The sequence below is a fragment of the Vibrio sp. ABH4_348 genome (genome assembly GCF_056159765.1).
Genome location: NZ_JBSWVW010000002.1, coordinates 1,150,354 through 1,255,520, shown reverse-complemented (window position 1 = coordinate 1,255,520; position 105,167 = coordinate 1,150,354). Strand labels below are relative to the sequence as shown.

91 protein-coding genes and 1 pseudogene (1 of these 92 running past the window's edge) are annotated in these 105,167 nt (G+C 42.7%); 49 read left to right on the top strand and 43 right to left on the bottom strand.

Annotation, left to right across the window (positions count from 1 at the left end):
* Positions 1-159: 159 nt before the first annotated feature.
* The 3 genes from ACXAFJ_RS19535 to ACXAFJ_RS19525 form a co-directional block, all read right to left on the bottom strand.
* Positions 160-1,860 carry an ABC transporter ATP-binding protein gene (locus ACXAFJ_RS19535; protein ID WP_475325749.1) on the bottom strand — a complete coding sequence of 567 codons (1,701 nt, stop codon included), beginning with the start codon at positions 1,858-1,860 and terminating at the stop codon, positions 160-162.
* Positions 1,857-3,626: an ATP-binding cassette domain-containing protein gene (locus ACXAFJ_RS19530; RefSeq protein ID WP_475325748.1), complete on the bottom strand. Its 1,770-nt coding sequence runs from the start codon at positions 3,624-3,626 to the stop codon at positions 1,857-1,859. Before ACXAFJ_RS19530 ends, ACXAFJ_RS19535 begins: the two co-directional genes overlap by 4 nt.
* 118 nt (positions 3,627-3,744) lie before the next feature.
* Complete coding sequence (locus tag ACXAFJ_RS19525; RefSeq protein WP_475325747.1) at positions 3,745-4,641, bottom strand: helix-turn-helix domain-containing protein; 897 nt, start codon at positions 4,639-4,641, stop codon at positions 3,745-3,747.
* 167 nt (positions 4,642-4,808) lie between these two features.
* Between ACXAFJ_RS19525 and ACXAFJ_RS19520 the strand changes: the two genes are divergently transcribed.
* The 3 genes from ACXAFJ_RS19520 to ACXAFJ_RS19510 all read left to right on the top strand — a co-directional run bounded on the left by ACXAFJ_RS19520 (position 4,809) and on the right by ACXAFJ_RS19510 (position 8,882).
* The gene (locus ACXAFJ_RS19520) at positions 4,809-6,002 is read left to right on the top strand and encodes an ABC transporter substrate-binding protein (protein ID WP_475325745.1); all 1,194 of its coding nucleotides are present in this window, start codon (positions 4,809-4,811) and stop codon (positions 6,000-6,002) included.
* Between the two features lie 9 nt (positions 6,003-6,011).
* A complete protein-coding gene (locus tag ACXAFJ_RS19515) occupies positions 6,012-8,435 on the top strand; it encodes a hybrid sensor histidine kinase/response regulator (protein ID WP_475325744.1) in 2,424 nt (807 codons plus the stop codon).
* Between the two features lie 72 nt (positions 8,436-8,507).
* Positions 8,508-8,882, top strand: coding sequence for an endonuclease domain-containing protein (locus ACXAFJ_RS19510; protein WP_475325743.1), 375 nt, complete (start codon positions 8,508-8,510; stop codon positions 8,880-8,882).
* Between the two features lie 347 nt (positions 8,883-9,229).
* On the opposite strand, the gene ACXAFJ_RS19505 is transcribed toward ACXAFJ_RS19510, so the two are convergent.
* Together ACXAFJ_RS19505 and ACXAFJ_RS19500 are read right to left on the bottom strand one after the other, a co-directional pair.
* Entirely contained in the window at positions 9,230-10,933 is a 1,704-nt protein-coding gene (locus ACXAFJ_RS19505) for an FAD-dependent oxidoreductase (RefSeq protein WP_475325741.1), read from the bottom strand.
* A 247-nt stretch (positions 10,934-11,180) separates the two neighbouring features.
* A complete protein-coding gene (locus ACXAFJ_RS19500) occupies positions 11,181-11,366 on the bottom strand; it encodes a YgaP family membrane protein (protein WP_475325740.1) in 186 nt (61 codons plus the stop codon).
* A gap of 150 nt (positions 11,367-11,516) precedes the next feature.
* On the opposite strand from ACXAFJ_RS19500, the pseudogene ACXAFJ_RS19495 reads away from it, so the two are divergent.
* The 16 genes and pseudogenes from ACXAFJ_RS19495 to ACXAFJ_RS19420 all read left to right on the top strand — a co-directional run bounded on the left by ACXAFJ_RS19495 (position 11,517) and on the right by ACXAFJ_RS19420 (position 33,967).
* A pseudogene (locus ACXAFJ_RS19495) lies at positions 11,517-11,858 on the top strand (metalloregulator ArsR/SmtB family transcription factor).
* Positions 11,855-12,274: a YeeE/YedE family protein gene (locus ACXAFJ_RS19490; protein ID WP_475325739.1), complete on the top strand. Its 420-nt coding sequence runs from the start codon at positions 11,855-11,857 to the stop codon at positions 12,272-12,274. The pseudogene ACXAFJ_RS19495 and the gene ACXAFJ_RS19490 overlap by 4 nt, the downstream one beginning before the upstream one ends.
* Positions 12,275-12,278: 4 nt before the next feature.
* Positions 12,279-12,737, top strand: a complete 459-nt coding sequence (locus tag ACXAFJ_RS19485; protein ID WP_475325737.1) for a DUF6691 family protein — start codon at positions 12,279-12,281, stop codon at positions 12,735-12,737.
* 60 nt (positions 12,738-12,797) lie between these two features.
* Positions 12,798-13,979: an efflux RND transporter periplasmic adaptor subunit gene (locus ACXAFJ_RS19480; RefSeq protein ID WP_475325736.1), complete on the top strand. Its 1,182-nt coding sequence runs from the start codon at positions 12,798-12,800 to the stop codon at positions 13,977-13,979.
* A 59-nt stretch (positions 13,980-14,038) separates the two neighbouring features.
* Positions 14,039-17,269: an efflux RND transporter permease subunit gene (locus tag ACXAFJ_RS19475; protein WP_475325735.1), complete on the top strand. Its 3,231-nt coding sequence runs from the start codon at positions 14,039-14,041 to the stop codon at positions 17,267-17,269.
* A gap of 268 nt (positions 17,270-17,537) precedes the next feature.
* On the top strand, positions 17,538-18,662 hold the full coding sequence (gene wecB, locus ACXAFJ_RS19470) for a non-hydrolyzing UDP-N-acetylglucosamine 2-epimerase (protein WP_475325733.1): 1,125 nt from the start codon (positions 17,538-17,540) through the stop codon (positions 18,660-18,662).
* Positions 18,663-18,695: 33 nt separating this feature from the next.
* Positions 18,696-19,946 carry a UDP-N-acetyl-D-mannosamine dehydrogenase gene (gene wecC / locus ACXAFJ_RS19465; RefSeq protein WP_475325732.1) on the top strand — a complete coding sequence of 417 codons (1,251 nt, stop codon included), beginning with the start codon at positions 18,696-18,698 and terminating at the stop codon, positions 19,944-19,946.
* 14 nt (positions 19,947-19,960) lie between these two features.
* On the top strand, positions 19,961-21,223 hold the full coding sequence (locus tag ACXAFJ_RS19460; RefSeq protein ID WP_475325730.1) for a lipopolysaccharide biosynthesis protein: 1,263 nt from the start codon (positions 19,961-19,963) through the stop codon (positions 21,221-21,223).
* Entirely contained in the window at positions 21,220-22,533 is a 1,314-nt protein-coding gene (locus ACXAFJ_RS19455) for a hypothetical protein (protein ID WP_475325729.1), read from the top strand. Before ACXAFJ_RS19460 ends, ACXAFJ_RS19455 begins: the two co-directional genes overlap by 4 nt.
* Positions 22,530-23,591 (top strand): glycosyltransferase, encoded by a 1,062-nt coding sequence (locus ACXAFJ_RS19450; protein ID WP_475325727.1) that lies wholly within the window; start codon positions 22,530-22,532, stop codon positions 23,589-23,591. The genes ACXAFJ_RS19455 and ACXAFJ_RS19450 overlap by 4 nt, the downstream gene beginning before the upstream one ends.
* Before the next feature lie 10 nt (positions 23,592-23,601).
* Positions 23,602-24,090: a serine O-acetyltransferase gene (locus tag ACXAFJ_RS19445; RefSeq protein WP_475325726.1), complete on the top strand. Its 489-nt coding sequence runs from the start codon at positions 23,602-23,604 to the stop codon at positions 24,088-24,090.
* 16 nt (positions 24,091-24,106) lie between these two features.
* Positions 24,107-25,456, top strand: a complete 1,350-nt coding sequence (locus tag ACXAFJ_RS19440; protein WP_475325725.1) for a phenylacetate--CoA ligase family protein — start codon at positions 24,107-24,109, stop codon at positions 25,454-25,456.
* On the top strand, positions 25,446-26,522 hold the full coding sequence (locus tag ACXAFJ_RS19435) for a glycosyltransferase family 4 protein (protein WP_475325723.1): 1,077 nt from the start codon (positions 25,446-25,448) through the stop codon (positions 26,520-26,522). The genes ACXAFJ_RS19440 and ACXAFJ_RS19435 overlap by 11 nt, the downstream gene beginning before the upstream one ends.
* On the top strand, positions 26,519-27,712 hold the full coding sequence (locus ACXAFJ_RS19430; protein ID WP_475325722.1) for an aspartate-semialdehyde dehydrogenase: 1,194 nt from the start codon (positions 26,519-26,521) through the stop codon (positions 27,710-27,712). Before ACXAFJ_RS19435 ends, ACXAFJ_RS19430 begins: the two co-directional genes overlap by 4 nt.
* Positions 27,699-28,454, top strand: coding sequence for a WecB/TagA/CpsF family glycosyltransferase (locus ACXAFJ_RS19425; protein WP_475325721.1), 756 nt, complete (start codon positions 27,699-27,701; stop codon positions 28,452-28,454). The genes ACXAFJ_RS19430 and ACXAFJ_RS19425 overlap by 14 nt, the downstream gene beginning before the upstream one ends.
* A gap of 17 nt (positions 28,455-28,471) precedes the next feature.
* A complete protein-coding gene (locus ACXAFJ_RS19420) occupies positions 28,472-33,967 on the top strand; it encodes a calcium-binding protein (protein WP_475325719.1) in 5,496 nt (1,831 codons plus the stop codon).
* Positions 33,968-34,103: 136 nt separating this feature from the next.
* Here ACXAFJ_RS19420 and ACXAFJ_RS19415 read toward each other — a convergent pair whose 3' ends face one another.
* The 8 genes from ACXAFJ_RS19415 to vpsL form a co-directional block, all read right to left on the bottom strand.
* Positions 34,104-35,405, bottom strand: a complete 1,302-nt coding sequence (locus ACXAFJ_RS19415) for an O-antigen ligase family protein (protein ID WP_475325718.1) — start codon at positions 35,403-35,405, stop codon at positions 34,104-34,106.
* Positions 35,406-35,461: 56 nt separating this feature from the next.
* Entirely contained in the window at positions 35,462-36,379 is a 918-nt protein-coding gene (locus ACXAFJ_RS19410; RefSeq protein ID WP_475325717.1) for a hypothetical protein, read from the bottom strand.
* 202 nt (positions 36,380-36,581) lie between these two features.
* Positions 36,582-37,013 carry a VanZ family protein gene (locus ACXAFJ_RS19405; protein WP_475325716.1) on the bottom strand — a complete coding sequence of 144 codons (432 nt, stop codon included), beginning with the start codon at positions 37,011-37,013 and terminating at the stop codon, positions 36,582-36,584.
* Between the two features lie 99 nt (positions 37,014-37,112).
* Positions 37,113-37,829: a VpsP family polysaccharide biosynthesis protein gene (locus ACXAFJ_RS19400; RefSeq protein WP_475325714.1), complete on the bottom strand. Its 717-nt coding sequence runs from the start codon at positions 37,827-37,829 to the stop codon at positions 37,113-37,115.
* A gap of 65 nt (positions 37,830-37,894) precedes the next feature.
* Positions 37,895-40,078: a GumC family protein gene (locus ACXAFJ_RS19395; protein WP_475325805.1), complete on the bottom strand. Its 2,184-nt coding sequence runs from the start codon at positions 40,076-40,078 to the stop codon at positions 37,895-37,897.
* A 90-nt stretch (positions 40,079-40,168) separates the two neighbouring features.
* Positions 40,169-40,687: a polysaccharide biosynthesis/export family protein gene (locus ACXAFJ_RS19390; protein ID WP_475325712.1), complete on the bottom strand. Its 519-nt coding sequence runs from the start codon at positions 40,685-40,687 to the stop codon at positions 40,169-40,171.
* A gap of 5 nt (positions 40,688-40,692) precedes the next feature.
* Positions 40,693-41,919: an outer membrane beta-barrel protein gene (locus tag ACXAFJ_RS19385; RefSeq protein WP_475325711.1), complete on the bottom strand. Its 1,227-nt coding sequence runs from the start codon at positions 41,917-41,919 to the stop codon at positions 40,693-40,695.
* 16 nt (positions 41,920-41,935) lie between these two features.
* Positions 41,936-43,342 (bottom strand): exopolysaccharide biosynthesis glycosyltransferase VpsL, encoded by a 1,407-nt coding sequence (gene vpsL, locus ACXAFJ_RS19380; RefSeq protein ID WP_475325710.1) that lies wholly within the window; start codon positions 43,340-43,342, stop codon positions 41,936-41,938.
* Positions 43,343-43,875: 533 nt separating this feature from the next.
* On the opposite strand from vpsL, the gene nrdD reads away from it, so the two are divergent.
* Positions 43,876-46,002, top strand: coding sequence for an anaerobic ribonucleoside-triphosphate reductase (nrdD, locus tag ACXAFJ_RS19375; RefSeq protein WP_475325709.1), 2,127 nt, complete (start codon positions 43,876-43,878; stop codon positions 46,000-46,002).
* 9 nt (positions 46,003-46,011) lie between these two features.
* Positions 46,012-46,506: an anaerobic ribonucleoside-triphosphate reductase-activating protein gene (nrdG, locus tag ACXAFJ_RS19370; RefSeq protein ID WP_475325707.1), complete on the top strand. Its 495-nt coding sequence runs from the start codon at positions 46,012-46,014 to the stop codon at positions 46,504-46,506.
* Positions 46,507-46,607: 101 nt separating this feature from the next.
* Here nrdG and ACXAFJ_RS19365 read toward each other — a convergent pair whose 3' ends face one another.
* On the bottom strand, positions 46,608-47,993 hold the full coding sequence (locus ACXAFJ_RS19365) for an MATE family efflux transporter (RefSeq protein ID WP_475325705.1): 1,386 nt from the start codon (positions 47,991-47,993) through the stop codon (positions 46,608-46,610).
* A 167-nt stretch (positions 47,994-48,160) separates the two neighbouring features.
* On the opposite strand from ACXAFJ_RS19365, the gene ACXAFJ_RS19360 reads away from it, so the two are divergent.
* The 3 genes from ACXAFJ_RS19360 (at position 48,161) to ACXAFJ_RS19350 (ending at position 51,080) form a co-directional block, all read left to right on the top strand.
* Positions 48,161-49,018 (top strand): AraC family transcriptional regulator, encoded by an 858-nt coding sequence (locus ACXAFJ_RS19360; RefSeq protein ID WP_475325703.1) that lies wholly within the window; start codon positions 48,161-48,163, stop codon positions 49,016-49,018.
* Between the two features lie 124 nt (positions 49,019-49,142).
* Positions 49,143-50,324: an amino acid aminotransferase gene (locus ACXAFJ_RS19355; RefSeq protein WP_475325702.1), complete on the top strand. Its 1,182-nt coding sequence runs from the start codon at positions 49,143-49,145 to the stop codon at positions 50,322-50,324.
* Positions 50,325-50,468: 144 nt separating this feature from the next.
* Positions 50,469-51,080 carry a putative ATP-dependent zinc protease gene (locus tag ACXAFJ_RS19350; protein WP_475325701.1) on the top strand — a complete coding sequence of 204 codons (612 nt, stop codon included), beginning with the start codon at positions 50,469-50,471 and terminating at the stop codon, positions 51,078-51,080.
* A 67-nt stretch (positions 51,081-51,147) separates the two neighbouring features.
* On the opposite strand, the gene ACXAFJ_RS19345 is transcribed toward ACXAFJ_RS19350, so the two are convergent.
* A complete protein-coding gene (locus tag ACXAFJ_RS19345) occupies positions 51,148-51,624 on the bottom strand; it encodes a CreA family protein (protein ID WP_475325699.1) in 477 nt (158 codons plus the stop codon).
* A gap of 159 nt (positions 51,625-51,783) precedes the next feature.
* Between ACXAFJ_RS19345 and ACXAFJ_RS19340 the strand changes: the two genes are divergently transcribed.
* From ACXAFJ_RS19340 to ACXAFJ_RS19325, 4 genes are all read left to right on the top strand, one after another.
* Entirely contained in the window at positions 51,784-52,254 is a 471-nt protein-coding gene (locus tag ACXAFJ_RS19340) for a flavodoxin (protein ID WP_475325698.1), read from the top strand.
* A 116-nt stretch (positions 52,255-52,370) separates the two neighbouring features.
* Complete coding sequence (locus ACXAFJ_RS19335; RefSeq protein ID WP_475325697.1) at positions 52,371-53,042, top strand: HAD-IA family hydrolase; 672 nt, start codon at positions 52,371-52,373, stop codon at positions 53,040-53,042.
* A 363-nt stretch (positions 53,043-53,405) separates the two neighbouring features.
* On the top strand, positions 53,406-53,750 hold the full coding sequence (gene cutA, locus ACXAFJ_RS19330) for a divalent-cation tolerance protein CutA (protein ID WP_475325695.1): 345 nt from the start codon (positions 53,406-53,408) through the stop codon (positions 53,748-53,750).
* Positions 53,751-53,836: 86 nt separating this feature from the next.
* Positions 53,837-54,460, top strand: coding sequence for a DNA-J related domain-containing protein (locus ACXAFJ_RS19325; protein WP_475325694.1), 624 nt, complete (start codon positions 53,837-53,839; stop codon positions 54,458-54,460).
* 76 nt (positions 54,461-54,536) lie between these two features.
* On the opposite strand, the gene ACXAFJ_RS19320 is transcribed toward ACXAFJ_RS19325, so the two are convergent.
* The 3 genes from ACXAFJ_RS19320 to ACXAFJ_RS19310 form a co-directional block, all read right to left on the bottom strand.
* A complete protein-coding gene (locus tag ACXAFJ_RS19320) occupies positions 54,537-56,186 on the bottom strand; it encodes a P-loop domain-containing protein (RefSeq protein WP_475325693.1) in 1,650 nt (549 codons plus the stop codon).
* A 151-nt stretch (positions 56,187-56,337) separates the two neighbouring features.
* Complete coding sequence (gene fabV / locus ACXAFJ_RS19315) at positions 56,338-57,546, bottom strand: enoyl-ACP reductase FabV (protein WP_475325691.1); 1,209 nt, start codon at positions 57,544-57,546, stop codon at positions 56,338-56,340.
* Positions 57,547-57,620: 74 nt separating this feature from the next.
* Entirely contained in the window at positions 57,621-58,220 is a 600-nt protein-coding gene (locus ACXAFJ_RS19310; RefSeq protein ID WP_475325690.1) for an arylesterase, read from the bottom strand.
* Between ACXAFJ_RS19310 and ACXAFJ_RS19305 the strand changes: the two genes are divergently transcribed.
* From ACXAFJ_RS19305 to galE, 4 genes are all read left to right on the top strand, one after another.
* The gene (locus ACXAFJ_RS19305) at positions 58,219-58,899 is read left to right on the top strand and encodes an ABC transporter ATP-binding protein (protein ID WP_475325689.1); all 681 of its coding nucleotides are present in this window, start codon (positions 58,219-58,221) and stop codon (positions 58,897-58,899) included. The two genes, ACXAFJ_RS19310 and ACXAFJ_RS19305, sit on opposite strands and share 2 nt — an antisense overlap.
* A complete protein-coding gene (locus ACXAFJ_RS19300; RefSeq protein WP_475325687.1) occupies positions 58,896-61,322 on the top strand; it encodes an ABC transporter permease in 2,427 nt (808 codons plus the stop codon). Before ACXAFJ_RS19305 ends, ACXAFJ_RS19300 begins: the two co-directional genes overlap by 4 nt.
* Before the next feature lie 297 nt (positions 61,323-61,619).
* Positions 61,620-63,038 carry an FAD-dependent oxidoreductase gene (locus ACXAFJ_RS19295; protein ID WP_475325685.1) on the top strand — a complete coding sequence of 473 codons (1,419 nt, stop codon included), beginning with the start codon at positions 61,620-61,622 and terminating at the stop codon, positions 63,036-63,038.
* A 124-nt stretch (positions 63,039-63,162) separates the two neighbouring features.
* Positions 63,163-64,179, top strand: coding sequence for a UDP-glucose 4-epimerase GalE (gene galE / locus ACXAFJ_RS19290; RefSeq protein ID WP_475325684.1), 1,017 nt, complete (start codon positions 63,163-63,165; stop codon positions 64,177-64,179).
* A gap of 12 nt (positions 64,180-64,191) precedes the next feature.
* Here galE and ACXAFJ_RS19285 read toward each other — a convergent pair whose 3' ends face one another.
* The 3 genes from ACXAFJ_RS19285 to ACXAFJ_RS19275 form a co-directional block, all read right to left on the bottom strand.
* The gene (locus ACXAFJ_RS19285; RefSeq protein WP_475325682.1) at positions 64,192-64,983 is read right to left on the bottom strand and encodes an EAL domain-containing protein; all 792 of its coding nucleotides are present in this window, start codon (positions 64,981-64,983) and stop codon (positions 64,192-64,194) included.
* Between the two features lie 179 nt (positions 64,984-65,162).
* Positions 65,163-65,951, bottom strand: a complete 789-nt coding sequence (locus tag ACXAFJ_RS19280; RefSeq protein WP_475325681.1) for a lipase family protein — start codon at positions 65,949-65,951, stop codon at positions 65,163-65,165.
* Between the two features lie 66 nt (positions 65,952-66,017).
* Positions 66,018-66,653, bottom strand: coding sequence for a hypothetical protein (locus ACXAFJ_RS19275; protein WP_475325679.1), 636 nt, complete (start codon positions 66,651-66,653; stop codon positions 66,018-66,020).
* A 255-nt stretch (positions 66,654-66,908) separates the two neighbouring features.
* Here ACXAFJ_RS19275 and ACXAFJ_RS19270 point away from each other — a divergent pair, with 255 nt between their 5' ends.
* The 3 genes from ACXAFJ_RS19270 to ACXAFJ_RS19260 all read left to right on the top strand — a co-directional run bounded on the left by ACXAFJ_RS19270 (position 66,909) and on the right by ACXAFJ_RS19260 (position 68,376).
* A complete protein-coding gene (locus tag ACXAFJ_RS19270) occupies positions 66,909-67,148 on the top strand; it encodes a DUF2164 domain-containing protein (RefSeq protein ID WP_475325677.1) in 240 nt (79 codons plus the stop codon).
* Between the two features lie 122 nt (positions 67,149-67,270).
* Complete coding sequence (locus tag ACXAFJ_RS19265; protein ID WP_475325676.1) at positions 67,271-67,810, top strand: cytochrome b; 540 nt, start codon at positions 67,271-67,273, stop codon at positions 67,808-67,810.
* 41 nt (positions 67,811-67,851) lie between these two features.
* Positions 67,852-68,376, top strand: coding sequence for a YceI family protein (locus tag ACXAFJ_RS19260; RefSeq protein WP_475325804.1), 525 nt, complete (start codon positions 67,852-67,854; stop codon positions 68,374-68,376).
* Between the two features lie 88 nt (positions 68,377-68,464).
* On the opposite strand, the gene focA is transcribed toward ACXAFJ_RS19260, so the two are convergent.
* Entirely contained in the window at positions 68,465-69,964 is a 1,500-nt protein-coding gene (gene focA / locus ACXAFJ_RS19255) for a formate transporter FocA (RefSeq protein WP_475325674.1), read from the bottom strand.
* Positions 69,965-70,148: 184 nt separating this feature from the next.
* On the opposite strand from focA, the gene ACXAFJ_RS19250 reads away from it, so the two are divergent.
* Positions 70,149-71,051: a LysR substrate-binding domain-containing protein gene (locus ACXAFJ_RS19250; protein ID WP_475325673.1), complete on the top strand. Its 903-nt coding sequence runs from the start codon at positions 70,149-70,151 to the stop codon at positions 71,049-71,051.
* An 8-nt stretch (positions 71,052-71,059) separates the two neighbouring features.
* Here the strand turns inward: ACXAFJ_RS19250 and ACXAFJ_RS19245 are convergent, their stop codons facing one another.
* A complete protein-coding gene (locus ACXAFJ_RS19245) occupies positions 71,060-72,691 on the bottom strand; it encodes a DUF2813 domain-containing protein (protein ID WP_475325672.1) in 1,632 nt (543 codons plus the stop codon).
* A gap of 235 nt (positions 72,692-72,926) precedes the next feature.
* On the opposite strand from ACXAFJ_RS19245, the gene ACXAFJ_RS19240 reads away from it, so the two are divergent.
* Together ACXAFJ_RS19240 and ACXAFJ_RS19235 are read left to right on the top strand one after the other, a co-directional pair.
* Positions 72,927-74,657, top strand: a complete 1,731-nt coding sequence (locus tag ACXAFJ_RS19240) for a bifunctional metallophosphatase/5'-nucleotidase (protein ID WP_475325671.1) — start codon at positions 72,927-72,929, stop codon at positions 74,655-74,657.
* Between the two features lie 537 nt (positions 74,658-75,194).
* Entirely contained in the window at positions 75,195-75,383 is a 189-nt protein-coding gene (locus ACXAFJ_RS19235) for a hypothetical protein (RefSeq protein ID WP_475325669.1), read from the top strand.
* Positions 75,384-75,462: 79 nt separating this feature from the next.
* Here ACXAFJ_RS19235 and ACXAFJ_RS19230 read toward each other — a convergent pair whose 3' ends face one another.
* Positions 75,463-76,269, bottom strand: coding sequence for a M48 family metallopeptidase (locus ACXAFJ_RS19230; RefSeq protein ID WP_475325668.1), 807 nt, complete (start codon positions 76,267-76,269; stop codon positions 75,463-75,465).
* An 84-nt stretch (positions 76,270-76,353) separates the two neighbouring features.
* Between ACXAFJ_RS19230 and ACXAFJ_RS19225 the strand changes: the two genes are divergently transcribed.
* The 4 genes from ACXAFJ_RS19225 to ACXAFJ_RS19210 all read left to right on the top strand — a co-directional run bounded on the left by ACXAFJ_RS19225 (position 76,354) and on the right by ACXAFJ_RS19210 (position 80,450).
* Positions 76,354-76,770: a hotdog fold thioesterase gene (locus tag ACXAFJ_RS19225; protein WP_475325666.1), complete on the top strand. Its 417-nt coding sequence runs from the start codon at positions 76,354-76,356 to the stop codon at positions 76,768-76,770.
* A 10-nt stretch (positions 76,771-76,780) separates the two neighbouring features.
* Complete coding sequence (locus tag ACXAFJ_RS19220) at positions 76,781-77,020, top strand: DUF3389 family protein (protein WP_475325665.1); 240 nt, start codon at positions 76,781-76,783, stop codon at positions 77,018-77,020.
* Between the two features lie 376 nt (positions 77,021-77,396).
* Entirely contained in the window at positions 77,397-79,091 is a 1,695-nt protein-coding gene (locus ACXAFJ_RS19215; protein WP_475325663.1) for an SgrR family transcriptional regulator, read from the top strand.
* Between the two features lie 468 nt (positions 79,092-79,559).
* Positions 79,560-80,450 carry a LysR family transcriptional regulator gene (locus ACXAFJ_RS19210; protein WP_475325662.1) on the top strand — a complete coding sequence of 297 codons (891 nt, stop codon included), beginning with the start codon at positions 79,560-79,562 and terminating at the stop codon, positions 80,448-80,450.
* A gap of 6 nt (positions 80,451-80,456) precedes the next feature.
* Here the strand turns inward: ACXAFJ_RS19210 and ACXAFJ_RS19205 are convergent, their stop codons facing one another.
* Positions 80,457-83,138, bottom strand: coding sequence for a bifunctional acetate--CoA ligase family protein/GNAT family N-acetyltransferase (locus ACXAFJ_RS19205; RefSeq protein WP_475325661.1), 2,682 nt, complete (start codon positions 83,136-83,138; stop codon positions 80,457-80,459).
* Positions 83,139-83,361: 223 nt separating this feature from the next.
* On the opposite strand from ACXAFJ_RS19205, the gene ACXAFJ_RS19200 reads away from it, so the two are divergent.
* Positions 83,362-83,925: an SPOR domain-containing protein gene (locus ACXAFJ_RS19200; RefSeq protein WP_475325659.1), complete on the top strand. Its 564-nt coding sequence runs from the start codon at positions 83,362-83,364 to the stop codon at positions 83,923-83,925.
* Between the two features lie 178 nt (positions 83,926-84,103).
* Entirely contained in the window at positions 84,104-85,102 is a 999-nt protein-coding gene (locus tag ACXAFJ_RS19195) for a D-alanine--D-alanine ligase (RefSeq protein WP_475325658.1), read from the top strand.
* Between the two features lie 20 nt (positions 85,103-85,122).
* Here the strand turns inward: ACXAFJ_RS19195 and ACXAFJ_RS19190 are convergent, their stop codons facing one another.
* Positions 85,123-86,085 carry a tyrosine-type recombinase/integrase gene (locus ACXAFJ_RS19190; RefSeq protein WP_475325656.1) on the bottom strand — a complete coding sequence of 321 codons (963 nt, stop codon included), beginning with the start codon at positions 86,083-86,085 and terminating at the stop codon, positions 85,123-85,125.
* 98 nt (positions 86,086-86,183) lie between these two features.
* Here ACXAFJ_RS19190 and ACXAFJ_RS19185 point away from each other — a divergent pair, with 98 nt between their 5' ends.
* The 3 genes from ACXAFJ_RS19185 to ACXAFJ_RS19175 all read left to right on the top strand — a co-directional run bounded on the left by ACXAFJ_RS19185 (position 86,184) and on the right by ACXAFJ_RS19175 (position 88,556).
* Positions 86,184-86,555, top strand: a complete 372-nt coding sequence (locus ACXAFJ_RS19185) for a DUF3319 domain-containing protein (RefSeq protein WP_475325655.1) — start codon at positions 86,184-86,186, stop codon at positions 86,553-86,555.
* Between the two features lie 3 nt (positions 86,556-86,558).
* Positions 86,559-86,870 carry a stress response translation initiation inhibitor YciH gene (yciH, locus tag ACXAFJ_RS19180; RefSeq protein WP_475325654.1) on the top strand — a complete coding sequence of 104 codons (312 nt, stop codon included), beginning with the start codon at positions 86,559-86,561 and terminating at the stop codon, positions 86,868-86,870.
* Positions 86,871-87,203: 333 nt separating this feature from the next.
* Positions 87,204-88,556: an ISNCY family transposase gene (locus ACXAFJ_RS19175; protein ID WP_475324071.1), complete on the top strand. Its 1,353-nt coding sequence runs from the start codon at positions 87,204-87,206 to the stop codon at positions 88,554-88,556.
* A gap of 188 nt (positions 88,557-88,744) precedes the next feature.
* On the opposite strand, the gene ACXAFJ_RS19170 is transcribed toward ACXAFJ_RS19175, so the two are convergent.
* The 6 genes from ACXAFJ_RS19170 to ACXAFJ_RS19145 form a co-directional block, all read right to left on the bottom strand.
* Positions 88,745-88,951: a hypothetical protein gene (locus ACXAFJ_RS19170; RefSeq protein WP_475322159.1), complete on the bottom strand. Its 207-nt coding sequence runs from the start codon at positions 88,949-88,951 to the stop codon at positions 88,745-88,747.
* A 143-nt stretch (positions 88,952-89,094) separates the two neighbouring features.
* Positions 89,095-89,718, bottom strand: coding sequence for a hypothetical protein (locus tag ACXAFJ_RS19165; RefSeq protein ID WP_475325652.1), 624 nt, complete (start codon positions 89,716-89,718; stop codon positions 89,095-89,097).
* A 68-nt stretch (positions 89,719-89,786) separates the two neighbouring features.
* Positions 89,787-90,422, bottom strand: coding sequence for an HAD family hydrolase (locus ACXAFJ_RS19160; protein ID WP_475325651.1), 636 nt, complete (start codon positions 90,420-90,422; stop codon positions 89,787-89,789).
* A 37-nt stretch (positions 90,423-90,459) separates the two neighbouring features.
* Complete coding sequence (locus tag ACXAFJ_RS19155) at positions 90,460-91,194, bottom strand: DUF2799 domain-containing protein (RefSeq protein ID WP_475325649.1); 735 nt, start codon at positions 91,192-91,194, stop codon at positions 90,460-90,462.
* A gap of 82 nt (positions 91,195-91,276) precedes the next feature.
* Positions 91,277-91,861: a YdeI/OmpD-associated family protein gene (locus ACXAFJ_RS19150; RefSeq protein WP_475325648.1), complete on the bottom strand. Its 585-nt coding sequence runs from the start codon at positions 91,859-91,861 to the stop codon at positions 91,277-91,279.
* 58 nt (positions 91,862-91,919) lie between these two features.
* Positions 91,920-92,852, bottom strand: coding sequence for an alpha/beta fold hydrolase (locus ACXAFJ_RS19145; protein ID WP_475325647.1), 933 nt, complete (start codon positions 92,850-92,852; stop codon positions 91,920-91,922).
* A 105-nt stretch (positions 92,853-92,957) separates the two neighbouring features.
* Between ACXAFJ_RS19145 and ACXAFJ_RS19140 the strand changes: the two genes are divergently transcribed.
* Complete coding sequence (locus tag ACXAFJ_RS19140; protein ID WP_475325645.1) at positions 92,958-93,677, top strand: helix-turn-helix transcriptional regulator; 720 nt, start codon at positions 92,958-92,960, stop codon at positions 93,675-93,677.
* Between the two features lie 17 nt (positions 93,678-93,694).
* On the opposite strand, the gene ACXAFJ_RS19135 is transcribed toward ACXAFJ_RS19140, so the two are convergent.
* The 10 genes from ACXAFJ_RS19135 to ACXAFJ_RS19090 all read right to left on the bottom strand — a co-directional run bounded on the left by ACXAFJ_RS19135 (position 93,695) and on the right by ACXAFJ_RS19090 (position 103,190).
* A complete protein-coding gene (locus ACXAFJ_RS19135; RefSeq protein WP_475325643.1) occupies positions 93,695-94,156 on the bottom strand; it encodes a structural protein in 462 nt (153 codons plus the stop codon).
* Positions 94,157-94,645: 489 nt separating this feature from the next.
* Complete coding sequence (locus ACXAFJ_RS19130) at positions 94,646-94,807, bottom strand: YoaH family protein (protein ID WP_475325642.1); 162 nt, start codon at positions 94,805-94,807, stop codon at positions 94,646-94,648.
* A gap of 54 nt (positions 94,808-94,861) precedes the next feature.
* Complete coding sequence (gene traF / locus ACXAFJ_RS19125) at positions 94,862-96,064, bottom strand: conjugal transfer protein TraF (RefSeq protein WP_475325640.1); 1,203 nt, start codon at positions 96,062-96,064, stop codon at positions 94,862-94,864.
* A 46-nt stretch (positions 96,065-96,110) separates the two neighbouring features.
* Positions 96,111-96,965, bottom strand: coding sequence for a DUF2861 family protein (locus tag ACXAFJ_RS19120; RefSeq protein ID WP_475325639.1), 855 nt, complete (start codon positions 96,963-96,965; stop codon positions 96,111-96,113).
* Positions 96,965-97,624, bottom strand: coding sequence for a response regulator transcription factor VxrB (vxrB, locus tag ACXAFJ_RS19115; RefSeq protein ID WP_475325637.1), 660 nt, complete (start codon positions 97,622-97,624; stop codon positions 96,965-96,967). The genes ACXAFJ_RS19120 and vxrB overlap by 1 nt, the downstream gene beginning before the upstream one ends.
* On the bottom strand, positions 97,599-99,059 hold the full coding sequence (locus tag ACXAFJ_RS19110; RefSeq protein WP_475325802.1) for an ATP-binding protein: 1,461 nt from the start codon (positions 99,057-99,059) through the stop codon (positions 97,599-97,601). The genes vxrB and ACXAFJ_RS19110 overlap by 26 nt, the downstream gene beginning before the upstream one ends.
* Positions 99,060-99,183: 124 nt before the next feature.
* Entirely contained in the window at positions 99,184-100,560 is a 1,377-nt protein-coding gene (pntB, locus tag ACXAFJ_RS19105) for a Re/Si-specific NAD(P)(+) transhydrogenase subunit beta (protein ID WP_475325636.1), read from the bottom strand.
* Between the two features lie 16 nt (positions 100,561-100,576).
* Complete coding sequence (locus ACXAFJ_RS19100; protein WP_475325634.1) at positions 100,577-102,112, bottom strand: Re/Si-specific NAD(P)(+) transhydrogenase subunit alpha; 1,536 nt, start codon at positions 102,110-102,112, stop codon at positions 100,577-100,579.
* Positions 102,113-102,517: 405 nt separating this feature from the next.
* Positions 102,518-102,796 (bottom strand): HlyU domain-containing protein, encoded by a 279-nt coding sequence (locus tag ACXAFJ_RS19095; protein ID WP_475325633.1) that lies wholly within the window; start codon positions 102,794-102,796, stop codon positions 102,518-102,520.
* Positions 102,797-102,824: 28 nt separating this feature from the next.
* Positions 102,825-103,190: a late competence development ComFB family protein gene (locus ACXAFJ_RS19090; RefSeq protein WP_475325631.1), complete on the bottom strand. Its 366-nt coding sequence runs from the start codon at positions 103,188-103,190 to the stop codon at positions 102,825-102,827.
* Positions 103,191-103,556: 366 nt separating this feature from the next.
* Here ACXAFJ_RS19090 and ACXAFJ_RS19085 point away from each other — a divergent pair, with 366 nt between their 5' ends.
* Positions 103,557-104,792, top strand: a complete 1,236-nt coding sequence (locus tag ACXAFJ_RS19085; protein ID WP_475325629.1) for a GGDEF domain-containing protein — start codon at positions 103,557-103,559, stop codon at positions 104,790-104,792.
* A 30-nt stretch (positions 104,793-104,822) separates the two neighbouring features.
* Here the strand turns inward: ACXAFJ_RS19085 and ACXAFJ_RS19080 are convergent, their stop codons facing one another.
* A protein-coding gene (locus tag ACXAFJ_RS19080; protein WP_475325628.1) for a GGDEF domain-containing response regulator crosses the window boundary here: on the bottom strand, positions 104,823-105,167 show its final stretch. The gene runs 615 nt beyond the window's last position; 345 of the gene's 960 nt are visible here — the last part of the coding sequence; its start codon lies off the right edge, out of view; the stop codon is at positions 104,823-104,825.

Genomic DNA, 105,167 nt, shown 5'->3' with positions numbered 1-105,167 from the left:
TTATTGATTCTTGATGTAGAGCGACTAGATCTGCAAATCAATGCCTTGTCTGAAGCCTAGTTAATTCTCGCTGAACCTCGCATCTTGAGGTCACTTGGGTATAAGAATTAAAAACTAAGACGGGAAAACCCGTCTTAGTTTTTGTTCTAGCCAAATTACTTAACTTATCGCCTGGCTTGACTCCAATTTATATAGAGTTCTGTATTCTGATGAGTTTTCGAGTAAATGTGCGTGACTGCCTTGCGACACCAGACTTCCATCTTTCATGAGGACTATGTTGTCGGCATCGATAATCGAATGCAGTCTGTGCGCAACGGAAACCACGGTTTTGTTCTGGGAAAATTGCGCCAGTTCCTTAAGAATTTCACCTTGTATATGGTGATCGAGGGATGCTGTTATTTCATCGAGCAACAAGATCGGCGCATCGTGTAAAAAGGCGCGGGCGATACTCAGTCGTTGGCGTTCTCCACCTGAAAGTGTCTGTCCGTTCTCACCTAGGATACTTTCCAAACCGTTGTCTAAACGCTCAACGACATCATTGAGCTGGGCTCGGTTGATCGCATCCCACAATTCTTGGTCACTGGCGTCAGGCTTTGCCAGTCTCAAGTTTTCAGCAATAGTGCCGGCAAGGATTTCAACATTTTGCGTAATGTAAGATAACGACTGATACCAGTTTACGGTCCCGGTTTGATTTAGGTTCGAACCGCCGATCTTGATTTCTCCATTAGTTGGGTTGTAGAAACTTGCGATCAGGTTTAGGAGAGATGATTTTCCAGAGCCACTTTTACCTACAATAGCTGTTTTGCTTCCGGCGGCCATTTGAATGGTGACGTTGTTTAAAATGCTTGTACCGTCTTGCTGGAAGCTAACGTTCGCAATGTCGATGTCAAATTTACTTGGTTTAACGCCTTCGGTAGGCTGAATTGGAACCGACGACAGCGCATATATTCGTCCTGAAGCCATCACTAGGTACCTTAAGACTGCAGCAAAAATGGCAATATTACTTAATGGTCTTAAGCATCCGATAGTAAACAAAATCGAGAGCGCTAAAGTGGTAGCGTTAGCATCAGCGTTGTTGAGTGAAAGAACAACTGCGACTATGGCAACAGCCGGTATAGCGAGCTCTAGGATCCATGTCGCTAGCATGATACTGGTGCCAGCTGCCCATTCGATCCCTAGTCCTTGAGCTCGTAGCTCTTCAATTTTTGAGACTGTCGGTTTTGAAAGCTGGTGCGCTGCGCCAAATGAACGCAGCATAGGTAAGCAGCGAACATACTCTAAAACGGAGTTAGACACTTCACCTCGTTGTGTTTCTAGATTTTTACCCAAGCGAGTGAAGGTTTTTTCCGCGATGACTAGCACAACGATTGCCAGCAAAAGAACAGTTAACAATGTCATTCCTGCAGCGGGTACTAAAAAGAGCAAAGCTGCCAACAACCCAATAGGAACTACCCAAGCCGAGATAAATTCACTCGCAATATGGCTGAACACATCTTCAAACTGTTTGATGTCAGAGGTAACGACTTTAAGCCTTGAGCCAAGTGCGCTGCCAAGGAGTAACCCCAATGGTTGTTTGCGAACATCAGATAACAGCTGACTGCGCAGTTTTTGTGAGATTTCGTAGGCGCCTGAAAAGCTCTGTCGGGTCGTTTGACCAAAGATCCACTGTAGTAGAAAAACACATGCAGAGACTACCAGTGCAATCGTGAGATCAAAGTTTTCAGGGGTGATTAGATAGTAGCCGACCAACCCCCATAAAGTGAGGTTCAGTGCTTCTGAGCCCAATTTTCCGAGCAAGCCAATCCAATAGTCTTTGGTATTTGCACGGCTGTATTTTATCAGTAAAGAAATGCTGGTCATGCGACTGCTCCTTGCGCTTCAAGAGAAATGACTTCGCCGTTATCTACAAACCAACGTTGGCTGCACCCAAGGACCTGGTTGGGGCGGTGAGTGATGATCAATTGAATTTGCTGAGGGTAGAATTTTTTCAGTCCTTCCAACACGCACTGTTCATTTTCATTATCTAAATGAGCAGTTGCTTCGTCCATAATGAGAATTGCCGGTCGGCTCAGCGCCGCTCGAACAATAGCAAGCCTTTGCATTTCACCACCGCTAAATGCGCGTTGACATTCACCCATAGGGGTATGAATACCATCAGTTAGTTCATCAATAAGAGCACTTAGTCCAACGATGTTTAGTAGCTCTTTCAAGTCATTATCAAGCTCAAAGTGATTATCCGAGTCTTGTACCCCCACAAGGATGTTTTCGCGAATCGTGCCAGTAAAAAACTCCGTATGCTGATCGACTATGTGAATAAGCTTGACGCGAGTTTTTTCGTCTAAGTCAGTTAGTAAAGTGTCGTTAAGATACCATGCCCCGTCTTCAGGAGTAATGTGGCCGACCAAAGACGTCATCAAAGATGATTTACCGCCCCCAGATGGGCCACTAATGGCAATACGTTCACCTTCATTTACGGTTAAGTTAATGTCTGAAAGAATGGTTCGCTCACCTCTTTTGATCATTATGTTTCGACAAGTCAGCTGTTCTAGAGATTGGTAAAAAGACTGAAATGAACGTGTGGATTGGTTATCGCCCAAAACTTCGATCAGGCGAGGAATGACACTGGCGGTTTGTTGAACCTGCCCAAAAATTTGAGTGAGATTGAGCCAAGGTTTGAGTAGAAAAGCAGATGCCGCTAACGCAATGATCATCTCACCAATAGGTAGTTGATTTTGAGAATACAAATACAAAGACATGGGCACGACAAGCAAAAATGAGGCTTGGGCAATAGTGACAAAGGTTATCCAGCCACCAATGAGTTGCTTAGAAATATCATTAACCATGGTGCTGTGACGCTTCATAGATTGATGTAAGGTGTTGTAATGTTCCGCATCAATAGCAAATAGCTTCATCAAGCCTATACTGCGCATGAACTCCAGTTGAGCGCCATGCATTTTCGCGACGATCGAGTTGTATTTTTCCATGCGTGTGCCGAAGCCTCGCATTAATAGATATTGCATAAACGCCGCGATGGGCAAAGGCAGCAATGCAAGTAACCCGATTCTCCAATCAATTGAAAATAAAAGAACGCTTAGAAAGATTGGCATCAAAAGGCCATTGATTATGTCAGTGCCGTGATGAGCAATTAAAGGCTCTAGCTTGTGTGTATCTTCTGTCACTCTTTTTTCGAGGTCTGCTCGATGAAAACCTCTCAATTTTTCAATCGAAATCAATCCTAATGCTTTAACTATTTGGATTCGTACGCTCTGAATAATGTGATACGCCGCGACATGGGCTTGCCAGACAGCGGCGGTATAAGCCAGGTATCGCAAGGTAATAAATAGCGCGACCAAACCGATTTCAACCATGGGTGATTGATTTAAGACCAGTTGATCAATAATTGACACAAGCAGCAACCACGGAAGTACTTCAAGAACTGTTGCAGATAGCGCAAGTGCAACAGAGAGCCAAACTCTTGGCTTTTCGGTAGACAAAACTGCTAGCAAAAAGGATTTAACCGTCATTTCGTTGTGCAGTTGGGATGGTTGATTAGATTCTTGCTCGAAATAGGGTGGATTCTGATTTTCAGTCTCGCTAGGCGTCGGAGACGTTTTGTTAACCGCCAAAATAGTTTCCCAATAAATGAGTTAAAACACTATTCTCAGTGGTTCGCTAAAAATAAACTCTCATATCAGGGAACAATTTTGGTTTATTCAGGAATCAGCCCAGACCAATTGGCTCAACTTAGCAATAAGGCCTATCGGTCTGAAAATCACAGGGGCGTTTTTTGTGGTTTTCGCGAAATTCACGAGGAGGGACTTGGTTAAATTCCTTAAAGACTTTTCCAAAATGGCTCGAGCTTGTAAAGCCCAGAGCTATCGCTATTTGCGTGATACTTTTATTAGAATACATGAGCTCTGCTTTGGCCTGTTCCACTCGAAAACGTCTAATCCAAGCCGCAACACCCACGCCAAGCTCTTCTTTAAATGCTCGTTTTAGATAGCAATCGTTAGTCCCAAGTGCAAATGCGAGCGATTTGATAGACCAATTGAAATCGGGTTTCGCTTCAATGAGCTTACAAGCTTTGGTAGACAGTTTTGTCTCAGACTTTTCAAGCATCATAAGTGCTAGCAGCTCACGCATTTTCCCCTGTAACCATAGTTGGCGGGGTATACCGACAAAATTGCACTTCCAAACTTGTTGGGACACATGCATTAGCTCACCGGTCAATTCGGCTGTCCATCCACAAACGTATTGTTTGAAAGGCTTAAGAAATGGATCAACATCATCCGAAACTAGTGTATCTGTGTATGCGTGATTGATAGGGAATTGCATACGAATCGCTTGAATACGCCCATGGCGCGGGAGCTCTATAACTTCCTCTTTTTTGGGCTCTAACATTAATGTCGCGATGTATTTGTTTTCAAATACTTTTGCTGGAAATTCAGGGTAACTTAGGTTGTAAGCGTCATTATGAGCCATAATTCCGATGTAGCAGCCAGGGTCACAAAAATCACGCATTCTGGTTTTCTCAATTGCGGTGACATTAATGATGTCGGCATAGCTATCTTTGTCCAAATAAACACGTTCAGCAAAGCCGCTAACATTATCATCGTAGAAGAGCGTAGGGAGTAAGTTCATGTTATCGCAGTGATAGTTTATTGGTGTCAACGAGAATTATTATCAACAAAAATCAGCGTAAAGCAACTTTACGAATATCTGCAGCCTAGCGAAATCGCTGAACAATCCTACACTAGATATAAATATCTTAATCAATTGAGTTGTTTCGACAAAACCTAGGGGGTGCTGTGAATAGAGTTACTTTTTGGCTATTGTTGATTTTGACTACCAGTGTTCACGCAGAACCTTTCAAGATTTACATTGATGCGGATAGAACAGGGCACTACGAATCAGCGCGCGCAATCGAAATGGGGGTGAACGTCGCCCTAGCTTCCGCCGGCTACCAACTTGGAAACGCGAAAATTGAAGTTGTACCGCTCGACCACAAAGGCAATGTGGTACGCAGCTTTCGCAACATGAAGCAGTTTTTGGCCGACCCCAACGCGCTGGTTTATTTTGGTGGTTTACACTCGCCTCCCTTAATCAAACATCGCGATTATCTAAACGAGAATAAAATTCCAACCTTGGTACCATGGGCGGCTGGTGGTCCTATCACGCGTGCAAACAGTGAGAGCAATTTTGTTTTTCGACTATCAGTCGATGACACAAAGGTAGGTTTCAAATTAGTTGAGTTTGCCATCGAACAAGGATGTGTTTCTCCGCATTTATTGCTGGAAAACACGGGCTGGGGTAAATCGAACTTTGCCAATATGACCGATGCCGTTCAACGCTTCCTCAACAAAAAAGCAAAGTTTACGTGGTTTGGTTGGGGTACTGATGCAGTAGATGCTCGCCTACTATTCGAAGAAGTGAAGTCAGCGGGTTCCGACTGCGTATTGTTTGTGGGCAACTCCAGAGAAGGTGCAACCTTTGTTAAAGCATTTGCGAGTGACTCAAGCGCACCTCCAGTTTACAGCCATTGGGGTATTACAGGCGGTAACTTTGTTGACAAGGTGACGTGGCAGGAACGAGAAGCTGCGCAACTCTATTTTATCCAGTCTTGTTTTAACTTCCTTGTCGATCCGCTGACAGAGTATCAACTCGATGTGTTTGAACGTGCTCAAACACTCTATCCTGAAGAATTTTCAACTAGAGCTATCAAGGCTCCGCCTGGTTTTGTTCACGCTTATGATTTAACCAAAATTCTGATTAAAGCAACTGACAACACGGTTTGGGATGATGATATTAAAAAGGCTAGGTTACAGGTAAGAGAGAAACTGGAGAATCTAGAAGGCCCATTAGACGGTTTGGTTAAACGCTACGAACAGCCTTTTAGTGAATACAAGGTAACTATACCCGATGCCCATGAGGCGCTTAATTCTGATGACTTGTGTATGGCTCAATATGATCGCAATGGTGCGGTTAATATAATCGCTAGGTAATATTGGTTGATGAATTTGTTTTCTGACGCAACAAAACGAAATGGTATGCAGCTGTTTACCATGTTTATCGTGATTGGTGCGTTGGTATTTATGGTGACCAGTTACTTTTTTGTTCGCAGCCATGCTAAGAACAGTGCCGAAATCATCATTGAAGAAAACCGCAACGCTAAGTTTGCTGCCACAGAACAATTTGTTCGAGAATTTGTAAATTCCCACAACCTTGTGATTAAAAAAATAGTCGAACATCCGAGTATGATTTCTGCTGTGCTGGAGGGCATTGATAATCCTCGTGTCTTTCAAGACCAAATGTCCCGGTTAAAACGCTTTGAAGAAGATGCTCGAATCAATGTATATGACATTCTCGGGGAAATTGTGTATCGAGAACTGTCCCTTCCAGAGAATGTTGCAAACTATATTCGGATAGGAGTAGAAACAGAGGCGCTGCTTGAAGAAGAATCCTATTCCTTTTTTGAGTTCGAGAATACTAATTACCTCGCGATATCTTCCCCTGTCTCATATGCTGAAAGTCCCGAAGGTTTGGCGCTTTATATTATAGATTTGGGTGAAGCCGAATTTTTGCAAAGACTTGAAGCAGGAGGAAACCATTGGTTCGGTCTGGCACAGGAACGGTTTGACTGGTCACTGCAAGCACCCTCAAACTGGGCCGTCGATTCAGAAATATTGCCAGAGTTTGCTGTTCAACTCTTGCACGCTTCTGAGCCTGGTATGCTGGAACAAATTGAGCGTGATTTTGCGTGGAAATTGTTTGTTGGTTTGGTCGTCGCAACCAGCCTTACCATTGCTTGTTTATACGTTCTTGGACATAAGCTTCTCGTGACACCCTATCAACAGCTTTATCAATCAGAGCGGATGTTGGAATCTCAAACGGCAAAGCTGAAACAAAGAGAAGCCGAAGCTGCGAGGCTAGCCACTGTCGCCAAGCATATCCGAGACGCGGTAGTAATAATGGATCTCGACGGCAAAATTACTTGGACCAACGTGGCATTTAATCATCTGACCGGTTACAGCTCTGTTGAAGCCATTGGTAGGACTATGCCTGAGTTGGTCCAAGGTGAAGAATCCGATCCCGTAACGACAAGACAGATTTTATCTGCCATAGACAACAATCAATCAGCAAGGTTTGAACTAGTAAATTATCGAAAAGACGGCAAGCGCTATTGGGTTGAGGTGAATCTAACACCCTTATTCGATCAAGACGGCAAACTGTCTGGTCATATGACGGTAGAGCGCGACATTACCGAGCGAGTGGAGTTACGTGAATCAGTCGCGAAGAAAGCAGTCGAGGCAGAAACTGCCAATGTCGCCAAGTCTCAGTTTTTGGCGTCGATGAGCCATGAACTTCGCACGCCAATGAATGGCATCCTCGGTGTAACGGAATTGCTTCGCACTTCTTCTCTGTCTGAAGAGCAAAGTGAACTCACCGACACCCTATTAAGTTCGGGTAAACATATGTTGGCCGTTCTTAATGACATTTTGGACTTCTCAAAAATAGAGGCGGGGAAGCTAGAAATCAGTCCTGCAAACTTCAGATTAGGTTCGCTTGCGCATCGTTTGGCTAAAGTTTACAGCACGATTTGTAAAGAAAAGGGGCTGGGATTTAACATCTTCCGCGAGGATGTGAAGAATGTCGTTTGCTACGCTGATGAAACGCGCTTGATGCAGATTTTGCAAAACTTGCTCAATAATGCCTGGAAATTTACCTCAGAAGGCGAAATATCGGTATCCATGAAACTATTTGAAGGCGAGCATGAACAGTTGCTAGAGATAGAAGTCACCGACACTGGCATTGGTATTGAACCAGAAAAGCAGCAGTTAATATTTGAACCTTTCTCGCAGGCAGAGCGTGACACAACACGGAGGTTTGGTGGCACTGGATTAGGGCTTTCAATCACCTTTGAGTTGGTAAAAGCAATGAAGGGACAAATCCGAGTGGAAAGCGAGCTCGGAAAAGGGTCTACATTTTTCATATCACTGCCGGTCACCATAGTCGACGAACCCGTTGAAACTGACTCCCAAAAAGGAGAGCTGTTTGATGGAAGCGGACTTCATGTTTTGATTGTTGAAGACAATCAAGTGAATATTTTTGTACTTTCAAAGTTTTTGGAGCGAAGAGGATTTAGCTGCGATGTCGCCAATAATGGTCAAATAGCAGTAGAAAAAGTACAGCAAGACCGTTACGACTTGGTACTCATGGACAACCACATGCCAATCATGGATGGTTCAACGGCTATTACTCAAATCAAGGCACTGAAACTCGAACACGAACCAGTGATTATTGGCTGCACCGCAGACGCCTTCCAAGAGACGAGACGAGAAATGATCGCCATTGGTTGTGCTGATGTAGTAACCAAGCCGATAGAAGAATCAAACATCGACCAAGTACTAAGGACTAACCTTACAGAGGTTTCATAAGCTACGTCGTTTTTCAGACTTTGTAGCCATCTTCTTTTGACAAACTTCCAATTTTTCTGGTTGGAAGGCTTAATGATTACTAATCCTCGGTTAAGTAAAACAAACCGCAAAACGCTAAGAAACAATCTGACTCCAGCTGAGCGTAAGCTTTGGTACTTTTTAAGAAATAAACAACTTGGTATTAAGTTCAGAAGACAATTTGGCGTAGGCAAATACATTGTCGATTTTTACGCCCCAAGTATAAAACTGGTGATTGAAGTGGACGGCGATACTCACTACACGGAAGAAACGGTGGAAGCTGACAAACGACGAACGCAATATCTTAATGATCAAGGCCTTACAGTTTTGAGATTTACTAACGAAGCCGTGTTTAACAACATTGAGTTCGTAATTGGGAAAATTCAAACATCAGTTGATACTTTGACTACCCCCTCCAACTCCCCCTAGAAGGGGGAGAGCAACAAGAATCAATGTTTAATCCCAACTTCGCCACAAGGGAGCAACAAGGTTTTATGATTAGCTCCTCCCCTTTTAAGGGGAGGCCGGGAGGGGTAAATCCACGGAAATTGACATCAATACTAAACCGCTAAGCTTTCGTAAACTGCTAAGTCCTATACCCGCCTGATCAAATTGCGCGCCTTGGACCTTGGGCAAATTCAAACATCAGTCGATACTTTGACTACCCCCTCCGACTCCACAAAAGGTGGAGCAGCAAGGGTTCATGATTAGCTCCTCCCCTTTTAAGGGGAGGCTGGGAGGGGTAAATCCAAGGAATCTACTTCTATAAAAATTCGCTAAGCTTTCGCAAACTGGTAAGTTCTATAGCCCCCAATCAAATTACGAGCTTTGTACCCGTTATTGACCAATTGACGGTAAGCGACATTGCCGCGCAAGCCAACTTGACAGTAAATGACAATTTCTTTGTTTTTTGGTAGCTCATGCATTCGTTGTCTTAATTGATCAACGGGAATATTGATGGCACCCGGCAAATAGCCAACGTTCTTCAATTCATTCGGATTTCTGACATCTAGCAGGATTTGCTCGTCAGTTAGATTATCAATCTCGTCGAAATGAATAGGAGTCGCGTCACCTTTCATTATGTTGGTGGCAACAAACGCGGCTTGATTTATCACATCCTTGGCACTGCCATACGGTGGGGCGTAAGTCAGTTCAAGATGCTGCAATTGTTCAACTGTCATTCCAGCGCGTTGCGCAACGGCCATCACATCGATTCGCTTATCAATACCATCTTTACCAGCTGCTTGAGCACCTAAGATTTTTCCGCTTTCAGGATCAAATAACATCTTGAATGAGACAGTTTCGGCACCTGGGTAATAACTTGCATGGCTAGCGGTATGCACGTAGACCTTTTCATAAGGGATATTGTCGCGTTTCAATTGCTTTTCATTTTTACCAGTTGAGGCGACCGCCAAATCAAATATCTTACAAATGGCCGTTCCCTGAGTGCCTTGATAGGTTTCTGAGCGGCCAAGCATGTTGTCTGCGGCCATTCTTCCTTGACGATTAGCAGGCCCTGCTAGTGGAACGAAGGACGGTTCACCAGTAACAAAATCCAGATCTTCTACCGCGTCGCCCACTGCATAGATACTTGAGTCACTGGTTTGCATGGATTCTTTGGTCCAAATCCCACCATATTCGCCAATCCGAAGGTCGGCCTGTTTTGCCAGTTTGTTTTCAGGGCGCACGCCGATGGCCATAATTAGAATATCTGTGTTTAGCGTTTCCCCATTATTGAGTGATAGGCTTAGCTGCCCTTTAATGTGCTGGTGCTCTTCGCTTTCACCAGTTTCCATACTCGCAACATGATCATTTGCGATGTATTCGACCGACTCAAGTGCCACCCCAAGTTTTAAGTCAATCCCTTTCTCTCTGATTTCTGAATGGGCAAAGCCAGCCATTTCGCGATCGACTGGCGTCATTACTTGGTCTGCCATTTCTAGCAATGTGGTTTTGATGCCGAGTTGATGAAAGGCTTCCATCATTTCTAAGCCAATAAAACCACCACCGACTACGGTCGCATGCTCAGGCTTATTCATCTGAATCGTTTGAATAATGCGGTCCATGTCTGGGATGTTACGCAAAGAGTGCGTAAGAGGGTTTTGAATACCGGGAATTGGCGGAACTACCGGGGCCGCGCCAGGACTGAGTAACAAAAAGTCGTAAGATTCTTGATACTCGGTGTTATCTAACAAATTTTTGATTGTTACCGTTTTACTGTCACGGTCGATCGACGTGACTTCATTCATTACTCGAACATCGACATTAAATCTCGCGAGGAAGCTTTCCGGTGTTTGCAGAAGAAGTTTGCTTCTGTCTTTGATATCACCACCAATGTGATACGGAAGGCCACAGTTGGCAAACGACACAAAGTTTCCACGTTCAAACATAATGATTTCAGCGTCTTCACTCAAACGGCGCGCTCGCGCCGCAGCCGATGCACCACCGGCCACACCGCCGACAATCAGGATTTTAGTCATTTAGTACTCCGAATACTTTAATTTTGAATTGGTTTGAAAGGGGGAAGGCGACCAGTTAGATTTTTCAGACCACCCCCTCCAACTCCCCCTAAAAGGGGGAGAGCACAACCAGTTGTGATTTGTCTCTTGCTCCTCTCCTTACAGGGAAGCAGATCAACCAGCGGTACTCAGTCTTTTTACTCCTCCCCTTTAAGGGGAGGCTGGGATGGGTAATTCCAACTGAACGAAAATTACCCCAAACTGAGCGTTACTTAAAACCCACTTTCTTTAAAACACTGGTAGCTGGGCAAAACCCCGTGAATGCACTTTGTAGCAAGTTTACGCCGACAAATACCGTTAACCAAAGAAAGTTAGGGTGAACGAAATTCGTTAGTGCTAACGAAATTAACACCATAGAGCCTGCCAGAATTCTCACGCCTTGTTCGACCTTCATCATATCCTCCAAACAAACACTGTGTTGCGTTGACTTTTATACATTAGCAATAACTAAAACAAAAATAAATAAAAAATTAAAAGCTAAATTAGTGTTGACTAAAATAAAGGTTGGCGTTAGATTTTAAAACACGAACTAGGGAGATCAGATATGGCGCTTCAATTAATTGGCAAGGTCGGTATCGATATTCATGAAATGCATGGTCAAGCAGAACAGGTAGCGGCTTTACTCAAAGTGATGGCCCACCCAGAGCGCTTGATGGTGTTATGTCAATTGATTGAGGGGTAAGTCGCGGTCTCTGACCTACAAAATGAATCTAGCCTTAGCCAATCAGCACTCTCTCAACACCTCTCTGTTCTTAAAAAAAGCGGAGTGGTGGAGGCGAGAAAGTGTTCGCTGCAGGTTTTTTATCGTTTATCGGACTCGCGTGTTTTGCATTTGATCACCCTAATTCAATCATTGTTTTGTAAATCGAATAACCAAGGTAGTTGAAGTTGAACATTCCTTTAGAAGCATTGGTCGGTGGCATGTTACTGGGTGTTTCCGCCAGTATGTTACTGGTTTTTAATGGCAAAATTGCCGGTATTAGTGGGGTTTTGGCGGGGCTGCTTAAGCCAGAAAAAAGTGACAGCGCATGGCGGTGGCTATTTGTAATCGGCATGGTGTCTGGTGGGGGTATTGGCGTGTACTTACTGGGTTTTGATGCGCCGACTCTAGCAGAAACGAATGTTTGGTTGGTGGCGGGTGCGGGACTTCTGGTTGGACTGGGTACTCGACTCGCTAATGGTTGCACTAGTGGTCATGGAATATGTGGAATTGGTCGGTTTTCAGTTCGGTCCTTGATTGCAACTGGCGTTTTTATGTTAGTAGCCATTCTCACCGTCTTTTTCAAACTTCACTGGGTCTAATTTTATGAACAAGTTGTTATTTCGTTTGGTTGCACTTATGGCGGGTGTGCTGTTTGGTTTGGGTATGGTGGTATCGGATATGGTTAACCCAGCTAAAGTGACCGCCTTTTTAGATATTACCGGACAATGGGATCCAAGTTTAATGTTTGTGATGGGAGGCGCACTCATGGTGTTTTTGCCTTTCTATCATTTAGTTATCAAAAGACAAGCTCAGCCCGTGCTAAGAGCCGAATTTAGTTTCAGCAAAAACAACGTTGTTGATAGCCGCTTGATCTCAGGATCCGTTATGTTTGGTTTGGGTTGGGGCTTAATAGGCATTTGTCCCGGACCCATTGTCGCAAGCTTATCATTTGCTGACCGAGGACTCTGGGTATTTTTCGCTGCCATGATGGTTGGATTGGCAATGGGTAACTTAATCATTCGATTTACCAACCAAAAGGTCTGGCAACAGCAAACTAATTAGCGGGATCACAGACGGCTAACTCGATATAGCCGTCCGTCTTTCTTTAAAAAGGAGTGAGGTATGCGTTTTAATAAATCTGAGTTCACCCGATTAGGTGGTGGTGTTATTGAACTGATTCAAAATGTGCATGTCACTTCTTTCGCCTTTTCCAGCCATAGCCAAAGCAAAAGCTCCAGACGAAAACGTCGTTCTAACAATGGACTGCTATCGGCAGTAGCACTGGCTTCATCGTTGCTATTTAACACCACAGCAATAGCGTCAGAATTGTATGTGGTGGAATCTGTTAATTTTCCTAAGCAAATCACCTTTGATGGTGTGGTTAAAGCGGTTAATCAAGGAACGGTAGCCGCGCAAACGTCAGGTACTGTGATAGGCGTTAGCGTGGATGTGAATGACAGAGTTAGTGCAGGCGACGTACTACTCCAGATTAGCTCTGTTCAGCAATCGGCTTCACTATCAGAAGCGCAAGCGGCTCTAACTAGTGCACAAGCCGCCAACAGAGAAGCACAAGCACAGGTTAGACGCTTTAGAGAATTGTTTCCCAAGGGCGCAGTATCACAAGACCAAATGGACGCGGCTGAGGCACGAGCGAAATCAACCCTTGCTGGAGTTCGGTCAGCTAACGCGGCGGTCGAAAAGGCCAAAGAGGCTCTAGGATATACCAGCATTACTGCTCCTTATGCGGGAATAGTAACCGCGCGCCATGTCGAACTTGGCGAAACAGTATCCCCCGGTATGCCTTTGCTAAGTGGCTTTGCTGACGATTTGATGCGAGTCGAAGTAGCTATTCCCCAATCATTAAAGCAACAAGTGAAGAACCTCGAACAGTTTTCGATTTTTACCAGCGATAACGAAGCAGAAGTGCTCAAACCAGAAGCCATGAATTTGTTTGAGTTTGCATCTAATCAATCTCACAGTTATCAGCTAAGACTTGAGTTACCAGCTTCTGCAGCGCCCCTTGCTAGTGATCAGTTGGTAAGCGAACAGTCGATAAGTAATCAATTGATAAATGGTCAGTGGGTTAAGGTCCGATTTGATTATGGTACAGCATCAACACTGTTAATACCTAAAACAGCAGTGTTTAAAGCGGGCAATGTTAAAGCAGTTTATCGACAAGTATCAGATAACAAGCGCTTTACCCCGGTCAAACTGGGCGCGTCTCGCGGCGATTGGGTTGAAGTAGTCTCTGGGTTGAAGCCAGGAGATGTAATCCATACAACGCCATTTTCTTCCAACCAATAGCACTTCATAACTGTTACTTGCTAAACAGTTGCTTACGAGATTAATAGGAGGAAATGACGATGAGTTCTCCAAACGATACCCTCAAGCCTGAACGATTAGGCGTTTCTGGCTCTATTGCGGCTATGTTCCAAAATTCGGCAATGACACCGCTCCTTGCACTGGTTGGGCTATTGATGGGCATTTTTGCCGTCATCGTGACTCCAAAAGAGGAAGAGCCACAAATCGATGTAACTTTTGCTGACGTGTTTATCCCTTTTCCAGGTGCGACGCCATCAGAGGTTGAAGCATTGGTCACCTATCCAGCAGAACAAGTTATTTCTGAGATACAGGGCATTGATAAAACCTATTCATTTTCGCAAGCCGATGGAGTGCTAATTGTCGCCATTTTTGAGGTTGGCGTATCGCGAAACGACGCAGTTGTACGTTTATACAACAAGGTATATTCCAATAAAGATTGGTTGCCACAAAATAGCGGCGTTGGCGACCCAATAATCAAGCCTAAGGGGATAGAAGATGTCCCCATAGTGACGTTGACCCTGCATGACAAACGACCTCTCGGTGAAGACGATTCAAATTACAACTCGCACCAACTCTTGTCTGACGTGGCACACGGCTTGGAAACTGAGCTTAAACGTATTTCGGGTACCAGAGATGTCTATACCGTGGGCGATCAGCAAACGGTTGTTGATATCCGCCTAGATATCGCTGCAATGAATACATTTGGTATTAGCGTGCAGCAGCTCAACCAAGTGTTTCAGGCAGCTAACGTACAGTCGCCTCAGCTAACCTTTACCCAAGACAACCAAACTCTGCCGATGAGGGTCGGGCAGTGGTTAAGCGATGTGTCTGAAATCAGAAATTTGGTAATAGGTGTAAGTGATGGCAATCCTATTTACCTTGATGATGTGGCAGAGGTGGAGCTAAACCTTAGCGAAGTGTCACAAAGTGTATGGTTCGGAGATAAACAAACACTTAAGCCGGCAGTGACTATCGCGATTGCCAAAAAGGCGGGTGAAAACGCGGTTAATGTAGCGAAAGAGATAGAACAAAGAGTCAACGAGCTCCATAACGTATTGATACCGGATACGGTACAAGTGGAAGTGACCCGAGACTATGGCAAAACCGCGGAAAACAAAAGTAACACCTTGATAGGTAAGTTGGCGTTCGCCACTACCGCCGTGGTTTTGTTAGTGTTACTGACAATGGGTTGGCGAGAAGCTTTTGTCGTTGGCACGGCGATTGTAGTTACGCTGACCATGACTTTGTTTGCATCTTGGGCTTGGGGCTTTACGTTAAATCGCGTGTCTCTTTTTGCATTGATCTTTTCAATCGGTATTTTGGTGGATGACGCGATTGTCGTGGTCGAAAATATTCACCGACACATGGCGCTGGATCAGGCTGCGGGCAAACAATCCTCCATGTTAGAAATTATTCCAAAAGCGGTGGATGAAGTTGGTGGCCCCACGATTTTGGCGACCTTTACGGTCATTGCAGCCTTACTTCCGATGGCATTTGTATCCGGCTTGATGGGGCCGTATATGAGTCCAATTCCAATCAATGCGTCAATGGGGATGATGATCTCATTAGCAGTCGCCTTTGTTCTCTCGCCGTGGTTGTCTGCCAAAGTTCTTAAACAACACTACGTGGCTACATCTGGCGCTAATTCTCAGCCAACGTCAGATGATTCTAGTTGGTTCCACAAAATCCTTTCTCCCTTTGTGTTGTCAAAACATCAAACTCGAAATCAAATCCTACTTGGCATTGCCGTTATCGCGATGATCGTTGGATCGATTCTTTTGCCTGTAGGCAAAGCCGTCATCCTAAAAATGCTGCCGTTTGACAACAAATCGGAATTTCAGGTGATTTTAGATATGCCGGAAGGTGCGACCTTAGAAACAACTCAACGTTTGTTATTTGAAATAGCGGACGAAATTAAAACAACGCCAGAAGTGAGAGACTATCAAATTTACGCAGGCTCTGCGGCGCCAATAAACTTTAACGGCTTAGTACGTCACTATTTTATGCGCAGCCAAGCCCATCAAGGCGATATCCAGGTCAATCTTGTAGATAAATCTGAAAGAGAGCGAGATAGCCACACCATTGCCAGCAGCATTCGACAATCACTTAACCAAATTGCCAAACCTTATGGCGGAAAAGTAAAAGTGGTGGAGGTGCCGCCCGGCCCTCCGGTATGGTCACCGATTCTTGCCGAAGTTTATGGGCCAACAGAGGAGATCCGTGCTGACGCTGCGAGAAAAGTACGAGATTTGTTCAAACAAACAACTGACATCGTGGATGTTGATATCTATTTACCAGAGAGCCACCAACAATGGCGAATCAAGATAGACAGAAATAAAGCAGCGCAACTGGGGGTACCGTATTCGTCAACTGTGGATACGATTTCAACTCTAGTGGGAGGCAAACCCATTTCTTACTTGCGAAATGACGTTGCCAAATACCCTGTGCCAATAAGAATAGAAGCGCAGGAAGCTGCTAAATCTAATTTAGATAATTTGTTATCGCTTGAAGTCGCCAGCGAGTTTGGAACTGTCCATCGCTTAAGTGAGTTTGCTTCGGTACACATAACCAAAGCTGATGACTATATCCTTCATAAAAACTCAGTACCTATGATTATGGTAGTAGGTGACATGTCTGGTGAAACCGATAGCCCCCTATACGGCATGGCAGAAATCGGTTTTGCAATCGAGGAGCAGTTAGGATTTGAACAGTACTACATCAACCAACCGGATGGGCTAACTGATGTCGCGGTCTTGTGGGATGGGGAGTGGACTATTACTTACGAAACATTCCGCGATATGGGCATTGCGTACGGAGTAGGAATGATCTTGATCTACTTACTCGTGGTTGCTCAATTTAAATCTTATCTCGTGCCGTTGATTATCATGGCGCCAATCCCACTAACCATCATCGGAGTCATGCCAGGCCACGCGATCCTTGGTGCACAATTCACGGCTACTTCTATGATAGGGATGATAGCTTTGGCGGGAATCATCGTTCGTAACTCTATTTTGCTGGTGGATTTCATCAATCAACAAGTCGAAGAAGGTATGGAGTTCTCCCAAGCGGTAATCCAATCTGCTGCAGTTCGCGCCAAACCTATCATGCTAACCGCAGTCGCCGCCATGATAGGCGCTGTGTTTATTTTGGATGATCCTATCTTCAACGGGCTTGCTATCAGCCTAATCTTCGGGATATTGGTTTCGACGATGCTGACGCTGGTGGTGATACCTGTGGTGTACTTTACTGTCTATAAATCAAAGTACGGGTAGTGTTCGAATATTTTCTTTAAATTGTTCGAGACTGGTACCGCGTCGACAAAGTCCGAGTCTCATTAGTGAGAAACATGTCTTTCGATGACTATCACTATTGGCTGTATGTGATATGTGTCGCATTATCTAGTTGTGCTAACTTGCTGTTAAACCAGTTGCAATTAAAATTGTTTCGCTTATTTTGGGGCGCACAAGAAGTGCGTCCCTTTTTCTATTTTGAAGCGTTAACAAAAATATTAAAGCGCAGTTGGTTGGTTAGGGATTTGAGATGGCTAAGAAAGTTCTCACGGTTTTTGGTACTAGACCAGAAGCCATTAAAATGGCGCCACTAGTAAAAGTGCTTGCGAGTGACGACAGGTTTGATGCCAAGTGTTGCGTAACCGCGCAACATCGCGAAATGCTCGATCAAGTACTAGAACTGTTTGAAATTACGCCAGACTTTGATTTGAATTTAATGAAAGCTGGTCAAACATTAAATGACGTAACAGCTCGAATCCTACTTGAACTTAAACCGGTACTACAAGAATTCAAACCTGATGTGGTTTTGGTACATGGTGATACGGCAACTACGTTTGCTGCGTCTCTCGCGTCTTACTACGAGCAAATAGCAGTAGGGCATGTTGAAGCGGGACTCCGTACAGGTAATATCTATTCTCCTTGGCCAGAAGAAGCAAATAGAAAGCTCACCGGTGCCCTAACTACCTATCATTTTGCGCCTACAGAATCTTCCAAACAAAACCTTCTTAAAGAAAGTTATAAAGTTGAGAATATCAACATCACTGGTAATACAGTAATTGATGCGTTGTTAGAAGTGGTTGAAAAAGTACGTAACGACATCGATTTAAACAGTACCCTAAAAGCCGTATTCCCATTTGTTGACGAAGATAAAAAGCTACTTTTGGTAACTGGGCACAGAAGAGAAAACTTCGGTGGTGGCTTTGAAAACATCTGTAAAGCTCTTTCACAATTGGCAAATCAACATCCAGATTTACAAATTGTTTACCCAGTACATCTAAATCCGAATGTTCAAGAGCCAGTAAACCGCTTGTTGAAAAATTACAGCAACATCTACCTCATTGAACCTCAACAATATCTGCCATTCGTCTATCTAATGGATAAAGCACATTTAATTTTGACCGATTCTGGTGGTATTCAAGAGGAAGCCCCTTCACTTGGTAAACCTGTACTTGTAATGCGAGATACTACAGAACGGCCCGAAGCAGTAGCGGCAGGCACAGTCGTACTTGTTGGCACGGATAGTGAAAAAATAGTCAACTCTGTTAATGAGTTACTATTCGACAACGACAAATACCTAGCGATGAGCCAAGCACATAACCCATATGGTGATGGCAAAGCATGCCAACGCATTCTTGACGTATTGGCTGCGTCTTAGCAAATTCTGTTCTAAATAAATTTGGGAAAAATCATGAGTTTTGAAAAAGTATCTGTAATTGGACTTGGTTATATTGGTTTGCCAACAGCCGCAGTTGTAGCTTCACGCGGCATTCAAGTCATTGGTGTTGATGTAAATAAAGAAGCCGTAGATACCATTAATCAGGGCAAAATTCACATAGTTGAACCTGACTTAGACATTGTTGTGAAAGGGGTAGTCGCGACAGGTAACCTTAAGGCGGCACTAGAGCCAGAAGCTGCAGACGCGTTTATGGTAGCTGTACCCACTCCCTTTATTCACAGTGATAGTGGCGAACATAAACCTAATCTTTCCTACATCGAAGCGGCGGCAAAAGCCATAGCACCGGTGTTAGAAAAAGGTAATTTAGTTGTTTTGGAGTCTACTTCTCCAGTCGGTGCGACAGAAAAAATGGCAGGATGGCTTTCTGAAGCAAGACCTGATTTAACCTTTCCTCAACAAGTTGGCGATAGCGCAGATATTAAAGTCGCACATTGTCCAGAGCGTGTATTGCCTGGCTATGTATTGCAGGAGTTAGTTTCCAACGACCGCGTAATTGGCGGTATGTCTGCTGCCTGTAGTCAAAGAGCCAAAGAATTGTATGAAACATTTGTTCGTGGAGAGTGTATCGTAACGAACGCACGTACCGCTGAAATGGCTAAGTTAACTGAGAACTCTTTCCGTGATGTAAACATAGCATTTGCAAACGAACTAAGTGTTATTTGCGACAAGATGAAAATCAATGTTTGGGAATTGGTAAAACTCGCTAATCGTCACCCTCGTGTAAACATATTAAATCCTGGTCCTGGAGTGGGTGGTCATTGCATCGCCGTTGACCCGTGGTTTATTGTGGATAGTGCTCCAGATGAAGCGCAGATTATCAAACAAGCTCGCTTAACAAATGATGCAAAACCATATTATGTAATTGACCAAATTACTAAAGCGGCTGATGAGTTTAAACGACCTGTAATTGCATGTTTAGGCCTTGCTTTTAAAGCAGATATCGATGATTTACGTGAGAGCCCTGCACTGCAAATTGTTGAAGAACTAGCAAAACGAGATGTAGGAAAAGTAGTTGCTGTAGAGCCTAACATCGAATCACTGCCTAATAAGCTAACTGATACTGTTGTTGAACTCGCATCATTAGAAAATGCTTTAGAGCAAGCAAATATTGTTGTTGTTTTAGTTGACCATAAACAATTTAAAAATGCAGATAAAACAGAATTTGCCAAGAAAGTTGTAATTGATAGCCGCGGCATCATTTAGAGAATTGAGTAAATATGTTTTTTGGTAGGCTAAAAATTGATAATTTTGGTGATTACTTAACTACTGGAGCTGGAGTTGCATTTGCGCAGCTTCTATCATTTTTTAGTCTTCCATTTATAGCAAAGCTTTCAGGGCCTGAGGCATTTGGACAATATAGCTTTGCTATATCCATTTATACAATTTTGGTTGTAATCGCATCCCTTCGCTTAGAGTATTCTATTTATTCAATAAGCAAATTAACTCTGAGGCTTTTAAAAACTTTTCTTCTTAAGATAGTTTTTTTTACATCCATTTTATTAGCATTTATAGCAGCACTAATAATAGAGAATGATGATTTTGCTATTCAAATAATTACGGGACTTTACGTGATTATTTCTATAGTTTTATTTGAGTTTTATATTCAAAATAATATTTTAGAGGGAGACTTTAAAAGAAATGCTGTGATGCGAATAATGCGCGCTATTATCTTGCCGAGTGTTTTTTTTGCTTCATACCTTTTAGGTTATTACGGTCATATCGCAATAATTTTATCTTACGCTTGTGCTCATGTTTTCCCAACATTACTATTAAACAGCAAAACTAAGCAAAGTGGATTTCTAAATAACGTCGGATTTTTAAGAGCATGCATACTTCTTTACAGAAGAACAAAATCGATCATATTGTATATGATTCCAGCGCATCTATTAAATAGATATAGTACTGCTATCTTTGTCATTGTCGTTGGTTTTCTATCAGTGTCAAAAAGAGAATTGGCTTATTATGCATTAGCGGCAAAATTTATGATTGCACCTGCATCCATTATTATCAGTGCTACTGCTGATGTTATAAAAAGGGAAGTGAAAGTTGCTCCTGAGAAAGCATTGAAGAACTTTTTTAAAATAAGCTTTCTTTCAGGAATTTTTGCAATGGGAGCTTCATTTACAGTCGTATTTTTTGGAGAATTCTTATTTGTTAATATTATGGGAGAGGACTGGCGAGACGCTGCCCAGTACGCGATAGCGTTAATCCCTTACTTTTTAATATTAATAACTTTGGGCCCAATAACTCATGTGTATGTAGTACTTGGAAAACAGAAGTATGACTTTTATTGGCAAGTATTCAATATGTTCTTTGTAAGTTTATCTCTTTTTATTGGCTTACAAGATTCTTTATTGAGCGGTGTTTGGTATTTTTCTATTGCTTATGCAATTTCAATCGCAATTTCATCTTTTGTATGTATATCTCTTGTTAAAAAAGCTGATATTAAGCCGAGTTTAATAAAGGGAGAAAAAACGTGAATTATTTTACAGCCCGCTTAAAAAGTGAATTGGGCATTGTTCTACCAATTATATTACTAGTAAATATTATCTTTACTGGTTTAATTGCTAGCTATTTAGGAATTAAGCAAATGTATTGGGGAGCTTCACTATTATTATTACTGCTATTTTTTAGCAAGAAGAAAACTAATAAGTTAGTATTTAATTCTCAAGTGTTACTTCTCTTATTTATATTATATATAGCTTTTAATTGGTTGTTTATTTCTCAAAATGTTGAACTTAAAACAATTGCAGTTAAAGATTATTTAATTCCAACTGTTGTAGCATTTTTTGCTACACAAATATATTTATCAGCATCTAACTATTATTATCTTTATTTGTGTTTAAGGGTGTTAGTTTTTGTACAGTTACCATTTGTCTTTGTCCAGTTTTTCATTACAGCAAGGAATAGCATACATCGTGAGTTTGATTGGGATATGATTTCTGGAACTTTTGGATTTAACGCAGAAGGTGGAGGAGGCAATAGTTCGGGGTTGCTTTTATTTCTTTGTTACTTTTCTTGTTTAGCTTTTAAAAAGATGAAATTGATTGGATCTACAAAATTGGATTATTTAGCTATTACTACTAGTGCAATTTGTGTATTTATGATGGAGACCAAAATTTTCATTGCATTACTACCTTTGATCTTGTTCTGCACTTCATCAAGAAAAGAGCTTATTAATCCCAAAACAATAATCAAATATAGCATGATTCTTATTGTAGTTTTTACAGGGCTTTTGTTTAACTATAATAGTAATTTTTCAACAGGAGATCGCGAAGGACGAACTTTAAGCGAGTATATTGTTGATATTAATGCAAGCTATTTTGAAAACGATGTAATTAATTATGAAACGGGTGAAGTTAGTAGGCAATTAGGTAACAGGATATGGCAAGCTCACAATATTGAGCGTGGTGGAGTAACATTTAACACTTTATTTGGCTACGGCTTAACATCATCAAAAGTATCACCTGAAAGAGATATACCGACTATCAATATTCCAACAAATGTTAATTTCGCAAGTACACAAGCTACAATTTACTTGTGGGATATTGGCGTTATAGGTGTTGTAATTTTGTTTGCGTTTTTAATGTTTAAAGGTTTTGAAATCTTTAATGGAAAAACAGACTCACCTTATGAAGCAATGTTTAGAAGTGGAGCTTTGTTCTTAATTCCTAGTTTTTTGTTATTTAGTATTTACAGCGCTACTTCACATGTAAACCCAATCACATATACCATCTTCTTGCTTTTATTAATGACTAACTTTAGAGATTTTAGAAGAGGTCTTTCGTGAAAAAGAATTTAATGATTGTGTGTTCATCTCAATTCGGTTACCTAATCGATACTTATTACTACGCAAAGCACTTGAAAAGTGAATTTAATATTAAATATATTTGTATCGACTCTAATTTGCCGCCAATAGAAGAATCAGGAGTTGAAGTAATACCCATAAAGTTGGAAAAAAAGGGCATACTTAAGTGGATAGAATTTCTTAATAAAGTAAGACCTTATTTGAGCAAGAATGATATTGTGTTTGTTAAGTATTTTCGATTTTGTTCCTTACTACGAAGTTCCATTGGTAAAAATAAATTTATTTTAGATATTAGAACTGGCTCAATAGATCCAAGCTTCCTTAGTCGTTTTATTTATAATACAACTTTGAAGCTTGAATCTTATTTTGCTTCGCATGTTAATATTATCTCGGATTCTTTGGCCTCATTGCTAGGCATAAAGAAATATAGTGTAGTTCCCTTAGGTTCTCCGACTTTTAATAGCAAGGTTAAACATTTTAATGGATTAAGATTACTTTATGTTGGAACGCTATCAAATAGAAAAATCGACGACACTATTACCGGACTTTCTGAATATGTTAATAGGTCGAAAAATCATGGAGTATTAAGTTATGACATTATTGGTGACGGACCCAATTGTGAAGTTGATAAACTTAAAGCTCTCGTAAAAGAACTAGGTTTAGGAGATGTTATTCATGTTCATGGAAGAATACAACACGATCAACTTGAGCCATTCTTCGAAAAATGTAATTTAGGGGTGTCATATATTCCTAAAACGGATTATTTTCACGTTCAACCTGTGACAAAAACACTTGAATATATAGCTAACGGTATGCCAGTTATTGGTACATCAACAATGGAACAATCTAAAGTGCTAAATAGCGATAATGGAATTTTATGTGAAGATACCCCCGATTCTTTCTGCCAAGCGCTTTTTGAATTTCAAAAAAATAAGCATACGTTTAACTCAGACAAAGTTCGTATTAGTACAACGACGGATACATGGTTGTCAGTAACAGAAAAATTAAAGAAAACCCTTTCTTCAATAGGAAATAGTTAAAGAGATTCAGATGCCTAATGCAATTTTGTTTTATAGAATCGGAAGATGGTTTTATATCCGAAAAGTACCCATAGTACCAAAATTATTTCAATTATTAATCTTCTTGCTATATAACTCGAAAATCCCACCATCAGCAGATATAGGTAAAGGGAGTTTTTGTGTTGTAAAGGGCGTTGGTGTAGTGATTATAGATAAGGCTAAGATTGGAAAACGTTGCAGAATCGGTATAGGGAGCAAGATTGTTGGTAAAGGACCATTTAAAAAAGTTCCCAGTATTGGTGATGATGTTTTCATTGGCCCAGGTGCGGTGCTAGCAGGACCTGTTATCATCGGTAATAGAGCAGTTATCGGCGCTAATTCAGTTGTAACAAAAAGTGTACCAACAGGTGCCATTGTTGCTGGTATTCCTGCAAAAATTATTGGCCATGTAGATTCACTTAAGTATGACATTCTTAATAATGAAAGTTATGACGATAGCATAGCTCCTTATCTAAAATAAATAATTGGTTAGATCAGTGTTTACTACCAAAATATACACAAAGTCACCTATATGGGTACAGAATCTTCTGCTTAGCTTTAGAGCTTTAATTAGAAAAAATTTGAGAGAAAACAAGAAATCAAAGAACCTCATGCAAGTATTACTTGAGAATGAAGTTAGCAGGGAAAAATTAGATCGTTTTGCGAAAGAACGCCTTTCAGATGTACTGAAGCACTCTACTGCAAACGTACCAAAATATAAGAACCAATCAAAAAAAATTGATACCTTTCCGTATATATCAAAAGAAGATATTAGGAACGCTCCGAATGATTTTGTAGATACGAACTACAAGGGTCCGATTATTTATGGTTCTACTAGTGGCACTACAGGCTCGCCTTTAACTATCCCTCAAAATATGGAATCTGTTATTCGAGAGCAAGCTTTTATTAGTAGAAGCTTACATTGGGCTGGTTTTAAGAAAGGTGATAAAAGAGCTTGGATCCGAGGGGACCTGATTGTTCCACTTTCGCAGAAAAAAGCACCTTTTTGGCGTTATTCATATTTTGAAGATATGATTTTATTGTCATCTTTTCATATGACAGCTGAGAGTTTACCTAAATATATTGAAGCTATGGTCGATTATGGCGTGGATGTTATACAAGCATATCCGTCTTCGATAGTGACCATTGCAAAATATTTAAAAGAAAATGGTCTGTTTTACCCTGGTAAGATTAAATCAATCTTAACTTCTTCTGAATCGCTTTCGCAAGATGATAAAGCACTATTGGAGGAACGTTTTAAATGCAAAGTATTTGACTGGTACGGACTCTTTGAACGTGTTGCAGCGATAGCCAGCTGTGAAGCAGGAAAGTATCATATTCTCACTGATTACTCTTATGTGGAATTTTTACCTGCAGGTGAAACCAATGATGGTCGTAGACGTGCTGAAATAGTAGGGACCAATTTCAACAATTCAACTTACCCTTTAATTCGATACAAAACTGGCGATCATGTAGTTTTATCAAATAACGTCAAGTGCGACTGCGGTCGAACCTATCCTGTTATAGATTCAATTGAAGGCCGGGATGTACAACATGTATTTAACCAGTCAGGTGAAAAAATCTATGCCTTAGATCAATGTGTTAAAGGTGCAAAAGGGATTATTGGTAGTCAATTTGTACAGTTCCAGGCGGGTGAAATTACGTTAAATGTAATTGCTGATAAAGCTTTTAATAAAGAACAGCAAGCTATAGTGACTGAAAATATTAAAGCTCGTTTAGGACAGGAAATTGATGTCAAATTTGAGTTTGTATCTGAATTGAAAAAGACAAAAAGTGGTAAAGCAATTCAAGCTATTTGTCATGTTGAGGAAGGGAATGGAACGTAAATTTATAAATATTACTCTTGGTACAGATATTGGTGAGAAGGGTGGCGTCGCTACAGTTTTAAATGGTTACAAAAACAGTGGATTTTTTGAAAACAATAATGTTCGTTTAATAGCTTCACACAAACGAGTTGGAAGGTTTTCTCTCTTATTATTTTATTTTAGTTGTTTAATAAAGTTGTTATGGCTACACATTGTATCTAATGTCGGCGTTGTACATATTCATATGGCTTCAAGGGGGAGTTACAAACGAAAATCTCTTATAGTCAGATTATGCAAAAAATTAGGCTCTAAGGTGCTTTTGCACCTGCATGGTGCGGAGTTTAGAGACTTTTATCATAATGAATGTAATGATTCAAAAAAACAGCATATTGCACAAACCTTTAAATTAGCCGATTGCCTGATTGTACTTTCTACTCAGTGGAAAGAGTGGGTTGATAATACGTTTAATAACAGCGTGAATGTTAAGGTGGTTTACAATGCTGTGCCGAAATTAAGCCTGCCTCCAAAAAAACAGAACAGATCAAAAAACATTGCTTTTTTAGGCAGAATAGGTGAACGAAAAGGTGTTTACGACTTAATAAAGAGCTTCCCAGCAGTATTTGAAAAACACCCATCAGCCAAGCTTGTACTTGCAGGTGATGGTGAGATAACTGAAGCTAAGAAACTCGTAGAAAAGCTAAATTTAAGTTCATATATAGAGTTCTTAGGTTGGATCTCTGGAGAGCAAAAACTACAAGTGCTTCAAGAGGCTTCGGTATATTGCTTGCCAAGTTACAATGAAGGTTTCCCTATGGGTGTGTTAGAAGCAATGTCAGCCAAAATCCCAGTTGTTTCAACTTTTGCTGGTGGCATCCCTGATGCAATAACTAGTGGTGTTGATGGTTTGTTAGTTGAAGCTGGGGATATACAAGGTCTTTCTAATGCATTAATTACCTTACTTACGGATGAGAAACTTGCTTCTCACTTAGCTGAAAGTGCTTTAATAAAATTTGAAAAGAATTTCAGCTTTAAAGCTATCAATCCCCAATTAGAAAATATCTATTCAGAGTTGCTAGAATCTAAATGAATATAGAATCAATTAAAAACAAACTTCATAAGAGTTCATCCGAATCTAGCTATGCTGGTTATGATCCGTTTGATGGCTTAAATAGCAAGCTTTTCGATGCGTTACCTTTCTTAAAAAAAGGGGGGGGTGGTTTAGCTTGGATACAATTATTTAAACGTTCACCAATTAACTTGAGGCCATTATTAGGAGTCCCTAAAAAACGAAATCCAAAAGGAATAGGGCTTTTTATCCTCGGCATGGTTGAAGAATACAAATCTTCTGGTAACCAAAACTATATCCACGAAGCTATGAAGCTCGCTGATTGGTTGGTTGAACAGCAATGTAGTAAGCAGGATTGGCGACATGCTTGTTGGGGTTACCATTTCGACTGGAAGGCACGTGCTTTTTATGTACCGAAAGGGAAGCCAAACGTAATAACTACTATATATGTCTCTCAAGCACTGTTTGCTTTATCGAATGAGATTAAAGAAATATATCAATCCAAAGCTGATGAATATAAGAAACTAGCTTTTGATTCAGCTAATTTTATTGTTAAAACGCTTTACTCTGAGCATTCTGGCCGTAAATTCTTTGCTTACATTCCAGGTGAAAAAGCGTTTGTTCATAACGCAAGCCTATGGGCTGCAGCATGGGTTGCAGTAGTTGCTGCAGAAACCCGAAATGAAGAGTACAAAGCACTTGTATTGGCTGTGGCACGTCAATCAGTAAATGAACAGGGTGAAGATGGTTCTTGGGTGTATGGTGCACGCCACCACCATCAGTTTATTGATGGCTTTCATACAGGGTATAACCTAGAAGCGTTAGATTTAATTCGTAAGTCCTTTAATACCAATGAGTTTGATGCTTCAATAGAAAAAGGTTTTAAATATTACAAAGAGAATTTTTTTGAAGCGGACGGCACTGCAAAATATTATCATGATAACCCTTACCCGTTAGACCCGCATTCGGTTTCTCAGGCAATTATAACGCTTGTGAAACTCGGTGATGGCGATAAAGATTTAGCATTAGCAAAAAAAGTAGCTCTTTGGTCTATCGACAATCTTTATATGCCTGAAAAAGCGCAATTTGTTTATCAGAAAACAAAAAGTGGAACTAACAAAATTAACTATATGCGTTGGACTCAAGCGTGGATGTATTACGCTTTTGCTATCTTAATAAACAATACAGATTCGAGTAATGAAACGAATTAACTTTTTAGGCACACCTATGGATTCGGCAACAATGGTCGAATCTGTCGAAATGATCAAGAATCGAGTAAAAGCAAACGAATTTACGCAGCATGTTGTTGTTAACGTTGCAAAAATAGTCAATATGCGTAAAGATGCACTTCTTGCCGAAAGTGTGAAAAGCTGTGACATCATAAACATAGATGGTATGGGGGTAGCTTGGGGCGCGCGTTTTCTTGGTCATGTTGTTCCAGAGCGAGTTGCAGGCGTGGACTTGTTTCACAACTTAAACGCTATGGCAGAAAAAGAACAATTATCTGTCTTTTACCTTGGTGCTCAAAAAGAAGTGGTTGAAGTGACCGCTCTCCGAATGCAAAAAGCGCATCCAAACTTGCATATTGCGGGCATCCATCATGGTTACTTTTGGGATGATGAAGAAATAGTAGTAAATCAGATAAAGGAATCCGGCGCTAAATTGCTGTTTGTTGCTATTACTTCACCAAAAAAAGAAAACTTCATAAATAAATGGCAAGACAAGTTAGGAGTGAAGTTTGTAATGGGTGTCGGTGGCACGTTTGATGTGGTAGCGGGCAAGGTCTCTCGAGCTCCCGTCTGGATGCAAAATGCGGGCTTGGAATGGTTGTATCGTGTTATTCAAGAACCTCGCCGCATGTGGAAAAGATACTTAGTTACCAACAGCCAGTTCGCTTGGTTATTAATTAAGGCTAGGTTCTTTGGAACCGAAGTGAAAACCGAAATCGATTGACTATAAGGAGGGTAGAAATGGCATTGCAAAAAGTAGTCTGGGACAGTGCGACGACTGATCTTGTACTTAAAAATCCGGACTCCGGAGAGACCTTTAGAAATACGATTTTGGAGATGTTGGCTGTTTCTCCCTCAGATGTCCGTTATCAATACGAAAATGGTAATTTAATTTTTGTCGGGCCATCTGGGTTCAGACTGACGATTGAAGATGTCCCCTTCAAAGGTAATCCGTTTCACGTCCAGTATTTCGAACAAACTGGTGAATGGTTTGGCAATAATGATGCACAGGTATTTAACGGTGTCGCTGGAGCCAGCGATTATTTCGCTGGAAATGGTAGTGATGATGTTTACCGTTGGGGCAAAGACTCTGGTGTGGATACCATCAATAATTGGGAATCGACGAAGACCAGCCAAGACATAGTTGAGGTGGTAGGTCTTAGCCCGCAAGATATCACGGTCATTGGCGAAGGGCGCGATTTGGTGTTGCGAACTGAAAATGGTGACAGCCTACGTATTTTGAACCATCTGGCAGACAGTTACTCAGCGGTAAACGAAATCCATTTTGAAGACGGCACTGTTTGGGACCAAGCTCAAATTCGTGAGTTGGTCACCGTGTATCTGGATGGTACTGCAGGAGATGACGTTGTCCGTGGTTCAGAAACGGACGACGTGTTAGATGGTAAAGGTGGTGATGATACGCTGATTGGTTTTGACGGCGACGACACCTATGTCTGGGGTGAAGGCTCTGGTAGTGATGTTATTCAGAACTGGGAATCAGGCCACGAAGGCGTCGATGTGGTTAAAGTAGGTTTCCAGTCTGATGATGTGCAGTTCATCGTCGAGGGTCGTGATTTGGTGTTGTTGTCTAACAGCGGTGATTCGTTACGAATTCTCAACCACATGGCAGACAGCCATTCTGCGGTCGACCGCATTGAATTTTCGGATGGCGCTGTTTTTGACCGAGCTGCGATTGTGACAGAAGCTAGCACCACCTATAGCTGGGGTGCAGGTAGTGGCGATATTGTGTTAGAGAACTACCAGGGGCAAGGTTTCAGCGAGCAGACCCTTAAAATCACAGGTTTGAAACCGAGTGAAATCAGCTACAGTCATATTAACGGTGCGTTAGTTTTCACATCGGTATACGGTGATACCTTGACCATTAAAGATGTACCGTTTAAAGGCAACCCGTTTGATGTCCAGTATTTCGAACAAACTGGTGAATGGTTTGGCAATAATGACGCACAGGTATTTAACGGTGTCGCTGGAGCCAGCGATTATTTCGCTGGAAATGGTAGTGATGATGTTTACCGTTGGGGCAAAGACTCTGGTGTGGATACCATCAATAATTGGGAATCGACGAAGACCAGCCAAGACATAGTTGAGGTGGTAGGTCTTAGCCCGCAAGATATCACGGTCATTGGCGAAGGGCGCGATTTGGTGTTGCGAACTGAAAATGGTGACAGCCTACGTATTTTGAACCATCTGGCAGACAGTTACTCAGCGGTAAACGAAATCCATTTTGAAGACGGCACTGTTTGGGACCAAGCTCAAATTCGTGAGTTGGTCACCGTGTATCTGGATGGTACTGCAGGAGATGACGTTGTCCGTGGTTCAGAAACGGACGACGTGTTAGATGGTAAAGGTGGTGATGATACGCTGATTGGTTTTGACGGTGACGACACCTATGTTTGGGGTGAAGGCTCTGGCAGTGATGTTATTCAGAACTGGGAATCAAGCCACGAAGGCGTAGATGTTGTTTTTATAAAAGGCTTTTCTGTAACTGACGTATTGGTCACTGGCGAAGGGCGCGATTTAGTGTTGCGAACTGAAAATGGTGACAGCCTACGTATTTTGAACCATCTGGCAGACAGTTACTCAGCGGTAAACGAAATCCATTTTGAAGACGGCACTGTTTGGGACCAAGCTCAAATTCGTGAGTTGGTCACCGTGTATCTGGATGGTACTGCAGGAGATGACGTTGTCCGTGGTTCAGAAACGGACGACGTGTTAGATGGTAAAGGTGGTGATGATACGCTGATTGGTTTTGACGGCGACGACACCTATGTCTGGGGTGAAGGCTCTGGTAGTGATGTTATTCAGAACTGGGAATCAGGCCACGAAGGCGTCGATGTGGTTAAAGTAGGTTTCCAGTCTGATGATGTGCAGTTCATCGTCGAGGGTCGTGATTTGGTGTTGTTGTCTAACAGCGGTGATTCGTTACGAATTCTCAACCACATGGCAGACAGCCATTCTGCGGTCGACCGCATTGAATTTTCGGATGGCGCTGTTTTTGACCGAGCTGCGATTGTGACAGAAGCTAGCACCACCTATAGCTGGGGTGCAGGTAGTGGCGATATTGTGTTAGAGAACTACCAGGGGCAAGGTTTCAGCGAGCAGACCCTTAAAATCACAGGTTTGAAACCGAGTGAAATCAGCTACAGTCATATTAACGGTGCGTTAGTTTTCACATCGGTATACGGTGATACCTTGACCATTAAAGATGTACCGTTTAAAGGCAACCCGTTTGATGTCCAGTATTTCGAACAAACTGGTGAATGGTTTGGCAATAATGACGCACAGGTATTTAACGGTGTCGCTGGAGCCAGCGATTATTTCGCTGGAAATGGTAGTGATGATGTTTACCGTTGGGGCAAAGACTCTGGTGTGGATACCATCAATAATTGGGAATCGACGAAGACCAGCCAAGACATAGTTGAGGTGGTAGGTCTTAGCCCGCAAGATATCACGGTCATTGGCGAAGGGCGCGATTTGGTGTTGCGAACTGAAAATGGTGACAGCCTACGTATTTTGAACCATCTGGCAGACAGTTACTCAGCGGTAAACGAAATCCATTTTGAAGACGGCACTGTTTGGGACCAAGCTCAAATTCGTGAGTTGGTCACCGTGTATCTGGATGGTACTGCAGGAGATGACGTTGTCCGTGGTTCAGAAACGGACGACGTGTTAGATGGTAAAGGTGGTGATGATACGCTGATTGGTTTTGACGGCGACGACACCTATGTCTGGGGTGAAGGCTCTGGTAGTGATGTTATTCAGAACTGGGAATCAGGCCACGAAGGCGTCGATGTGGTTAAAGTAGGTTTCCAGTCTGATGATGTGCAGTTCATTGTCGAGGGTCGTGATTTAGTGTTGTTGTCTAACAGCGGTGATTCGTTACGAATTCTCAATCACATGGCAGACAGCCATTCTGCGGTCGACCGCATTGAATTTTCGGATGGCGCTGTTTTTGACCGAGCTGCGATTGTGACAGAAGCTAGCACCACCTATAGCTGGGGTGCAGGTAGTGGCGATATTGTGTTAGAGAACTACCAGGGGCAAGGTTTCAGCGAGCAGACCCTTAAAATCACAGGTTTGAAACCGAGTGAAATCAGCTACAGTCATATTAACGGTGCGTTAGTTTTCACATCGGTATACGGTGATACCTTGACCATTAAAGATGTACCGTTTAAAGGCAACCCGTTTGATGTCCAGTATTTCGAACAAACTGGTGAATGGTTTGGCAATAATGACGCACAGGTATTTAACGGTGTCGCTGGAGCCAGCGATTATTTCGCTGGAAATGGTAGTGATGATGTTTACCGTTGGGGCAAAGACTCTGGTGTGGATACCATCAATAATTGGGAATCGACGAAGACCAGCCAAGACATAGTTGAGGTGGTAGGTCTTAGCCCGCAAGATATCACGGTCATTGGCGAAGGGCGCGATTTGGTGTTGCGAACTGAAAATGGTGACAGCCTACGTATTTTGAACCATCTGGCAGACAGTTACTCAGCGGTAAACGAAATCCATTTTGAAGACGGCACTGTTTGGGACCAAGCTCAAATTCGTGAGTTGGTCACCGTGTATCTGGATGGTACTGCAGGAGATGACGTTGTCCGTGGTTCAGAAACGGACGACGTGTTAGATGGTAAAGGTGGTGATGATACGCTGATTGGTTTTGACGGCGACGACACCTATGTCTGGGGTGAAGGCTCTGGTAGTGATGTTATTCAGAACTGGGAATCAGGCCACGAAGGCGTCGATGTGGTTAAAGTAGGTTTCCAGTCTGATGATGTGCAGTTCATCGTCGAGGGTCGTGATTTGGTGTTGTTGTCTAACAGCGGTGATTCGTTACGAATTCTCAACCACATGGCAGACAGCCATTCTGCGGTCGACCGCATTGAATTTTCGGATGGCGCTGTTTTTGACCGAGCTGCGATTGTGACAGAAGCTAGCACCACCTATAGCTGGGGTGCAGGTAGTGGCGATATTGTGTTAGAGAACTACCAGGGGCAAGGTTTCAGCGAGCAGACCCTTAAAATCACAGGTTTGAAACCGAGTGAAATCAGCTACAGTCATATTAACGGTGCGTTAGTTTTCACATCGGTATACGGTGATACCTTGACCATTAAAGATGTACCGTTTAAAGGCAACCCGTTTGATGTCCAGTATTTCGAACAAACTGGTGAATGGTTTGGCAATAATGACGCACAGGTATTTAACGGTGTCGCTGGAGCCAGCGATTATTTCGCTGGAAATGGTAGTGATGATGTTTACCGTTGGGGCAAAGACTCTGGTGTGGATACCATCAATAATTGGGAATCGACGAAGACCAGCCAAGACATAGTTGAGGTGGTAGGTCTTAGCCCGCAAGATATCACGGTCATTGGCGAAGGGCGCGATTTGGTGTTGCGAACTGAAAATGGTGACAGCCTACGTATTTTGAACCATCTGGCAGACAGTTACTCAGCGGTAAACGAAATCCATTTTGAAGACGGCACTGTTTGGGACCAAGCTCAAATTCGTGAGTTGGTCACCGTGTATCTGGATGGTACTGCAGGAGATGACGTTGTCCGTGGTTCAGAAACGGACGACGTGTTAGATGGTAAAGGTGGTGATGATACGCTGATTGGTTTTGACGGCGACGACACCTATGTCTGGGGTGAAGGCTCTGGTAGTGATGTTATTCAGAACTGGGAATCAGGCCACGAAGGCGTCGATGTGGTTAAAGTAGGTTTCCAGTCTGATGATGTGCAGTTCATTGTCGAGGGTCGTGATTTAGTGTTGTTGTCTAACAGCGGTGATTCGTTACGAATTCTCAATCACATGGCAGACAGTCATTCTGCGGTCGATCGCATTGAATTTGCGGATGGTGCTGTCTATGAAGAAGTATCGACATCTCAATTTACAACTAAAGTAAGTCTAGGTGATGTATTAAAGCCTAACGCTCTCGATGATTCGTGGAGTTACACAGAAGAAGCTACAGAAAGACCTAGTGTTAACTCCGACAGTCAGCAACTTGAGCTAGTTCTTAATACGGATCTCTCATTAGGTGATGTTTTATCGATAAGAAATACTATATTAGAGGAAATGTTTGACTCATCTACGGATGCCAATAGTTCTGGTAACTCGTTAGTTGGAGGTGATGCAACGGAATATCCTGTAGTTGGCGATCGCTTATCTGGTTTGATTGAAGATATCCAACTTCAGTTAGCAAATAGTCTAGAATGGTAATGTGCTAAGCTCTGGGCAAGTAAGTTTCTTACTTGCCCGTTTTTACTCTACTTTAACTAGATTTAATAATTCATTGGTTGACTATGAGTGCTACCGAATGGCAAGAAAGGTCATCACAGCACTACTGCGTTTGGTATCAACGTTTGCTTTGAGTTCCAAAATACTGACAGAGCGCGCTAATTAGCAAACAGTTAATAAAGTAAATCGTCGTGGCGGGAGCTTGTAACGGAAAGTCGACACTAATGTGAATTAGCATCCCAACAATGGTCATAGCACTTGCCAGCCCCAATCCTTTCATAAACTTATCGCGACGAGTTCTAAGTGCCTGTATACCCCGCCAGAAACACGTTAACACCATTATGCCCAACATGGATGTTGCAGGAATTCCGGACTCTAGTAAAAATTGAATATAGTCATTATGGGCATGGTCGTAAAATGACTTAACTGATTCGTTGTTGTAATTTTGGTAGGTGGAGTAGAACGTGCCAGCTCCATAACCAGAAAATGGCTTCTGCTCAATGGCTATAATAGAAAGTTCCACTACTTCATCGCGGGTCTCTGCCTCCATTGTGGTACTAACCAAGCGCTCTTTCACTTTTTCAAGCCCAAACCAAGTACTCACGACCAATGTATCAATCACAAACAAGCTTGCGATTAGCACATATAAACTTTTAGGCTTGTTTTTATAAAACAACAAAAGCGCAATACAGCCAAGTGTGAGTGCTGCGAAAAAGGCGGTATTGCCCATTCTTGAACGAGTAAGAACTAGCGCTATCATCATAATAACCAAACCAATTCGCACAAAAGCCTTGTCATTTAGAAAGCCGGAGAAAAAGTGCCAAATGTGCTGGCAAAAATTGGTTGCGTTAGAATGTTTAAGTTGACTAACTAATACACCAAAGCCTAAACACAAATTAAGCATTAAAAAGTTGGCCAAATGGTTATGGTACACAAAACTTCCTGAAGCGCGGTTGTTCAGTGGTAAGTCCATGACCAATGAATTTTTCAGTTCGAGCAGTTGTACCGTAGACGCATAAAAAGCTTGGCACACTCCACTGGCAATCATCGTGTAAACCAACCACTTTAGCTTGGTTTTTGAATCTACTAGCACTGAAATTAATAAAATGATTTGTAGATAATGAAGGGACTTTACAGCTGAAACAAAAACTAGGCTAGTGTCCTGAGAGAGTGCTAGTTCTGGTATAGATTGAATAAATGACCACAGGGTAAAAACTAGAATAGGGATGGATACGAGCTTTGTTCTGCGCAAGCCAAATTTCCATTGAGTGCTGTTGAACAAAAACACGGATAAAATCAACAGAACCGATATGTAGACTTCGTTAAACGACCAAACCCAAGGGCGGTTGCTACCTAAAGGGATGGGCATTAGAAAAATGAACGCTAAAAAAGCAAGATACAGTAGTTTATTAGGGAACATAAATAAAAACGACTTGATAAAATAAGCCCCCTAATCAGGGGGCCAAAAGGAAGGTCTTAGTTACCTGAAGCGGTACCACCGCCGCCCCCACCTCCTGTTCCGATACCAGTATTAGAACCTGGTGTGGATACTGGTGCTGCAGGCGCCGCTGGCTGAGTAGACTCCGACTGAGCAGGGGTTGCTGGTGTGGCTGGAGCACCGTCTGCTGGACCTGCTGCTGTAGGTTCAGCTATCGTAGCTGGGTCGGCACCACCTTCAATGGCTGCAATAACCAAATCAGTTGAAGATATTTTTTCAGTCTTTGCCACAGCATCGACAATCGATTGTGCAGCTTCCTGAGGAGCTGCGCCTACAGCAGATTGTACGACAAGTGCTACTTGATCAGCCGGCACCACCTCAACAGCTGCAGTAGCTATTTGTGTCGCAAGTTCCTGTGGAGCTGCATCAATAGCTGCTGCAACGATATCAGCGGCGATATCTTTAGGTGCTGCTATGAGTGAATGGGTAGAAATATCTTTTGCTAAGTCTGCAGGCGCCGCTTGAACAGCTGCCTTTACTATACTTGCTACTTTTTCGCTTGGTAACGCCTTCACAACTGCTGATGTAATCGCTGCAGCTGATTCAGGAGCTGCGTTTACCGCTGCTTGAACAATCGATTCAGCCTGAGTGTTTGGAGAGTTGGTGACAACTGCAGTCGCAATAGCTGCTGCATTCGCTTTACTAGAGTTTTCTATTAACGTTGCAGCAATATCAGCTGCCAACTCAGGTTGTGCTTGAACTGCTAAAGAAGCAAGTTCAGTCACTTGTGCAGGGCAACTTTGTGCAAGACTTGCAATTGATGTTGTAACAGAACGACTGTCGGAAAGGGAAGAAAGACTTTTTGCCTCACTTGAAAGGTCAGCACAATCAGATTGTGCTAGTGCCGATTGGCTTGCCAACAATGTTGGAACTAGGATGGCGAGTTGTTTATACATGTCATCAAATCCAAGTTATTACAGAATAGAAATAGCCAATCAAATCAAAGGCTCGTAAAATTTTTAACCAAACTACTATATCATGAAATTTAGATAGCTAGTTGATCTTTTTGTGAAATTTGATGCTTATTACGCGCAGTCCCAGTTTTGAGAAATTTGTCTGTAGAATTAGAAGGCTACCATAAGGGCATTTATGAACCTTTTAGATTATCTCTCTTGAATTTCGCGCTAAACAGTAAATACAAATAATGGCAAAGACAGCACCGGAAAATGACCCAGAAACTGACATTAGCCAATCTGAAATCGTGAAATGTCGTTCTGGAATCTGTATTTGTATTAGTTCATCAAATAGGCAAGTGATTGAAACAATGAGAAAGGACAACGCTGCACCAATTGTGTTTGAAACATAACTTTGACTAGCTAAAGTCAGACAAAACGTTAAAGCGAGGGCAAGTTCGAAATGTAACCATTTATCTCCTCCCGCAAAAATTTCAATTGCCTTGGTTAATTCTGGTAAGTAATCGACGGACTTAGCCACAGAAAGCAATACGCAAAGCAAACCCAGTAATAGAAAAACAGTAAAACTTACGGTTGTTATTCTCGAGTTGATACTCGACGTAGACGATAGAAACATAGGTTTAACAAACTACCTTACTTCTTTATTGATTGGTTTGGTGCACAATTGCAAATACTCTAATTGTTGTTTGATTAGTGACCAAGGTTAGGGCCAAAATTAACAGCGTTCGATTTTATCTTCTGGCCTCGTGGGGTTGTTGTTCACTCTGGCACAAATTAATTTTAGGTTAAAACTCCTGCTAAGAGTTTGTTTGAGTCCGTGCTTTGTTTTGGGGTGGGTTAAACCTTTATAAGTATGTTCCAGTACTTTGTACCGCCAAGTCGGGGATAGTTCGCTCCAACGGCTGTTGCCAATAAATGCTAATACTTCGTGAACCCTAGGTGTTGACGGTCCTAGATGGTAGGCCCGTTCCATTCTAGCCAGCAATTTAGTTGAGTCGAAGTCGGCTGAGTTTTCAAATGTGATTAATTCATGTGATATCAGGGCCAGTTCACCCCAGGAGTCTGCCCAATTTGATCGTAGGTTTATGGATTTGGTATAGGCAGCCTCGGCCAATTTTAGTGAAGAAATTCTAGAGGTCTGATCTTGGGTACTATGAAGGTTATATGCTTGCCATTGGTAGAGTTTTCCTTTCAAGTCGTGGAAATGCGGATGAGAAGGGTGGTTACTAATAGCGCTCTCAATTGAAGTTATGGCTTCACTAAAGCCTTTCTCACTATACATTTCCGGATTTTCAGTCCATAACGCAATGTACTTTTCAGTATTGTATGCATGTAGCGCTGCAATGCCGAATTTGCTTCCAAAGTAGGCTACTAAAGCACAGCTCAAAATAACAAGGGGCTTTATCAGCCCCTTAATAACGATGTTTGACACGGATTTATAGACCATTTGAGTGATTGAACATCATATATTTACAATACCTAGAAAAATCTATCCAGTTAGCTATTGGCTTCAGCGGTACCGTAATAAGACTGGTATTGATAATAACCACCGTATTTTACCGCTTTTTTGATGTTCAGTTTATTCAGCACTACACCATCAAGTCGTGCACCTTTCTGAGCCAGCTTACTCACTACGTTTTTGACTGTTCCAGTACGTGTATTTGAAGAGTTGACGACCACAACGCACGAATCAACCAACTGAGCGATTACAAATGCATCACTTACCGCCAAGCAAGGTGGCGTATCGACTACAATACGTTCGTATTGGCTTGTTAACAACGCTAATAAGTCTCTGAAACCTTGTGAAGATAGCAGTTCTAGCGGGTTACTAGGAGAAAGCCCAGCAGGTAAAATATTAAGACCAGTTTCCTCATCGTGGATAATACAATCATCTAAGCTATGAGAGCCAGTGATCACATTAGAGACTCCGGGCATAGAGCCAGATAGAGCGAATCTGGAGGCTACAGCAGGTTTTCTTAGGTCGCAGTCTATTAGAAGTGTTTTTTCCATCTGTGACAAAGACATAGCAAGGTTGATACTCGAAGTCGTTTTACCTTCTTCTGGCACTGACGACGTTACCATTACAGTTTTATGACCTTTGTTCGAATTTGCCAACAAATAACCAGTTCGTATAGTTCGAACAGATTCAGTCAACTGCCTGTGTTTTTGATCGAAATAACTACGAGCGTTCAGCTTTTTACGACCTTTAATGACAGGTACAGCACCAAGTAAATTGAGGCCTAGCTCTTTTTCTACTTGTTTTTCATTGTGGAAGGTATCGTTCAGCGATTCAGTAACAAATGCCAATACGCACGCAAAACCGAAGGAAGCGACAAAAGCCAAGATTACCATTAACTTTCGGTTGGGCTTACTAGGAAATAACGGTGGCATTGCACTATCGGTAAAACGGGCAATGGTAGAGTCAAAATCACTTGACGCGGTAGTTTCTTTTTGTCGATTTAAGAACAAATCGTAAAGTTGTCGGTTTGTTTGAACGTCCCGCTTTAATTCGTCATATTTGGCATTTTTAACTGTTAACGATTGAAATTCAGACTTACGAGACTCCAACTCTTGGCTTAACGTTCTCTCGGCCTTACGTGCTGCAGTTAACTCACTACTAATACCGTTTAGTAATTGCTTGAGCTCCTGCTCCAGAGTTGTTTGAACTGAATTAAGTTCAGCTACAGCTGCTCTGAGCTTTGGGTGCTTTGGTCCATAGCGTTTAGACAGTTCAGAGACACGGCGCTCGGCTTGAGTCTCAGCTAGTTTCACGTCACGAATGGTAGGGTGGTTTGATATTTCTGGTACCGCAGAAAGCGCAGTAATAGAAGCCTCTTTTGTGGTTGCTACTGAATACAAGGTTTCCGCAGCTACACGGCGGTCACGTGCACGGTTGACTTGTGATGTTAACTCAGCCAACTCTTGGGATGCGAGGCTTTCAACACCTTGTACGTCGACCAAACCTTCTTGTTGCAAAAAGGATTGTAACTTTTGTTCTGATGCCTTTAACGCCTTATGCAAGTCACCAACACGAGTGTTAAGCCAACCAGATGCTTTATTTGCAGCTTCCAGTTTTGCTTCAAGGTGACTTTCAATAAAGACGTTTCCAACTTCGTTGGCTATAAGTGCGGCTAGATCAGGATCTTTGCTAGTATATGAAATATGAACTAATTGCGTTTTACGAACCGGGCTTATAGAAAGATTAGCTTGAAATTGAGCGAGTACTAACCTGTTGACTCGATAGGTAAATGCTTCGACTGATTCTTGCTGTTCAGGTCTTTTAAATGCTTTCAGTGCAGGTACAAGTTCAAATATGTCGAGCTTGACGCCAAATCGAGGTTTTTTTTCTATGGTAGGGTCAAATTCAGGGTGTTTGGTTAAAGCTAGGCGCTCAATAACTTGCTCAGCAATACGTTCAGATTTGAGTATTTCAATTTGAGTTAGGTAATATTCTTTAGCTTCAGTATCTAAACCATAGACCTCTTCAATAGAAACGGCTTTTGCTTGTTTTGACTCAATTAAAAGTGTCGCGCGAGCAGTGTATTCTGCAGGGATAGTTAGTACTACCAATACTGTTAACGCAGTAACCAAAACTGAAAACAGCATTATTCTCCATTTAAACTTCATCAGTACGTTAAAATATTGGCGTAAATCGATAATTTCATCGTTTTGTTCGTGCATTAAACTCGGTTGAGATGATCCAGTTTGCGAAAAAGCTGCTTTTTCTAAATTAGAATTGGAGTGTTCGTGATTATTATTCATAGTACTTACCTAGAAAAAGCTTTGTTCTACAGTGATGATATCACCGGGCTGAACGCGATGAAGAAGAGTAACTTTTTTAGGAGCCACATCCGGGCGGTCACTGTTGGCAACGTAAATATTGGTTTTTGAGGCGCGTTCAGTAAAGCCACCAGCTAACGCAATAACCTTATTAATAGTTAAGCCCGGTTGGTAGGGGTATCCACCGGATTTTTTAACTTCACCATTAATAAAAAATGGTCGGTATTCGGTAACACTGACAAATACGTTGGGGTTAACCAAATACCCATCTAATAGCCCATCGTGTATAGCTTGTTTAACATCAGCAATTGATTGACCTTTAAGACGAATCTTACCAAGAAATGGATAGTCTATATCACCACTGTCACTAACCCGGGTTTCTAATGTGAGTTCTGGTTCGTCATAAACTTGGATTTTAACTTGGTCACCCACACCCAAACGATAAACACTCTCGCTAGCGAGAGTGTAAAATGAGGTAAACAATAAAAAGATTGAGATGAAGTACTTCATTGTATTTAAATCACACCTTCAATAGACAAGTAGTAGACGTTTTGGTCATAGTCACTGTTCGCTTGAGTTGAATCTTTTTGTTCTATCGATGCACCTAGCTTGAAGCTCAACCAACGACGGAAATCGTAGCTTATGGAGACACCGGCGTTAGCTGTGTCATCCTCACGACTTGAACCTGAGTAATCTTCCGTTGTAAGCGAATAGTTAATATCAGTCGAAACTTTTTCTGACCAACCGTGATTCCAACTAGCGCTGTGCGTGTAGGCATCGATGTAGTCGGTGTCGCCATCAGGATCGGTGGCACTGCGGTTGGTGCTAAGTTGGATAGTGGAGTAGGTCCTAGGCAAAAAGGTTAAACCCACGTCCCAAGAAGCGGAATCGAAGTCTTTGCGGCTTGACGCATCGAAGTCTTTGTTTTGGTAGCCGACTTTAGCTTGTCCTTGCAACTTACCAGTTGTATCCCATTCGAGACCAACAAAGGCAAAAGACTGTAAACTGTCTCTCGATGCAGCGCCTGATGCGATTTTTGCATAACTACGATCGTTAGCCTGCAACTGTAGGAATAACGAAGTTTTTGGAAATGCCTTGTAGTAGAACGCGATATCGCCTCTCAGTTCATCCCACTCTTGGTATTGAGTGGTTTCTTTGAGGTTACTATAACCTTTGTTTCCCCAACCAATATTCGTCGCGATTCTACCAATAGAGTCTATATTTCCGAACTGATAGCCAAGGTTTACGTCGTTAGTCGCGAACTTTGCGAGTTCATTAGTACTATCTCCGTCAATAACGTCGTTGTCACCGCGAGGGTCGTGAGTCAGTGCCAAGTTGTAATCAAAGGTCAACTGGCTTTTTTGGCCTAGTTGGAAAAGTGTTGCGAGGTCTAAAAATTGATCAGTATAGTTATCATCTTTAGAATCAAAAAAATCACCGCGCTGTAATCGGTATGATAACGAATGAGATTGATTTGCTGGCGTAATCGAAAAAATGACGCCAGGTTCAACGACAGTAAACCATGAATCAACTTCTTTTAAAGCAGAAGACTTAACTCGCTTGGTAACATTGTCGTTGTATCCTGTTGTTAAGTTTACAAAGGGAGCAACGGACATCCCAGATTCAGTGACAAATGGTTCAGCTTGAGGGGCTGCAATAGCAGTTGACAAAGCGGCAGGGAAACTGACTAGCGCTAGTGAAACTTGCTTTGCGATTTTAGATTTATTTGTAAATGAAAACATAACTAACGTCCTGCTCTTAATAGGCGTTTTTGCCGACAAAGCCTTTGAAAATGGTTAAGAAAACAATTTTGATGTCTAGCCACAACGACCAGTTGTGAATGTATTCAAGGTCAAATTGAACACGTTTTTCCATCTTGTCTAGTGTATCCGTTTCACCACGCCAGCCGTTAATTTGAGCCCAGCCAGTGATACCTGGTTTTACTTTATGCCTCAACATATACCGACTAACAATAGTTCTGTATTCTTCGTTATGGGCTACTGCATGAGGACGAGGTCCAACTATGGACATTCGACCTTGTAATACATTTATAAATTGTGGTAGTTCATCAAGAGATGTACGGCGTAAGAAACCACCAAACTTAGTAATGCGAGGGTCGCCTTTTGTCGCTTGCTTAACGTTTGTTCCGTTATCCATCACGCGCATACTGCGGAATTTCCACACCTTAATTTGTTTTCCGTCCAAGCCGTAACGCAGCTGCTTGAAAATAATGGGCCCTGGGGAGGTAGTTTTAATACCTATGGCAATTGCTAGCAATACAGGACTAATCAATGTAAGGATAATGCTGCTAAGAACTAAATCTTCTAGGCGTTTTAGCCAAGTAGATAAACCATTAAATGGTGTGTCGAAAATACTGAATGCGTTAACATCGCCAATCGTATACCAACGAGAATGCATTAGATTGAAGGTAAAGAAATCGGGTACCACGTAGGTGTTAACAGTCGAGTCTGAAAAGGCTTCTAGAATTTCACTGATACGTTGTTGGGCTTGCATTGGCATTGCAATGTAAACATTTTGCACACTACCAATCTTGGCAAGGCGTAGTGCTTTATCAACCGAACCTAAAATTGGAGCGTCGATGTTGTTAATGTCACCTAAACGGTCTGCGCTTCTATCATCATAAAACCCCTTTACTGTAATACCGAGCTCAGGATGCGACTTAAGATTGTTATATAGGGATACACCTTGAGGCGACATACCAATAATAACGGCGTTTTTGGTGTTTATTCCTCGTTTATGTAGGTAATAAACTAAAGCAAAAGCAAATGAGCGCCAGATGAATAGAAGACCAAACGTACCAACGAACCAATACCCAATAACCAAACGGGAAAAATCGGGACCAGTTTTGGTGAAGTAACTACAGATAGCAAGTAAGCCCAAAGTAGCCGACCAACAAAAAGTAGTATGTAGAACAAGTGAGCGTAGTTTAGCCGTACGCCAGCCACTGTAAATGTCCAGACTCTCAGCAATGAATGAGTACATCAATACTGCAAGTAAACCCACCGCGATGTACGGCATAGTAACGACGTGATTTTGGATTTTTATTGAGAGGTATAGCGCAACTAATATCAACGCACAGTCCATGCTACGATAGATGAACCGACGATAATAGTTGGGAGTACGAATGCGTCCTCGTTCACCCATTTCCCTAACTCCTGACGTAAAAATAAAAAAACGCACTAATTGATCACTAATGTGTTCTATCTCTGTGCGTGTGTGTGTTATGCGCTATTTTGTATAGCTTTTTTTGTTGGGCAAATTTACGGTTCAGATAGTGCAAGATCAATTACTTTGAAAATGTTTGCATAAAAGTGCGATCTACTCCAAATAAATATGTAAGAGTTGTAACATGGTGGTTCAAAAGTGAACAAAAGTCTCGTGTGAATATTACTCACTTGTCGACTGACCATTTTGTCAACTTTTGACTTGTTTGAATTTGTGCACCCCACAGTAATAAATGAGACAGTTTTCCATGAAAAACTCAGTTTGAGACCTAAACCAGATTAAACCGAACCGGATTTGTTCGCTTTTGGTTTGATTGATTGAGATCAAGAATTTCAATTCTGTCCTTTTGTCTAATACTGCACAACATATTGTGTTATCTGGTCAAAAAATACCCCTATATAGTGGCATTTCAGCTTATGGACCGCTATGTGAAAGGAGTGGAGAATTCTAAAATGAAGACAGTTGTCATCAAAAGGGACGGTTCAAAAGCCCCATTTTGTCGTGATCGAATTCAAGCTGCGGTTGAATCGGCATCTTCAAATTTACGTGTAGAGAAGGAACTTGCTATCTATGCGTTAAACGTCGCACTAGCGGTCGAATTGAAGTTGGAAGGCAAAATAGAAGTTCACATCCATGAAATTCAAGAGCTTGTGGAAAACGAGCTGATGCAAGGTCCGTTTAAGGAATTGGCTCGTTCATACATTGAGTATCGCCACGATAGAGATATTGCCCGTGAAAAGCAAAGCGCTTTAACTCGGGAAATCGAAGGTTTAATTGAAGAGAGTAACGTTGACCTTTTAAATGAGAATGCCAATAAAGACGGTAAAGTGATTCCTACACAACGGGATTTACTGGCGGGTATCGTTGCTAAACACTACGCCAAAACTCGAATCTTGCCACGTGAGGTGGTTCAAGCACACGAAAGCGGCGATTTGCATTATCACGATTTGGACTACGCACCATTCTTCCCCATGTTTAACTGCATGCTAATTGACTTGCAAGGTATGCTTACGCAGGGTTTTAAAATGGGTAATGCAGAGATAGATACACCCAGATCTATCTCAACTGCAACAGCTGTGACAGCGCAAATTATCGCTCAGGTGGCAAGTCATATCTATGGCGGAACCACTATAAACCGAATAGACGAGATCTTAGCTCCATACGTTAAAGCAAGTTATCAAAAACACCGTGAAGTTGCGTTGGAATGGGATATTGGTGATCCAGAATCTTTTGCTAATTCACGCACTGAGAAAGAGTGTTTCGATGCTTTCCAGTCATTGGAATATGAAGTTAATACACTTCATACGGCCAACGGCCAAACACCATTTGTGACTTTTGGTTTTGGTTTGGGTACAAGTTGGGAATCAAAGCTTATCCAGCGTTCCATTCTTAAAAATCGTATTGCCGGTTTGGGAAAAAATAGAAAAACGGCGGTCTTCCCTAAGCTTGTGTTTGCTATTAAAGATGGACTTAATCACAAACCTACTGATGCAAATTACGATGTAAAGCAATTGGCCCTTGAATGTGCGTCTAAACGTATGTATCCGGATATTCTCAACTACGACAAAGTGGTTGAGGTGACGGGGTCATTTAAAACGCCAATGGGGTGTCGTAGTTTTTTGAACACTTATGAAGAAAATGGCGAGCTTGTCCATGAAGGGCGCAATAACTTGGGCGTAGTCAGCCTAAATTTGCCTAGAATAGCGATTCAATCCGAAGGTGATGAACAAAAATTCTATCAGCTACTGGATGAAAAACTCATCGTTGCAAGAACGGCTCTCGAAACACGAATTCAAAGACTTGAGAATGTCAAAGCTCGTGTTGCTCCAATCCTATATATGGAAGGGGCCTGCGGCACTCGATTAGGGCCAAACGATTCGATTTCTGAGTTATTCAAAAATGGTCGTGCCTCAATTTCTCTTGGCTATATAGGCCTTCACGAAACTATCAACGCCTTGTTTGGTACAGAGAATCACGTTTATGACAAACAAGCTCTTCGAGACAAGAGCCTTCAAGTAATTAAGTACTTAAAAGATAGAGTTAACCAGTGGACAGAAGAAACAGGTTATGGTTTTAGCCTGTATGGGACACCGAGTGAAAACTTATGTCATCGCTTCTGTCGAATTGATGCGAAAGAATTTGGCGTAATATCAGGGGTAACGGACAAAGGTTATTACACCAACAGTTTCCATTTAGATGTTGAGAAGAAGGTCAACCCGTATGACAAGATCGACTTCGAGATGCCATACCCAGAAATATCCAGTGGTGGCTTTATCTGTTATGGCGAGTTCCCTAATATGCAAAATAACGTAGAAGCATTGGAAAATGTTTGGGATTACAGTTACTCACGTGTTCCGTACTACGGGACCAATACACCGATCGACGAATGCTATGATTGCAACTACACGGGTGAGTTCGAATGCACTAGCAAAGGTTTTACCTGCCCAAGTTGCGGAAATCATGATTCTAGTCGAGTGTCAGTAACACGCCGAGTTTGTGGCTATTTAGGTAGCCCGGATGCTAGGCCATTTAACTTCGGTAAACAGGAAGAAGTTAAACGTCGCGTTAAGCACCTTTAGGTTAGCTAAATGCACTTTAGTCAATACTACCCGGTCGATGTGGTTAATGGACCGGGTACCCGTTGTACGTTGTTTGTGTCGGGTTGTGAGCACCAATGTCGCGGTTGTTACAATCAAAAGACTTGGTGTCTTACCAACGGTCAAGAGTACACAATAGACCTTGAAAACCGTATTATCGAAGACCTTAAAGACACGCGCATTCGAAGGCGTGGTTTGTCTTTAACCGGTGGCGACCCGCTTCATCCGAATAACCTTTCTCAAGTACTTAATTTAATCAGGCGTGTCAAACAGGAATGTCCAGATAAAGATATCTGGATGTGGACGGGCTATTGTTATGGGGAGCTATCTAGGGAACAGCGAAGTGTTGTTTCGTTAATTGATGTCGTTATTGATGGTAAGTTTGAACAAAATTTATATAACCCGTCACTTAAATGGCGTGGTAGTTCAAACCAAAAAATAGTCTCGGTGAAAGACGGCCGTATATTGTCACTAGACCAAATATAGAACGACCCCGTTCTCAGACTCCTTTTTAATGTAGAACTAGTTATATTTAAAAAACTCTCCCATTATTTGGGAGAGCTGGAAGGGGTATCAAATACTAGCAACTAAACAGACGGGCTCGGCTCAGCTACTAGATTATTAATCCACTTTTTCGACTGAATCCTAACTGCAACAAGCGCGCTTTTAACGGATTCTTCCACTAAGATAATACCCATCAAAACATAGTGAAGAGGCCAACCTAAGTGTGTGGCTGCGTAATAAGCAAAAGGAATACCTAAGCACCATTGGCTGAATGTGTTAATAATTATGCAGTAGTTAACGTCACCGCCACTCTTCAATATGCCGCCAATACCGACCATGGTAAACACACGAATAATGGTGGCGACTACAATTACAGTACAAGTAGCAAACAAGGTATCGGTGTCGTTAATTGGAGTCAGTAATAACACCTCGTACACTAGAGGTGATGCGACCCAAAATAGGACGGCGACAACCGCTGCAAAACTACAACCGAAGATCACATACCACCATGCGGTTTGTTCAACACGCTTTATGTTGTTTGCACCGATTTCATTGCCCAAAATCACTGACGCACCAACCGCAAAACCCAAGAAAGCAGACATCATGACACCTTCGATAGGGGCTAAGAACGACAATATAGCCAACTCAGTTACACCCATCTTTCCGACAATACTGTTCAATACGATTAAGCCGGCTGCCCACATCCCATCTTGGAAAATGAGCGGTATAGAGATTTTGCCAAATCGTTTCAAACGGTTTAACTGAAATGCCTCAGACCAGTCACTGCGGTTAGGCAGAATTTCAGCATGTCGCTCTTTGACTAAGTAAAGAAGCAAACCTGTCTGAAATGCGCGAGAAATTGTGGTACCGATGGCTGCACCTAAGACACCCAGTTCAGGGAAGCCAAATAAGCCAAAAATCAAAAGTGCATTTAATGCAACGTTAACCAAAATGGCGATCAATCCAATTCTGGTCGGCATCTTGGCATCACCAATGGCGCGAAGAGCGCTTTCCATAGGAACAACGATCGCGGTTGCATACAAGCTTACCCCAGTCACGATCAAATAGTCCCTTGCCAAAACCAAATAGCTTGGCTCATCGGAGATTAATCCAACCACCCATTCAGTATTAAAACTATACAAAGCGATAAACGGTGTAGTGACGATCATTGCAAGTACTAGGCTTTGCGCCAGGGTGATTCGGATACCTTCTGAATTCTTAGCACCAAAGTATTGCGAAGCTAACACGCCAAGTGCACCACTGATACCAAAAATGACCAACAAATTAAAAAATACGATACGGTTACCGACACCGACAGCAGCAGTTGCGGCTTCCCCTAATTGAGAAACCATCATCACATCCACCATACCCAGTACAGAGAACATCAAAGCTTGAAGCGAGACTGGTAAACCGATGTCAATCAGCTTCCGCCAGAACTGCTTGTCTACATGGGTTATAGAAATTTGCATTTTTGATTACCTCAGTAAGTGCAGTTTGCACTTAGTACTACACAAACATTAGTGTAATCGTTACTCTATTTCGGTGTTATCTCATGGTCTCGGAAACTTATACTAAACTATCAACTTTTAGATAAGCCGCTGGGGATATACCATTCAAAAAGCATAGGATTGATTTGATGGAAACGTTTCACATCTCCGAAAAGACCCGACATGAGTTCATTGATCAAAGTAACGTCATGCACTTTGAGGAGCTCGGTATTGTTCAATGTGGCGTAGCAACCTGTATTGAAAAATTCTTAGTACATCGAAAAAACCAACAGAAGCATATGCTGCTCTACAGTGTGAGTGGGTTAGGGTGGATTAAAACCGGTAATGGACGCGTCCAACTTGAGCCGGGCTCTATGGTAACTGTACCTGCCGGTATCGAAAATACCATTGGTATGGGTTTGGATGGTGAAGGAGACGAAGAATGGCGCATAGCCTGGGTTTTCCTAGATCCTAAGCTTGATTGGCAGCGTCTAGTGTCCGACAAAATGGAATATCAACTGACTTCGATATGCGAAGTGATGTTTACCTGTATTCAAACGCTACTTAGAAGCATTATTCTCCCTATCGATTACGGTTATGCCATAGCTGACCTGAGCGTAAAACAAATCAAATATATGCTAGATATTCCCAAGGTGCAGCAGCAATCCAAACATAGCGTCAGACTCAACCGAGTCTTTGATCAAGTGCAGCGGCAACTGCATTCAAATTGGGATGTCTCCAAGCTGGCAAGCTTATATCCATGTTCAGAGGCTCACTTTCATCGCCTTTGCCAAAAACAGTTTGGCCATTCACCAATTGCACACTTAACTCGAATGAGAATGGAGTATGCGGCTCGTTTACTACGTTCAACAGAATGGCCAATTCAACACATTGGTGAAACTGTCGGTTACGCCGTTCCTGCTAACTTTAGCGCACGATTTAAAGCATGGTGTGGTCTGTCACCAAGAGAGTTTCGCCAATCTAAAACAGTGATAGCACCACTGTGATTTGTTGACAATTTCGCCATTTTATTCGGTTTCTTGTTTGAGAATGAGAATCTTGTTTCGTTTCTGTTGACAAAAATGATACCTTTAGCTTTTCGTTAATGAATTTCAAAAGGTTGTGAACTTCATGTTTTCCCAATTACCCACTCCATTGTTGGACCCAATTCTTTCATTGTCAGTTGCTTATCGTGAAGATCCGCGTGATAGCAAAGTAGACTTGGGTATTGGCGTTTATAAAAACAGCCAAGGTCAAACGCCTGTCATGGAAGCGATCCAAAAGGCGCAAGAGCGTGTAACGGCAACGCAAACGACAAAATCTTATGTTGGTCTGGCTGGCTGCGAAGAATTTAACCAAAGCATGGTTGATCTTTTGTTAGCTGGGACCAGCGCAACCTCTCGTGTCACTGCTATTCAAACGCCGGGCGCGAGTGGTGCACTGCGAATGTTGGGAGACTTGATCAAAGTTGCGCAACCGGATACCACGGTATGGTTGTCAAACCCGAGTTACGTAAACCACAAACCAGTGATGGAAGCTGCCGGTCTTAAAGTGAAGTTCTACACTTACTTCTCGCCGGAGACAAAACAAGTTGATCAAGCGCGGATGATAAAAGAGCTTTCACACGCTGGTCCTAATGACGTGGTATTACTGCACGGCTGTTGTCATAACCCAACTGGCGCAGACATTGATTTTGCTGCGTGGCAACAAATCACAGAATTAGCGAAAAAAAATGGTTTCACGCCATTTGTTGATGTTGCTTATCAAGGTTTTGGTGACGGTTTGGAAGAAGATGCCAAAGGCCTGCGCTTTATGGCGGAAAACGTTGAAGAGATGATGATTACTACATCTTGTTCAAAGAACTTCGGCTTGTACCGCGAACGTACAGGTGCTGCGATTGTTATTGGTAAAAACCACCAAGAAGCTGTCAACGCTAAAGGCAAGCTTTTGACTCTAGCTCGCGCAACTTACACTATGCCACCTGATCACGGAGCCGCTTTGGTTAAAACTGTATTGCAAGATACGGAACTAACACAATTATGGAAGTCAGAGTTGACCACTATGCAGCAGCGTTTGGTGTCACTTCGCCGGTCGTTGTGTAATGAGCTGAGAAATGTCCACAATACTTCACATTTCGACTTTATCGAGAGTCACAAGGGTATGTTCACTGTGTTAGGCTTTAGTGCGGACCAAATGACGCAATTGCGTGAAAAATACGGCATCTACGGCGTCGGCGATGGTCGTATCAACATCGCAGGTTTGACTGAAAAAGATATTCCATACGTTGCCAATGCGATAATCGATGTCGCTTAATCGTTAACTAAACGTAATCATCTTAAAACGGTCGACCATAACAGTCGGCCGTTTTTTATGGCGACTAGTAAAGAAGTTAAAAATAAAAGGTTAACCGCGTGCTCGGCGACAAAAAAGTTTTAGGTTGAAGATAAGGCAGACTGAATGACAGATAAAAGATTAAAGGGACTTAGTGTTTTATTACTGAGTGGTTTACTAGCAGCTTGTGCATCGCAAGATAAACCAAAAACCGCTCCGATTGAAACTAACCAAACGGCCGCCAACTTGGATACTAACAATGCTCGTTTGGAATCGGCAGAGAAAGCCCCAGTAGAAGATCATGAACCTCAAATCACCCCCGTGTCTGAGCAAGCAACCGCTGAAACAACGACTATTGACGATCTTCCATTAAAGCAAGAGCCCAACAACATTGAATTCAAAGATAAAGAATCTATTTACTTACCAAACTTTGATTTGAATGTGTTTGCCACGGCCAACTTAGAAAGTGATGATTCCTTGCTCTATGTGGTTTCGTTAGAAGAGTTTGAACGAAATAGTCAAAGTTGGGTTAAATTCGCGGTTGATGATAATGGCAAGTTAAGCCGATTTGTGGCACTGCCGATCATATCACGCGATTCGGAAAAACAAGCACCAGTGGTCACTATGTGGGCACACATGGGAGACAAGCGCGAGCGCGTTAGATTTGTCTTGTCCACCGAAAACAATCAATTCCCTCTAGTTCTTGGTCAGAGTTTTTACAAATCTCTCTATCTCTAAAGAAATTTCATGCCACATATAAAGAGCGCTTCTATTGAAGCGCTTTTGCATACTTCCGAATAAAGCACTATTTGTCTTTGTTTTGGATTACTCCAAATGCTTGTGTGCCCCAAAGCGGAACGGTAGAAAGGCTGTGTTTAAAGCTACCAGTGGTCTCCTTGGTGGAGTAGGAGACATACATGAGTGTTTGGTTTTCGACATCAAAAATCCGTCTGACTTTCATAGATTTAAAGAAGATACTCTTGGATTTTTTGAATATAACTTCCCCGCTTGGTGACAAATCGATTTTCTGCAACATTTCGGGTGTGATTTCTCCCGTTTGTCGACAGGCGATGGAACTGTCGCTTGGGTCAGAAAGTGAGAGATCCGCTTCTATAGAAGCTACATGGCAGGTAACACCGGTAACCAATGGATCTTGCATATGATTGAGTTTAATGTCTTTCATGGTAAATACACCAAGGCTGACATCGCCCACTTCACTGCTATCGCATCCAGCGAGTGCTAATACTGCTAGTGACGCTGTAACTAAATTTTTTATCTTCATGATAAATGCCTAACTTATATTTTTGAAATACTGAGAACAGATTACAAAATAAACGCCGACAGGAATAGGGCTAGAACTATCTAATTCCAGAGATTAAAGCTTGTGATAGCAAGGTCGCAAGCGTATGCTGACGCCAACTTAAAGGAATAGGCCTCGATTTTGAATATTCAAGATGTGAAAAGAAATTGGTTATACCAGCATGTAGAGGTCGAGTATCCGACTCCGGAGAGTCTTAAAGGGAGAGAAATCTATCTAAACCAAGGTGATAAAGTGTCTTTGGCTTCCATCATCCCAACAGACAACAAGTTGGCCATAGATTTTTTCCCAGCGAGCTTTCACAAGTTAACGGTTGCTTTTGCTCTGCATCAAAGCAAGGAACTTGATGCCAAAAAAGCAGATCTTGTTGTCGAATACCTCTCGCAAATTATTCGTTCCGAACCTTGTGAATTATACTTGGGCTACACCAATTCTGAGCTTGTTGCTACTGCGATTGTCACTACTCAAGAAAACCAAGTATTAGTTTCTAACCTTGTTACTGTACTAAACCATCAAAAGACCGCTCAAGAGTTGTTAGCTTCACTCAACTTAGGTGATGGAAAAGAATGCTATCTGGAAGTTAAAGAAGCGTGACCGCTATATAAGATTGGCAATTCGTTCGTTACCTAGCGCACAATTTTTCTCTTTGATACATCGGCTAAAAGTAGAATCGCTACACTAATATTTCTATGACTCTAATGAGATAAGCAATGATGGTGGCAAAGCCGAAGTGCGTAATATTTGATTGTGAGGGTACGCTCGTAGACAGTGAGCCACTGTATTGCCGGGCGCTCGTTCGTGTATTCAATTTGTTTGGAGCTTCACTCTCATATCAAGATGTTGTAAACGCCTTTAACGGCGGAAAGCTTGCAGATGTCTTGACGGATATCGCCGCCTTAACACCTAAAGAGATCGACATCGAAATTGTCGAACCAATCTATCGGCGCGAATTAGACAAGTTATTTGTAGAAAACCTTACTGCAATGCCCGGGGCAATTGAGCTACTAGATTGGCTTGATGATAACAGGATAGATTATTGTGTGGCATCTAATGCACCATATGAAAAAATAGCTCGAGCGTTGCAATTAGCTGGATTAGATAAATACTTTTCCACTAACATCTACAGTGCTTTTGATACTAACAGCTGGAAACCTGAACCAGATTTGGTGAGATATAGCGCGATGAATATGGGTTATGCTTTGTCTGAATGTATCTATATCGATGACACTGTTAAAGGGGTTTTAGCGGGATTAAGAGCCAATGTTGCTAGCTACCAACTAATTCGTCCAGAAATAAACAACAAACCTCTAAACAATAATGAAGTCCTCGATGCAAAAGTGGTCGAGAGTTTAGGCCAACTTCATGAGATACTGGCCAATTAGTGGTTCAGGTTATTTAAATATTTCGGGGAGTCTAGGGGCGAAATTTTGACTGGTGGCATGGGAGTCGAGTTTTCTACGGCAGTCACATCTGAAAAGAATGCGCCGCAGTCGGCACACAGCATACTGTTGCTATCACTTAGCAAATATTCGTCGCTCCCACACAAGGGGCAACACAAGATATCTTCGATCTTGTTGATTTTCATTCTGTTATCTCCAGGTGTTAGGCAAGCAAATCGTTTAATTTTTGAGACGTCTTCGCGTCGTTGTTTATATCATAGTTGAACACTTGGAATAAAAAACCCAACTTTTGGGCACTTAAGTTGAATTTCCGAGATGGATATCACTTTTTGAGGTAATTAAGTAATGACTCAACAATTTTGTACGGTGCTCTCGACAACAAATGATCAGCAATGCTCAAAAAGTATCATTAATGATCTTCTCACCAAAAAGCTGGCAGCGTGTGTGCAAGTGTTGCCAATACAGAGCCATTACATTTGGCAGGGCAATGTCTGTGTTGATGATGAACAATTGTTGATCATCAAAACGCAATCCCATTTGTTTGAACAGGTGCAAAACTCGATCTTACAGCTACATAATTACGAGGTACCACAGATTGTGCAGTTACCAATTGAAGCAGGTTATGAAGCGTATCTCGAATGGATCGAAACTCAAACACAGCTAAAAAAGCTGGAACCAGAGAACAACTAACTTTGGTTCAATTTATTACTGAAAAATTCGACAAACCGTTAATCATGGCTTTGAATTGAACTAAAGAACCAAATTGAAACGGATGTATGAATAACAATACTGCAGTTGCTGCTCAGTTTCAGAGTGAAATGGAGAACCCTTTGCTCTGGCCAATATTAGAAGTCCTCAGAAATAAGCCTTCCGGTTGGAAAGTTCACACTCTGGCAGCTCACTTAAATGACTTGGGATTGATACCTATTTTAGACGGCAACTCCGAGCGCGATTTGTTTAAACGTAATTTCCTGATAATGAACGCCTTATATCAACTACAGGAAACACTGTATCCGGAAAACTGGGTGCAAGTGCAGGCGATGGATATATTACTTTTGTCGGCAAGTCATGTCCCCGGTCATTTTGTCGATTTGGATGATCCGTTACGTGAGTACTATTTACAGTGGCATAACTATGAAGCCGAAGAGGGCGAGGTCAAGCGCTTGCTAAATGAGTTCTGGACTCGATACCGCGAGTTTGTTGGCGGTAGTAATGAAGCTAGTAACGATATGGACCGTGCGCGTGCTTTAAAGCTGTTCGAATTACCTTTGGACGCGTCACAGGCTGAGATCAGGAAAACTTGGCGGAAACTGGCACTAAAATGGCACCCTGACCGCGAGAGTGGCAACAGTGATCGTTTTCGAGTGCTGTGTGAAGCTTGGCATGTGTTAAGACATTAGACACTCTTACATTACGCTCAAATCATAAAGACCGACATAAAGTCGGTCTTTTGGGTTTAGGGCATCAAAAGCGGTATTACTGGATAAACTTGGCTTTTCTCAATCGGTTTACCGCTGACATCACGTCTTGTATGCGTGGTTTGTTTAAATCGCCGTAGTAGGGCATTTGTTCGTGCCAATTACTAGCAAGTAATTTTTGTGTTTCAGTTAATACGTCTACACTTTTAGCTGGAGTTTGAGCGAGTAACAGTAGCACCCACCCGATGGCGTGCAGTTCGCTGCCGTTTTCCAACTGTTCAATCGCTTGAAGATCTATTTGCTCTTTGCCAAATCTCAGTTGTTTTCCAGCTTTCGCCGACACGCGAAACTTTCCGTCATTCAAGACCGTAAGCAATGAGGAACAAAGCAGCTTTCGACATTGTGGTTGTTTGAATTCCGATTCTGATTCGTTGATGCGTTGAGTTGGAATTTGCTCAACGATCTCTTTCGCTTTTGCAGTGACATCTATGGGCAAGTAGTCATGCATTTGAATAACGGTATCTGCAACATCGAGGTAATCACCTGAACCCCCCATGACTAAAGTCGTCGAGATACTAAGCTGATCAAAAAGAGGACGGATGCGGTCAATCAGTGGTGTGATTGGCTCTTGCCCTTTGTTTACCAGAGCCTGCATTCGGGTATCGCGGATCATAAAGTTGGTCGCAGAAGTGTCTTCATCAATTAGCAAATGGCGAGTTTGAGATTCTATGGCTTCTTGTAACCAAGCGGCTTGAGATGTCGAACCGGATGCATCTTGAGTTGTGAAAACGTCTGTCGATTTGCCTTGTGGTAAGTGATTTAAAAAGTTCGAAATATTGAGATTATGAACACATCTGCCTTCTTCGGCGCGAATCTTGACCGAATCACATCTAGATACTACCCATTCGCGCCCATCACCGTGAATATGATTGTACACACCTTTTTCTAGGGCTTTGAGCAGTGTTGATTTGCCATGAAAACCGCCGCCAACAATCAAAGTTACACCGTTTGGTATGCCCATCCCGGTAATTTTACCTGCGTTAGGGCATTCAATGGAGACAACCAAAGACTCAGGAGAGACAAAAGGCGTGGCATCTTTCAGAGGCAGCGGACTGTTACCCGACGCCCTTGGTAAAATGGCGTTGTTAGCAACAAAAGCGCTTATGTTGAGTGAATCTAATTGCGCTCGAATAAAACACTGATCTTGATAAAGTTCACAATGTGATTTGAGGTCTTGAATATCAATCTCACGTTCTAATGTCGCGCGTCGAATAAACTTTGGTAGATGGAACGTGAGAATATTAATCGCTTTTTTACCTAAGATTTCTCGTCCGCTAGCGGGTAACTTAACTCGAAATCGAATTTCAATTCCCAGCTCTGTGAAGAGCACCGCAGTCGAGTCCAAAACAATTTGCCCGCTTGTTGCTATTGAGACGCTCGGTTCGTCTTTGGCAAAGCGTTCAAATTGACGAGCGATAAAATCACGTGCTGCAATTTGATAGTCTTCTTCTTGATCCTTCAACCAATCTAAACCCGTTACCGACCATGGTCTTATCGCGCGAAAGCGCGAGTCTGATGCGTACGGATCACTTTGAATAAAATCGGCGTGTAATATGAAATCAGAAAAATCGTACTGACCACGTATCTGGCTGTACGCTCGATAATTTTGTTTTTCGAGTTTTTTTAGTTTAGCGATCAACGCATCCATTGGAGGTGTCTTATCGTTATGGTTATCTTGGTGCGGAGTATATCAGTGATCGTCGAGCAAGCTAAGATACAATGTGTCTTCAGATAAACTAAAAAGAGCGCAATATGCGCTCTTTGGAATGGAAAGTAGATAAGATATGAATCAATTCGGTTTAACCAAAACGACTGGCGTATTTGATAAACGGTGCCATATCGACAGATTGAGCATAATTCACTTCTTCGTGGGCAAAACCGTTAAGTGCTAAAAACTCTTGTTTAATGCCTTGATAATCCGACAATCGCTCGAAATTATCCGGCGTTAATTCGTTGAGTAACAACTCGACTTGCTGTTGCGTTTCTTGGTCTAATTCAAATTCATCAATTCGAATCAGGCGTTCGCTATCAGTGACCGTTGAACCATCTTGGTACATCTTCTGATTAAACAACCTAACCATTTGTTCGATACAGCCTTCATGCGTACCTTGCTGTTTCATAACTTTGTACAGCGCTGCTAGATAAGGACCCAGCGTTGGGATAAACACACTTGCTTTGGTTACCAAAGCCTTACAAACAGACGCATGGGCCGCTCCACCATAGTGAGCGAGCTTAAGGTTCAGCGAATGGCTGGTTTGGTGTAAGTCGATTTTTGCGTGTCCCAAGGTACCGTCCAAATATATTGGATGAGTAAGCTCAGGACCCACATAAGAAAACGCTACAGTTTGGCAACCTTCCGCTACTGAATCGGCATTAATCAAAGCATCGATCCACGCTTCCCAATCTTCACCGCCCATCACTTTTTTGGTCGCTAAGATTTCTCCAGCAGTGGCTGGTGGTAATTCAGAGTAAATTAATTCATCACTTTCAAATGAAAAGCTGTAGCCCTCAATGCAAGAGGACATAGGGGCGATTGACGAATACCATGTTTTTTCATCGCGTTCATCAACACGTTTACCACTCGCGACACTGTAGATAACTAAGTCGACTTCCCCTTCAAAATAGGTTTCGACTGCTTCTATTACTTCGTCTTTGACGCTTTGGCTAAACGCGTCGCCGTGAATATTCACGGCAATTTTTCCTTCGCGTTCCGCGTATTTCTTGAAGTAATAATCGTTATACCAACCAGCACTACCCGAATGTGTCTTACTTGGGGCTCGTTCCATACTGACTGATATGGTGTCAGCCTGACCGTTACCAAAAGCAAGCGCGATACGGCTCGCGAGACCAAAACCCGACGAACCACCAATAACCAAAATCCGTTTTGGTGTTGCACAGTTTGATTTTGATTGTTTTACATACTCAATTTGCTTGCGTACCGATTGTTCACAACCAAGTGGATGCGCAGATTTGGCAACCACTCCTTGAATAATTGGCTCAATATTCATCACTTAACCTTGAATTTTGGCATTTGAGCCAAATCTAAAAGATTATGTGAAGCGGTTCTTTGCGCTGAAACAAATTAAATGTGCTTATTGAGAGCCTTGGCAACAAAATTAGCGATCCAAGGTTGCGCTTCAGGTTTGGGATGTAAGCCGTCTGACATCATCCAACCGCCGTGGCGAATCACCCCTTCCAAAAAGAAGGGAATTAACGGAATCTTGTACTGCTCGGAAATGGCGGGATAGATTTCGGAAAATGCCTCAGTATAGCGCTTGCCATAGTTTGGTAAGACATGAATTTGCATGACAAGCGGCTGAGCGTCGGCACTTGTTATCATTTGTATCAATTTAGAAAGGTTGCCTTTGATCATATTAGGGGGGAAACCTCGTAAACCATCATTGGCGCCAAGCTCGATTAACACGTAGTCTGGATTGTGTTCGGCTAACAGGTTAGGTAAACGTTCTAGGCCATTACCGGTGGTATCACCTGAGATACTTCCGTTAACGACTTGAACGTCATGGCCAAGCGATTCCAGCTCTGACGGGAGTAGTGAAGGCCAGGCTTGTTCAATTGGCATCTGGTAACCTGCGCTTAAGCTGTCACCGAGTATTAGTAGCGTTTTAGCAAACACAGATTGGCTAGCCATTAACAAAAACAACAAGGTAAAAAATCGAATCATGAATAGTTCTTCCGTAATCAAAGCCCAAGACGTGACAAAAGTTGTCAGTTCTCAGCAAGAGCAGCTTACTATCCTAGATAAGGTTTCACTCGATGTAAAACAAGGTGAGTCAGTTGCAATTGTGGGCCCGTCAGGCGCCGGTAAATCGACTCTGATGACGTTACTTGCCGGTTTAGACACCACTACCAGCGGTACCATCGAAGTACTGGGACAAGATTACGGCGCGATGGACGATGAGCAAAGAGCTGCGTTGCGAAGTGAAAAACTAGGCTTTGTCTTTCAAAGTTTTTTGCTAATCCCAACTTTAAGTGCGCTCGAAAACGTCACGCTTCCTTGCTTGCTAAAAGGTGAGAAAGAAGATCATGAACGCGCTACGGAACTATTGAAATCGGTAGGGTTAGAAAATCGAATTCATCATTCTCCGAATCAACTTTCTGGGGGCGAGCAGCAGCGTGTCGCTATTGCGAGAGCATTTATGATTAAACCACAGGTTCTGTTTGCGGATGAACCGACTGGGAACCTAGATCAACATACGGCGGAGAAAATTGTCGAACTGTTGTTTGACTTGAATAAGCAGCACGGTACTACCTTGGTTATGGTAACTCATGATACTAGCTTGGCGAAGCGCTGTGAACGCACTGTAGTAATTAAAGCAGGGCAGTTGGAGGAAACGACATGAGCCAAGATGTGTCAGTCCAATCTAGATTGGTGCGGTGGAGTTGGGGAGAAATACGCCATGGACAATTGTGGCCGGTATCTGTTGCCCTCACTTTAATTATTGCCTGTATCTTTGCGTTATCAGCCCTTGCTCAAAGAATGGAGCAGGTCATCGTCAAACAGGGTAAAGACGCGTTAACCGCAGATACGGTGTACACCAGTTCCAACCCTCTACCTGACACCTTGCTTTCGGCGACGGAAGGCTTACAACGCTCTATACGAACTCGCTTTGCGACAATGGCCTTTAGTGACCAAGGTATGCAGCTGATTACGGTAAAAGCCGTTGATAGCCAATACCCTCTAAAGGGAACCATGCTGCTGGAATCTAACGGCGAGCTAAAAACAAAAGTTAACCCTGGTGAGCTTTGGTTAGATCCTAGAATTGCATCTTCACTCGATGTAAAAGTAGGTGACAACGTCACTATTGGCGATGCGGAACTGGAGGTTTCAGGCCTAGTTAAAGAAGAACCAGGGCTAAGCTTTAACCCCTTCCAACAAATGCCAACCGCATTTATTCACCAAGCTGACATTGACAAAACGGGGGCGGTGCAACTCGGTAGTCGGGTTCGATTCAACTTATACTTGGTTGGTGACGAAGCAAAAATTGCGGAAGCAAAAGAGTCCGTAGAGATTACACCGAGTGACAGATGGCGCGATAAAGACAGTGGTAGTCGAACCAACGATGTGTTCGAGCGTACTGAGCAGTATCTATCATTGACTGTTGCCATTGTTATCATTATGGCCGCGACGACGCTGGTTTTAACCTGCCAGCACTATGTTCAGTCACGGGTTAAAACCATTGCCATGCTGAAAAGCTTAGGGGCTAAACGAAGCTGGATTGCAAGGTGGCTAAGCACTCAGGTATTGATCTTATTGTTGCTGTCGTCCGTGCTTGGTTCTGTTGCAGGCATTATACTTGAGTACCTTTTGCGGATTCCACTGGTCGACTTATTACCTTCTCCATTGCCGTCATACGGTGTTTGGCCATTTGTTACCTCTATCATCACCGCGGTATTAATTGCTGTACCTGCTCTTGGCATGCCACTACTCAAATTAATGGACACCAGTGCTGCGAGCGTGATGCAAGAGCAGGCAAAAACAAGTCAATTGTCGCGCTGGTGGTTGTTGCTGGTGCCTGTTGTACCTATGTTATGGGTATATAAGTCCAATACTCTAGTCTGGTTGGTATTGGCAGGCATTGTCGCTTTGTTCGCGGTGCTGGCCCTGCTATCTATTGCTATAACCAAAGGCTTAAAGCGAATTCCTTTGAGCACAGCGTTCCAATTGGCACTGAGTCGAATAAACCGTTCAAATACCACAACTGGCATTCAGTTTGGTGCGTTGGCACTTTCACTAATGCTGCTTGCTACCATTTGGTTGGTTAGAACCGACTTACTATCAGACTGGCAGCGCACACTACCCGCTGATGCCCATAATGCGTTCGCGCTCAATATTGCTGGCTACGAAAAACAAAACTACTTGGAGCAGCTGGATCAACAACAGATCGATCGTTCGCCTGCTTATCCCATTATTCGAGGCCGACTAACCGAAATCAACGATCAAGATGCACAAACCTATGTGGGCGCGAATGAAGAGCCTGAGGCGCTTTCACGTGAATTGAATTTTACCTGGGGCGATGGAATTCCAGAACACAACGAGCTATTGGAAGGTCAATGGACTGGTACTGGGGGTGTATCGATCGAGGTCGATGTGGCCGAAAGTCTAGGCGTAAAAGTTGGCGATAAGCTCGGGTTTGTTATCAATAGCCAAAAGGTAGAAGCAAGGGTTAATTCGATACGATTTGTTGAGTGGCGAGATATGAAGCCCAATTTCTACTTCATATTTACACCAGATTTGTTGCAAGAACTGCCATCAACCTGGTTAGTCAGCTTTAGGCTTGAAGATCAAAATGATGACATGGTTCAACAACTATCGAGAAACCATCCCACGGTTAGCCTTATGGACATTCGAGGCATGGGCCAGAAGATACAAGGCCTACTAGAGCAACTGGTGTGGGCAATTACCATACTGGCTGGTATGGGAGTCATCGCAGGCGTGCTTCTTATTTACACGCTTTTGAGGTTGAGTATGAGTCAGCGTCAGCAGGAAGTGCAGTTGTATCGTACTTTAGGAGCGAGTAAAAAACGTATTAATGCCACGATTTGGGCTGAGTATGGCCTAATGGCGGCGGTAGCCGGCATAGTCGCGACAATGGGCGCAGAACTTGTGGTCGCATCCCTAATGAACTACGGGTTTGATACTGCACCTACGTTGCACTTAGGAATGTGGTTTGCCTTGCCAGCAGTAACATTTGGCACCTTGTTTGTCGTGTCATACAACATGGTTAGAAAGATGTTAATGCCTGTAAACAAACAACTTAGCTGATAGAAACAGCTGACTTGTTATTGTTTATCCACAGAAGCAGTGGATAAAAATTGGATAACTTTGGCCGCAAACTTTGCGGCCTTTTTTCTAGCCCTGATTTGTCAAAGAGTCTGCTTAATTGGTTATGCACAATAAGGAGAAAACATGATTCTTGTTAGGGGGCGTCAAGCTTTTTTTTAGATTTTTTTTACAATGAAAAATGTTGTATTTTTCAAAAATCCACAGAAAAATGTGATTCATATTGGTGTCCAAAAGCGTAGAATGAGCACAGTTCTTTTAGGAAGTAAAACCAAGTAAATGAAATCACTATTAGACAGTCGTGTTTGTATTGTTGGCGGTGGCGTAGCTGGCGTGACAGCTGCCTTACACCTAGCAGAAAAAGGTGTGCAAGTTTCACTGTTTGATAAAAATGCCTCCTTAGTTGATGGGCCACCAATCTGCCATTTACATGCGGGTGGAAATCTCTACCGAGAAATCGACCTAGAGCAATGTGTTGAATTATTACAACAGTCTATTGAAACGGTCCGCTTGTATCCGCATACACTGAATCCTCGTCCCACAGTGATTGCGATTCCTCGTCAGCTAGACTTTAGCCCCGACGACATTATCTCCCGGGCAAATTGTATTCGACAAAGCTATCAAAAACTGGTGGACGAAGATCCACTCAATCAAGTACTGGGTGATCCCGCTGACTACTATCGCTGTTATAGTAAACCAGAACTAGAAAACTTAGCCCGACAAACGGCTCCTCAAAACCCGAAAACGATGGATGAATGGGTTATTGCGTTTGCCAAAAATACCAACTTGGATTCAATTAAATTTCCAGTATTGGTAGTCAATGAATATGGTTGGAGTGTGTTTAGGCTTGCCGCTACCGCCGAATTATCACTTAGACAGCTCCCCAGTTGTGAATTGAAGACTTCGACCAAAGTCGTCAGTATTGAAAGTGTTGAATTCGGTTACAATGTCACGTTTTCCTCATCAGAACAGCTTTATCAAACTGAACATTTTGATTTCCTGATTAACGCTTGTGGATTTAAGACTGGTGAACTTGACAATCAGATTCACGAGTCGAGACAGCGAATTGTCGAGTTCAAAGCGGCATATGTGTCTAAATGGGATACCAACGAGCTATGGCCTGAAGTGGTGTTTATTGGTGAGCGCGGTACTCCACAAGGAATGGCGCAATTTACACCTTACCCCAATGGTATTGTTCAACTGCATGGCATGACCAAGGACATTACTTTGTTTGAGGCTGGCTTGGTATCTAGTGAGTTGGGTAATGCTCAACCGAAACTTCCCGGCGAATACCAATCCTACCTGTCTAGTCGATTCGACCCTAAAATTGCAACGCAACGAGGTCGTCGCGCCATTGAATATATGGCGAACTATATAGAGAGCTTTCGCAGTGCCGATGCATTTGATTTACCTTTGTTTGGCGCCCAGCAAATTCCTGGCGATGATCCAACTTTGCGATCATCTACAGTATCATTTGTGGGGAATCGCTATGCGCGAATGGAAATTGTTAAAGGCTCTTCAGCGTTAAAAGCAGCCAAAGAAATCTACGCCAAATGGGGCTGTGAGCATGAGGGAAGTTCAATTGAAGAGCAACACCAGACGACTGTGAGTTTCTCCGAGCGGGAAGTCGAAGCATACGCGGCGCAACTTTGTGAGCAACGTGGCTATCCAAAAGAGCTCGCGTTGGTTTACGGATAGATAAGCTCACCCTAAAGTCAAAGTTGAGAATTGGGTCTAGAATTCAAAGGTAGTAATGAAACCAAGTGCCTAACTTGGTTATGATGCACGGCATTTTTGAAAACAAATTTTCTCGGAGCTCAGAATGAATATTCTCGTGACAGGTGGAATGGGCTATATAGGCAGCCATACCTGTATTCAACTGATTCAATCGGGTCTTAAACCCGTAATTTACGACAACTTGGACAACAGCAGCGAAGAAGTACTGAACCGTATTGAAACCGTGACTGGTACACGCCTTCCATTTGTGCATGCTGACATTAGAGACAAGGCGTCCCTAACCTCTGCACTAGAGCAGTATCAAATTGATGCAGTGATCCATTTTGCTGGCCTGAAAGCGGTCGGTGAATCAGTAGAAAAGCCACTTGAGTACTACGATAACAACGTAACCGGTACGTTAACACTGGTTGCAGCTATGCGAGAAACCGGCGTTAAAACTCTGATTTTTAGTTCATCTGCCACCGTGTACGGCGATCCGGCAAGTGTGCCAATTACAGAAGACTTTCCGACGAGTGCAACTAACCCATATGGCCGCAGCAAGTTAATCGTTGAAGAATGCCTGACTGATTTCCAGAAAGCTAATTCAGATTGGAGCGTAACTTTATTGCGCTACTTTAATCCAGTAGGGGCACATCAATCTGGTTTGTTAGGTGAAGATCCGCAGGGGATTCCTAACAACTTGATGCCATTTGTTTCTCAGGTGGCCGTTGGGCGTCGCGACAAATTGTCGGTGTTTGGGGATGATTATCCGACTCCAGACGGAACCGGTGTTCGTGACTATATCCATGTCTTAGATTTGGCTGACGGCCATATTGCAGCTTTGAAAAATGTCGGCGAAAAGGCAGGGTTACATGTTTACAACTTAGGTACTGGAAATGGCTACAGTGTATTAGACATGGTCAAAGCGTTTGAAGAAGCGTCAGGTGCCAACGTTCCATATCAAGTTGTTGCTCGTCGTCCAGGTGATATCGCGGAATGTTGGGCTAATCCTAAAAAAGCCAAGGAAGAACTAAATTGGCAGGCAGAACGCACCTTGCTCGATATGACGGTCGACACTTGGCGCTGGCAATCGCAAAACCCTAATGGTTTTGAAGGTAATTGATTAGCCTTACAATTAGGCTGTTGATGATTCAAGTAAATATATATTTTCAGGGATGCCTAACAGGTATCCCTGAAACATATCGATGGCATACTGCTGTGCAAGTTTGAGCTGCGTCTCAGTCTCCACACCTTCAATCACAGTGCTAGCACCAATTTCTCTCGCTAAAGCAATGGCTTCGAGCACCTTACTATCGTCACCTTGTTCAAGCTTGATCAGTAATGAACGGTCTATCTTAATGATACTTGGTTGAATCGCTCTAACACGCTCGGCGTTTGAAGCGTTAACTCCGAAATCGTCTATGGCAATGTTAAAACCCACTTCGGCAAGTGATTCCATAGCGAATTTTAGCCTTTGTTCGCTATTTGAGTCAGCTTCAACAATTTCCATGACCAACTGCTCTGGCTTCATTTTTAACGCTTTTACCCGTCGAGCAATCAGGCTTTGCGTTGCATCGCCGAGCGTTAAATATTCTCCTGAGTCGGGTAACACGTTCAAAAACAGTTTAAGGTGCTTATATTGCGACAAAGCAAAATTGCGTATATGTATTGCGCGGCTTAAACGTTCAACATTGATTTTGTCTTTATACGCCAGACTAGTGTCGGCAAAAAACAGATCAGGGCGGACTGCATGCCCAAGGCGGTGACGAATTCTAACCAGTGCTTCATATCCAACGACTTCCAACTGGTTTGAAAAGATAGGTTGAAACACACTAGACAGCGACCAATCGCCATAGCGAGCTTGGTAACCCTGATGTTGATGATATGAGATATGCTGATTGAACTGTTTTAGAGTGGTTATAAGCACCAGTTTTCAATCCCTTGCCGTTACGTATTGCTCTTAATAATGAAGAGAGACACGTAGTAGCTGACTAGAATGGTCAGCTGTTCCGTTGTTGAATCATTATTACGTTTTTTTGAAAAAATACGCAATAAGACAACAGGCAAAACTTTGCCTGCTGTCTCATTTCTATTGCAAGCCAGGTTTCATCTTTCATCAAAAAAGTCTTTGTTGCGGATATACTTAGACATTAGATGGTACGTAAATGGTCTTAGTAGCCACGAGATAATCGATCGTATGAATCGCTGGATGGTTGGCGTGTTTTCATAGATTTTTCCGTCGTAAAGCCAAAGCATTTTACCAACATGCCAGTAAACAAGGGGGATTGGTGGCATAAAGGTAACAATATCGAGGTCACAACAAATTCGATAAGTTCTGTGTTTGAGCGCGTAGTGCTTTTTGGTTTGCCAACTACCAAAAGCGGGCTGGCCGAAGGTGACAACGCGTTTTACGCTTTTTGGGTGTTTTTTTTCTAACCAATCGGCAAAAATACAAGCCATCGCACCGCCCGCTGAGTGCCCGGTGAAGGTAATACGTTTACCTTGCTCGATCAGCATTTCAAGTATCAGGCTAAGCCGTTCTGAAACATTAACACCCAATCGGTCAGTATTGTGATTGGGAGTACTCTCTTGATTGAGTAAAGTCAGATAACCTGAATGGACTCGATGGGGTAAAGGCAAGTGGCGACAAAATCTCACGCGCAAATCCAAGTTTAACAACCAATCGAACCAATGGTGCGATCCTTTAATCACAACAACCACTTCATCGGAATGATTCGACCAAAGCACTCTTATCATTGGTTGCCCGCGTCGATTACAAATCACTCGCTGGCCGTTTGGCGCAAATCCATACCGAGTTTGTTTTAGAACTTTTTGGTACGCTAGATTACAAAGAATGGCATAACGTTCGTATTGGTAGCGTTTAAGTTTCTTCAAATTAGCTAAACGAGTTTTTGTTTCATTCTAGTTTTTGAAGATGACTTATTGATGACAATAGGTAGGCTAGCTAAGCTGAATCACGGAATAGAGCTGTAGGTACTTTCGCACTAATGCTTGGTCTTTGGAGCGTCTCAGTGGATGGGTAAATTTGACAAAGTAAGGTCGCAAGTCAAAATACTTTTCAATATCTAAATTCAGTTGTGAATCACTTTCGTACAAGCTAATACCTTGCAGCTTAAACTCATCGATGTCGTCGGGAAGTTGTCCGGTCCACCAGTGTAGTAATTCACGACTCTGTTTACTTCTGGTAATCCAATGATCGGTCAAGAGTAAAACGAGATCATTGGGTTGGGTAGCAAACCCGTATTCTTGTTGCCAAAGTGCCAACGAGCGAAACAACTTATTGCGGTTGTTATGACTGGCATTGGCCATGTTACCTGTCAAGATCCAAACCGTTCCTGCTTGGCTACTTACCCGGTAATGTCTGGCTTGTTCTTTACTGTTTTCTATTTCCAGCGAAGCCAGTTCACATGGATGACCAAACTCATTTAAAGTGCGGCTTAGTCGTCTTGAAAATGCCAAACCGAGGTGATGTTGACTGATTCCCTGATTATGAATTGTAGGGTAGTGTTGCTCGCTAAAGCGCAAACAATCCGCTTGAAACTCATTAACGCTTTGGATCAGTGTATCTAGTAACAAGTTAGCCTCTGGACTTTTATCATCAAATGGGTTTCTTGAATCTAATTTGGTAATCGCATTCAACTGATGCAGGCTAACACATTTTTACATATTGAATATCCAGTCTTATCAAGTCTTTGATCTCTTTCAAATACGAATTTTGTATGCAGACAGAAGAGAGTTTAGTTGAGTCAGTTGCAAATTCTGACCAATGAGCTTGTTTAGGTATCAGTACCTTGTAGGATTTACTTATCAACGTAATTTTGGTGAACATTTATGAAGTTTGATCACTCAGAAAAAGAGCAGTACGCTCAAATCATACAACGCTATTTTGAAGATGAGCTAGAAACGGAACTGGGCCAATTTGACGCCATCTTTTTGTTCGATTTTATCTGCGACAAATTTGGGTCTACGTTTTATAACAAAGGTATTGAAGATGCTACCGTTTTGTTGAACCAGCGAGTCGAAGCCATGACGGACGATTTGTACGCGCTTAAAAAAGACGTGTCTGAGTAAAGCTAACAGTTACTCTGATTCATTACTTCAGTTTTTTCGATGAAGTTATTCAAGCCTTTGTGATGTAACTAATACTGCCCATCACCAATACTGTCTTCAGCAACGATTATTTAGGAAATAGCATGAACTCTAATATCCGAGTCTATCACCCTTTAACAAGATTAATACACTGGCTTTCAGCAGTGGTTGTTTTTTCTTTGTTTGGTGTTGGTTTGTGGATGGTTGACCTTAGCTATTACAGTGAATGGTACAAAACGGCACCTGACTGGCATCGTTCTGTGGGCATTCTTTTGGCACTTGTTACGTTATTTCGCTTATTTTGGAAAATGCTCTCTCAAGCACCCAAAATGGAAGGGAAAGCTTGGGAAAAACGAGTCGCCAAGTCTGCACATGGCCTGATGTATGTTTTATTGGCCGTGCTATTTGTGTCTGGCTACTTGATTTCGACTGAAGATGGTAGAGGAATACAAGTATTTACATGGTTTACCGTCCCATCAACGGGGAAATGGTTCGAAGGACAGGCCGATTTGGCTGGAGAAATTCACTTCTACGTTGCTTGGACACTGGTCATATTGGCTGGGATACACGCTATGGCGGCGCTTAAACATCACTTGATCGACAAAGATAAAACACTGATAAAAATGATAGGAGAACGTAATTGAAAAAAGCACTAATCACGTTGGGAAGTATTGGTTTAGTTGCGATGTCTGGTTTTGCCAATGCCGCTGACTATGTCATCGACACTAAAGGCGCACACGCTTCCATCAACTTTAAAGTCAGCCACCTGGGCTATAGCTTCATCAAGGGCCGCTTCAATTCATTCGAAGGTTCTTTTTCTTATGACCCGGAAAACGTGTCAGATGCGAGCGTAAAAGTAACCGTGGACACTACAAGCCTAGATTCTAACCACGCTGAACGTGATAAGCATATCCGTAGTTCAGACTTTATCGATGCAGGCAAGTATCCAACCGCTGTGTTTACTAGTAAATCAGTGACTCAAGATAACGATGGTGATCTAACGATTGTTGGCGATCTTAATCTTCATGGTGTGACAAAAGAGATTGCGATTGATGCTGATTTCATTGGTGCAGGCCAAGACCCGTGGGGTGGAACTCGTGCAGGATTTGTTGGTACGACAAGACTAGAGCTGAAAGACTTTGGTATTACAGTGATGGGGCCAGCGAGCTACGTTGATATGGAGCTTCATGTCGAAGGCATTAAGATGTAAGCGACCACAGTAGATCTTATTCGATGCCCGCCGCACATGTTACAGTGCAGCGGGCATTTTGTTTTGGTGCTTTTGTTTAAGTACTTACTTAAGCAGATTGTTTATCAGTCTGTTGCTCTTGGTCGTTGGATGGTACCAATTGCTGATAAAACGCGGACACTAATGTGTATCGGTTGACGATGGCAACCAATCGCTCACCTTCAACAATTGGTAATGTTCTTGGTCTTTTAACCTGCATTGCTTTTAGTCGTTCTTCAACGCTGAATCCAGAATAAGCGGTCGCGATGCCCATCGAAGTTGCTGGGTACAACTGCTCTTTGTCGATAGTAAAGTAACTCAGTACTTCAGATACACTCATCTCACCAGATATGGTCACTACTTCTTTAGTCATCAAATCTTGTACGAGTGGCGCGTCTTCAACAATCATTTCTTCAATGTCGTAGTCTTTTAACCAAGCATGAGTACAGAAGTCATGGATTGAGAAAAATCCAAGTAATCTATTTTGCAAATCCACAACGGGCGCACCTTCAATATTGGAAGCAATTAACTTCTGACAGGCTTGATGGATAGTCTGTGTCGGTGACAAAGTGACAGGGTGAAAGTTCGCGAATTGGTTTACTTTTAGCTCTGGGTTCATGTTGTTCTCCTGCCTGTGATTGAGTTGAGTGGTTAGTTGGCTAATGTTGTTAAATGACGATTGTTTTGAAATGAGGTCGATGCTGGTCGAATCGATTAGGTCTGGGCGGTGCAATCGCCAGTTAACCCAGCCCACCAAAACCGCACCACCGACGATATTCCCTAATGTCACTGGGACCAGATTGGCAAAAATGATGTGGTTGAAACTAAGCGCTGATAACGCTTCACTTGAGATGGCTATTTGCTGAAGGAACTCTGCGTTGGCGGTACTTTTGACTAGCAGTGCCAACGGTAATACAAACAAATTTGCGATGCTGTGCTCAAAGCCCGAAGAAACAAAAAGCGCGACGGGTAACACCATAAGCAATGCTTTGGTTGCTGGGTTTTCACTACTAAACGTCAGCCAGACCGCAAGACACACCATTAGGTTGCACAATAGTCCCAGGCTAAAAGCTTGCCACCAATCGTGATGCAATTTGTGAAGTGCTAAGTTGAGCAGCGTTTCACCCCAAAGTCCGTGGTTAACCCATTGGATTTTGGCACTGAATACCAACGCAACCAGTATTGCGGCTCCGACGAAGTTGCCAAAGTACACCTGTGACCAATATTTCAACATGGCGCTGAATTTGGTGCGTTTACTGGCATAGGTAATGGATGTTAATACTGAACTGGTAAAAAGTTCCCCTCCCATGATGACAACAAGAATTAAACCCAGACTAAATGCAACACCACCGACAAAGCGAGTTAAGCCCCAATGGCCACCCCCAGTGGTGACTGTGATGTAAAACACAAACGCTAAGCCGATAAAGAGCCCAGCGCAGCCAGCACTCATCAACAAAGAAAACCCAGATTTGGTCATTTTCCCGTCTGTATAGGCTAGGGCTTTAGAAGCCATTTCTTTGGGTGATAGACCTACGGGATTTGGCGATGTCAGGTCAGATTTGGTCTTCATTTCGCCTCCCATATACACTGTTAATCAAGCTAACCTCCTGTGATATAACGATTAACTGGCTTAACAATAGGTCGACAAAACTGCGAAGTGAATTTGATAATTTTTATAAAATCTATCAGATTGTTTGATACCAAACTGGATGAGTAATATAGTCGTGAAGAACCTTTTGGGAGTTAGAAAAACGATGCGATATTCTCTAAAACAACTGTCAGTTTTTGTGGCAATAGCAGACACTGGCAGTGTCAGTCTTGCAGCAGAAAAACTAGCGTTAACCCAATCGGCGACCAGTATGTCCCTGGCACAACTGGAAAAATTATTGGGACGCCCTTTATTTGAGCGGCAAGGTAAACAAATGGCGCTTACCCACTGGGGAATGTGGCTCAGACCCAAAGCTAAGCAGTTGCTCAGTGATGCGCAGCAAATAGAACTGGGTTTTTATGACCAACATTTACTAAGTGGTGAGCTTAAAATTGGAGCCAGTCAAACACCTGCTGAACATCTTATTCCTGACCTAATCAGTATTATTGATAGTAACTTTCCTGAGATAAGAATGCCGCTCAAAGTGAAAAGTACGGCGACCATAATTGAAGGGGTTTTAAATTATCGTTTTGACCTTGGGATAATAGAGGGACGCTGCGATGACAACCGCCTCGCACAAGAGGTTTGGCATCGAGATCATCTAACCGTTGTGGCGTCTGCGCACCATCCGTACGCCAAGTTAGATCAGGTTAGTCTTTCACAGTTGGCGCAAGCAAAATGGGTATTGAGAGAACACGGTTCAGGTACACGCAATGTTTTTGATAGCTCCATTCACAATTTAATTGAGAACTTAGACGTTTGGCGCGAATACGAACACGTGCCAGTTCTGCGCAGCCTAGTCGCCAATGGCCAATATCTGACGTGTCTACCATATTTGGATGTGGAGAAATACATCAAGTTAGGAACCTTGGCTGTACTAAATGTCCCTGAATTAGAGATGGAGCGAACGCTTTCTTTTGTTTGGAGAGCCGACATGACGGCCAATCCATTAGCGGAATGTGTGCGACGTGAAGGGCTGAGAATGATGAAAGGCAAGCCGGTACTTTAGACTTTCCACTAAGTGTTGCCATGAGCCATAGTTAAAACACGTTGTAATACTTGTCTAAGCAGTTTGGGAATACACACCGCACCTTGTTGTTCGCATTGCTTGGCAATAGCGATTGCCAGATCTGGTTTAGCAAACTTTTTAAGCACTTTAGTGACGACTTTTTTCGGTGGGATCGCGTGGTCGGGTGAAATTTTGATCAACTGCTTAAAGAAGTCTTCGAAACCGTGGTTGTATAGGTAATGCTCGATGTCGTGGTCGGGTAAAACCGTAAGTCGATGAGAGCTCAAATCTTTTCCCAAAAGGTTTTCTACCGACATCGCGTATTTTTTGCCTGCCGCGTCGCCGTCGGTGACAACATGCCAATCTATCCCAAACGCTTTTGCGGTTTTAATCAAGGATTTCAACCCAGATTGCGCGAACTCCATAATTTGAATGCCTTCTGCCGCCAAGTTGTAGCCAGACAGTGCAGCTAGCTCGTTAAATAGCCAAACTTCCGTTTCACCTTCTACCAATAGCCAACATCTAGCATACAAGGCACTAGAGCGATGAAAACGAACGTGAAAACCAACTCGGCGTAAATCGTCTTTGGTTAGGTCTTTGGCAGAAATTGAACGTGTTTCAGTTCTATCTGATCTTCTTATTAAGCGACATATACTAGACAGCGGTACCTGAGATAGTAACTCGGAACTATTGGTGGTTAACAACTTTTGCATTGGTAGCAGCTGTAACAGGTTCCATGCTCGGGCGAGGTGGGTTGGGTGAAGGCGTCCCTCTGGATCTTCAATGATCAACAGAGGCCGAGCACAACGGCGAAGGGGTTTAGGACCTTTCGCTTGTAGATACCCATTTAGCAAACCAAGGAAGAGCAGACGAGTCTGTTTATCATGGGTAGATTCAATGACCGAAGGTACGCTAATCTCATGGTTGCTTCGCTGATAAAAAATGCCATCGCGGGTTTTGGTCGCTTTTTTCTTATCTAGGGGCTTAAACGAAAAATAGTGCTCCATCAGCGAGTTCATCGCGTTCAGGCTGCTCCTCATTTCGCCTTTGTTGACATGCCCAGGGAGCTCCAGTAGCCGGCGACATGTATTCGCAATTCTCTTTTCCGCGCGCTGATCAGGATCTCGCTGATCTCCTGATAAGTGGTTGAAACGGCGAGAATCTTTGAGGCGAATGACGGGATGCAGCGAAATTAATTCTTGTGTGTATTTGTTCGCACTGTGAAGTTTGATTTCGTTACCTTGACTATCTAGGAAAGAATATTGGGTAGACACCGAATAATCGTCGCGAGTGCCAGTCATACAATAGATAATGCGTTTGCTGTTGTCTTCTCCATTTACCCAAAGCGGTTTGATCTTGCGATATCGTCCAGCATTAATCACTTTGTCATCTTGCGTGATAAACGAAATCAATATTTGTAGGGTCTGTGTCTGTGGTGTTGAAAGTGCGTAGTCAACGTGAAAGTCAGTCATTGAAAATTGGTAGAGCAAGCCGTCTGTTGGCAAAGCGACAGACAAGGCATCAAGTAACGAAGATTTACCCCAAGTATTCTCACCTATTAGAGTCGTCAGAGAATCCACCGCGAGTGACAAACGTTTGATGCCGCGAAACCCAGATATTTCCACGCGTTCAATCTTCATTAGCCTTCTCCCATCTCCACCTACAACGCGGACACTTTAAGCATAACCCATTTTGTAGGTAAACAACGGGATTAATCAAAGGGTTATAAATTTGATGTGGTAAATTTCGAAACTAAGAATGCAATTGAAAGCTGTTTGCATCGCGGTGAGTAAGTTACAATTGCGTTGTCCGTTTCATAAAACTGCAAACTAAATCACGTTAGCATCGAAAGGAAGGAATCAGAAAAAGGCGTTTATGAAGATCACTATTGCTCATATCAATGACACTCATTCACACTTTGACCCAACATCCACTGAGTTAACCGTCAAAGTCGACAACCAAGTTTTCCATCCCTATGTTAATGCTGGTGGTTTTGGTCGAATAGCCACGCGTGCCGCCCAACTGAAGCAAGACGCTTTGAAAAATGATCAACATTTTCTATTTCTTCACGCTGGTGATTGTTTTCAAGGCACTTTGTATTTCTCCCTGTTTAAGGGGTTAGCCAACTCAGACTTACTTAATGCTCTCAATTTAGATGCAATGACGCTCGGTAATCATGAGCTTGATATGGGCAATCAACCGGTCGCTGATTTTGCGCAGCGCATCAACTTCCCTTTGTTAGCGGGAAACTGGGATTTGAGTCAAGAATGCCAGAGTAAAAGTACTCGGTTGAGTGAAAACTCGAGTGTTTATTCTTTCGATACTGAAAAACAGATTGCGCGATGGATTGTAAAAGGTGATGAAACACAACAGGTGGCGATTTTTGGTCTGTCCATTGACAAAATGTCTGACATCGCCAGTCCTGATTCGGACACACCATTTGTTAATGCCATTGAAACAGCCAAAAATACGGTGCAGGCGATTCAGCAGTCCGGAATAAACAATATCATCTTATTGAGCCATTTGGGTTACGACGGGGACTTCGAGCTTGCAAAACAAGTTGATGGCATTGCATTAATCATCGGCGGCCATAGTCACAGACTTCAAGGTGATTTTGAAGCGATAGGGTTGGGCAAAGACGATGAGTATGGGATTCGAGTCAATGGAACCCATATCGTCCAGGCTGGTTGTCACTCGATGGCTATCGGTCGTTGTGAAGTGGAGTTTAACCAGTCTGGTGAGATAATCAGCTTTAGTGGTACTAATGAAATCTTGATCGGCAAACGCGTGTTTCATAATGCATCACTGGAACAAGAGTTTAACGCTGAAAAGATAGCACAAGTGCGCCGTGCTATAACTGCCCAGCCTAATGTAGTGGTTTGCAAGCGCTCAAGAGAAATCTACGAGCTTCTTGATAGTAAATACCGTCCTAGAGTAAAAAAACTGCAGACACAGCCCCTTTATCAGTTGCAAAGAAATCTGAGGCACGTGCGTGTACCAGATGAACTAGGGGGCAGTGAAGTAGCACCTTTGGTCGCAGAGTCGTTTCGCTACGCGATGTGTAAACTTGGCCATGATGTGGATTTTGGCTTGCACAATGCAGGCGGTGTGCGTGTTTCGTTGAAGGCAGGTCAACTCACCATGGGTGATATTGTTGGCCGACTTTTACCTTTCGCTATTCCGGTAGTAGTCTACAAAATTAAGGGGCAGGATCTTGCCGCTGCTTTAGAGGGGGCAATCAATAACGCTCTGAATAATGGCGTGGAGGGGACCGGGCAAGGGTCTTATCCGTATTTAAGTCGCGTTCAATTTGATTATATTCATGACAACCCCACCGGCTCGCGCATATCAAATCTAATGATAAAAGACCGTGCCAATGGTTGGAGCCATGTAGTCGCAGACCAGATATACTGTGGTGTTTCATCAGTATATACAGCAAAAGGGAAAGAGGGATATGACGCTTTACTCAACTATGTTGAAGAGCCGATTGTGTCCAATCAATCTATGGCAGATTGCTTCATTGAGTGGCTCAGAGATCAAGACCAAGGACAACAGAACGCCTGTTTGGACTCCTCATTTGTAACTGGCACGTTGATTGCAAAATAACCAATTGAACTGTCACACAAAGGTGTGTGTGACTACATAAACTTCTTGAGGGGGTTCTATGTGGAGTAAAGATTGGTTAGATGTGCTAGTCGTCGTATCTTGGGTCGGGTTTTGGTCTGCGCTTGTATACTTAGTGCCCCTTGGCGGAGTATGACTCTGGTAGCTTTTCCATGTCAAAGTGCCTCATTCGGGGCACTTTTTGTATCCCAAATAGTGTTTGTATCTCTAAAAATCAAGTTCGTAACTTTTTCTATTAGCTTAGATTAGCCAATTTTGTTCAAGGCCACATTTTTAGTTTTAACAAAGTAAAAACATATCAGCTTTTGGGTATTGACTTACTCATAATATTTCACAAAACCCATGCCTTAGTGCATAGATATTCACGTGTTATAACTAGTTAAAACTTGTGATGTTACCAAACTGTAGCATTAGAAAAACTAATCTGAATAATCCAAAAAAGTCATTTCTTGTTCGAGTCATTTGAATAATAAAATTCTTCTTGTAGCAACGAGTTAATGGTTATTAGAGGTGGTTATAATGGCACAAGCAGTACATTTAGACACTATGTCTACTCACTCTATGGATGAAAGAACCTATTCAGTTAGCTTCAAAGGATTGATGATGCACTTGATTGATATCTTGTTTGTTGAACAACCAACGAGCAATGCATATTATTCGGGTGAACTGTCGACACATCTTCAAAAAGATATCGGCATCAGAAACTAACTAAAAAGCCAGCACTAGCTGGCTTTTTTGATCCGAAGAAAAATACGCTTTAAATTAATTAAAACTTTGGTCTTTGGCTTTAAATTACCTCTGGCCGCTTACAATCTGGAGCCGCTGAATTGTAATTTGGCATTTGGCGTATTTTCTCTCTTAACCCGTCTATTCGTGTCGCATTTGAGGGATGAGTCGACAATATTTCTGGTGGCTGTTTTCCTTTCGATGCCGCGCCCATATTCTGCCACAATGAGACACTGGCTTTTGGTGTGAAACCTGCTTTAGCCATTAGTTCAAGGCCAAGTATATCTGCTTCAGACTCCTGCTCTCGACCGTATGGAAGCAAAACTCCAACTTGTACACCGATGCCTAATGCCGCCATGGTTAAATCACGATACTGCGCATATTCACTAGAACCCAAAGCAACCGCAGTGATTTGCATACCTGCATTTGCAATTTGGGCCTGAGACATACGCTCGTTACCGTGATCGGCGAGTACGTGAGCTATTTCATGACCAATAACGGTTGCCAGCTGATCTTGGTCTTTAGCAATTTTCAGAAGGCCGGTATAAACACCAATTTTTCCGCCAGGAAGTGCAAAAGCATTGATTTGGTCACTTTCAAATACCACGACTTCCCATTCTTTAAAACCAGTTTGGGGCGGAACGTATTGTGTGATTTGGTCTGTTACGCACTGAACATATTGATTTACTGAAGTATTTTGACTAATCGTTTCTTTCTTTTTCATTTCTTCGAAAGATCGAGCACCAAGCTGACTCATTTCTTGTTTTGAAAACATGACAAGTTGACTTCTACCCGTCGGGGATGATGTGCATGCTGCCAAACTTGAAACAATCAGTGACGCGGCAAAAAAGTTTCGTAACTTTGCCATAAAAACTCCATCTATATCAGTCCCGTAAAAGCAGGTAGAGTATATACTTGTTCGTTAAAAATTGCATTGAAGGAAGTAAACCAAATGACAATATGGAAGCGTGAATTTTCATTAGCAGAGCTTAATCAAACCTCCAAAAATACTTTGATGCAGCATCTTCAAATTGAGTATGTAGACTTTGATGACAATTCACTGACAGCGCAAATGCCAGTCGCTGAATTTACCCACCAGCCGTTGGGGATGTTACATGGTGGAGCCTCAGTGGCGCTTGCTGAATCAGTTGGCTCGCTGGCTGCCAATATGGCGGTGCCTGAAGGAGAGTTTTGTGTCGGTTTGGATATCAACGCTAATCACATTAAAGCAAAGCGTAACGGTCACGTTCTTGCTAAGGCGTCTCCAATTCATATTGGTAAAAGCACACAAGTATGGCAAATCGACATCAAAGACGAAAAAGATGTTTTGCTGTGCGTTAGCCGACTGACAGTTGCGGTGAGAGCCTAGGTATTGTTTGATGAAAACTTCAATTAGTAATGGTTATGTTATCTGTAATGCCAGAGAAGTCGTGATCAAAATTGATGGTGAAAATCCGATCACGCTAAATGCACAAGCAGACGAGTTAAAAATACTCACTCTCGGTGATAAAACACTGATCATTGCCGACCTTGGTGCAGTGAAATGGAGCTTTGAGTTAGAGCCAGATCTCGCACAAGGACTTGCTGAGTATTTGGGCATCCAGATTGAGTTTCTCTAATGACAGGTATATATCCAAGTAACTTCAAGATGCAGAGTTCAGAGCTACATATTCTGGTTCAGTTCAAGCCTCTCTGCCTAAAGAACTGGAACGCAGCGATGACAAGTCCTTTCCAAGTTCTTTGACGAAGAAATGAGACAGAATATGAGCTCCCAAGGGCGAGTTTAACTAAGCTTCATACTGCGTTATTGATTCTTGATTTAGAGCGACTAGATCTGCAAATCAATGCCTTGTTTGAAGCCTAGTTAATTCTCGCTGAACCTCGCATCTTGAGGTCACTTGGGTATATGTAAATAAATCCGATGAACTCTATTTAAATCAACTATAAAAAAGAGGAAAATACAGAACACACTTCCACTAAATATTTCCGTATTTTATGAGCAGCCCACGTCTAAGAAAGCAATTTGAAAGTTTGTTTCTGCACTTTTCCGGCCAAAATTGTTCGACTCGATTAGATGATATTACCGAAATACTGTTCTGTACGCGTCGTAATGCTCGTATTGTACTGAACAAAATGGTGGAAGAAGGCTGGATCGAGTGGGAGCCTGCACCGGGTAGGGGCAAACATTCAACGCTCCGATTTAAACAGAGTAAAGAGAGCGTTTCCGAGTCGTTGGTCAGACAACATCTCGACAGTGGGCGTGTTGAACAGGCGCTTGAGGTTTTGGGCAATGACGTCAGCAAACTTGCTCGAATCGTCGAGTCTTACTTAGGTGTGCAAACAACTGATGGCTTGCAAACGATCCGCTTGCCTTATTACAGAGCGCTGCCAAAACTCAATCCGAGAAAACCCATCCGGCGCTCAGAACTACATATTGTTAGCCAAGTGTTTAGTGGGTTGACCAAACTAGACGAAAACGAAAGCCTTCAACCGGATCTGGCTCATCAATGGGAGCAAATAGAACCCACAATTTGGAAATTTTACCTTAGAAACAAAATCCGATTACACAATGGCGACACACTTACTAGCCAACACATCGCACAATCTATTAGATGTTTGATAGAAAAACCCCTGTTTTCCCATATTCGAAATGTTGATGTGACAGAGACCAATGTACTCACGTTGGAACTTGAATACCCGGATTACCGTTTAGCCCATCTTCTTGCAGGACCTGAAGCCAAAATTGTACCGGAACATTTAGTGGATTCAGACAACTTTGATAGCTATCCCATCGGGACCGGACCGTATCGAGTTGTACAAAATGATGAACAAAGGTTGGTGTTGGAAGCATTCGATAACTACTTCGGATATCGAGCACTTCTAGATAGAGTTGAAATATGGATCATCAGTAACTCTCACTCATCGATTATTTTTCCGAGTCTCCATAAGCCAACTATCCCAAATCATTCTTTACTAGATGACCAAGTTGAACTAGATCCCGGGTGTACCTATTTGCTAATTAACAAAAAGTCGGGTTTAGCCAAAGATGAACAATGGGCCAGTTATTTTTGCTCAAGGCTCAATTCCCTCGATTTATTTAAACTACTGCCGAAAGAAAAGGTCATCGAACTAGGGGTGTTACCCGCCCAAGGGATTAAGCCTGGATGGTATCACCAAGTTAGTCAGTCTGATGCGAAAGTGCCAACGACAACACATGAAGTTACGATCGCCTATCATTCTGATCATCCAGTTTTTCCCGCCATGGTTGACAGTATTGAGGCCGTATTGGCTCAGGATGGCATTGGTCTAAAACGGTTACCGTATGAGGAAAACTTACCTGAGGACATTTCGGTAGACCTTTGGCTAAAAGCGATGGGTATTAGTAATCACAAAGATGAAGCGTTAGCAACCTGGCTTATTGATAACAGTGGAATTCGATCTTGTAGCCACGATGATGACTACAAAACATGGGAAAATTGGGTGAAACAATGGCGCATGAGTGAAACGAGTTCATTCCCAGCGAAGCAACTAGCGCAATCACTGGTCGAAAGCAAGCAGTTGATTCCTATGTTTCACTGCTGGCTTGGCGTTAGTAAAGACCAATGCCTAACGCTTCAAAACGCAAAATGTAATGCTCTTGGCTGGTTTGACTTTAGCCGGGTTTGGATAAAACACACTTCAGAGTCTTAAGGTCAGGGGAGCTCGACGAACAACGTAACTTCTTAGAAGAGTAGTTCGGCTTTTTTTGTGACAGAAAAAATAGTATTTCTCCTGTTATAGGTCGAAAATTGATCTAAACCGCTAGTGAGTGCAATAAAGTTAAACAAAAAGTGTCAAAGTATGTCTATGGTGTTACAATTTCGATTGTACACTCGGTACAGCCCGCAAACTAATAAGGGATAGGGATGGAACTTGCACTTATCATCACTTTCATCGTTACTTCTGCTGTAATGGTTACGAAAGAGATTAAGAAAAATAAATAACTAGTTATTCGCACTTTTATCAATACCTTTTGAATAAAACTAGTACAAAACAACCAGCTTCGGCTGGTTGTTTTGTTTAAAGGGCATAAATAGATAAAGTCAATTCACATTCGCTTTATGCCAATTTATAGTGAACCTTAAATCAACCGCCTTAAATTTGAGAGGAAGCGGTATTGTGATTAATCCCATTACCTTAGAAGCATTGAGTATCTTGGACGCGATCGATCGACGTGGTAGCTTCGCCGCCGCCGCGAACGAGTTGGATAGGGCGCCTTCTTCTCTGAGTTATCAAATCCAAAAGCTTGAGCAAGACCTTGATCTAATCATATTCGACCGCTCTGGGCATCGAGCGACCTTTACACAAGCGGGACGTTTAATTCTTGAACAGGGGCGTATCATTATTGCTGCTACCAACAAGTTAGTAACCGAAGCCAGTTCGATAGCTAATGGATGGGAGTTAGATATCACTATTGCATTTGATGGTATTGTGCCAATTGATCCATTTTTTACCTTGGTCAATAAATTAGGTGAGATAAGTTCAACTCGAGTCAAGCTACAAGAAGAAATTCTGGCAGGCGCGTGGGAGTCACTCGTCAGTGAAAGGGCGGACTTGCTAGTATGCCCTCATATGCAAACTATACCTGCTGATTTCAAGACTGAGCATATTGGCAGTATGTCTCTGGTTTGGGTCGCGTCGACCAATCACTATGTTCATAATCGACAGGGAGAATTCGACGAGCAAGCCAGAAGCAAATACAGGATTATCGCAATTGCGGATACTGCGCGAGATCAACCAACCAAATCAGTCAATGTGTTGCAAAAACAAACGCGGCTGACGGTGACCAGTTTTGAAGCAAAGGTCAAAGCAATCAAATCAGGGTTGGGTATCGCTACGCTTCCCAAACACGTAGCAACACCCCTGATTGAGCAAGGATTGTTAAAACAAATACATGGCAGTGAGGTATCTCAAGTCCCTATTGTTATGGCTTGGCGACGCAACAAAATGGGCGAGGCTAAAAACTGGTGTATACGCTATCTGAAGAAGAACTGGCCTAAGCTTGAATAATAGCTTTTAGAGCTTCATCTTCATGTCTGCCGTGCCATCTTCAAAATCTACCGCGACTTGGAACCCTAGATGTTTTGCCAGTCCCAACATGCCTTGATTGGTTGGCATTGTCATTCCTGATATTTGCAGTGTGCCTTTTTGGCGACAGTATTCGAGGATTTTGTTCATCAAATGTTTGCCAAGGCCGCGACCTTTCATGTCTGATCGGATTAAGATGGCAAATTCAGCGTCGGTATTATCAGGGTTTATCAACGCTCTAGAGACTCCGATTATTTGCCTTTCCTTTCCTGCATCAGAAACCGCAATAAACGCCATCTCTCGGTCATAATCAATTTGTGTAAGATTCGCCATTGCTTCGTGGTTGAGCTCTCCCACATCGGTAAAGAAGCGTTTGTAGAGGTCTTCTTTTGAAACTTGCTGCACGAATAGGGCGTGATTCGGTTCATCCTCAGGTAAAATCGGTCTGAGCAATATTTGTTCACCGTCCTTCAATGTACAGAATTCTTCCAAATCAACTGGATATGGTCGAATTGCCAACCGCGGATGTTTGTTTTCTTGATATGGTCTTAGGGTAAGGTCGGCATCCAATATTGTAAATTGATTGCCATTGACCAACAAAGGATGAATATCCAATTCATACAGTTCAGGGCAATCGACAACCATTTGGGATACGCGCACCAAAAATTCCGCTAGCCCCAGTATATCCATCGGTTGTGGCAATTTCTGTGGTCTGATGTGACCGTTCTTGATGGCTGTGACTACGAGGTAACGCGCTAGGGCGGTGTTGAGTGGTGGCAGAGCGGCTGAGGCATCAATTGATACATCCCATTCCGATCCCCCTTGGCCAATTAAAATAACCGGCCCGAAGGTTTCATCGGTGATAACCTTAACTCGCATCTCCTCTCCGCCGGCAAGTTTTGCCATAGCTTGAATACCTAGACCCTGTATTCGCGCAGCTGGGTAGGAAACTTTGGTACGATCTAAAATGGCGTGTGATGCGCTAGAAACCTCTTCAGCATTGCGCAAGTTAAGCATAATTCCTTGTACATCGGATTTATGTGGAATATCAGGTGAGCGCAACTTAACGGCGACAGGATAACCGATTTGTTCTGCGATCAGCACTGCTTCTGATGGATCTGACGCCAGCCAAGTTTGCAGAACATTGAAATCGAAATACTTGAGAAAACCGCCGATTTGTTGGGTATCCATGCTAACACTTTCATTACCCTGTAACCTTTCTTTGATCCACTTCTTGGCGGATTCGACATCTTGAGTGTGCACCGGTTCTGAAGTCGTTGGGGTTTCCATCAACTGTTTCTGGTTACGGCGATATTCCACTAAATGCATGAAAGCGACGACTGAACTTTCTGGTGTGCGATAGGTTGGAATACCCGCTGAGGTGAAAATGTTACGGGCAGAACGGGCCGTCATTTCACCTGACCAATTGGTTAATATATTAAAGCGTTTACGTCTTGGATGCTTGTTGACTGTATCAACCACGGCTTTTGCCGTTCTATCTGAATGAGCGATGGCAGATGGGCTGTGCATAACGAGAATGGCATCAGCACAATCGCTGTCCATAATGGCGTTTATAGTATTAATATAACGTCTTTCACTGGCATCACCGACCATATCAATCGGATTTTGGTGACTCCAACTATCGGGCAATACTTGATTGAGCTGCTCGATGAGAGCGTCATCCAGCGTCGCCAATTTCCCACCGCGACTGATTAGCGTATCGACAGCCATAATTGCAGGCCCGCCGCCATTAGTTATTATGGCAAGACGTTCGCCTCGCAGTGGAACTGAATGAGTGAGTGTTTCAACCGCAGCAAATAGTTCGTGAGAGTTATGCACACGCAGCATACCGGTTCGCCGAATAGCAGAGTCATAAATGATGTCTAACGTATTGCTTCCTCCGGTATGGGCGTGGGCAGCCAATTGACCAGCATGGGTTCTTCCAGCCTTCAATACCAAGATACGGCGACTACGAGAAGCAGCTCTGGCTGCCGACATAAAACGTCTGGCGTCAGAGATAGTATCAACGTAAAGCAGTATGGCATCGGTGTGTCTGTCGGTACTAAAGCAATCGAGTAGCTCATCGAAATCAATGTCGATTGCATTTCCTAAAGATACAAATGCCGAAAACCCGATATTTTTGTCGTTAGCCCAATCAAGAACCGTTGTGCACACCGCTGCGGATTGAGAGATGAAAGCAATTTTGCCACGGTGAGCACTGCTTGGTGAAAAGGAAGCATTGAGGTTAACCCAAGGTAGGATGATGCCCAAACTATTCGGCCCAATTACGCGCATTCCGGCAGCGCTGGCGATCTCTAAGCAGGCCTGTTGAATACTAATATCAGAGTTTTGACTCGTGACATGCATGTCAGCAGAGAGGATAACCACTAATTTGGCGCCGATTTTTGCAAGCTGCTCAAAAATCTCAATATTTCTAGATGCATGTGTACATAACACAACCAAATCGGGAACGATTGGCAAATCCGTTACGCTTGGATAGGCAAGTACACCGCAAACTGATTTGTATTTTGGGTGGACAGGCATAATCGCACCATCAAAACCTTCCTGTAGCAAATTTTGCATGACGATATTGCCGGCCCTCATTGGTTTAGTTGAGGCGCCAATAACGGCAACAGATTGAGGTTTGAACAAATTACTTAGGCTATTCATATAGGATGTGCTTTTCGAACTTGATTGCTAAATCTTATGTAAAATGAGCAATGCTTAATGTGATATTGAATCAAGGCTAATCGATGGTAGGGCGTAATAACCGCAATATTGTGCCACGTATCACAGAGTGCTGAACTATAATAGGCGAGTATGCTTGATTATAAGCCTCTGTAACGGCATGATTTATCCAAATTCAAACCTATAATTACTTGATGACATTACCATGAAAAAGCTTGCAATCGCCGCGTTACCTTTGTTACTGACTGCCTGTATTTCTTCCGAATACACCACTGATGTTACTAGCGAAAGCTATCGCGAGGACTTTTTGATGCAGCAACCTGTTGTTTCTGAAACAGGCACCGCACCAGAAGTGATGGAAGATAACGTTCAAGTCAACGTTATGCAAAAGCCAATGGAAGAAAAGCCTGTAGTGAAAATGGCTCCACAGAACAAAAAGTCAGTTGCAATTACTCCTCCAACAGCAAAACAAAAAGCAAGTTATGCAAGATATGGCTACACGATTCAGGTTGTTGCGGTAGGGTCACAAGCTAAAGTAGACCGGTTTGCTAAGCAATTGCCAAGTGATGGTCAACCTATTTGGGAAAATTACAAAGTGGTCAATGGCACGAAGTGGTTCTCAGTGCTGTATGGTGACTTTGCCACACGAGCGGATGCCAAAAAAGCGATCTCTAAGCTTCCAGCAGAGCTTTTGGAATTAAAACCTTTTGTAAAAAGTATCGACAAAATCAAAAACTCTGAATATCCAACATTGAACAAGCTTAACTAGTTTGTGACAGGTGTTGATTTGAGCCCACTTAATGTGGGCTTTTTAATTGGTAACTAAAGCGATTTGACTAAATGTTCGCCGTCTCACGTACAGTTTGGTTTGATTTTACAATGTGCTGTATCGATTTGAATCACAATCCATTAGTATTCCAATTAAGCAAATTAAATTGAGGTATAGGATGTCTGTAATCAACATTCTACTATTGTGCGGTGGTGGCTCAAGTGAGCACGAAGTATCGATTGTTTCTGCCAGTTATCTTTTTGAGAAATTCTCTTCGCAGCCAAATTTCAATGTTATACAGGTTGAGATAAAAGGTGATGGTTGGTTTACCCAAGAAGACGAACTGGTCCACCTCGATCTCAATTCTAAATCCCTAGTCAGTGGTTCTAGAGAACAAATCATCGATTTTGTTGTACCTTGTATTCACGGTTTTCCTGGAGAAACAGGAGACATTCAGTCGTTGCTGGATTTGGCCGGTGTTCCTTATCTTGGTTGCGGCGCTGAGGCAAGTGTAAATAGTTTCAACAAAATCACCTCCAAGCTTTGGTACAACGCACTTGATATTCCGAATACTCCATTTGTATACCTCACGGAAAACACATCAGAGTCTCTTAACAAAGGCAAGCAAGCTCTTAAGCAGTGGTCTAGCGTGTTTGTAAAAGCAGCTAAACAAGGTTCTTCAGTTGGTTGTTATAAAGCTAACTCTGATTCCGAGCTTGAACAAGCCATTGCAGATGCTTTTTCCTTTTCTGATCAAGTACTGATCGAGAAAGCAGTAAAACCCAGAGAGCTTGAAGTGGCAGCGTATGAATACCAAGGCCGACTTATGCTTACTGCGCCGGGAGAGGTGAAAGCGCCAAAAGAGGGCTTTTACACCTACGAGGAAAAATATGGTAAGGGCAGCCATTCAACAACAGACGTCGTGGCCAATGACCTAACAGATTCACAGCTAGAGCAGATAGCAAACATAAGTAAAAAAGTATTCAACCACATGAATCTTAGACACTTATCTAGAATAGATTTCTTCCTGACTGAATCGGGTGAAATTTATCTCAATGAAGTGAATACCTTCCCTGGGATGACACCTATCTCCATGTTCCCTAAAATGGTCGAGAACCATGGTGTTCTATTTGAAGATTTCCTTACAGATTGCGTTATGAGTAGCTTGCAAAAGTAGCATGTGACAAGGTCACAAAACTAGTCTTCTAATTTCTTCAACGACTTATAGATAATTTGGTGCGACTTAGCTTTACTGGTTGCACCTAAATACACATACGGCATGACTGGGCTATCCCAGCGACCAAATTCTTTGATCTCATCTATCGTTTTCCCTTGTGCCTTGAGTTCATGCACTGCGCCTACTCTTGGAGATTGGCCAGAGAGTTTCTTTTCACCACCAAGAATTGACTCGAAAGATTTAATGACACGGTAAATTGAAGAATCATTGAGCGGCTTCGAACCAATACTGCCTAGGCGGTCGACCGAACGAAAAACAATGGCTTGTGAATCATTACCGATAAAAGATAACCATTTTTTTAACACCTTAGAGGCTTGTTGACTGAGTTTGTAGGTCGCATCTTTGATATTTACCACGACATAAGAGTCATGAATTTTAATTTGGTTTTGAGTAAGGTTACGCAATTCTGAACGTTTTAAGGCACACTCAAACATAGTAACAAGGATGGCCAGATCTCTTATCGCTTTAGTGCTGGATTCGCCGGACACACGTTCAAGAATGGTTTTCATATCGCGTTTACTTAACGCATTGGTAGGAGAAGACGTTGCTTTTCCAGATATCCTAAGCTCCGCAAGATAACTTTGTACCTGATGGCTTTCACTAGGTGATTTTAATGACAGTACTTGATGAAACCTAGATATGGTCAACGAATAGCGACGTAAAGAAGCATACTTTTTGTCTTTTTGCTGTCGTTCCAAATATTGTCGAACGGCAGTAGAGGAGGCTGGTAGCACAGCAATATTTTTTGAAAGGCAGAAGTCTACAAATAAATTCCAATCTTTGGTCATTGCAAGTAACGAGCTTTGCGAATACATCCCTCCAAACAGGGTATCGACTGTTTCTGTGTCAACTTGTTGAGACAACACGACTTTCCATTGAGCAATAACTGAACGATCAGTATATATTTCTAAGTCCTTCTTCATATCTACGCACTATAACTAAAATATCCTGACATAATAACTTTGCATACCATTGATATCAAACTAATATTAACTCACCAACAATAAACAATCTAACTACTATGGCAGTTGCAAAATATCGCGGCTTTGACATGCAAACCGCAGACAAAACAACCGACGTTTGGCAGGTTAAAATCAAAGAGCATCTGTTGCAAGGAAGCATGGCAGCAGTTAAAAAGAGCATTGACTGGTTTTGCGACACCAGAAAGATAATAGACCCGAGAGAATTTTCTTCAATTGCCTCACAACGCCCAAAAACTGCACCGGGTACTTCAGAAGACTTCCACGGTTTCTCACTGAAAAATGATACCGGGGAAGCGAATGATTGGTATTGCATGTTTAATGGCAAACTAATTAAGGGTGGTAAGCTTGCCATTCAAAAGCACATCGAGGCATACTTGATTGCAAGAAAAAACGCTATGCAAAAGAAGTAACCAATGACACTTGTATATTCGACTGAAACGGGCCGAATTAAGCCTGAACAAGAAAAACAACAGCGACCAAAAGGCGATGGCATCGTCAGAATACAAAAGCAAACCAAAGGCCGTAAAGGGAAAGGCGTGAGTATAGTTACCGGGCTAGACCTTGATGACGCACCTTTAAAACTACTCGCCGCAGAACTCAAAAAGAAATGCGGTTGTGGAGGCTCAGTTAAGGATGGCACGATTGAGATACAAGGTGATGATCGTGACAAAATTAAAACGATCCTCGAGTCAAAAGGATACACGGTAAAACTGGCCGGCGGTTGATTCCTATGTTTTATTAAAAAAGCTCTCAATTGAGAGCTTTTTTTACGCCTAATAAACGGGAAGTATCGTGATAGCTGACTGATTATTAGGTATTTTATGGTAAATCCGTTATGTTTAATGACATTACGAATGTGAGACTCAGTGGGATTATGTGGAAGGACTTCGACTATGGACAACAGATCATCTTTCTCATTATTATTTAACATAAGATAGACAATACGCACTGTGAATGTAGGCGCAATTTAGTAATGTCCGGTTTGAGCAATTTTAAAATGTCCACTTATGCTTAATAAACACGCTGAGCTTTGAGGACTTCAACCGATGCTAATTCCCATGAGTGACCGAGACATTAATCGTTTTAAAGTACTGCAAGATGTTCGTGAGTGCCGCCTTCGTCAAATAGATGCAGCCGACATACTCAACATAAGCCCTCGACAAGTTCGGCGTTTATTGAGCCAGTTAAGCCTGTACGGGGCTTCTTCTTTAGCCCATGGTTCACGTGGCCGACCGAGCAACCGACGTTATCCTGATGCTTTTCGTGCTGAAGTTCTGAACATCATACGCTCTCAATACGCTGATTTTTCACCCACATTTGCTTGTGAGAAGCTGACAGAACAACACAACTTAGTCCTGTCTGTCGAGACACTACGTCAGTGGATGATCGCCGATGGTCTCTGGGTACCACATTCACAACGCCAGCCTCGTGTTTACCAACCTCGTTACCGTCGTGACTGTTTAGGTGAACTGATTCAGATTGATGGCTCACACCACGATTGGTTTGAAGGACGCAGCCCTAAGTGCTGTCTCTTGGTCTACATCGATGATGCGACGGGACGGTTGATGAACTTACGCTTCAGTGATACCGAATCTGCCTTTGACTACATGGTGGCCACACGGGAATACCTAGATCAACATGGTAAGCCTGTGGCTTTTTACAGCGATAAACACTCGATATTTCGTGTCAACCAAGAGCATCTCAAAAAAGTGGGATTAACCCAATTTGGTCGTATTCTTGATGAACTTGGGATTGAACTGATTTGTGCGAACAGCTCACAAGCCAAGGGACGTGTTGAGCGAGCGAATAAAACACTACAAGACCGATTAATCAAGGAGATGCGTCTACAAGGTATCAATACCATTGAAGAAGCGAACGCATGGCTACCCTACTTTATTGAGGATTTTAACCGTCGGTTTGCAAGACCTGCTAACTACCCTAAAGATCTTCATCGTCCGGTTCGAGAAAGCCAAGATGAGCTGGATGACATTTTTGCTTGGCAGACTACGCGTAAACTCTCGAAGTCGTTGACGTTCCAATATGACAAAGTGCTTTATCTGATTGAAGACACAGAGAAAAACAGCCGCCTCGTCAATGAAGTGGTCAAAATACTCGACTATCCAGATGGTCGAATTGCCGTCCAGTATGGCGAGAGAAAGTTAAGTTTCAGAACCTTCGACAAGCTGGCTAAAGTGGACCAAACTCAAGTCGTCGATAACAAAAGACTGGGTAAAGTCCTTCAATTTGCCCAAGAGAAGCAGGAAGAATTTGACAAGGCTCAGCTTAGAGAAAGAAGTCAAAAGTGCCCTAAACGAACGGCTCAGAAGCGTGCTATGGCTCAGTTAAGAGCATTAAACCCAGTATTTGCCGATCCAGAAAGCTTTAAGGCTACTCACAGTAAAAATGGATAGAAAAATTTATTCAGATAAGCGACATTCGGAGCTGACCATCATATTAATGGTCTCGCGCTCAGCTTTTTTATCACCTAATTCATAATCTCTAACTACTGCTGACCAATACTCAACACAAGCATCGTAGTCTGAACGTTGTTCACATGCAGTTGTAAAGAAACAGAGTAAAAAAGAAGCTAAAAATCGTTTCATTCTGAAGAGAACATATCATCTCTAAACGCTTTATAACTTTCGTACGCTTGTTGCTTTCGTATCCAAGCTTGAGTTAACTCATCTTTAGAAGCACTCCCAAGCCTAAACTCTTCTACAAGCTTATCGTAAGCTTCATTCGCTTGGGTTTCCTCACTTTTCAGTAACATGAACTCATGCCAAGACTCCTTGTTAATGCTCCCCATCATTACCTCCAAACACCATTATGACACTAGGCACATACAAGTGTAGTTCAGTAAACAACCGGACATTTCTACTTTGCTGAGAACAGGACATTTTAAAATGGGATTGACAGTGAATAATGGCTGTCTCAGGTTTCAGTTACAGATCATTTGATAGACAAACATACAACTGACGCGAGCACATCCCGACACGAGAAACTGAACATTTGAACGGTACCCAGTTCTTTATGAACCATGATGGCGTTGGAATATCCAAAGTTTTCATCACAATAGCCAGTAAATTTGCCCGATTCGGAAAATGTCACTTTTACTATGTCGCTTCCTGCAACTTTAACTTGTTGATTGGCGACATTTATCGACCCTTGTTGCCGAATTACATTTCCTACGTTTTCGGCGACTACGATTGAAGATTCACCAAACAGCACTGGTTGATTTGCGTCGATGTTGTAACGTTTAACCAGATCGGCTCTGTCGTACTCGTGCGTTGAGATTAAGGCAAAATGTGTTGAGTATTTTTTTGGGCGATTCTCGTCCTTCTGACACAGTTTATCGCCAGAATTGGTTGTTTTGGATAGCTGAGCCGACAAACTATCCGCTGTGAGTTGTTGCTTGGTCGTCCAAATTCGATAAGGTTCATGTGTGCCAGAGTTTTGAGCGGTGTCTTCAGCGACTTGGTCACAGGCGACCAACGTCGCGAGACACAATGTTGAAATGAACAGACGACAAACCGCTAAGCCATTTCCAGATCGCCTTATTAACAAATTTCGCACTTTTATCGTCCACAAAAATGTACCTTTATGAATTTAGATGCTTATTGTGGGAAATTAAAGTTTTGACATCATCGAACGAACTTTAGCGCAGTAGCTGTACACGAAAAGTCGCTAATTTGCTGAGAGTGTTGCACGCAATTTCCAACGATCACTAAATTGATACCGAGTTGGTCACATGCCCTTTTATCCCATTCGCCGTCTCCAAAATAAGTGACAGGATACTCAGAATTAGGATCAACACGACGCTTTGCTTCAGTCATAATTTCAATACGCTGATGATGATCGTTTGAAGATGCGATAACTAGCCGACTAGTATCGAAGCATGCAGACTCAAGCTTGAGTTTGGCGGTTTCTTCCCATCCGCCAGTCGCGACCGAAACTAAAACTCCACTACACTGGTGTAGATGTGATACAAACTGTTTTGACCCACAAATTTCTACTGCGGGTTGTCGTTTTAAATGTTTATCGATAAGAGAAATAAATATCGGTTTAACAAGACTTTCTAACTCTTCTAACTGGTATTGGACGGATTGTCTTTCAATAAAGGTCTTCAATATGCCTCTATCGGTAATATCCGGATAAGTCTCCCAATTATTGATTAATTTTATTCCGGTGACTTGTTCCACCGCTTCCAAAAAGCATTGTTCGTCAAATCCGAAGGAATCAACGAGCGTACCATCAATGTCTAACATGATGTGTTTCATTCAGCTTTCCAGGTTCCCTCGAGGTACGCTCATCTATTTAAAACACTTCGCTGATGGACTTTATACTTTTGATTGCACTATCGACTTGAATCAGGTTCTCGTAGATAACGATTTGACGGTTTAAATAGCTGACTCGTTTATTGATCGACTGCTTTTGTTCATCAGACAACGTATCGCTGGCTAATTTTTCGAGAAGCTGGTCTTTTTCATATCGCGCATTGTGAAGAGACAATTCAGCCTCGTAGCGACTCACGTCTGCTTTAGCTTGTTTGAGTTCCTCCTTTGAACGTTCCAAACTAGTTTGAAAATTGAGTTTATCTTCTTCGCTAAGATCTGACTTATCCAATGAAGCAAGGTAATGTTCAACATTACCCTGATAAGTCACAACTCTAGACTTGGCTTTAGCTAAGTTGTAGTTAGGCGTATAGCCAGACAAAAAGCTCGTGGATAAATCCGCTGGACACACATTGTTGTATTCATTCTCAGCTTTACCTTGAACAACACCATTCTCATAGGTACAGAAAGACTTTAGCCCCTGATCGCGACCTGAGTTGTACTGCTCGATATCCAGAGAAACATCATATTTGGCGCACTCTTTACTATATGCCGCAGCGCTGTGTTTTTTACCATTTTGGCCATCAGTTAGGCCAAGCTGATACCAATCTCCTAGTAAACACTCTTCCTCACTTATCGCGGCACATCCAGATAAACCAGAAACCAGTAAAGATAAATTCGCCAAAGTGAACATGCGCTTAATGTTGTTTTTTTGCATAGAAATCAACCAATAAATGAAGTAAAACTCAAATTGAATAATGCAATACTAACCAAAGCGCATAGGCTTATCTAGAGTGTTTTCACTTGGCTTTTTGTAATGACGGAATTTTTAAGCCTTCGTGAGAAGACTCCAGAAGCACTTGAAATCGGCGTTCACGCGTCTCTGGTTTTTTGGCACTCATCACCCACCAAATCGATTCGCGTTTGTAGCTCGGTGCTAAATCAGCAAAAAATTGCCACGCAGTTGAATTACTCTTTAGTCTCAACTCAAAAGATTCACTTAGTAAAAGCTTCCTATCCTCAACGCTGTAACCCTTTTTGTCGCTTCGGGCTAGAAATAACTCAAGGCCCTCTTGCGTCATTAGACCAAGCTCAATGAGTCTTTCGGATTTTTTGACGTTGATTTCACTCCAGACGCTATTTGGGCTTCGAGGCGTAAAACGAATTTTGTAACGATGCTCGTCAACAGACTTTCGGATGCCGTCTATCCACCCATAACACAGCGCTACGTCCACGGATTCTGACCAACTCAACGCACTAGCTTTGAACGACTTTTTGTAATAGCCAACCCAAATTTCTTTGTGTCCCTGCATGTTATGCTCAAACCAATTTCGAAAATCACTTTGGTTTTCGAAAAACACGGCTTCCTGCTTTTCTTGTTTCATTTTTGCGCCCAGTATCGGTCATAAAAAAGCAGGCCATCGGCCTGCTGACTTGTACATTTCAATCTGTTTTATTTAACCAATCAAGAATCAAAGAATTAGTTTCATGCGGCATCTCCTGCTGAATCCAGTGACCGCAATCCAACCCCACCTCTTTTACGTTAGGGACAAATTGACTCAAGTTAGGTGGACGAGGGATTACGTCTTTATCTCCGTAGATCATCAGTGTGGGATGCGGGATAAAAGGCTCTATCTCAGCGGTTAAATGCCAATTCCGATTCATATTCCGGTACCAATTGATCGAACTAGTAAACCCATTTTGCTCAAACTGACGAACAAACACAGAAAGTTCACCTAAATCCATTACAGGGTCACCTTTTATGACTTCAGATAAGGCCAGATTTATCATCATGTTACCTGGTTCAGGAACGGCACTAGGTAAGTTCTTACGGTATAGATTCGTCAGAAATCTCTGGGTGTTCTGATTTAGTATGTGGTCAGCCACACCCGGTTGTTTGTTGAAGTGAACAAAATAAAAATCCGCGCCGAATACCTGCTCCATGAAATCTATCCAAGGAACAGGGCCACGCTCTTGATACGGCAGACTTAAGTTGATGATTCGTTCAACGCGTTCAGGGTGCAATAGTGCCAAATGCCAAACCACATTCGCGCCCCAATCATGGCCAACAAAAATTGCTTTCTCGTAGCCATAGTGATCAAGAAGCCCTGTTAAATCAGAGGTGAGGTGAATGATATCGTATTCAGTAACCCTCTCAGGTTTGGATGAATTTCCGTATCCTCGTTGATTAGGCACAATCACATGATAGCCCGCTTTAACTAAAGCTGGAATTTGGTGACGCCATGAAAAAGCGTGTTCTGGCCAACCATGGCAAAGCACTATGGGTTTTGCATTATCTTGCCCACAGTGAAACACCTCCAATTCAATATCATTAGTTTTAACTTGCTCAGGCTTTGGAAAGTCAAAAGTATTCAAATCCATGTCCTCTATGGTTACTTGGTGTAAATGAGTGTCGAGAACTGAATTAAAACCTTATATAGTGTCAAATTATGTCACCATAAAAACGTGTCACCTGATTTTATGAATCCCACACAGCGACAAGAAGCAATTATTAGGTATTTACGCCGTAACGGAACCACAACCGTTGCTCAGCTTGAAAATGAAGTCAACGCCTCGAGAAGGACGGTCTTACGAGATATTACAGCGCTAAGAGAGCTGGGATATCTCATAGATTCTGAACCTGGTAGAGGAGGCGGTTTGAGGTTAGATCCCCGGTCAATACAAACCAACGTAAGGTTGTTGATGAGTGATGTATTTTCGTTACTGGTTAGCGTGGCTTGCATGCGATTAATTGGAGACATTCCATTTTTAAACAACGCAGATAAAGCACTCGCGAAATTGGAGGCATCACTCCCTAAAGACAAGATTGCAAACTTAAGGCAACTGTTATCTCGACTTTATGTTGGGAAACTAGACCCTAGAGTGGATATTTCAGATCTTGCAGAGGTTCCACACGAGTTAACCGATGTATTTGAGCGAGCGTTTATAGAACAAAACACAATGAGTTTCGAATACAAAGACGCCAAGGGACAACTTTCTCAACGAGTCGTTGAGCCGCAAGCTTTACTAATACTGCCACCAGTGTGGTATTTGGTGGCGTGGGATATTAACAAACTTGCTTTTAGACACTTTAGAATGGATCGAATTAGTGAGCCCAAGCAGCATTACAGTGCAACTTTTCTGTGGAAGACGGTTAAGTTTGAGCATGAAGTAATATCAGCCCATCAGGTTACAATGTAACCCTCCGTATTGAAACGTCAAATAAGAGACACTCCTCGTTTAGCGTCTTTCAGTTGGTAGACGTGCCCTACTTCCATGATTGACATGGCATGAAGAAATTTTGCCAACGTCTCATCATCATTTAGGTTGACCGGCTTGTTGGCTCTAATTGAGCAACTCTTGCAAACAAAATTGATGTAGTGACTAGTATCATTTTCGTGTGCTGGTGCAAATCTGCTAATTATTTCTTTTGGCGTCTTTAGTCCATGCTTTCGATAATACGCATGTCTTAACAAAACTGCACCAGCACGAAAGCCGTATTCCGGCGCTCGAAAAGTCTCAAAGCGAGTATCTATGGACGGACTTACCTTGCCGATCCAGTCATTCGACGCGTTAATTTCGATATTCAATGGATTATTAGCTTTTACGCCTCTGATATCACTTTTGGCTCGCGAAGCTGAATGACGTGTTTTCCTGTCTCTATTACGTGACTTGGCCATTCTTTTGTTAAATAGAGACCAAAGTTGTTTTTTGACTCTTTTTAGTAGTAATGCTTTTAGCTCTTTTTTAATCCAACGTTGCAGCAATTTGTAGACTCATGTAGGTAGTTTGGCTGACAAATTATCAAATGAGCGTGTAAGTCACTAAACAATTATCGTAACAATCTAAAACACAATTTGTGACAGCATCACGTCATGAGAAGTTATCAAAATTATTGTCAAAAACACCTCAAACTCCCCGCTCAGTAAACCAACTAAACCTGAGAGCATTTACCACATTCATTATTCTATCTTGTAAGTAAGCAACGACTTACAAAATAACAACCGAACATTTAACCAGTGTATCTAATTGTTTTATATGCACTTAAATATTATGGCTTTGTTGAATTTCATTTGATAGGTGCCGCCTATCATTAAATATTAAGCGCCAGAGTAAATCACTAACCCAGATAACTTTTAGTTATAGTGCGCTTATATGTAAACAAAGCTCTAGGCTTTGTCGTTTTCTTCTCTATAACGTTTTCGTATTTCTTCAGACACGACTTTGATGGCTTGTGCTGTACTCATGCCCTGCTGCATGAGTTCTTGTATTTTTTCTACCGCTTGTTGTTGCTGTTCATGAGAAAGTGGTGGGAGTGAATCATCAAACATAAAAAAGGCCCTCTTTATCGAGGGCCTGAGTCTAACCTTTTCAGCCGTTAGGTATCAATAACTGGTAACAAAATTCACGTAGGCACCCATTGAGTCTTCATTGGTGTAACTCGCTCCCAAATCTAGTTGGAACAAGTTCAGTGGAGAAATCGAGATACCTGCTGTCAAAGTGTCATCAACGTCGTTATACGCAAGGTTGTCATTCCACCCTACTCGAAGTCTTAGCTGTCTTAAAATATCAAGTTCTGCGCCGACTCTGATCATTTGCGTGTTGTCTTTAAAGTTAGTGTAACGTTCGTCTTCGTTCAGGTCGTAATCAACGCTCAGCGTAAAGTAGTCAGCGACAATACCCGCGCCGACTGTATATTGCGGTCTGATTTGGTATTCATAGCCCAAGGAATACGAACGCGTTTCACCGCTATCAATTTGAGAGGTAATATTAAACGACTGAGTCACCGTTTTTATGTCGCGAGATACAAAGTTGTTCGCCGAGATCCCAACTCTAACTGGGCCATAGAACCACAAGAAGCCGGCATCCAAATTAAACATGGTTTCGCCAGTTCCGTTTTCCTTTACGTCCTTAATGTCGTAGTTGTCTAAATTCGCTGAATACACGTAGGTGTAGACGCGTTGCAGCTTTGGCGAGACACCAAACGCAAGATGCTGCCCCAAAAACGTTTGGTATTTTGCAATCGACAACCCAACTTCTGTAACACCAACCGCGACTGCGTTTACAGAACTCAGTTCAGCATTGACTGCAGTGTTAACGTTCGCATTTGCTCCAGTAGTATAGCCGTCGTAAATGTCCATCGCAGCAAACGATTCTGAGTAAGCTTTACCAAATAAGTTAGCTGCAATAAATTGGTTTGGGATGGCAAATGCCGCCACACCGCCAAACTTAAGGGAGGCAATATCACCCTTAAGATTATCCAATGTCGTTTGCAGCTGTGGGGCATTTGAATAGTTTCCACCAACTGCCTCTTTAATTAAGTCTCGTGACTTTTTTAAATCGTCAACTAACTTATGTTCATCGCTGTAGGATAAACCTAAACCCGGTGCAATCATGCCCAAGTCATCGTTGCGGCGATAGATTGCCGTAATTGCTGGATTGTAAAAAGGTGCGGTTAAAAAGTTAGCCGCAACCACACCCGTACCACCCATCGCATCGCCACGCGCTTCCATCGTGTAGTTAGTTGCGTGGGCGCTACCAGTAACCAAACCGATGAGCAGGGGAAGAGTTTTAATCGCTTTATTCATAACACATATAGCCAGTTTGTGCGTTTTACGCCGTTAGCGCTTAAGGCTACTTCAATTCAATAGTATGAGTCTTTGAAGTAACTAATTGTTTTTCAATCGCGATAGGTCCGTGCCAACGCGTATTGCTTAGGCTAATTGTAAGCACATAACGTGCCGGGGAAATAGTTTTTGATACGATAGCTGAAGGGAATTTGCCTCTATGTGACTCAGACCAAACCGTTTTGGGTTGGCTACCGGAAAAATCGGTCAAAGTTAAGTCCATATTAGCTTGAGGACAAGCTCGGTTGGGTAACTTAGCCTGTGTAACCTGCCAAGTGTTGTTTGCTTGCCACTGTAAAACCTGCTGATGGTCGTCTACCCCAAGTACTACCCAATGATTCCAGGTTTGCTTGTCTTGAGTTTTTAATTTGAGCTGGTACAAGCCCGGAGCAACTTGTCCTCTGAGCGTCAAAGTGTTCGACTGAGATGTCAACGAGTTTTCTAATTCTATTAACTCCAGATCATTGCTTAACTCAGGAGAAAATAATCTCGCCTCTTGTAGCGCTATGTCAGTATCAACAAGGAGGGATGTGACAAATTTCTGGCTATTGGGGTTGCGAATTTCTGTCTCCTGAAACGTCACAGATTGCAACCAGGTAGGGAGTGTTGTGTTGGCAATGGTTTTGCCACAATCCTGTTCAAGTGATTGCTTATAAAGATTTAAAAGATGAGTTCTATGATTAGGATTCTCGTCAATTTGCCATTGTTCTACCCATGCCTGAAACATGGGTGAAAGCTCACCAGCCAACAAATGACTGTGCACTTGGTTCACACTGTTATTGTCGGTGAACCAAGTATTTTTGTCCGCCAATGTGGGAGTGGACACAAAGAAAAGAAGCGTTAAGCCAGATAATTTTTTCATCAAGCCTTCATTTTGTAGCCTACGCCACGCAACGTTTCAATTTCAATACCAGGTAATTTCTGACGTAACTGAAGGATATGTGTATCCACCGTGCGGGTTGTTGGGAAATGATTGTAGCCCCATACATGGTCAAGAAGTTCATCTCGAGTGAACACACGTCCTATATGACCTGCTAAGAACGCCAATAGATCAAACTCAGTTCGTGTTAACGTGATTTGGTCGCCACGATGTAGAACTTCACGTGTTTTTTTATCGATCGTTGTTTGATCAGTTTGGATCTGATTGTCTTCAACTTGATCGGCGTCTGGTGCTCTTAATTGTGCACGGATTCTTGCAAACAGTTCCGCCTCAGCAAATGGTTTGGTTAAGTAGTCACTGGCACCTTTATCCAGCCCAGTGACTTTATCCTTCACTGATACCAAAGCGGTTAGCAATATTACCGGGATATCCTTAAGATTTTTCCAGTAGTCTAATCGTTCGACTGAATCGCCGTCGGGCAGCTGCCTATCGAGCACAACCAAGTCAGACTTAGACCAAAGCTTATCCGCCTGCTCTATTGTCTCTGCGTGTAAGCATTCAAACCCAGCCTGTTCAATGCTTACTACAAGTCCATCCGCTAAATTTTTATCATCTTCAACTAGAAGCAGTGTCTGTTTCACAGGGTATCTCCAATATGAAAGTCGTCGGTGGGCCTTGGAGTAACATTCTACCGCCCATCCTTTTAATCATTGATTCTACAATTGTGAGTCCTAAACCTAAGCCACGTTCACTCACAAAAGGTTGTTTTAATCGTTTCCAATCTTTTTGGGTCAATTGACCTTGGTCTTCGACCTCAATTCGCAACACATCGTCCGTCATTTTTACGCGAAGGAAAATAAGACCTTTTCCGTATTTTTTTGCGTTCCTAACTAAGTTGTCGATACAAGTTCCTAACCAATAGACATTTAATTTCGCCGAGAAGTCTGATTTTATGTCTAGAGTTACATCATTTAGGTATTCTTCCTCGACTTTATACTCGAGCCACTCTTGTACAGAAGGCACCCATTCTGTTGCTAAAGGACCATTATCTGATTGCAAATAATCCTTACTCGCCTCTGCTAATTGCCTCAATCGACGAGAATCTGAACACAATCGACCAAATTCATCGTAGACCTCTTCCGGGAGCGCCTCAAACTTTCGTCTGAACCCTTCGACAGTTAGCGCTAAACTTGCGATTGGCGTCCTCAATTCATGTGTCAGTATTTGCAAGATTAACATTCTGCTTTTGAGCTCTTTGCGTTTAGTTTGCCACCGTTGTACAGTCCAGCCCAAAATAAGCAACACATTGAATAGTGCTAACGCACCTAGCGAATAATGCAGCCAAGGCGACTGCGGAGCCTGCTGCCAACAAACATTGCCCCTTACATACAAACAAGTCGACGTTTTGTCGAGCAACGAAACTTGCAATGAGGTTTCCTCAACCAGCGGCTGCCACTGCTCATTGTTAAAACCAATGTAGCTATCGCCTTCCCGAACCCACAGGTAATCTTCACTTAAGAACATCACATCTGAGCTTGCCAACGCTTGTAAGCCTGTTTCGCTTAGTCGCTTAAGCTGTCGGGTTAATTCAGACTCGCTTGAATTGGGCCGCTCAGTAATGTGCATATAGGGCTCTAAGGCTTTCTTCCACTTGGGAAACAAATTTGCATAGCGATAAGCGTAGGTACCACCTCCGGGGTGGATAAATCCGCTGCGTTTGAACCAACGTTCGTCAAGGGGTTTGTTATTACAAATCGAGCGTGTAAAGACCAAAGGTTCTGTCAATAGAGGGCTTAATGGTAAAGGGCCCTTACATTGCTCTGCTAGGCGGTAAAGCTTTTGTATGTCCGCAAGTGGATACTTTGCTGTTTGTGGCAATAGGCTTTCTGGTTTTAAGAGTTCAGCCGGATATTCTCGAGCCACTTGCCGAATATCAATTACTTGATCACTAGCCTTTTTTAAAAGTTGCTTGGAAAACAACTCAATTTCTTCAGACAAACTCTGGGCTTCAGTCATAGTGCTGAATGAAGATCCCATTAAAAAAATCAAAAATAGTCGTCTGTAAAACAATGTCATACCACCAGTGTTACGTGTTAGATAAGAATATGGGATTTCAAGCGTGAGGTACACTGAGGGATCGTCAGTTTGAAGTCAAAAAAAACCGGCCTTAGGCCGGTTTTGTCAGAGTTATGTCAAACTATTAGATAGCTTTTGAAATAGCATCCACACTGTCTTTGGCATCACCAAACAACATCTGCGTGTTTTCTTTGAAGAATAATGGATTTTGAACTCCAGCATAGCCGGTGTTCATTGAACGCTTAAACACAATAACGTTTTGTGCGTTCCAGACTTCTAACACAGGCATGCCCGCGATTGGACTATTCGGATCTTCCATCGCTGCCGGATTCACCGTATCGTTCGCGCCGATTACCAGCACAGTATCGGTTTCACTAAGATCATCATTAATCTCATCCATCTCCAATACGATGTCGTATGGCACTTTTGCTTCCGCAAGCAACACGTTCATATGGCCCGGTAGGCGTCCTGCGACAGGGTGGATACCAAAACGCACTTCCACTCCTTTTGCACGAAGCTTCTCTGTAATTTCGTGTACAGGGTACTGAGCTTGAGCAACGGCCATACCGTATCCCGGAGTAATAACGACAGAGCGAGAGTTTTTAAGCAGCTCAGCCACTTCTTCTGCGGTGGTTTCTCTGTGTTCACCGTATTCAGTATCTGATGACACGACCACATCTTGCCCAAAGCCACCAGCGATAACGCTGATAAACGAGCGGTTCATCGCCTTACACATAATGTAAGATAGGATCGCACCTGACGAACCCACCAACGCACCAGTAACAATCAGAAGGTCATTGGCTAACATAAAGCCTGCTGCGGCTGCCGCCCAACCTGAATAAGAGTTAAGCATCGAAACAACAACTGGCATGTCAGCACCACCAATAGACGCAACAAGGTGATAACCAAATACAAAGGCAATCAATGTCATTACAATTAGCGCGAACATACTGCCATCGTTGTTGACGAACATCACCATCAGCAACACTGAAATGACGATCGCAGCTAAGTTTAATTTGTGCTTATGTGGCAAGCTCAAAGGCGAAGACGAAATCACACCGCGAAGCTTACCAAATGCCACTATAGAACCGGTAAAAGTTACCGCCCCAATGAACACACCCAAGAACACCTCAACCAAATGAATAACATGCTCCGCATGTGTGGCTGCGATTGGTGCATCTAAGTAGCTGTTGTAACCCACGAGTACGGCTGCCATACCTACGAAGCTATGCAATATCGCAACTAGCTCAGGCATTTCCGTCATTTCAACTTTTTTGGCGTAGTGGATACCGATACCGCCACCGATGACCATTGCCAATAAGATCCAACTAATACCGTTGGCATCTGGGCTGAAAATGGTTGCGATAAGCGCAATTGCCATACCGACTATGCCGTAGTAGTTACCGGCTCTCGCTGACTCTTGTTTCGACAAACCAGCCAGACTCAATATGAAAAACAAGGCAGCAATAATATAAGCCGCTTGTACTAATCCTGCAGACATCTGTATTACTCCTTAATCAATCTTTACGGAACATTTCAAGCATGCGCTTGGTAACGGTAAAGCCACCAAAAATGTTAATGCTTGCAATGAGAACGGCAATAAAGGCGAGGAAAGTAACTACACCATTTCCTTGACCGACTTGAAGTAAAGCGCCGACGATAATAATTCCTGAAATCGCGTTAGTAACCGACATTAGTGGTGTATGCAACGCATGAGTCACGTTCCAAACCACGTAATATCCAACGACGCAGGCCAATACAAATACCGTAAAGTGAGCAAGAAATGCGGCAGGGGCAACAGAAGCAATCCAACCAAATGCGGCAATGCCTGCCCCCAGTCCCAACCATTTTTTTAATGGGCTGGTCGGTTTTTCTTCAATTTCAGCAGGCTGAACCTTAGGTTCAGGTTTCTCAGTTGGCTGAGCTGAAACTTGAATTGGTGGCGCTGGCCAAGTCAGTTCACCTTCTTTAACAACGGTGACACCGCGCAGCACAACATCTTCAAAATCAATATTGATATTGCCGTCTTTTTCTTTGCACAACAGCTTGAGTAGATTGACTAGGTTGGTGGCGTAAAGCTGAGAGGATTGGGTTGGTAATCGACCAACCATGTCGGTATAGCCTACCACTTTCACACCGTTTGCAGTCGTAATTACCTTACCTGCTTCTGTATATTCACAGTTACCGCCATTGGCTGCAGCCAAATCCACAATAACTCTGCCCGCTTTCATACTGTCGACCATTTCTTTGGTGACCAGTTTTGGCGCTGGTTTACCTGGGATAAGGGCTGTAGTAACAATGATATCAACATCTTTCGCCTGTTCGGCATATAGCTCAGCTGCTTTTCGATTGAAATCATCTGACATTTCTTTGGCGTAACCATCTGAAGAAACCTCAGCCTCATCAAACTCAACCGTTAAGAATTGAGCACCCATTGACTCGACTTGCTCTTTCACTTCAGGACGGACATCAAATGCTCGAACGACCGCACCTAAACTGCCAGCCGCGCCAATAGCCGCCAATCCAGCAACACCCGCACCTGCTACTAACACTTTTGCTGGTGGTACTTTACCCGCTGCAGTAATTTGCCCTGTAAAGAAGCGTCCAAATTCATGGGCAGCCTCAACTACCGCTCGGTATCCCGCAATATTCGCCATAGAAGAAAGAGCATCAAGAGATTGAGCGCGAGATATACGTGGAACCGAGTCCATCGCCAAAACATTGATGTTTTTAGTTACCAACTTTTCCATCAATTCTTCATTTTGCGCAGGCCAGATGAAACTAATTAACGTCGCTCCATCCTTGAGCTTGTCGATCTCTTCAAATGACGGAGCATTAACCTTAAGCACGATATCGGCAGCCCAAACCTCTTCGGTCGACACAATCGACGCCTCAGCATTGGTAAATGCAAGGTCATCAAAACTCGCCAACGAACCAGCTTGAGTTTCTACCAGGATATCAAAGCCCAACTTCTTCAACTGTTCCACGGACTTGGGTGAAGCAGCGACTCGCGTTTCTCCTGCGAGCGTTTCTTTTGGCACACCAATTTGCATAGCAATTCCTTGACTATTGGCAATGAGATTTATTCTTTTTAACTAACGCCTATTTAACCTTCAAGCGTTTTGTAAAAAAAGCACAAAAAATCATAAAAATTTACTAGATTGCAGGATATTCGACCAGTTGTAAGAAATTTAATTACAGCCCGATAACACAGATACACACTGCTTATATCAATCTACTCTTAATCAAACAAATGTAATAACCGCTCAATCTAATTACTGAGCATAGCGGCGTTTTTTCGTAAGATTATGACGAAAATCAATTTATGAGGTGTTTCAATGACTCGCTGCTGATAATTCAGCCAATGAAATAGGAAGGTAAGTAACAATAAAAACACGTGCCAGATGACACGCGCTTCAAATTTGTAGATTTGTATCGATGTGAAAGTGATAAGTAGGCTATTTAAAAATTGAATCGCCCATTTGATCAATGAACATAGTGGATTTTTTGATCATTAGCTCTGTGGCATCAGCCTCCGATGCCAAAACATCTGAGCGAATAAATCGATGCGTTTTCACTTCGCCTTCAAACTCTTTGCAGATTCGACCTGCGATTCGAAATTGGCCGGACTCTGCTATTGGATCTGGATAGATTAGAAACCCCTTGTAATCGGTAGGTTCTATCTCAACAGGTTTTGATTCTTTTTTACTACCAAAAAGAGCTGAAAAAATTCCCAATGCTCTTGCTCCCTAATTTTGCTGTTAACTATTTTTGCTTGTTGATAATGGGCTTTTCATACCATTCAAGTTGCAAGTCTTCATTGAGTGTTTGTCTCCCGAAAATGACCGGGAACTCATCTTCCCTAGCTTTACGACGATCTTCTATGATCATGCTTTTTGCATTTTCAATCGCAATCACCGTATTTTCTTTGAGTTTCACTAGGCGTTTTTCCGGCAAGGCCGACAAAAAATCAATGTCAAACCGGATATAAACGGGGCGCAATTGGCCCAAGGCTAGGCAAGCTAAATCGGCCAACTGCTCGTGTGTAAAGTTGTCGACATATTCATCCTGGCCTAATACCTGACCCACTAATGTTTCCATATAGTTATGGACATCAACGCTGATCTGCATTTTTGCAGCTCCTTTTTACAACGTTTACCTTATTGGTGTGCACTGTTTATAATCAATCAAGTCAGCGCACACGCTTTATACCCATGTTAAGTATAGTGTTCATCTATACCCAACCGCAGTTTTGTCTCTTTTTTATTTATATAACATTTCCCCTATGGATCAAAAAACGTAGGTAATTCATGGCAAGCTTTGTGACATTGATAATTGCTGACAATAATCTTGTACGTTTTGCGACCGTTTTGAAGATTCAATTGTTGCAATTGAGTGATGATGCTCTTAAAGATATTGATATAAGTATCGTGTCATTTTGAAATGCAGCAGATACACGATATGCTTGCTACGTTTTTCGATTTAACACGTTTTTGCATGACTCAATCTTTTGTTAATCAGAGTTGGTTTCGCCTACTTTTCCCATTCTTGTTAATGGGATTGGCGTGGTTTGGCATAGAAAACATTACTTTGATTATTAAAAACAACTATGGCATTGCGGCTAACCTGCCTTATGTTCTTCTTGTCTCAGTAATAGCTATTGGCCATACGTTTAAACAAAGCCGCCTTTCGATGCTCTCTGTGGTTTTAATGGTGAGCTATTTTATTATCCAAACAAGGCTGCAATCTCCATTAACGACCGGAACGACACTATTAGAAGTCATGACATTAGCGTTTGCGCTGCCTGCGTTATGTGTCATCACCTATGGATTTAAAGACAGTTCTTTACTTAGCCGTGGTTTTATCGCTTACCTGGTGACACTGTCACTTTCAGTGCTCTGGGGACATCTATTCCCAGAACATTTTGACGACTTGAGTTATCAAGAACTTAATGAAGGCACTTTCTATGCTGTCGACAGTATATCGCGGCTACCCTTGGTATTGGTGCTTTATCTATTGTGCTTAATTGGCACGACCGCTCTACTAGTGCTAAGAACAAACCGTGTCATTGATGTGGCGATATATTCGAGCATAACCACCACAGCAGTGACGTTTATCTTATTCCACGTACCCTACATTTCTATTGTGATGTATTCACTCGCCTCGATTCTACTGCTAGTACATGCAACCGCGGCGAGTTATGAACTGGCGTTTAATGACAGACTAACGGGTATTCCGGGACGCTTAGCTTTAGAAAGTTCAATGAGGCATCTTGGCCGAAAATACACCATCGCCATGCTTGATATCGACCACTTTAAGTCGTTTAACGATACTTATGGACATGACACCGGAGACGACGTGCTTAAACTGGTCGCAAGTAAGTTGACAGAAGTGAAAGGCAGAGCCCGTGTATACCGTTACGGCGGAGAGGAATTTACTGTTTTGTTTAAAGGTAAAGATGCCAAACAAGCTAAGCCATTTTTGGAGGAGCTTAGAGCATCGATTGAATCTTACGACATGGTAGTAAGAAATCCTAAATCTCGCCCCAAAAACGATAAAGTTGGTAAACGTAAACGAGGAACTTCAGATGGTTCTGAAGTGGTAAATGTCACTATCAGTATTGGTGTCAGTGATAGCTCAATCGAGAAAAAGACAGAACGCGTCCTCAAGGAAGCAGACAAGGCGCTCTATAAGGCCAAAAAATCTGGAAGAAATTGCGTCGCACTTGCCTAGAGTATTAAGCAGAACGGCCTCCAATAGATCTTAAACTGAGAGTTCTGATTTTAGCTTAGCGACGACAAACTGATCTCTTCCTTGGTCTTTCGCCTGATAAAGTGCTTTGTCCGCAGCATCATAGAAAGAGGCAATAGAGTCTGAGCCTTTCGGCACACAAGATAACACCCCCTGTGACACGGTCACTAATTTCGCATTGTTGTTTACAGAACCAGATGTATCCTGAGAAAGCTGACGAATTGAATTACCGACGCGAGTGGCTTGCTTGATTGCTTCTTGCTCATCACAATTTGCTATCAGGATAACAAATTCCTCACCCCCGTATCTGGCAACGTACTCCTCCTGCCGAGTGAACATGCGTTTCAAACAGTGAGC

Bases quoted from the DNA above. Each gene is read 5' to 3' on its own strand.
- ACXAFJ_RS19190 (WP_475325656.1), bottom strand. From the start codon at position 86,085: ATGAAGAAGGACTTAGAAATATATACTGATCGTTCAGTTATTGCTCAA.
- ACXAFJ_RS19485 (WP_475325737.1), top strand. From the start codon at position 12,279: ATGAACAAGTTGTTATTTCGTTTGGTTGCACTTATGGCGGGTGTGCTG.
- ACXAFJ_RS19395 (WP_475325805.1), bottom strand. From the start codon at position 40,078: ATGCACGAACAAAACGATGAAATTATCGATTTACGCCAATATTTTAAC.
- ACXAFJ_RS19150 (WP_475325648.1), bottom strand. From the start codon at position 91,861: ATGAAACAAGAAAAGCAGGAAGCCGTGTTTTTCGAAAACCAAAGTGAT.
- ACXAFJ_RS19475 (WP_475325735.1), top strand. From the start codon at position 14,039: ATGAGTTCTCCAAACGATACCCTCAAGCCTGAACGATTAGGCGTTTCT.
- ACXAFJ_RS19245 (WP_475325672.1), bottom strand. From the start codon at position 72,691: ATGAAGATTGAACGCGTGGAAATATCTGGGTTTCGCGGCATCAAACGT.
- ACXAFJ_RS19240 (WP_475325671.1), top strand. From the start codon at position 72,927: ATGAAGATCACTATTGCTCATATCAATGACACTCATTCACACTTTGAC.
- ACXAFJ_RS19185 (WP_475325655.1), top strand. From the start codon at position 86,184: ATGGCAGTTGCAAAATATCGCGGCTTTGACATGCAAACCGCAGACAAA.
- ACXAFJ_RS19110 (WP_475325802.1), bottom strand. From the start codon at position 99,059: ATGACATTGTTTTACAGACGACTATTTTTGATTTTTTTAATGGGATCT.
- ACXAFJ_RS19220 (WP_475325665.1), top strand. From the start codon at position 76,781: ATGAAAACTTCAATTAGTAATGGTTATGTTATCTGTAATGCCAGAGAA.
- ACXAFJ_RS19265 (WP_475325676.1), top strand. From the start codon at position 67,271: ATGAACTCTAATATCCGAGTCTATCACCCTTTAACAAGATTAATACAC.
- ACXAFJ_RS19505 (WP_475325741.1), bottom strand. From the start codon at position 10,933: ATGACTAAAATCCTGATTGTCGGCGGTGTGGCCGGTGGTGCATCGGCT.
- ACXAFJ_RS19405 (WP_475325716.1), bottom strand. From the start codon at position 37,013: ATGTTTCTATCGTCTACGTCGAGTATCAACTCGAGAATAACAACCGTA.
- ACXAFJ_RS19360 (WP_475325703.1), top strand. From the start codon at position 48,161: ATGGAAACGTTTCACATCTCCGAAAAGACCCGACATGAGTTCATTGAT.
- ACXAFJ_RS19410 (WP_475325717.1), bottom strand. From the start codon at position 36,379: ATGTATAAACAACTCGCCATCCTAGTTCCAACATTGTTGGCAAGCCAA.
- ACXAFJ_RS19310 (WP_475325690.1), bottom strand. From the start codon at position 58,220: ATGATTCGATTTTTTACCTTGTTGTTTTTGTTAATGGCTAGCCAATCT.
- focA (WP_475325674.1), bottom strand. From the start codon at position 69,964: ATGAAGACCAAATCTGACCTGACATCGCCAAATCCCGTAGGTCTATCA.
- ACXAFJ_RS19325 (WP_475325694.1), top strand. From the start codon at position 53,837: ATGAATAACAATACTGCAGTTGCTGCTCAGTTTCAGAGTGAAATGGAG.
- ACXAFJ_RS19355 (WP_475325702.1), top strand. From the start codon at position 49,143: ATGTTTTCCCAATTACCCACTCCATTGTTGGACCCAATTCTTTCATTG.
- ACXAFJ_RS19300 (WP_475325687.1), top strand. From the start codon at position 58,896: ATGAGCCAAGATGTGTCAGTCCAATCTAGATTGGTGCGGTGGAGTTGG.
- ACXAFJ_RS19515 (WP_475325744.1), top strand. From the start codon at position 6,012: ATGAATTTGTTTTCTGACGCAACAAAACGAAATGGTATGCAGCTGTTT.
- ACXAFJ_RS19335 (WP_475325697.1), top strand. From the start codon at position 52,371: ATGATGGTGGCAAAGCCGAAGTGCGTAATATTTGATTGTGAGGGTACG.
- wecC (WP_475325732.1), top strand. From the start codon at position 18,696: ATGAGTTTTGAAAAAGTATCTGTAATTGGACTTGGTTATATTGGTTTG.
- ACXAFJ_RS19270 (WP_475325677.1), top strand. From the start codon at position 66,909: ATGAAGTTTGATCACTCAGAAAAAGAGCAGTACGCTCAAATCATACAA.
- ACXAFJ_RS19500 (WP_475325740.1), bottom strand. From the start codon at position 11,366: ATGAAGGTCGAACAAGGCGTGAGAATTCTGGCAGGCTCTATGGTGTTA.
- ACXAFJ_RS19140 (WP_475325645.1), top strand. From the start codon at position 92,958: ATGAATCCCACACAGCGACAAGAAGCAATTATTAGGTATTTACGCCGT.
- ACXAFJ_RS19525 (WP_475325747.1), bottom strand. From the start codon at position 4,641: ATGAACTTACTCCCTACGCTCTTCTACGATGATAATGTTAGCGGCTTT.
- ACXAFJ_RS19385 (WP_475325711.1), bottom strand. From the start codon at position 41,919: ATGTTTTCATTTACAAATAAATCTAAAATCGCAAAGCAAGTTTCACTA.
- ACXAFJ_RS19225 (WP_475325666.1), top strand. From the start codon at position 76,354: ATGACAATATGGAAGCGTGAATTTTCATTAGCAGAGCTTAATCAAACC.
- ACXAFJ_RS19320 (WP_475325693.1), bottom strand. From the start codon at position 56,186: ATGGATGCGTTGATCGCTAAACTAAAAAAACTCGAAAAACAAAATTAT.
- ACXAFJ_RS19235 (WP_475325669.1), top strand. From the start codon at position 75,195: ATGGCACAAGCAGTACATTTAGACACTATGTCTACTCACTCTATGGAT.
- ACXAFJ_RS19420 (WP_475325719.1), top strand. From the start codon at position 28,472: ATGGCATTGCAAAAAGTAGTCTGGGACAGTGCGACGACTGATCTTGTA.
- ACXAFJ_RS19445 (WP_475325726.1), top strand. From the start codon at position 23,602: ATGCCTAATGCAATTTTGTTTTATAGAATCGGAAGATGGTTTTATATC.
- ACXAFJ_RS19350 (WP_475325701.1), top strand. From the start codon at position 50,469: ATGACAGATAAAAGATTAAAGGGACTTAGTGTTTTATTACTGAGTGGT.
- wecB (WP_475325733.1), top strand. From the start codon at position 17,538: ATGGCTAAGAAAGTTCTCACGGTTTTTGGTACTAGACCAGAAGCCATT.
- ACXAFJ_RS19295 (WP_475325685.1), top strand. From the start codon at position 61,620: ATGAAATCACTATTAGACAGTCGTGTTTGTATTGTTGGCGGTGGCGTA.
- ACXAFJ_RS19195 (WP_475325658.1), top strand. From the start codon at position 84,104: ATGTCTGTAATCAACATTCTACTATTGTGCGGTGGTGGCTCAAGTGAG.
- nrdG (WP_475325707.1), top strand. From the start codon at position 46,012: ATGCACTTTAGTCAATACTACCCGGTCGATGTGGTTAATGGACCGGGT.
- ACXAFJ_RS19200 (WP_475325659.1), top strand. From the start codon at position 83,362: ATGAAAAAGCTTGCAATCGCCGCGTTACCTTTGTTACTGACTGCCTGT.
- yciH (WP_475325654.1), top strand. From the start codon at position 86,559: ATGACACTTGTATATTCGACTGAAACGGGCCGAATTAAGCCTGAACAA.
- ACXAFJ_RS19365 (WP_475325705.1), bottom strand. From the start codon at position 47,993: ATGCAAATTTCTATAACCCATGTAGACAAGCAGTTCTGGCGGAAGCTG.
- ACXAFJ_RS19390 (WP_475325712.1), bottom strand. From the start codon at position 40,687: ATGAAGTACTTCATCTCAATCTTTTTATTGTTTACCTCATTTTACACT.
- ACXAFJ_RS19085 (WP_475325629.1), top strand. From the start codon at position 103,557: ATGACTCAATCTTTTGTTAATCAGAGTTGGTTTCGCCTACTTTTCCCA.
- ACXAFJ_RS19250 (WP_475325673.1), top strand. From the start codon at position 70,149: ATGCGATATTCTCTAAAACAACTGTCAGTTTTTGTGGCAATAGCAGAC.
- ACXAFJ_RS19100 (WP_475325634.1), bottom strand. From the start codon at position 102,112: ATGCAAATTGGTGTGCCAAAAGAAACGCTCGCAGGAGAAACGCGAGTC.
- ACXAFJ_RS19215 (WP_475325663.1), top strand. From the start codon at position 77,397: ATGAGCAGCCCACGTCTAAGAAAGCAATTTGAAAGTTTGTTTCTGCAC.
- ACXAFJ_RS19155 (WP_475325649.1), bottom strand. From the start codon at position 91,194: ATGCAAAAAAACAACATTAAGCGCATGTTCACTTTGGCGAATTTATCT.
- ACXAFJ_RS19170 (WP_475322159.1), bottom strand. From the start codon at position 88,951: ATGGGGAGCATTAACAAGGAGTCTTGGCATGAGTTCATGTTACTGAAA.
- ACXAFJ_RS19460 (WP_475325730.1), top strand. From the start codon at position 19,961: ATGTTTTTTGGTAGGCTAAAAATTGATAATTTTGGTGATTACTTAACT.
- vpsL (WP_475325710.1), bottom strand. From the start codon at position 43,342: ATGGGTGAACGAGGACGCATTCGTACTCCCAACTATTATCGTCGGTTC.
- ACXAFJ_RS19160 (WP_475325651.1), bottom strand. From the start codon at position 90,422: ATGAAACACATCATGTTAGACATTGATGGTACGCTCGTTGATTCCTTC.
- ACXAFJ_RS19130 (WP_475325642.1), bottom strand. From the start codon at position 94,807: ATGTTTGATGATTCACTCCCACCACTTTCTCATGAACAGCAACAACAA.
- ACXAFJ_RS19090 (WP_475325631.1), bottom strand. From the start codon at position 103,190: ATGCAGATCAGCGTTGATGTCCATAACTATATGGAAACATTAGTGGGT.
- nrdD (WP_475325709.1), top strand. From the start codon at position 43,876: ATGAAGACAGTTGTCATCAAAAGGGACGGTTCAAAAGCCCCATTTTGT.
- ACXAFJ_RS19430 (WP_475325722.1), top strand. From the start codon at position 26,519: ATGAATATAGAATCAATTAAAAACAAACTTCATAAGAGTTCATCCGAA.
- cutA (WP_475325695.1), top strand. From the start codon at position 53,406: ATGACTCAACAATTTTGTACGGTGCTCTCGACAACAAATGATCAGCAA.
- pntB (WP_475325636.1), bottom strand. From the start codon at position 100,560: ATGTCTGCAGGATTAGTACAAGCGGCTTATATTATTGCTGCCTTGTTT.
- ACXAFJ_RS19345 (WP_475325699.1), bottom strand. From the start codon at position 51,624: ATGAAGATAAAAAATTTAGTTACAGCGTCACTAGCAGTATTAGCACTC.
- ACXAFJ_RS19480 (WP_475325736.1), top strand. From the start codon at position 12,798: ATGCGTTTTAATAAATCTGAGTTCACCCGATTAGGTGGTGGTGTTATT.
- ACXAFJ_RS19415 (WP_475325718.1), bottom strand. From the start codon at position 35,405: ATGTTCCCTAATAAACTACTGTATCTTGCTTTTTTAGCGTTCATTTTT.
- ACXAFJ_RS19135 (WP_475325643.1), bottom strand. From the start codon at position 94,156: ATGGCCAAGTCACGTAATAGAGACAGGAAAACACGTCATTCAGCTTCG.
- ACXAFJ_RS19510 (WP_475325743.1), top strand. From the start codon at position 8,508: ATGATTACTAATCCTCGGTTAAGTAAAACAAACCGCAAAACGCTAAGA.
- ACXAFJ_RS19120 (WP_475325639.1), bottom strand. From the start codon at position 96,965: ATGAAAAAATTATCTGGCTTAACGCTTCTTTTCTTTGTGTCCACTCCC.
- ACXAFJ_RS19230 (WP_475325668.1), bottom strand. From the start codon at position 76,269: ATGGCAAAGTTACGAAACTTTTTTGCCGCGTCACTGATTGTTTCAAGT.
- galE (WP_475325684.1), top strand. From the start codon at position 63,163: ATGAATATTCTCGTGACAGGTGGAATGGGCTATATAGGCAGCCATACC.
- ACXAFJ_RS19260 (WP_475325804.1), top strand. From the start codon at position 67,852: ATGTCTGGTTTTGCCAATGCCGCTGACTATGTCATCGACACTAAAGGC.
- ACXAFJ_RS19535 (WP_475325749.1), bottom strand. From the start codon at position 1,860: ATGACCAGCATTTCTTTACTGATAAAATACAGCCGTGCAAATACCAAA.
- ACXAFJ_RS19305 (WP_475325689.1), top strand. From the start codon at position 58,219: ATGAATAGTTCTTCCGTAATCAAAGCCCAAGACGTGACAAAAGTTGTC.
- ACXAFJ_RS19435 (WP_475325723.1), top strand. From the start codon at position 25,446: ATGGAACGTAAATTTATAAATATTACTCTTGGTACAGATATTGGTGAG.
- ACXAFJ_RS19175 (WP_475324071.1), top strand. From the start codon at position 87,204: ATGAGTGACCGAGACATTAATCGTTTTAAAGTACTGCAAGATGTTCGT.
- fabV (WP_475325691.1), bottom strand. From the start codon at position 57,546: ATGAATATTGAGCCAATTATTCAAGGAGTGGTTGCCAAATCTGCGCAT.
- ACXAFJ_RS19425 (WP_475325721.1), top strand. From the start codon at position 27,699: ATGAAACGAATTAACTTTTTAGGCACACCTATGGATTCGGCAACAATG.
- traF (WP_475325640.1), bottom strand. From the start codon at position 96,064: ATGAATAAAGCGATTAAAACTCTTCCCCTGCTCATCGGTTTGGTTACT.
- ACXAFJ_RS19205 (WP_475325661.1), bottom strand. From the start codon at position 83,138: ATGAATAGCCTAAGTAATTTGTTCAAACCTCAATCTGTTGCCGTTATT.